This is a genomic window from Janibacter limosus (assembly GCF_004295485.1).
Taxonomy (GTDB): Bacteria; Actinomycetota; Actinomycetes; order Actinomycetales; family Dermatophilaceae; genus Janibacter; species Janibacter limosus_A.
Genome location: NZ_CP036164.1, coordinates 2,889,959 through 3,002,948, shown reverse-complemented (window position 1 = coordinate 3,002,948; position 112,990 = coordinate 2,889,959). Strand labels below are relative to the sequence as shown.

Here is a 112,990-nt window from a genome sequence, read left to right as displayed (position 1 = left end):
GGGCCTCGCGATAGCTGTCGCTGATCTGCATCGCACCGTCGACCGGGCGTCCATAGGCCACCAGCAGATGCCGTTGGGTCTCGCCCTGCAGACGTCGGTGCAGCGCCTTGGCGTAGGCGCTGAGCTCGGCGCTGCCCTTGTCACCGCCCGAGCGGGTTGCGGGTGCGACCTCGCGGACGACGGCGATCACGTCCCCGATGACCGCGGAGAGGGCCGCTCGGTCCTCGGCACCGCGGAGCCGTAGCGCCGTGCGGGCCATGTTGGACAGGTGCTGGGGTGAGTCGTTCTCGGCGATGAGGCCCTTGGCCTGGACGATGACGACCCCGAAGCGGCGATCCGTGGGGAAGCGGCGGTGCGCCGCCCGAGCCACGAGGTCGGCGGTGTTGGAGAAGCGCCCGTGCAGCAGGGCGTGGACGAAGTTGCCTCGGGCCCGCTCCTCGGCACGCTCGATGCTGCGCATCCGCAGGACCTCGGTGCCAATGATCGACACCGCCTCCTGGAGGGCGATCACGCGACTGGCCGTGTCGTGCGCCGTGTGCTCGTCGGAGGCGGCGATGAGCACGAGCCATCCCTCGGAACGGTCGGCGACCATCACCGGGGCCACGAGGACCTGGGCGGTGTGCTCCTCGACGTCGACCTCGTGCTCGTGCACCGGGTGGTGGTGGGAGTCGAGGGCGCGCGGGAGGGTGCCCTCCTCGGCACTCACCCTGCGGGCGATCGACCCGGCAGTGCTGGAGTCGAGCCAGGGGTGCCGGTCTCTGGCGACGGCCTGCAGGGTGTTGGCGGTGTCGAGGAAGGCGACCGCGCAGTCGGTCAGGCGCTCGAGCTGCTGGCAGATCGCCTCCATCCCGGCCCCGCGGTGCAGCAGTGCCGCCAGGCGCTCGTGGACGCTCGTCGCATAGCGCAGCACGTGGCTCTCGTGCGCCAGCGCCAGCTGGGCCACCAGCCGGATGACGCCGTCGATCGATGTGCCCGAGGTGAAGCCGAAGACCGGAAGCCCGGTGGAGGCCGTGGCCCAGCGTGACTCGCTGGGCTCCCGGACGAGGACGAGTGCCGCATCGCGCTTCTCGAGGACGGACAGCACCTCGGGGGTGAGGACGCCGTCGTCGCCGACGATGACCGTGCGGCTCAGGTCGCTGGCGTTGGCCAGTGCCTCCTGCGCGGAGCGAGCCCACTCCAGTGGGGCGGTCCGGTCACCGTCGCAGATCGGCGCCGCGCTGCGCAGGGCGTGCTCCTCCAGGAGTCGGGCGATCGTGAGGTGCTCCGAGACCTCGGGGGCCAGCGTGTCCATTTGTGCAGTTTACGCATCAGGAGCGACCAATTTTCGTGCTATTGGTCCATTGAGTCATGGAGGGCGGTCGGCCACTGTGGAGGCAGACCCCCGACTCCGCCTCGAAGGAAAGACCATGCACTCGATCTACCGCATCACTCTCGACGACGCCCTGCCGATCTTGGCGGCGGCCCGGGCCAAGGCCGATGAGATCGGGGTGAAGCAGACCCTGTGCGTGGTCGACGAGAGCGGCAATGTCATCGCCTTGCACCGCATCCCCGGGGCGCGCCTCACCGGGGTCGACATCTCCATCGCCAAGGCCTTCACCGCCGCCGGCCATGAGCGGGCGACCCACAAGTTCAACGAGGCGCCGGGCGGCCCGGCGCTCCCGGGCAATGAGGCCTTCGGGATCAGCCACATGCTCCCCGGCAAGTTCGCGATCTTCGTCGGCGGCTTCCCGCTCGAGTACGACGGGCAGATCATCGGCGGCATTGGTGTCTCCGGCGGCAACGGGGAGCAGGACAAGGCCGTCGGTGCGGCTGCCATCGCGGCGCTCGCCGAGCACCTCGCGGCCAACCCCCCGACCTGAGGTACCGACCTGATGACGACGAAGGGGGCCGACCGGCCCCGAGAGACACCGTCACCTCCGTCGCCGCGCACGATCGGGGAGTGGAAGCAGGAGATCCTGCGTCTCTACAACGGCGTCAACCAAGAGATCACCGGCGCCGGCGTCAGCCGGCAGCGGGTGCAGATCAGCGATGACCACATCGTCGTCGTCGCCGAGCACCACAAGACCGCACTGAGCTTCGGGTCGGCCTTCGGTCGGGTCGTCGAGTCCGCGGAGATCTTCGCCTCCTGAACTCGACATGCCGAAGGGGAGACGACTCGTCTCCCCTTCGGCCGTGCACTCACGAGATGACGGCGGTCAGCTCGATCTCGAGCGGGGCATCGCCCGGCAGGCTGGCGACGCCGACGGCCGAGCGCGCGCACACTCCACGGCCGCCGAGGAAGGTGGCGAGGGTGTCGGTCGCGGCGTCGGCCACCGCGGAATGCTGGGTGAACCCGCTGGCGGCGTGCACGTACACGGTCATCCGCAGCAGGCTGCGGACTCGATCGAGGCCACCGGCCGCCTCGGCGAGAGCCGACAGGGCGTTGGACACCGCGATGACGGCGGCCTCCTTGGCCCGGTCGAGGTCGACGGCTTCACCGACCCGTCCGGTGACGACGAGGGTGCCGTCGACACGCGGCGTCATCCCAGCGGTGGTGACGAGATCACCGGACCGGCTCGTGGGGACGTAGTGCCCCTGGGGTCGGGGTGGGGGTGGGAGCTGCGGTGGGGTCACCATGCGACAGCGGTTCCTTCCATACGAGGGTCGGCCCCAGCGGAGAGGACGCCGGAGCTCGGGTCACGGGAGATGGCCAAGGCGGATCCACCGGGACCGCCTCGCTGCACCGGGATCTCCCGGACGCGGTGCCCAGCAATGCGCAGGGTCTCGAGGGTGGACTGCGGCAGCCCCTCCTCGACCCGCACCTCCGAGGGCTCGTCCACGACGTCTGCGTCGGAGCCGGGGAAGACGGTCAGGCGAGGGAGCGAGACCGCCCGCTGCGGGTCCAGGCCATGGTCCACGAGGTGGCTGATGACCTGCATGTTCCACTGCACCTGACCGTCGCCGCCGGGGCAGTTGCCGGCGTGGCGCAGGCCGTCGGCGTCGTCCGCGATCCAGGCATTGAGGGTGTGCAGCGGCTTTCGCCGAGGAGTGACCTCGTTGGGATGCCCGGGCACCAGATAGGCGCCTCGACCCAGGCGGTTGTTGAGCACGACACCTGTTCCGGGCACGGTGATGCGCGCGCCGAAGGTGAAGGCGAGCGAGTGGATGAAGCTCACCGTGCGGCCTTCGTCGTCGACGCACACGGTGCTCGTCGTGTCGCCGTCGATCCGTGCAGGGACCGCAGCCGTGGTCGGGGCCCCGAGGCCGACGCGCTGAGCGGCGATCCGCTCCGGGTCCAGCAGCTCCCGCCACGCCTCGTTGTCCGCGTTGACAGCGGCGAAGCGATCGTCGAAGGCGGTGCGTGCGGCCCCGGCGAAGAGTGCGCACGCCCGGGGCCCGAGGAGGTCGAGCTCGGGGAGCGACCCGTCGAGCAGGCCGGCCTGGTGCAGCACCATCCACCCGGCCGAAGGAAGCGGTGTCTGGTGCAGCGTCAGGTCGCCGTACCGGACGCTGATCGCCGGCTCTGCCCCCAGGGCGGCACCGGCGGCCCACTCGTCACCGGAGAAGGGTGCGCCCCCGGACGTCAGGAACTCGAGACTGCGGTCGGCGAGCTCGCCTCGGTAGAAGGAGAGCGGGTCTCGGGCGAGGGCCTCGAGGGTGTCGGCCAGGTCGCTCTGGTGCAGCAGGCGACCAACGGCGGGGACCTGCCCGTCAGGGAGGAAGCACGCGGCCGTCGAGGGGTCTGCGGCCAGGGGCACCTGACGCTCGGTGATGTCGGCGCGGTTCTTGCTGGTGCACGCAAAGCCGTTGCGTGCCAAGGAGATCCCGTTGGCCCAGAGCTGCGAGAGGTCCCAGCGGGCATGGGCGGCCAGGAGCGCGTGGGCGGCCGGTGCCCCTGGGACGGACACCGAGAGGGCGCCCGTGAGGGGGATCGCGGAGTGGCCCTGCGACCGGTAGAAGTCGGGCGTGCCACCGTCGGGTCCGTAGCCGCTGCCGCCCGCGGTCCACACGCGACCGTCTGGCTCGCGGACGATCGCGAAGACATCGCCACCGATGCCGCACTGGCCGGGCAGCACCACCCAGCTGACGGCCGCCATGGCCAGGCTGGCGTCGATGGCATTGCCGCCAGCCGCGAGCACCCGAGCGCCCTCGGCCGTGATGAGCGGGTGGCTGGACGCGATCGCGCAGGATCGGCCCAGCACGACCTGTTGCATCTGGCCGAGGGCGACGGGTGTCGTGGCTGAGGTCATTCGCGAGGCTTCTTGCGGCGCGGTCCGCCGTGCTCGATGTCCTTGCGGCTGACCCCGACGTAGACCTCTCCCTCTTCTTCCTTGACCTGGTAGACGGCGATGGGTGCCGTGGCGGGCGGGTAGATCGGCTCGCCACCCTCGAGCTCGAAGACACTGCCGTGGCAGGAGCACCGGATGCCGTCGTCCTGGAGCTTGCCGCTGCTCAGCAGGCAGTCGAGGTGCGTGCAGTAGTTGCTCGTCGCGTACGCCTTGCCCTTGAGCCGGGCGACGGCGCACTCGAGCTCGTCGACGTAGAAGCGCCGGACATAACCCTCCGGAACCTGACCGCTGCGGCAGACCTTGTGGAAGACGACCTCGTCGTCCGCCGGCTGCCGGTCCTCGGTGGTCTCGCTGTGCTCACTCATCTGGTGTTCCTCTCGGGTCAAGGGGTGAAGTAGACGGTCTTGTCGGTGGTGTAGAAACTCATCATCGAAGCGCCTGCCTGCTCCTTGAAGGTCTGTGTCGACGAGTGCTTCATCCCGCCGAAGGGGGCATTCATGGCCATGCCGTTGGTTGCCTGGTTGACCTTGACCAGACCGGTGGCGACGTCCTCGGAGAAGCGGATCGCGCGTGAGATCTCCGAGGTCACGATCCCCGCCGAGAGTCCGTACTTGGTGTTGTTGACCACCCTCACGGCCTCGTCGTAGGACGAGACGGTGATGAAGGCGAGCACAGGGGAGAAGACCTCCTCCTGGGCCAGGTCAGAGAGCGGGTCGACGTCCCTGAAGATCGTCGGCCGCACGAAATAGCCGCCACCCGGAGGGTCGGCCTGATGACCGTCCGGGTCGACGAGCACGGCACCCTGGGACGTGGCCCCCTCGACGTAGTGGCAGAACTTGTCGATCTGGGCGCGGTTGGCCAGCGGACCGAAGGTGACGCCCTCGTCGAGCCCGTTGCCGACGCGGGCAGCCTGGGCCGTCTGGCTGATGCGACGGACCAGCTCGTCAGCGACCGCCTCGTGCACGACGACGCGGGAGGTGCCGGTGCAGGCCTGGCCGGAGAGCCCGAAGGCTCCCTTGGCGATGATGGCGGCGGCCCGGTCGAGGTCTGAGTCCTCGAGCACGACGAGCGCGTTCTTGCCGCCCATCTCCAGCTGGGTCCGCACGTCGACGCCGGTGACGCCGTGGATGGCAGTACCCACCTCGGTGGAGCCGGTGAAGGTGACCGCGTCGACCTCGTCGTTGGCCACCATCGCCCGACCGACGTCGGCGTGTCCGTGGACGAGCGCGAGTGCGCCGGACGGCACCCCGGCCTGGACGAGGGCCTCGACCAGGCGCTGACCCATCAGCGGGGTGACCTCGCTGGGCTTGAAGACGACGGCGTTGCCTGCGGCGAGTGCCGGGCCGAGCTTGCGCGAGGGGATGTTGAGCGGGAAGTTCCACGGGGTGATGGCCGCGACGATGCCCACGGGCTCGCGACGCGAGAAGACGAGGCTGCCGTCCCCGGTCGGGTACGTCTCGCCAGTCATGCGCAGCGCCTCACCGGCGAAGAAGCGCAGGTTCTGAGGGGTGCGCGTCGTCTCCATGGTGGCCTCGGCGAGGGTCTTACCCTCCTCCCGGACCAGCTCGACGGCCAGGTCCTGGGCCTGGGTGGCGAGGATGTCGGCAGCCGCGACGAGGACGTCAGCGCGCTTCTCCGGCGACGTGGCGGCCCACGCGTGCCGGTGCTCCGACAGGTGCGCGATGGCGTCGTCGACATCGGTGCTGGTCGACTCCGGAGCGGTGGAGACCACCTCGTCCGGTCGCGCCGGGTTGGTGCGATCGAAGGAGGCTGCGGAGGCTGGCCACACCCAGTCACCTCCGATGTAGTTGCCCTTGAGTCGGGTCATGACGCGGCTCCTTCCAGGGCCTCGAAGAGATCCCGTTCGGGATCCGTGAGCAGTTCGACGGGGACGCTCGCGCCCATGTTGACGAGTTCGCGCGCCAGTCCGACCGTCTCCTCGTCGTTGAGGGCGAAGACGGCGCAGACAGCGCCTTCGCGGATGAAGAAGGCGGTGAAGCTCGCGCCTTCGAGATCGCCGCGGACGACCATGTCGTCGCCGGGCTCGGGGTGGCCGACGCCTTGGAGGTTCACCCCGAACTGGTCCGACCAGTACCAGTGCGGGTCGGAGTTGGTGATGTCCGCACCGAGCATCGACTGAGCGGCCACGGAGGCCTGCTTGCTCGCGTTGTCGAAGTGCTCGACCCGCACGCGGCCGTCGACGAGGGGATGGTCCTGGTTGGCGACGTCACCGGCCGCCCAGACGCCGGGCATGCTCGTGCGGCACGAGGCGTCGACGAGGATCCCGTTGTCGCACTCGATGCCGGAGGCCTCGGCGACGCGGGTGTCGGGCACGATCCCGATCGCCACGACGACGTGGTCGGCGGGCACGTCGCCGCGGTCGGTCTCGACGACCACGCCGTCCGCGTTCTCGTGCACGGCACGTACTGCCGTGGTCAGCTGCAGATCGATGCCCCGCTCGCGCTGGAGGCGGGCGCAGACGCCACCGAGGTCGGTTCCGAGGGCACGGTGCATCGGCTGGTCGGCGGCCTCGATGACGGTGACCTCCACGCCCGCATCCCGTGCGACAGAAGCGATCTCGGCGCCGATGAACCCGGCGCCGACGATGGCCAGGCGGGACGAGCTGCCCAGGGCGGCGCGGAGGCGGTCGGCATCATCTCGGGTGCGCAGGTGGTGGATCCGCTCGCCGGTGGCCCCGCCGAGCATCCGGGGGCTGCCTCCGGTCGCGAGGAGGACCGCGTCGGCGGCGATGCGCTCACCCTCGGTGGTGACGACGACGGGCCCGGGCTCGACGCGCTCGACGGTCACGTCCGTGCGCACGATCACCTCGTTGGTGGTGGTCCAGTCCTCGGGCAGGAGCTCGATGCTGGAGCCGGCGTCCGCGAGGTACTCCTTGGACAGCGGCGGCCGCTGGTAGGGGCGGTGCGGCTCGGCTCCGAGGATGGTGATCGGTCCGGTGTACTTCTTGCGGCGGAGCGTGCGGCTCGCGACGGCGGCGGACTGGCCGCCACCGACGATGACGACGCCGGCGGGAAGGGGGGAGGTCGCCTCGCTCATGCCGTGGTCACCACGCCCGAGTCGGCGGTCTTGGCGGCCGGGTCGAGGCTCACGGAGATGGTTCCGTCCTCGGCCACGCGCACGGCATACGTGGGCTGGCACCCGTCCTGGTCCTCCGGCTCACCGGTGGCCGGGTCGAACTTCCACTGGTGGCCGGGGCAGATGACCTTCCCGAAGAGGAGGGTCCCCTTGCTGAGACGGCGCTCCTCGTGGATGCAGATGTCGTTGAGGGCGTAGACCGTGCTGCCGACGTAGAAGAGGGCGATCGGGGTGTCGTCGATCTCCACGGCCTTCTTCTTGCGCAGCTTCAGGTCCTTGACGTTGCCGACGTCGTGCCAGGTGCTCATCGTCCTGCTCCTGTGGGGTGTGGTGCCGGTGGCCGGCGGGGCGGAAGTGGGTAGAGCAAGAGCGGGCGCCGGGGCAGGCGCCCGCTCTGTGGTCGTGCGGTCAGGCCGCGGCGGCCTCGAGGTCCTCGGCGACATAGCTGTCGTAGAGGGACTTGGTGTAGCTGAAGCGCATCTCGGCGCCGATGCGCACGGCCTCGAGGCAGCGCTGCTGCAGCTCGGGGGTGTCCGCGCCCTCGAGCACGATCTGGTAGCCGCGCTCGCCGTGGACGACGTCCGAGGTGATGTGCAGGTCGAAGAACTCGATCTCGTCCTCGGTGAAGCCGTAGGTCTCGCGCAGCGGGATGATCTGCTTGGTGTAGATCTGCGGGACCTGAGACTCCAGGCCGACGACGAGTGCAGCGGTCGCGACGACGTAGTGCTCGCGGTCGGCGATCTGGTAGCACCAGGCCTGCAGCCCGCGGGTCACGGCGTTCATGTTGCGCGGGTCCTCGATGCGCTCGGCCGTGGTTCCGCAGGCCTCCGCGAAGCGGACCAGCAGGTCCGTGTGGCGGATGTCGGCCAGCTCCTCCTCGTACATGTTCTGCAGGAGGAAGTCCTTGGCGTCCTTGTGGCTGTCCGGGGTGTTGCGGTAGACGAGGCCAAGGTAGTCGGCGAAGAAGCCGACGTAGTGGTAGTGGTTCTCCGCCCACCGGGCGAAGTGCTTGCGCTCGAGCTTGCCCTCGGCCCAAGCCTTGCTGAAGTTGGCGGTCGAGGCCTCGCGACCCTTGATCGCATCCTGAAGCGCGGCGCGGAAGTCCTCCTGGGACAGCAGCTCTGCCATGTCAGTCACCTTTTCTCTTCCGGTTCATAGGCCGGGATCGGTTCGATGGCTCCACGCTAGGTCGCCGACGGCCCCGACTCTAGGGTGAAGATGCACATGGATCATGCCTGTTTTACGTGCACAAATACCTCGGGTCGATGAGCCCGGCGCTGACACGATGGGGCGGGTGACCAGCACAGACGAGATCAGACAGCACATCCCCCTTCGCGACCTGCACGACCTGGCGCGCGATGTCCTCGTCAGGGTGGGGATGCCGCCCGAGCACGCGGCGTGGACCGCGGACGGGCTCGTGTGGGCCGATGCCCACGGACTGCCGGCGCACGGGGTCTCGAGCAAGCTCGTCCAGTGCGTGCAGCGGATCCGGGCCGGGGGTACGACCGCCGATCCACGACTCCGGGTCGTGCATGACCGTCCGGCCCACCAGCTGCTCGACGTCGACGGCGCGTGGGGTCAGGTTGCCGGGACCCTTGCCATGCTGCGCGCGGTGGACAAGGCGACGACCCAGGGAATGGCTGCTGTCTCCGTGCGTGGCGCCACCTCTGCAGCCGCCATGGGCTACTTCGCCGATCTGGCTGCCGATCGCGGATGCATCGGGCTGGCCGTGACCAATGGCCCCGCGCTCATCGCGGCGCCCGGAGGACACCGTCGGGTCGTCGGCAACCAGGGCCACGCGCTGGCCGCTCCGGGCGAGGGTGGCGAGCGGATCCTCTACGACACCGCGACCACGACCATGTCGACCGGCCAGATGGACGGCTACCACGAGCGCGGTGAGCTGCTGCCCGATGGCGTGCTCCGCGACAGCGACGGTGAGCCGACGAATGATCCCTCGCTGTGGACCACCGGTCTGCTCGAGCCCATCGGCGGGCACCGAGGGTTCGGCCTCAGCCTGGCCCTCGAGGTGCTCACCGGCGTGCTCGCCGGCGGTGAGCGGTTCGGTGCCGACGTCGGGCTCCCGACCCGCGTCGACCAGCCGCAGGGCGTCAGCCTCTTCATGCTGGCGGTCGAGCCGACGTCAGGAGAGGACCTCGCCGGGCGGGTCCAGCACCTCCTCGATGTCGTCGCCGCGTCAGGGGAGGGGGCGCGTGCCCCTGGGGTCCGCGCGGTGCACCAGGCGCGTGAGGCGCTGGAGCTCGGGGTCGCGTACTCGCCCGCGCAGATCGCTCGTCTCGTCGCCCTGGCGCACTCGTGCGGGGCGAGTGCGAGCCTCGGGGCCTGAGAGTGGTGGCCGACGCTCAGACGGGGACGACCGCAGGCTCCTCGGCGCGCTTGTCGAGTCGCGTGGCGATCATTGCGCCGATCAGCAGCTGGAGTTGGTGGTAGAGCATCAGCGGCAGGACGACGAGGCCGACCGGCTGGTCGGCGAAGAGGACCGTGGCCATCGGCAAGCCGGTCGCGAGCGACTTCGTCGAGCCGCAAAAGAGGATGGTCACGCCATCTGCCCGGGAGAAGCCGGTCCGCTGCGAGATCACCCAGGTCAGGCCGAAGACGATACCGAGCAGCAGCAGGCAGACGAGCGCGAGCAATGCCAGACGGCCGACCGACAGACTCGACCAGATCCCTTCGTTCATCCCCTTGCTGAAGGCGACGTACACGACCAGCAGGATCGAGCCGCGGTCGACGACCTTCAGCGGCTTGCCGTGCTCCTTGATCCAGGCGCCGATCCAGCGGCGCAGGATCTGGCCGGCGAGGAAGGGCAAGAGCAGCATCACGAAGATCTCACCGACGGCCGAGCCGTTGAACCCACCGCCCTGGGTGCTCATGAGCACACCGACGAGCAGCGGGGTGATGAAGATGCCGAGCAGGCTGGACGCGCTCGCGGCGACGACGGCGGCGGGAATGTTGCCGCGGGCGACGGAGACGAGGGCGATCGCTGACTGCACGGTCGAGGGCAGTACGCAGAGGTAGAGGACTCCGAGGTACAGCGGCTCGCCGAGCAGTGCGGGGACGAAGGACCTGAAGAGCAGCCCGAGCACGGGGAAGGCGATGAAGGTCGTCGCGAGGATGAAGCCCTGCAGTCGCCAGTGCCGAACACCGTGGAGGATCTCGCTGCTCGACAGGCGTGCCCCGTACAGGAAGAAGAGCAGCCCGATGGCGACCTTGGACGCCCAGCTGAAGAAGGTCAGCGCGACGCCGTGCGAGGGCAGCACACCCGCGATCGCCACTGTCGTGAGGATCATCAGCAAGAAGGGGTCGACGCGGCTGGACGCCAAGAGCCTGGAGAACATGATCTCGACGGTAGCCACCGATTGGTGTCCGCGAAACATGATGATCGCGTTAAGAGTCATCACGATTCTTGATAGCCTGCTCTGGTGTTCGACCCAACCCACCTGCGTAGCTTCCTTGCGGTGGAGAGCACGCGCAGCTTCACCGCCGCCGGTCGCCGGCTCGGCCTGCGCCAGTCGACGGTCAGCCAGCACGTCGCCAAGCTCGAGACGGCGGCGGGTCGTCGCCTGCTGCTGCGCGACACCCACTCGGTCGAGCTGACCGCAGACGGAGCCGCCATGCTCGGCTTTGCCCGCGAGATCCTCGAGCGTGAGGAAGCGGCGCAGCGCTACTTCTCCGAGTCGACCCTGCGCGGCCGGGTCCGCTTCGGCGCCTCGGAGGACCTCGTCCTCCACGAGCTCCCGGCGGTCCTTGCAGAGTTTCGCCGGGACCACCCCCGGGTCGACCTCGAGCTGACCGTCGCCCTGAGCGAGGACCTCAACCAGCTGCTCGCCGACGGGCACCTCGACATCGCCTTCGGCAAGCAGCGCCCGGGGGCAGGCAACCGTGACCCTCGGCTCGTCTTCACCGACGAGCTCGTCCTGCACTCTGCGCCGGGGTTCGTCCTCGACGAGGGGGAGCCCATCCCCTTCGTCACCTACCCGCCCCCGGCCCTGACGCGTGCCATTGCTCTGGAGCTCTTCCGCCGCTCAGGTATGTCTCACCGGATCACCTGCACGAGCGACAGCCTCAACGGCTTGCGCGCCGCGGCGCTGGCCGGGATGGGCGTCATCCTGCATGCCGCAGGGATGCCGCCAGAGGGCCTGGTGCCTCTCGAGCATCCTCGACTGGCATCGGCGGGTCCCATCGACGTCGTCCTGTCGACCAGACGATCTGTACCGAGCGCTCCCGAGGAAGCGCTCGTCCGTGCCATCCGTGCCAACGCCGACCGCCTCAGGCCAGGTCCTCGGACTCGTTGAGACGGCCCGTGGCCCCTCGGTCGACCGGCGCGGCTGGCGTGACGGCCTACGAGCCCGCCACCCGCACGATCAGCGCCTGCTGGTCGACGCTCACGCGCATCCGAGTGGCCTCTCCGATGACGTCACCGTCGACCTGCACGGGGTGCGGCTCGTCGGCGTCGACGGTGTAGACCGACCCGGTGGTACGGATCAGCTCGTTGCCGTCCTTCTCGGAGCGGCCGAGCACGCGCAGCGCGATCGACCCCCAGCCGATGAGCGTCTTGGGCGCGATGACCACGCCGTCGAGCAGTCCGTCGTCGACGCGGCCGCTCGGGACGAGCTGGATGCCACCCTGCAGGGTGCCGCAGTTGCAGACGAGGATCGTGCGGGCGAGCACAGGGTCCTGGATGCGTCCGTCGATGCTCCACCGCACGCGGAACCGCTTGACGAAGAGCTTGCGGAAGCCGGTGACGAAGTACGCGCTCCAGCCGACCCGGGCCTTGAACTCCTCGCTCGTGCCGCCCATGATCTCGGCGTCGAAGCCCATGCCGGCCATGACGAGGAAGGGGTGGCGCTGCACGGGGGGACCCTCGACCGGCTCCTCCGCCTGGCCGGAGTCGTCGGTCGCCGGCTCCTCCGCCGGGTCGAGCTCGAGCCAGGCCACGTCGACCGCCTTGTTGCGGCCGCTGCAGGCCACCCGCAGGGCAGGGACGAGGTCGGCGCCCACCGGGATGTCGAGGTTGCGGGCCAGCAGGTTGCCGGTGCCCTTGGGCAGCAGGCCCATCGGTGTGCGCGTGCCGGCGAGGGCCACCGCGACCGCGCGGGTCGTGCCGTCACCGCCGAGGGGGCAGACGAGGTCGACGCCCTCCTCCAGCGCCTGCCGGGCCTGACCCGTGCCGGGGTCCTGCACGGTCGTCTCGAGGAAGAGCGGCTCGGCCCACCCCAGCTGCGCGCTCGCCTGCGTCAGCTCCGCCCGCACGAGCGACACGTCGTCGAACTTCGTGGGGTTGATGATGATCGCGGCCCGTCGCTCGGCCCTGCCCTTGTCCTTGCTCGACCTGCGGAAGCTGCTCCGCTCGGGTCGGGGACGCCGGTGGCGGGCGCGCGTGCGGGCGGGCCCCGGCCCTGCCAGGACGAGTCCGACGACGACGCCGATGAGGGCCAAGGAGAGGGCGATGGCGAGCGCCAAGAGGGTCCAGTCCGACACGTCGGTGACGCTACCGCAGGGCAGCGTCCGGCCGAGCACCGCTCGGCGGGGGCGGTGACGCGCTGCATCGCGGATATCCTGCACAGCGTGATCGACCTCAAGTTCCTGCGTGACCAGCCCGAGTCCGTCCGAGCGAGCCAGCGTGCCCGCGGGGAGGACGAGTCGCTCGTCGACGCCGTCATCGCCGCGGACGACCGCCGTCGCACCTCGATCCAGGCCTTCGAGGCGGCCCGGTCGGAGCAGAAGGCCGCGAGCAAGGAGCTCGGCCCCGTCATGGGACGGCTGGGCAAGCTGAAGAAGTCCGACCCGGACAGCGCCGACATCCCGGGCCTCGAGGCCGAGGCAGCCGCGCTGCGCGACAAGGGCGCGGCGATGTCCGCCCGTGTCAAGGAGCTCGAGGCCGCGTCCGACGAGGCCAAGGCGCAGCTGGACACCTCCCTTCGGGCCATCGGCAATGTCATCCAGGAGGGTGTCCCGGCCGGAGGTGAGGAGGACTTCGACCTCATCGAGGAGGTCGGGACGCCGCGCGACTTCGCCGCGGAGGGCTTCGCCCCCAAGGACCACCTCGAGCTCGGCGAGCTGCTCGGCGCCATCGACATGGAGCGCGGCGCCAAGGTGAGCGGCAGCCGCTTCTACTACCTCAAGGGCGCCGGCGCGCAGCTCGAGATGGCCCTCATGGGGCTGGCGCAGCAGATCGCCGCAGAGGAGGGCTTCACCCCGCTCGTCGTGCCCAGCCTCGTGCGTCCCGAGACGATGGCCGGGACCGGCTACCTCGACGCGCACGACGACGTCTACCACCTGCAGGCCGACGACCTGTACCTCACCGGCACCTCCGAGGTGGCGCTCGCGGGCTTCCACGCCGACGAGATCCTCGACCTGCGCGACGGGCCGATCCGCTACGTCTCGACGTCGACCTGCTTCCGCCGCGAGGCCGGCAGCTATGGCAAGGACACCCGCGGGATCTTCCGCGTGCACCAGTTCCAGAAGACCGAGATGTTCGTCTTCTGCCGGCCCGAGGACGCCGTCGCCGAGCACGACAACCTGCTGCGCATCGAGCGCCGCATCCTCGAGGCCCTCGAGCTGCCCTACCGCGTCATCGACGTCGCCGCCGGAGACCTCGGTGGCCCCGCGAGCCGCAAGTTCGACTGCGAGGCGTGGGTGCCGACGCAGAGCAAGTACCGGGAGCTGACCTCGACGAGCAACTGCACCACCTTCCAGGCCCGCCGGTTGAACATCCGCGAGCGCAATGCCGAAGGGGGTGGCACCCGCGCGGTGGCCACGCTCAACGGCACGGCGATCACCAGCACCCGGCCCATCGTGGCGATCCTGGAGAACCACCAGCAGGCCGACGGCTCGATCCGCGTCCCCGCAGCGCTCCAGCCCTTCATGGGGCGCGAGGTCATCGCTCCCCGCTGACGTGCCGATCACACAGCGAAGGGGGCCCGTCCCCCCGACCCAGCTCTGCGGGTTACGTTGGAGTGGTCCCACGAGGGAGGAACGACTCGAGTGAACCTGGTTGCGCGTCATGACCCGGGCGGCGCTCCCGCGCCGGTGGGTCGGGCCCGTCTGCTCGCGTCGGTGACGGCCCGCGTCCTCGACGGGCAGGCCGTCGCCGTGCACGGGCCGCGGGGCATGGGCCGCACGACCTTCCTCGACCTCGTCGCCTCCGGCCTGCCGGCGGCCGTGGTCGTGCGGATCGCCCGGCTCGGCACGCCCGGGCATGCTGCCGCGCTCATCGCCCAGGCCTTCGACCCCTCGACCCTCGAGGAGCTGCCCGAGCGGATGCGCTCCACCCTCCTGGACCCGAGGCCGGCGGACTGGCCGGACCCGGCGGCCCGGCTCGGCGACGCGCTGACCGAGCTGCTCACCGCTCAGGCGGGGCACGCCCCCTTCGTCCTCGTCATCGACGACGTCCAGTACCTCGACGAGCTCAGCGACCACGCCCTGCGGGCCGCGGCGGTGCGCTCGCTCGGCCCGGGCGCCTTCGGCCTGCTGCTCGGTGTCGGGCCGGGGGACCCCTCGCCCGTGACCGGCTTCGTGCCCACCACGAGCGAGGCACGTGACCTGCCGGTGCTGCACATCGACCTGCCGCCCTTCGCCGGCGCCGACACCGTCGAGATGCTCACCGAGGTGGGCATGGCGACGGACACCGCGCTGTGGGCTCATCGGGAGTCCGGCGGCAACCCCGGGCTCGCCCACGAGATCGCCGAGTCGGCGGGCGAGCAGCCCACCGCGAGCATCTCCCGCGCGGAGCACGGTCGCGCGCGCGAGCGGGTCCATGCCCTGTCGGAGACCGTCCTGACGACCCTGCGCCGGATCGCGGCCATGCACCAGCCGACGGCCGCCGTGCTCACCCGGCTGGGTGGTGAGGACGCCGCGGACAGCATCCGCACGGCCAAGCAGCTCTCGCTGCTGGTGTCCGAGGACGACTACCTGCGGCTCACCCCCGGGGCGCTCGGCGAGGTGCTCCTCGAGTCCGTCGACAGCGACGAGCTCGTCCGACTGCACCGCGAGCTGGCCGACAACGCGTCGAGCCTGCCCCTCACGCGCTACCACCTGGCGCTCGCCGGCGACCCCTCGACGACCCCCGCGGACCTCGCCGCCTCTGCCCGGGAGAGCGCCGCCCGCGGCGAGCACGACCTGGCGGCGCAGCTCTACCTCCTCGCGGCGGACTCGGGGACACCCGAGCGGGCCGAGTGGATCACCTGCTGCCTCGAGAACGCCGTCATCGGCAAGGAGGCGAGGGTCCTCCACCGCGCCATCGAGGGCGCCGCGGAGCTCACCGAGCCGCACCAGCGGGTGCGGGCGGACATCGCGCTGCTCGAGCTCGACGCCAGCTCCCCGGACGAGCTGCTCATCGCGGCCATGCACGCGTCGGAGCGCTACCCCGAGCTGCAGGCCCGGGTGCTGCTCCAGCGGGCCCGCATCCTCCTGGGCACCCACGAGCTGCGCACGGCGTTGGAGCTGGCCCAGCGGTCGGTGGAGCTGGCTGCCCGCGCGGGCCGTCCCGACCTCGAGGTGGACGCCCTGACCGTCGCTGCCGCGGCCAGCCACACCCTGGGCGAAGGGAGCGCCCGTGGCCTCATCGAGAAGGCCTCGGCCCTCGCGGGCCCGCCGCGCCCCGGTCAGGTGCACACCTCGCCCCGCTACATCGCGGCGCGCTTCGCCCTCCACGACGACGACCTGCGCCGCGCGCGGTCGGAGTTCGTCGACATGCTCGCCGACGTCGGGCCCGACGCCGGGTACGACACCGTCCACGTCCTGCGCAGCCTGGTCGAGGTCGTCGCGCGTCAGGGCCGCGGCCGCGAGGCCCTGGAGCTGGCCGGCCGGGCGACCCGTGCCGCGACCCACTTCGACACCCCGGTCGCCACCACCTGGTACATCGAGGCCATCGCCGAGACGGTGGGCGGCTCCTTCGAGCGGGCGGCCACCGTCAGCGCCCGGGGGGTCGACCTGGCCCGCGAGCAGGGCGACGAGCGCTACCTGCGCCGACAGCTGGCTCACCTGGGGCTGGCTCAGCTGCACCTGGACGACCTCGCCGCGGCCGTGGCTGCCTTCCGCGAGCTGCGCGCGATCGACGCCGCCAGCGCCATCCGTGACGTGACCTCGATGCGTTGGCACGCCGATGCTGTCACCGCGCTCGCCCTGGCGGGCGAGGTCGACGAGGCGCGCGAGGTGCTGAGCGGCATCCGTGAGGCGGTCGACGCCTGGCAAGGTGCGCCGGGAGTGGACATCGCAGCGGATCGCGCGGAGGCCGAGATCTGTGCGGCGACGGGTGACCTCGATCAGGCGCGGGGTCTGGCCACCCGCTCCGCGACGGCGGCGGCCGACCTGCGCCTGCCCATCGAGGAGGCCCGCTCGCTGGTCACGCTCGCCCACGTCGAGCGGAGGGCGCGGCGCTCCGGCCGCAGCCGCGACGCGGCCGAGCGAGCCCGCGAGGTGCTGCGACCGCTCCACGCGGAGCCGTGGGCCACGTGGGTGCAGGCGCGCTTCCCCGACGGAGCGGCCCTGCACACGCTCGAGCCGGAGGAGCCCGACGGCCAGGACCCCCTCGCGCACCTCACCCTCACCGAGCAGCAGGTCGCCGCACTCGTCGCCGACGGCGCGAGCAACCGCGAGATCGCCCAGCGACTGCACCTGAGCGTCAAGACCGTCGAGGGCACCCTGACGCGGATCTACCGCAAGACCGGGGTGCGCTCACGCACCCAGCTCGCCGCGCTCGTGCTGGGGCACGGCTCGCGCTGACCCGGCTCGACCCCCTTCGCGGGTGGAGGTAAACCCGCGGACGATTCACCCGCGAGTCGGCATCCACCCGATGAAGGGGGCCGCTGACTGGACGCGAACTCGCCGACGAGTCGTCGGCGAGTCCACCTCCACCCAAGGACGAAGGGGGGGCGCTCAGTCGGTGGTGCGGGCGTTGAAGGCGCGCAGGGCCAGCGGCGCGATGATCAGGGTGATCGCGACGGACCAGATGATCGTCGCCAGCTCGGGGTTGTGCAGCGGCCAGGGCGCATCGGCTCGCAGTGGCTGGCCCGCCACGCCCCAGTTGTCGCGCATGGCCTGGCTCAGGGAGCTGATGGGGTTCCACTCGGCGATCGTGCGCAGCCACGAGGGCATGACGTCGGTGCGGGCAAAGGCGTTGGACAAGAACGTGATCGGGAAGATCGTGGTGAACATCAGGCCGTTGACCGCCTCGACCGAGCGCATGGCGGAGCCGACGAGGATGCCGATCCAGATCATCGCGAAGCCGAAGAGCAGCAGCAGCCCGTAGCCGATCAGCGCGTGGACCACACCATCGTGCAGGCGCCAGCCGATGAAGAGGCCGGTCACCGACATGACCGCGACCCCGATGCTCGAGTGGATGAGGGCGGCGATGCTGCGCGAGATGAGGATCGAGGAGCGGCGGATCGGCAGGGAGCGCAGCCGGTCGACCATGCCCTTGCCGATGTCGGTGTTGAGGCCGATCGCGACGATGAAGGAGCTGAAGGCGATGGTCTGCGCCATGATCCCCGGCAGCAGCCACGGCTTGTAGTCGACGCCGGGGATCTGGATCGAGCCACCGAAGACGTACGCGAAGAGCAGGACGAACATGATCGGCTGGATCGTCACGTCGGTGAGCATCTCGGGCTGACGCTTGATGTGCGTGAGGTTGCGGCGCACCAGGGTCGTGATCTGACGGACGCGGCTGGCGCCGGTCGTCCGCGCGGCGGGGGCGTCGACCGCCGCGGTCTGCGCGTGGGCGGTCATGCGGGTGCCTCCTGGTTGCTGGTCTCCTCGGCCGTGTGGCCGGTGAGCGAGAGGAAGACGTCGTCGAGGCTGGGCCGCTGCATGCCCAGGTCGTCGACCTCGATGCCGGCGCCGTCGAGGACGCCCGCGATGCGGGTCAGGTCGGCGACCCCGGCGCCCGGGGCCGTGAGCCGCCGGGCGTCGGCGTCGACGTGGATGTCGCCGACGACGCCGCGGACCAGGTCCGTGGCCCGGGAGACCTCGTCGTGCCGGGAGACGGTGACGACGAGGCTCGTCGCGCCTGACTGGTTCTTCAGGTCGAGCGGCGTGCCCTGCGCGATGATCCGCCCGTGGTTGATGACGCAGATCCGGTCGGCCAGCTGGTCGGCCTCGTCGAGGTACTGCGTCGTGAGCAGCAGGGTCGTGCCCTCGCGCACGAGACCACGCAGGACCTCCCACAGCTCCACCCGGCTGCGCGGGTCGAGACCCGTCGTCGGCTCGTCCAGGAAGAGCACCGAGGGATGGGCGATGAGGCTCACCGCGAGGTCGATGCGCCGCCGCATGCCGCCCGAGTAGTCCTTGACGACCTTGCCGGCCGCCTCGGTGAGGGAGAAGCGCTCGAGCAGGTCGTCGGAGCGGCGCCGCACCTCCCGTCCGGGCAGCCCGTAGAGGTCGCCGATGAGGCGCAGGTTTTCTCGCCCGGTCAGCAGGTCGTCGACGGTCGCGCCCTGGGCGGTCAGGCCCATGCTCGCGCGCACCGCGTCGGCCTGGGTGGCCACGTCGTACCCGGCGACCCGGGCGGAGCCGCTGGTCGGGATGGCGAGGGTGGTCATCATCCGCACCGTGGTCGTCTTGCCGGCGCCGTTGGGCCCGAGGAGCCCGAAGACGGTGCCCTTGGGTACCTCGAAGCTCACGTCGTCGACGGCGACGAAGTCACCGAACTTCTTCACCAGGCCGGAGGCCTCGATCACGGGTGCGGTCATGTCGGTCAACACTAGGTGCGGTCACCGACAGCGCACGAGCCCTTTTGTGGAGGGTCAGCCCAGGGTGTCGACGTCGATCTGGTCGTCGGGGTCGTGGCTGCGACGTCGGGCGCGCAGGACCATCCACGCGAGGACGCCGAGCACGGCCAGGATGATCAGCAGGTAGACGACCTTGCTGATCGGGTCCATGTACTTCTCGACGAGCTCGTAGCGGTCGCCGAGCTGGAAGCCGAGCCAGACGAAGAGGCTGTTCCAGATGAGCGAGCCCGCGGTCGTGTAGCCGAGGAACTGCGCCACCGGCATCCGGTCGATCCCGGCCGGGATCGAGATCAGGCTGCGGATCCCGGGGACGAAGCGGCCGAAGAAGACCGCCTTCGGACCGTGCTTGGTGAACCAGACGTCCGTCTTGTCGATGTCGGAGACGTCGACGAGCGGCATCTTGTGCGCGATGGCCTTGAGCCGGTCCATGCCGAGCGCCGCACCGATCCCGTAGAGCAGCAGAGCACCGGTCACGGACCCGAGGGTGGCCCACAGGATCGCCTCGACCATCGAGTAGCGGCCCTGGGCGGCGGTGAAGCCGGCCAGCGGCAGGATCACCTCGCTAGGGATCGGCGGGAAGACATTTTCGAGGAAGATGCCGAGCGCGATGCCGGGCCCCCCGATGCTCTCCATGAGGGCGAGGACCCAGTCGACGATGGTCTGCATGCAGCCCTTCCGAGGCGGTGGCGTCTACCTTGGGGTCCGTGCGAACCCCGGATGATCATGCCAAGGCTAATGGCGAAGTCTCGACGCACCCTGTGAGCCACGGCGTCGGCCCGTGGGACGGTGACTGGCCCGATGACGCCCGGCTCGACCCCGAGCTGCTCCGTGACGGAGACCGGCGCAATGTCGAGGACCGGTATCGCTACTGGTCCCACGAGGCGATCACCGCCGACCTGGCCACGCGCCGCCACGACTTCCACGTCGCGATCGAGAACTGGGAGCACGACTTCAACATCGGCTCGGTGGTGCGCACCGCCAATGCGATGGGCGCGGCCGCCTTCCACATCGTCGGCAAGCGGCGCTGGAACCGACGCGGCGCGATGGTCACCGACCGCTACCAGGTGGAGCACCACCACCCGGACGTCGCCGACCTCGTGGAGTGGGCGAGCACGGCGGGCGAAGGGGGGACCCCCCTTCGCCTCATCGGTATCGACAACGTCCCCGGCTCGGTCCCGATCGAGACCTACGACCTGCCGCGCGGGTGCGTGCTCGTCTTCGGCCAGGAGGGACCTGGGATCTCGCCGGAGATGCTCGCGGCCTGCGACGACGTGCTGGAGATCAGCCAGTTCGGCTCGACCCGGTCGATGAATGCCGGCGCCGCAGCCGCCATCGCGATGCACGCGTGGGTGCGGCGGCACCATTTCGGCCAGACCCCGTGAGCTGAAGCACGAGCACAGAGCCCGGCTCAGACCCGCGGGTGCAGCGCCCGCACCGGCACGACCCGCAGCAGCAGCATGGCCGCGACCGGCAGCACCGGCCAGATCCAGTGGACCCCGTCGGCGGAGACGATGCCGGACTTGGCCATGACGGCCAGGCCACCGCAGACCGAGATCGTCGCGAGGACCGGGCGCCACACGCTCGGGGCGGGCCGCAGGTCGACGCTCGGGTCCTCGAGTCGACCGAAGACCGCGATGAGCGCGACCGTTGTGATGGCACAGATCGCGAACCACACCGGACGGGTCGCCCACCACTGACCGCTCGCGGGCTCGAGGTGCAGACCGCGGCCGCCGAAGGCCAGGGAGAGCCCGACGAGACCGAGCATCGCGGTCATGTGCCACAGGTAGAGCGTCATGATCCGGGCGTTGACGGCGATCGTCGCCTTCCACGCAGCGGGACGCTGCAGCATCGTCTGGAGTGGACGCTCGGCCAGCAGCGCGATCCCGATCTGGAACATCCCGAGGAAGAGCAGGGTCACGCGGGCCGGGTAGGAGTTCTCGATCGGCTGACCGGTGCCGACCATGCTCACCGGGTAGGGGCCGAAGTACACCAGGGCCGAGACGGCAGCAAGACCGTTGGCCGACAAGGCGATTCGGCGGACAGCGCCGTCGAGGGCCCCGTCACGCCACGCATAGCCGAGCTGGTGGACGCTCGCCCAGACGAAGAGGTAGTTGAGGAAGCCCACGAGGATCGAGTCGGTCGAGATCGAGACCAGGTCGACGGTCCCGGCGATCGCCACACCGACGAAGAAGCTCCACCAGCCGAAGCGCTCCCACAGCGCGAGCGTCAGCGGGGCGACGGCCACGACGAGGACGTAGGCAGCGAGGAACCAGGTCGGCACGAGAGCGGCCTGGCTCGCCGTGCGCAGCAGGTCGGGCGACGCCCCGGCCGCGAGCCCGACGGAGCAGATGCACAGCCAGGCGAGCAGCAACGGCAGCACCGGCGTCATGAGGCGACGCAGCCGGGCGCGCTGCCAGATGGCCCAGCCATCCCCCTTCGCCCTCGCGGAGCGCCACGAGGTGGCGTTGGCGTACCCGCCGACGAGGAAGAACAACGGCATGACCTGCAGGACCCAGGTCATGCCCTGCATCGGCTTGACCAAGTCGAGGGTGTTGGCGAGCGACACGTCGCCGTCGCGCACGACCACCGCCGCCATCAGCCAGTGGCCGAGCACGACGACGCCGATGGCGATCGCGCGGTAGAAGTCGACGACCCGGTTGCGGGTGTCGGGCGTGGCCGCCGCGAGGCGGGAGATCGTGGTCGCGTCCATGACCACGACACTTCCTGCCCCGCGGCGAAGGGGGATGCGCCGGACTACTCAGCGTGTGCCCGGGCCACTACTCATCCCGTGGTGGTCGGAGTACTCAGTCCCGCGTCAGGTCGATGTCGCCACGCGAGGCGCTCAGCTCGCGCTCCATGAGGTCGAACTCGGCGTCGACCTCGGGGTTGGTGGACGGCATGAGCTTGGAGACGACCACGGCCACGAGCAGGTTGAGGACGAAGCCGGGGACGATCTCGTACATCCTGTCGCTCAGGGCGTCGATGTTGCCCCAGACGAAGACGGTGACCGCCCCGGTGATCATGCCGGCCAGGGCACCGGCCGCCGTGAGCCGGCGCCAGTACAGCGACAGCAGGACGATCGGGCCGAAGGCGGCGCCGAAGCCCGCCCACGCGAAGGCGACGAGCTCGAGGATCGCCGAGCTGGGGTCGAGCGCGAGCAGCAGCCCGACGACGGCGACGACGAGCACGCCGATCCGGCCGTACATGAGCAGGGCCTTGTCGGAGGCCTTGCGTCCGGTGAGGTTGACGAGGTCCTCGACGAGCGCCGAGGAGCACACGACGAGCTGGCTGGACATCGTCGACATGATCGCGGCGAGCACTGCCGCGAGGACGAACCCGGCGACGAGCGGGTGGAAGAAGACCTGGCTGAGCAGGAGGAAGACGGTCTCCGGGTCGTCGAGCGCCTTGGCCGGGTCCGGGCCGTTGAAGTAGGCGACACCGATGAGGGCGGTCGTGATGGCACCCAGGGCGGTGATGATCATCCAGGTGGTGCTGACGATCCGGCCGTAGTGGGCGTCGGCGGGGGAGCGCAGGGCCATGAAGCGCACGATGATGTGCGGCTGGCCGAAGTAGCCCAGGCCCCACGCGGCCGTCGAGAAGATGCTGACCGCCAGCAGCACGGCACCGTCGTTGCCGGCGAAGAGGTTGAAGGCATCGGGGTTGACCGTCTGGACGCCGTCCACGATGTCGCCGACCGAGCCCATCTTGAAGACGGCCACGATCGGCACCGCGACGAGCGCGGCAAACATCAGCAGGCCCTGGGCGACGTCGGTGAGCGTCGCGCCCAGGAAGCCACCGAAGAGCGTGTAGAGCAGCGTGATCGCCGCGACGAGCAGCACGCCGTGCAGATAGGTCCAGCCGAAGGAGCTCTCGAAGAACTTGCCCGCGGCCACCATCCCGGAGGAGACGTAGAAGGTGAAGAAGACGAGGATGATCAGCGCCGCGACGATGCGCAGCAGGTTGGTCCGGTCGCGCAGGCGACGGCCGAAGAAGCTCGGGATGGTGATCGAGTCACCGGCGATCTCGGTGTAGGCACGCAGCCGGGGGGCCACGAACTTCCAGTTGAGCCAGGCGCCGATGGTCAGGCCGATGGCGATCCACGACTCGATGAGGCCGGAGGCGTAGATCGCGCCGGGCAGGCCCATGAGCAGCCAGCCGGACATGTCGGCGGCGTTGGCGGACAGGGCCGCGACAGCCGGGTGCAGCCCGCGCTCGGCGAGCATGTACCCGTCGATGTTGCGGGTGCGCGTGTAGGCGTAGAACCCGATGGCGATCATCAGCGCGAAGTACACCCCGATCGCGATGAGTTGATAGGTCGTCTCCGACATGGCTGTCCTTGCTCTCGGGGTCTGGCTGCGGGTGTGGCCGGCCGACTGTACCGCCGCAGCGTGGGCCCGGTCACATGCCGCCGCCCCGAGGGCCGGTGTGAGGATGTGGTCATGACGTCATCTCCCTTCGCCCCGTCCGCCCGGTCGGCCGTCGCCCCCTTCGAGGTCATGGACGTCCTCGCCACCGTCGCCCGCATGCGCGCCGAGGGAAGGGAGGTCATCTCGCTGTGTGCGGGGGAGCCCAGCCAGGGTGCGCCGAGCGCCGTCCACGCGGCCGCCGCCCGCATCCACACCGAGGCCCGGCCCCTCGGGTACACCCCGGCGCTCGGGACCGCCCCCCTTCGCGCGGCGATCGCGGGTCACTACGGCCGCTGGTACGGCCTCGACGTCGACCCGACCGAGGTGGCGGTGACGACGGGCAGCTCTGGGGGCTTCGTCCTCGCCTTCCTCGCGGCCTTCGACCACGGCGACCGCGTCGCGCTCGCCCGCCCCGGCTACCCGGCCTACCGCAACATCCTCGCCGGCCTCGGGTGCGAGGTCGTCGACATCGCGACCGGCCCGGTCGAGCGCTACCAGCCGACCGTCGCCCAGCTCGAGGCCGCGCACGCGCAGGCACCGCTCGCCGGGCTCGTCCTCGCCTCGCCCGCCAACCCGACCGGCACGATGGTCGACCGCGGTGAGCTCACCGCGATCGCCGCCTGGTGCAGCGCCCACGGCGTGCGGCTGGTGAGCGACGAGATCTACCACGGCGTCACCTACGCCGACGGACCCGACGCGAAGGGGGTGAGTGCCCGCGAGGTCGACGAGCACGCGATCGTCGTCTCCTCCTTCAGCAAGTACTGGGGGATGACCGGCTGGCGGCTGGGCTGGCTGCTCGTCCCGCAGGACCTGCGCGCGGCGGTCGACGCTCTCGCGGGCAACATCGCGCTCTGCCCGCCGGCCGGCGCGCAGGAGGCTGCCGTGGCCGCCTTCACCGAGGAGTCCTACGAGCAGGGCGAGGCCGCGCGGCAGGACTTCGCCCGGGCGCGCGAGGTGCTGCTCGAGCGGGCGGCCGAGCTCGGTTGGGGCGCAGCGGCTCCCGCCGACGGCGCCTTCTACTACTGGGCGGAGCTGGGGGACCGGCTGGCGGGCTTCGCCGACGCGCGGGAGTACGCGGCGGCGCTGCTCGAGGCGACCGGGGTGGCCGTGACGCCGGGGGGCGACTTCGACCCCGTGGTCGGCTCGCGGTGCGTGCGGTTGTCCCTCGCCGCGGGGCCCGATGCGATCAATGAGGCGCTCGATCGCATCATCGCGTGGCAGGGGTCGCGGGCGTGACGCTCCTGGAGGACTTCCACGCCCAGATCCGACTGGCCGGGCGCGAGGACGAGCCTCGGCCGGGGATGGTGCAGGACACCGACGGGCCGGTGCGGCGCACGTGGTCGCAGGACCCGGCCGGGTTCGCGATGGTCGAGTGCCCGGCTGGTCTGGGGGAGGACCCGGACCACTGGATCGCGCGGCAGGTCGACTTCTTCGCCGGGCGCGGGCAGGAGCTCGAGTGGAAGACCTATGACTACGACGAGCCGGCCGACCTGCTCGAGCGGTTGCGGGCCCACGGCTTCACCGTCGAGGACGACGAGGCGCTGGTCCTGGGCGAGGTCACGGACCTCCTCCACCCCGTGACGGCGAAGGGGGTGCGCCTGCGCCTCGTCGACGTGGCGGACGACGGCGCCTTCGCCGGGATCGCCGACCTCCACGAGATCGTCTGGGGGCGGCGCGACGGCCACACCCAGCAGCTGCGCGAGGAGCTGCGGCGCACGCCCGGGACGCTCGACGTCTTCGTCGCGGAGGCGGCCGAGCCGATGCAGGTCGGGCCGGTGGTCGGGTCGGGGCAGGCCGTGGGTCACCGGGTCGAGGTCGGGCAGGTCGTGTGCGGCGCCTGGGTGCGCTACAGCCCGGGCACCGACTTCTGCTCGCTCTGGGGCGGGACCACGCACCCCGCCGCCCGCCGACGCGGGATCTACCGGGCCCTCGTGGCGCAGCGGGCGCAGCGGGCCAGCGAGCGCGGCTTCCCCTTCGTCCGGGTGGACTGCTCACCGGACTCGCTGCCGATCCTCACCCGCCTGGGCCTGGAGCGGGTCGCGACGACCGTCCCAGCGACCCGCACCCCGTGAAGGCAGAAGCTACCCGCGGGTACGACACCCACTACTGACGTAGATCTCGCACAGAACCTCAGAAGTCCGGGGTTCCCGTGAAGCGCGGCTCGACAAGTGCACGTCGTACCCGCACGTAACATGCGCGACCGCGACCCGGCCGCAGGTCGATCTGCGAGGATCGTGGCAAAAGACCAACCGATCACGCGCCAGGAGGCTCTCCGCCATGCCCATCGCCACCCCAGATGTCTATCGAGACATGCTCGACCGCGCCAAGGCGGGCTCCTTCGCCTACCCCGCGATCAACGTGACCTCCAGCCAGACGCTCAACGCTGCGATCCGCGGTTTCGCCGAGGCCGGCAGTGACGGCATCGTGCAGGTCTCCACCGGCGGCGGTGAGTACCTGTCCGGCCCGACGGTCAAGGACATGGTCACCGGGTCGCTCGCGCTCGCTGCCTATGCGCAGGAGGTCGCCAAGAACTTCGACGTCAACATCGCCCTGCACACCGACCACTGCCCCAAGGACAAGCTCGACGGCTTCGTCCGCCCGCTGCTCGCGGCGAGCAAGGAGCGCAAGGACGCCACCGGCCTGCCGATCTTCCAGTCGCACATGTGGGACGGCTCGGCCGTGCCGCTCGCCGAGAACCTCCAGATCGCGCAGGAGCTCCTCGAGCTCTCCGCGGCGGCCGACATCATCCTCGAGGTCGAGATCGGTGTCGTCGGTGGCGAGGAGGACGGTGTCGCCAACGAGATCAACGACCAGCTCTACACGACCCCCGAGGACGCCCTCGCGACCGTCGAGGCACTCGGCCTGGGGGACAAGGGCCGGTACATGACCGCCCTGACCTTCGGCAACGTCCACGGTGTCTACAAGCCGGGCAACGTCAAGCTGCGGCCCGAGATCCTGAAGCAGTGCCAGGACGCGATCGTCGCGAAGTACGGCAGCGACCACGGCGAGCGGCCGCTCGACCTCGTCTTCCACGGCGGCTCCGGCTCGACCGCGCAGGAGATCAGCGACGCCGTCGACTTCGGCGTCGTGAAGATGAATGTCGACACCGACACCCAGTACGCCTTCACCCGTCCGGTCGCCGGCTGGATGCTCGAGAACTACACCGGAGTGCTCAAGATCGACGGCGAGGTCGGCAACAAGAAGCAGTACGACCCGCGCGCCTGGGGCAAGGAGGCGGAGGCCGCCATGGCCGCCCGCATCGTCGAGGCCTGCGAAAACCTGCGCTCTGCCGGGACGTCGGTGAAGGCCTGATGGACAACCTGCTCGGCATCCCTGAGACGCTCCTGCCCGAGGACCCCGCCGCCGCACGCATCGACGCCGGTGAGGACGCCACCTCCGTGGCGGCGGACCTCCCTTCGTCCTCTTTGCCGTGGGCGGTGCTCGCCGAGGCCGCCCTCGACGGCGGCCGCTCGATCGAGGCCTACGCCTATGCCCGCACCGGCTACCACCGCGGGCTCGACGCGCTGCGCCGCTCCGGGTGGAAGGGCCAGGGGCCGGTCCCGTGGTCGCACCTGCCCAACCGCGGCTTCCTCCGCTCGCTCGCGGCGCTGTCGCAGGCGGCCGGTGAGATCGGCGAGGCCGACGAGGAGCTGCGCTGCCGCACCTTCCTCACCGACTCGTCGCTGGAGGCGGCCCGGGCCCTGCTCGGCTGACCACGACATGCACGAAGGGCGTCACGACCAGTGGTCGTGACGCCCTTTGTCGTCGGTCCGGTGTCCCGTGTCCGGAAGTGCGAGGCGCGGGGCGCCGCTCTGAGTCCCCTGATCCATCGGCGGCGCCCGCGCGCAGGCTCATTCTGCCGCACGACGAGCAACAAAGGTGGCACTAGACGGCCAGTGGCAATAACATGCCAATCATGTCCCCATCGCCGCCGCACGACGAGCCGCTGCTCCGCCTCGAGCGTTATCTCGCCGAGGACACCATCCGGATCGAGCAGGGCCGCGAAAAGCTCGTCGACATCGGTGACGCACTGATGACCCTGCGGGCGCGGATGCACAACATCGACCTCGGCGACGACCCCGGTGTGCAGGTGCTCACCCAGGAGATGGCGGCGCCGATGATCGACCGGATCGCCGGCCAGGTGGAGCGCACGCACAACGTCATCCTCGACCTCGAGACCGGTGCCGGTCGCGAGGAGATCAACGGTCGCCACGAGCGCTCGCGTGCCGTCGAGGGGCAGGTCCAGCGGACCCTGCTGCACCCGTCGGCACTGGGCACCGAGCTCGCGCGCAGCGAGCTGGCGGCCAAGCGGGGGACCGGGCAGGAGCAGCGGGTCTCGGACCTCGTGGGCACCGAGTTCATCGTCCTCGGTGACGAGGCGGTCATCACCCTGTCGGAGTGGGGTCGGACCCGGTCGCCCTATGTCTTCATCCGCAACCCCGCTCTCGTGCAGTGCTTCTCGGCGTGGTTCGAGCTGATGTGGTCGGTCGCGCCTGAGATCGAGGTCCCCGAGGCGGGCGCCGACGAGGCGCTCATCCGGATGCTGGCCCTCGGGGCCAAGGACGAGATGATCGCCCGCACCCTGCACGTCGGGCTGCGCACCGTGCGGCGCCGGGTCGCGGCCCTGATGGACCAGTACGGGGTGGCCACGCGCTTCCAGCTCGGGGTCGCTCTGGAGCGCGACGGGAGGCTCGCGAAGTCGCCTCGGTAGAGTGGACCGGGTGAGCAGCCGCGGGAGTCCCGCGGCTGATGTGCTGTCGAGACCCGCTCCAGAGCGGGCGAGGAGGACCGATGCCGGCGATCGTGCTGATCGGAGCCCAGTGGGGCGACGAGGGCAAGGGCAAGGCCACCGATCTGATGGGTAACGACGTCGACTACGTCGTGAAGTTCAACGGTGGCAACAACGCAGGCCACACCGTCGTCATCGAGGGTGAGAAGTACGCGCTGCACCTGCTGCCCTCGGGCATCCTGACCCCCACCGTGACCCCGATCATCGGCAACGGCGTGGTCATCGACCTCGAGGTGCTCTTCCACGAGCTCGACGGGCTCGACGCGCGCGGGGTCGACACCTCGAAGCTGCTCGTCAGCGCCAACGCGCACCTCATCCCGCCGTACAACCGCACGCTCGACAAGGTGACCGAGCGCTTCCTCGGCAAGCGCAAGATCGGGACGACCGGGCGCGGCATCGGCCCGACCTACGCCGACAAGATGAACCGCATCGGGATCCGCGTGCAGGACATCTTCGACGAGGGCATCCTGCGGCAGAAGGTCGAGGCCGCTCTCGCCTTCAAGAACCAGGTCATGGCGAAGATCTACAACACCCGCGCCTCCGACGTCGACGCCGTCGTCGAGGAGCTGCTGTCCTACGCCGACCGCCTGCGCCCCATGGTCGCCGACACCAGCCTGGTGCTGGAGAAGGCGCTCGACGAGGGCAAGAACGTCCTCCTCGAGGCCGGTCAGGCGACCCTGCTGGACGTCGACCACGGCACCTACCCCTTCGTCACCTCGTCCTCCGCGACGGCCGGTGGCGCGTGCACCGGCTCGGGCATCCCGCCGACCCGGGTCAGCCGCGTCATCGCGATCCTCAAGGCCTACTCGACGCGCGTCGGCGAGGGCCCCTTCCCCACCGAGCTCTTCGACGACGACGGCGAGTTCCTGCGCAAGACCGGCCACGAGTACGGCACCACGACGGGTCGGCCGCGCCGCACCGGGTGGCTCGACGCGGTGGTGGGCCGCTACGCGACGCGGATCAACGGCGTGACCGACTTCGTCATCACCAAGCTCGACGTGCTCACCGGGCTCGAGCGGGTGCCGATCTGCGTCGCCTACGAGATCGACGGCGAGCGGGTCGACGAGATGCCGGTCAACCAGTCCGACGTGCACCACGCCAAGCCGATCTACGAGTACCTCGACGGCTGGTGGGAGGACATCACCGCCTGCCGCACCTTCGAGGAGCTACCCGCCAACGCCCAGGCCTATGTCCTGCGTGCCGAGGAGCTCATCGGTGCCCGGGTCTCGGCCATCGGTGTCGGCCCCGGGCGCGAGGAGATCATCCCGCGGCACCCGCTGCTCGACTCCTGAGCCACTCCTGAGCCGCTCGTGGCGCGTCGGCGCGAAAAGGCGTTGCCTTCTCTCCCTTCGTGCTGGAAGGTGTGACAGACGGGCCCGCAGCTGCGGTCCCGGCCGCCGACGAAGGGAGGTCCCATGAGCAACCACGAGAGCGCTCCTGAGGACGTGAAGGCGAAGTTCCGGGAAGCGCTGGAGAAGAAGCAGCAGCACGGCGGCGCGAATGTCTTGCGCGGTGGGGCTCACGGCAAGGTCGAGGACTCGCACCGGGCCGAGACCACCGCGACCCAGCAGATGTTCCGCCGCAAGAGCGGCTGACCGACACCTCCACCTGGCGGCCCTCGAAGCGGATGCTTCGGGGGCCGTCGGGTATTGGTGGGGTGGACGAGACCCCGACACCAAAGGAGAGCAACCATGGGCGACGACGCGGCCCCGACGCACGACTGGTCCGGGGCAGCCCCGGTGCGCTGGACGACGACCGCACCACCCGAGCGCGTGTGGTCGGTGATCGAGGACGGCTGGACCTATGCCGCGTGGGTCGTCGGCGCCTCGCGGGTGCGCTCCGTGGATGAGTCCTGGCCTGCCGAAGGGGCCCATCTGCACCACTCGGTCGGGGTGTGGCCGATCGTGAGGGATGATCGGACATCGGTGGTGGAGATCGACCCCGCGCAGATGCGGATCGTCCTCCAGGCGCGCGTGCGACCCTTCGGGACGCAGCTCGTCGAGATCGAGGTCAGCAGCCAGCCAGGAGGGACGATGGTCACGATGCGCGAGGACGCCTCCGGCGGTCTGGCCGTCCTGGTCCCCCGACCGGTGCGCCAAGCCGGGTTGATCATCCGCAACCGTGAGGCACTGCGGCGGTTGTGCCTGCTCGCCGAGCGCGAGACGCACGTCGAGGAGGTCTGAGGGTTTGGAGAGCGTCGACGCCGTCGTCGTCGGTGCCGGGCACCACGGCCTCGTCACCGCCGCGTACCTGGCCGATGCCGGCTGGGACGTGCTCGTCGTCGAGGAGCGTGAGCGCGTCGGAGGAGCCGTCGCCAGCCGCAGCAGCGACGGCTGGATCGAGGACGAGTTCAGCGCCTGCCACCCGCTCGCGATGGCCTCGCCGGTGCTGCGCGAGCTCGATCTCGAGTCGCACGGCCTGCAGTGGGCCAACGCGGTGCGGCCGCTCGCCCACGTCGCAGGCCCGGGCGAAGGGGGAGTCCCTCTCGACATCGACGCCGAGGCGACCGCGGCCGGGCTCGACCGCGAGCACGCCGGCGACGGGGAGGCCTGGCTGCGGATGGTCGCCCAGTGGGACCGGGTCCGTGACCCGCTCCTCGCGGCCCTGCTCACCCGCTGGCCGCCGGTCAAGGACGCCGCTCGAGTCCTCGCCCGCCTGGGGCTGCGTGAGGCGCCCGACCTGGCCCGGCTCGCCGTACTGCCGGTGACCCGGCTCGCGGCCGAGGGCTTCGGCGGCAGCGGGGCCGGGCAGCTGCTCGCGGGCAACGCGATGCATGCCGACATCCCTCCGACCTCCGCCGGGAGCGGGCTCTACGGGTGGCTGATGACCATGCTGTGCCAGGACGTGGGCTTCCCGTCGCCCCGAGGCGGCACCCGGGCGCTCGCCGATGCCCTGCGCCGCCGGGCGGAGAGCGCCGGTGCGCGGGTCGAGACCGGTACGGCCGTCTCGCGGGTCGTCGTCTCCAGCGGTCGCGTGCACGGCGTCGAGCTGGCCGATGGGCGACGGATCCGTGCCAGTCGCGCCGTCGTCGCCGACACCAGCGCCCAGGCGCTCTACGAGAGCCTGCTCGACCCGGCCGCCGTGCCCGAGGGGCTGCGGCGGCGGATGCAGCACTTCGAGTGGGACCTGCCGACGCTCAAGCTCAACCTGCGGCTCGATGCCCCCATGCCGTGGACGGCGCCGGCGGCCCGAGGCGCCGGTGTCGTGCACGTGGGCCACGACGTGCCGGGACTCGTGCGGTGGTCCGCGGACCTGGAGAGCGATGTCGTGCCCGAGAGGCCCTTCGCCCTCGTCGGCCAGATGAGCACGATCGACCCGTCGCGCTCGCCCGCCGGCACCGAGGCGCTGTGGCTGTACACGCACCTGCCGCGCGGCCGGCACGACGACCCGGCCGCGGTCGACCAGGTGGTCGCCGGCTGCGAGGACCTGCTCGAGTCGTTGGCCCCCGGCTGGTCCGGCCACGAGGTCGGACGGTGGGTCCAGAGCCCCCAGGACCTGCAGGCCGCCGACGCCAACCTCGGCCACGGGGCCGTGGGCGGGGGCACCCAGCAGCTCTTCCAGCAGGCGATCTGGCGGCCGGTGACCGGACTGGGCGGACCGCGCACGCATGTCGCCGGGCTCTACCTCGGCAGCGCGGCGACCCACCCGGGTGGTGGAGTCCACGGCGGCTGCGGCTACCTCGCAGCCCGCGCCGCCCTGCAGGACGCCCGCTGGTGGGGCCGGCCCCGCCAGCAGCTGCTCGTGACCACGCTGCAGCGGATGCACGACTCGTGACGCGGGTCGTCATCTCCGGCGCGAGCGGCAACATCGGCTCGGCGCTCGTCCCCGCGCTGCTCGCCTCCGGCCACCACCCGGTGGCGTTGGCCCGCCGACCGCCACGCGAGGCGGACGGGGCCGAGTGGGTGCGCGCCGACCTGAGCACACCCGACGGGCAGCAGGCCCTGACCAGGGCGCTGCGGGGCGCCGACGCCTACGTCCACCTCGCCTGGCCGCTGCAGCCGATGCGTCGGCCGGGACTCCTGCACGACCGTGGCCCGCGGATGCTCCTGCCCTGCGTGGCGGCCGCGCTCGAGGCCGGGGTCGGCAAGGTCGTGCACCTGTCGTCGGTGGCGGCCTACGCGCCCGGCTCGGGTGGCGAGCGGGTCGACGAGACCTGGCCCCTCGAGGGCGCCGCGGACTCGCCCTATGCCCGTGGCAAGGTCCTGGGTGAGCGGCGTCTGGACGTGCTGGCCCGGTCCCGCTCGGCGCTGGACCGGGTGGCCGTGCTGCGTCCGTGCCTCGTCGGGCAGCGGCGGGCCGGGGCCCAGATGGCGCGCTACGGACTGCCGGCGGTGCTGGCTGCCACCCGGGCGGTGCGTCACCTGCCGTGGGTGCCCAGGGCCGACGGTTTCGCCCTGCAGATGGTGCACTCCGACGACGTCGCGCGCGCGGTCGTGGCGAGTATCGAGCAGGACGCCTCGGGGCCCTTCAACCTCGCGGGTGAGGGCACGCTCGGTGGGCGTGAGATCGCCAGGGCACTGGGCGCCCGGCCCGTGCGGCTCCCGAGGGGGCTCCCGCGGCTCGCGGCCGCAGCCGCCTGGCACACGCACCTGGGTCCGCTGGACCCGACCTGGGTCGACATGGCCGCACAGGCCCCGCTCATGGTCACGGGCCGCGCCCGGTCGGTCCTGGGGTGGCGCCCCGAGCACCCTGCGGTCGACGTCCTCCGCGAGGTCGTCGACGGGATGCGGTCAGGCGCCGGTGGCGCGAGCGCAGCCCTGCGGCCCGCGGGCTCGGACTCCGAGGCGCGTGGCTGGACGAGTCTGGGGTCGGTCGCCCGCAGGTCGATGACCTGAGGCTGCCTTCGGCCGGTCGGGAGCGACTGCCCGCGACGCCGCGCGGCTGCCCGCGCCCTGACGGTCAGTCGGTCGGGCGCAGCACCGTCATCCGGTGCGCCGCACGGGTGAGCACGACGTAGAGCACGCGGGCGCCGCCCGGGGACTCCGAGGCGATCGCGTCGGGGTCGACGACGAGCGTGGCATCCCACTCCAGACCCTTGGTCGAGAGCGGGTCGATGACGACGACCCGGCCGTCGTGCGTCCCGGCGAGCGACAGCACCGCGTCGACGTGCCGCTGCGGGGTGATGACGGCGATCGACCCGTCGACCTCCTGCGCGAGTGCGTCGAGGGCCTGTGCCGCAACGGCGCCCACGTCGGGACGGGAGGTGTCGAGCGCGTCGCCGAAGCTGATCTCGACCGGGTCGACGCCCGTCTCGCGCACGGCGTCGGGGATGTCGGCGTCCGGCACGATCGGCAGGATGACGTCCCGTGCGTAGTCGAAGATCTCCTGCGCGTTGCGGTAGTTGGTCGTCATGTGGAAGGCCTGCCGCGGCTGGTTGCCGTAGGCCTCCTCGCGCGCCTGGTCGGCCTCGGCGGTGTCCTGCCAGGACGCCTGGGCGACGTCCCCGACGACGGTCCACGAGGCACGCCGACCGCGTCGACCGATCATCCGCCACTGCATCGGCGAGAGGTCCTGGGCCTCGTCGACGAGGATGTGCGCGTACTCGCCGGGGCGGCCGACGGTGCCGTGGAGCAGACGCTCGCGGGCGTTGGTCGGGGTCAGGCTGTGGCTCATCTCGGGAGCCGTGATGGCCGAGCCCATGGCGCGCAGCTCCTCGACGCCGTCGAGCTCCTCGATCTCGTAGAAGGAGCGCTCCTCACGCTCTGGCTCCTCGACCTGACCGAGGCGGACCGACAGGTCGTCGACGAGGGCGGCGTCGGAGACACTCCAGGTCCCGGCCTCGAGGGTCTCGCGGGCCGAGTGCGCCAGTGCAGCGGCATCGCCCTGGCTGAGCACGGAGCGACACACCTCGTAGGCGAGCTCGGTGTCGGCGAGCCACAGCAGGGCCTCGCGGGGGTCGACCTGCGGCCACCACTCGGCGACGAAGTCGTCGATGGCCATCGACTCGTCGAAGGAGTCCATGAACTCGTCCCGGTCACCCTCGCGGACCTGACGCCAGGCAGCCTGGGCGAGCAGCTCGCGCACGTAGCCGGTGGCCTGGTTGCGGCTGCGGTCGCGCAGCGCGCGCCGCCGGATGTCGTCGAGCACGCGCTCCTCGAGGCGCACCGGGAGGCCGCCGACCATGGCCCGCAGGCTGGTGGGGGCGCCCGGCACGGCACGGGAGGCGAGGCGTCGCAGGACGGTTCGCATCTGCAGCGACCCCTTGATCGCCGCGACCTCCGGGGGGTCGTGACGTACCGCGGTGATGACGTCGACGACGTCGCCGAGGGAGCGCAGGACGACCGAGTCCTCGCCGAGCGAAGGGAGGACCCGCTCGATGTACGCGGTGTAGGCCGAGGAGGGTCCGATGACGAGGATGCCGCCGGACTCGTAGCGGCGCCGGTTGGCGTAGAGCAGGTAGGCGGCCCGGTGCAGCGCGACGACCGTCTTGCCGGTGCCGGGGCCACCGCTGATCTCGGTGATCCCGCGGTCGGTGGCGCGGATCGCCTCGTCCTGGTGGGTCTGGATCGTCGCGACGATGTCGCGCATCTGCTGACCGCGGGTGCGGGTGAGGGCGGCGAGCAGGGCGCCGTCACCGACGATGACCATGTCGTCGGGGGCCTCGGGGACCATGAGGTCGTCCTCGACGCCGATGACCTCGTCACCGCTGCAGCGCAGCACTCGACGGCGGATGACTCCGCGGTTGTCGACGGGAGTGGCCTGGTAGAAGGGGGAGGCAGCAGGTGCGCGCCAGTCGATGACGAGCGGCTCGTAGTCGTCGTCGCGCACGCCGAGGCGGCCGATGTAGCGGATCTCGCGGTCCGAGCTCTCGTCGGGGTCGCCGTGCTCCAGGTCGAGGCGGCCGAAGACGAGGCCCTCGTGCTGGTTCTCCAGGTGCGAGATGCGGCGGGCGGCGGTGTAGACGAGGGCGTCCCGCTCGAAGAGCCCGGACATCTCCTCGTCCCGCACGTCGCCGGTGCGGTCGGTGCGGCCGCGGGACATGCCGTCGACGGCGACGAGGTCGGCCCGTCTGCCGGCCTTGGCCAGCTCGGCGTGGACGCGATCGAGGTGCTGCTGCTCGGTGGCGACCTCCGCTGCGACGGCGTCGACGTGGGTGTCGGTCACGTGTCGTCCTGCTCTTCCTGCTCAATCGGGCGGAACACGTGAGTCTAGTTCCTCCCGGCAACGTCCCGGTGCCGGGCCGGGGCGAGAGCGGCAGCGGCAGCCGACCGGCAAGAACTTCAGGCGCCATCTTGATTTCACCCTCAACAAAGTGTCAGTATCAAGAGGTCGGCTTCGGCCGATGATCGCGCGGTCGGTGTCCCCCCTGATGTCTGGACCCGCGATCTGGGGCGCAGCTCACGACAGATACCCCCTGCCTGCCGAGAGCTGCGCCCCCCTTTGTGCCCTTTTGCGGTCGGCGCACCGCTCCTGGCCCCGGGTCTCGTAGGCTCCCCCCGTGAAGGTTCTCGTCATCGGCTCCGGCGCCCGCGAGCACGCTCTCGTCCGCGCCCTCACCCTCGATCCCACCGTGGCTGCGGTCATCGCTGCCCCGGGCAACCCCGGTACCGACGCCCTGGCGCTCACCGAGCCGGTCGACGCGACCGACCCGCAGGCCGTCGTCGAGCTCGCCCGCCGCCACGCGGTCGACCTCGTCGTCGTCGGGCCGGAGGCCCCACTGGTCGCAGGCGTGGCCGATGCCCTGCGCGAGGCCGGGTTCCGCTGCTTCGGGCCGGACGCCGACGCCGCCCGCCTCGAGGGCAGCAAGGCCTACGCCAAGGAGGTCATGGCCGCTGCCGAGGTCCCGACCGCGATGGCCCGGGTCTGCGCCGACGAGGACGAGCTGGCGCAGGCCCTCGACACCTTCGGTCCCCCCTTCGTGGTCAAGGACGACGGGCTGGCGGCCGGCAAGGGCGTGGTGGTCACCGAGGACCGAGCCGTCGCCATGGAGCACGGTCTGGCCTGCCTGGCGAAGGGAGATGACGCCCGCGTCGTCATCGAGGAGTTCCTCGACGGCCCCGAGGCGAGCCTCTTCTGCATCTGCGACGGCACCACGGTGGTCCCGTTGGACCTGGCCCAGGACTTCAAGCGGATCTTCGACGGTGACGAGGGCCCCAACACCGGCGGGATGGGCGCCTACAGCCCGCTGACGTGGGCCCCCGAGGGTCTCGTCGACGACGTCGTGGCCCGGGTGGCGCAGCCGGTGGTCGACGAGATGGCGCGGCGGGGGACTCCCTTCGTCGGGGTGCTCTACGTCGGGCTGGCGCTGACCTCGCGGGGGCCTCGGGTCATCGAGTTCAACGTGCGCTTCGGTGACCCGGAGACCCAGTCCGTCCTCGCCCGGCTGGAGTCGCCGCTGGCGGTGCTGCTCGGCGCGGCCGCCGATGGTCGGCTCGACGCGCACGACCCGCTGCGCTGGAGCCCGCAGTCAGCCGTGACCGTCGTCATCGCCGCCGAGGGCTACCCGGCCGCGCCCGTGACGGGTGTGGCCATCGACGGGCTGGAGGACCTGGCCGCGGGCGAGCTCGCCGAGCACGTCCACGTCCTGCATGCCGGCACCGCGATCGACGACGACGAGGCCCAGCTGGTCTCCGCCGGCGGTCGTGTCCTGTCGGTCGTGGCCCTCGGTGACGACCTCGTCCAGGCCCGCGAGCGCGCCTACGAGGCGGTCGAGCAGATCGGTCTCGATGGTGGCCACCACCGCACCGACATCGCCCTGCGCGCTGCCCGGGGCGAGATCCGCGCCTGACGCCCGACCGCCGGGCTCGTTGTAGGGCCCCTGGACCCGTTGGAGGTAAACGCGCGGGCCCTTCGTCCGCGTGTCGACGTCCACCCGTGAGCCAGGGCCGCTGGCGAAGGGGGCTCAGGCCGCCGTGTCCTTGCGCGGGCGCCCTCTCACCCGCTTGCGGGGGATGACGCGGCCGTCGTCGAGGATCTGTCCGCCCCACACGCCCCAGGGCTCGCGGCGCTCGATCGCTCCCTGCAGGCACGCCAGCTGCAGCGGGCAGCCTCGGCACAGGGTCTTGGCCTGCTCCAGCGCCTCGGGGGTCTCGGCGAACCACAGCTCCGGATCGCCCACGCACGGCGTCGTCAGGGAGTCCGGCCGGGACGACGGGGACGATGGCGAAGGGGGCGTGGTCGCCCGGGCGGGGATCGTCGAGGTCATGACCGACACCCTCTGACCTCAAGTCCGCTTGAGGTCAAGCGCTAGGTTGTCGGTCATGGACAAGCGCGACCTGCTGACGATCGGCGAGGCCGCCGCGCGCTGCGGCGTGAGCGTCCCGACGATGCGCTTCTACGAGTCCAAGGGGCTGGTCCACTCCACCCGGACCGCCGGCAACCAGCGCCGGTACCCCCGGCACACGTTGCGGCGGGTGGCCTTCGTCCGGGCGGCGCAGCGCTTCGGCCTGGCGCTCGCCGACATCCGGCAGGCGCTCGACACCCTCCCGGTGGACCGCCCGCCGACGGCCCGGGACTGGGAGCGTCTCTCGCGCCGGTGGCACGACGCCCTGCAGGAGCGGATCGACGCGCTCGTCGAGCTGCGGGACACGACCTCCGGCTGCATCGGTTGCGGCTGCCTGTCCACGAGCAGCTGCCCGATCTACAACGCCGACGACCGGCACGCGCAGGACGGGCCCGGGGCCCAGCGCTGGCCCCAAGGCCTGCGCGACGATCGCTGAAGCCCCGCATTCCCCCATGGCAATGCCGACGAGCGGTCGTGGTCCGGGTGCTCGCCCGCGTCGCCACTCCCTTCGTCGCCGTGTGCGGGCTGGTCGAGCGGGTACGAGGTCGCCATGGACGCAGCGCATCGCAGACCGGACGGCGTCGACGACCAGACGGTCGAGGCGCTCGGCAAGCTGTCGGAGGCCCTCGAGGTCGTCGAGGAGGCTCGGGGCCACCTCTACGCCTTCCACCGTCGGTGCGGGACCGCCGACCTGACCCTCCAGGAGGCCGTGGGCCTGCTGCGCCGGGCGGGTCACACCGCGATGGCTGACGACCTGCAGACCAACCTCGTGGGCCGCAACGTGCTCCCGGACCGCTGGAGCTACCAGGTCGTCGAGGAGTACGACGCGATGTACCACGAGCCCTTCCGGGCGGCGGAGGCCGCGGCACGGGAGGAGCTCGTCGAGGGGAGGCGTCACCTCTACGAGGCGGAGATGAAGGTGTCGGAGCGGCGCGACGGGCCGTGAGGCCGCCTGCAAAGATGGCCGCATGACGACTGACGGCCACCTCGAGCTGCCCGGATACGCCCACGTCTACTCCGGCAAGGTGCGCGACCTCTACGCGCCGCTCGGTGCTGACGGCGCAGCACGCCAGGACCAGCTCCTCCTCGTCGCGAGCGACCGGATGTCGGCCTACGACTTCGTCCTCGACACCCCGATCCCCGACAAGGGGGCCGTGCTGACCCAGATGTCGCTGTGGTGGTTCGAGCAGATGGCCGACCTCGTGCCGCACCATGTCGTCTCGACCGAGGTGCCGGCCGCCGTCGCCGGGCGGGCGGTGCTGGTCGAGCGTCTGGCGATGTTGCCCGTCGAGTGCGTCGCGCGGGCCTACCTCACCGGTGGTGGGCTGAACGAGTACCGGTCCACCGGTGCCGTGAGTGGTGTCGAGCTGCCCGCCGGGCTCGTCGACGGCTCGCCGCTGCCGGAGCCGATCTTCACGCCCTCGACCAAGGCGCCGATGGGCGAGCACGACGAGCCGATCCCCTTCGCCGGCGTCGTCGACGAGGTCGGTCAGGCGCTCGCCGAGCGGGCCCGCGACCTCACCGTGCGGATCCTGCAGCGGGGCAACGAGATCGCCACCGAGCGCGGCATCATCCTCGCGGACACCAAGGTAGAGTTCGGCCTGCGTGGCCTGACCCTGGGCGAAGGGGAGGACGAGCGGGCCGCGATCCGCGACCGGGGGGCCGACTGCGAGATCGTCCTCGCGGACGAGGTCCTCACGCCGGACTCCTCACGCTTCTGGCCGGCCGAGTCCTGGGAGCCGGGCCGTCAGCAGCCCAGCTACGACAAGCAGTACGTCCGCGACTGGCTGACGTCCTCGGCGAGCGGGTGGGACAAGAGCGCGGGCGAGGCACCCCCTTCGCTCCCGGAGGACGTCGTCGCCCAGACGCGCGCGAAGTACGTCGAGGCCTACGAGCGACTGACGGGGCAGACCTTCCGCGCCTGACGTATCAGATCTGACACGATGGATGATCGAGCAGCCCGCGCTGGTCCGTGTGCTCGAGTCCGCCGCCCACCTGCAGGAGATCGTCCCCGACGCCGTGCTCGTCGGAGAGTCCACCGGTGCTCGAGGAGGAGTCGTGAGCGTGTCCTTCCGCAATGTCGACGTCGATCCGACCGCAGCCGTCGAGACCTGGCCCTACGAGGCGATCGTCACGGTCATCGAGCGAGGCTCGATCACCGACTGGATCGTGCTGACCCGGGCCATCGATGCCGACCCGTGGGGGCCGGTGGCCCGTCAGGTGGAGGACTACCTGTCCTACGAGTCTCCCTATGGGGTGGGGCCATTGCTCGGTCGCGCCATCGCGCGGGCGCGATGCCAGGCCGAGGAGCGGGAGCGTGCGGCGGTGGCCGACGAGGTCCGGCGGCTCGTCGCCGACTCCGGCATGACGACGGAGGAGTTCGCGCGCAGCGTCGGTACCTCGCGCAGCCGGCTCTCGACCTATCGCACGGGGCGGGTCGTGCCCTCGGCGACGATGATGCACCGCATGCGGGGCGCTGGTGGACGTGCCACGCCTGCTCAGTAGCGATCGACGACCGGGACCTCCCGCGTCGGCGGCTCGTAGGGCTCGGGCCAGAAGTCGTCGATCTCGGTGATCAGGCCATCGCCGAATCGGAAGAAGCACAGGCCCGTCATGGTCTCGTCGCCGACGGCGAAGCTCGTCCAGCTCACCCCTTCGTCGTCCTGGGCGATGACTCGCTCGACGGTCAGGTGCCAGTCGCCGGGGTAGGTCTGGTTGAAGGCCACGTAGTCGGCGCGACCGCGCACGATCTCGCGGGTCTGAGGATCTCGGTAGACGACGTCGGGGGCCACCGTCCGCCCGAAGGCCTCCCAGTCCCGCTCCTCGCAGGCGCGCCAGTACTGCTTGATGAGTGAGTGTCCGTCCATGTGTGGACGATAGGGCCCGGCGCCGACAACGCCTCGGCGGCGGTCAGTCGTCGCCCTTCCGCCAAGCCGCTTCCCGGGGCAGACTGCGGTCATGTCGAAGACCGAGATGGACACTGCCCGCGCCAACGGACTGGGAGAGGTGCTGCGGCGCAGCGCTGCCCGCTTCCGCGACAAGACCGCGATCATCGACGGGGAGACCCGCTGGAGCTTCCGCGAGCTCGACGCGATCGTCATCTCCGTGGCCGCCGGTCTGGCCCAGCGCGGCGTGGCGAAGGGGGACCGGGTCGCCCTGCTCAGCCGCAACAGCGCCGAGTTCGCCGCGATCGCATGGGGCACCGCGCGACTCGGGGCCATCCTCGTGCCGATCAACTTCATGCTCACCGCAGACGAGGTCGGCTGGATCCTCGGCGACGCCGAGCCGGTCGCCTTCATCGCCCAGCCCGAGTTCGTCGCGACCGCGCAGTCCGCGATCGAGAGCAGCGGGCAGGAGGTGACCACGCGCATCGTCTCCGGGGGAGAAGCCGCGGGGTGGACCCCCTTCGCCGATCTCGTCGGGACCGACGCCTCCGGCTGGACGCCCCCCCACGTCGCCGACGACGACCCGATCCGTCTCATGTACACCTCCGGCACCGAGTCCCGGCCGAAGGGAGCGCTGCTCACCTCCCGCGCGCTGCAGGCCGAGTACCTCAGCGCGATCATCGACGGCGGCATGACCGGCGACGACATCGACCTGCACACCCTGCCGCTCTACCACTGCGCGCAGCTGGACTGCTTCCTCGGCCCGGACATCATGCTCGGTGCGACGAGCATCATCCTGCCCGCGCCGGAGCCGGGAGCAGTGCTGCGCGCCATCGCCGAGCACGGGATCACGAAGTACTTCGCGCCGCCGACGGTGTGGATCGGGCTGCTGCGGCACGCGGACTTCGACGCCACCGACCTGTCCTCGCTGCGCAAGGGCTACTACGGGGCGGCGGCCATGCCGGTCGAGGTGCTCAAGGAGATCCTGCAGCGGCTGCCGGAGCTCAACCTGTGGAACTTCTACGGCCAGACCGAGCTCGCACCGGTCGCGACGATCCTGCCGCCGCACGAGCAGCTCTCGCATGCCGGATCTGCTGGTCGCCCGGTGCTCAATGTCGAGACCCGCCTCGTCGACGACGACGGCAACGAGGTCCCGGTCGGCGAGGTCGGCGAGGTCGTGCACCGCAGCCCGCAGATCGCCGCCGGCTACTGGCGCAACGAGGCCAAGACCGCAGAGGCCTTCGCCGGCGGTTGGTTCCACTCCGGTGACCTGGCCGTCGCCGACGACGAAGAAAGGATCACGATCGTCGACCGCAAGAAGGACATGATCAAGACCGGTGGCGAAAATGTCGCCTCCCGCGAGGTCGAGGAGGCGATCTACACCCACCCAGATGTCGCCGAGGTCGCTGTCTTCGCGCTGGCCGACCCCAAGTGGATCGAGGCGGTGACCGCGACGGTCGTGGCCCGCGAGGGGTCGACCCTGACGGCCGAGGCGATCCAGGAGCAATGCGCCGGGATCCTCGCCCCCTACAAGCGGCCCAAGCGGATCGAGATCCTCACCGAGCTGCCCAAGAACCCGAGCGGCAAGATCCTCAAGCGGGAGCTGCGCGAGCGCTTCAGCTGACGCCGACCTACGTTGCGTTCCTCCGCACGATCAACCTCGGAACGAAACGCAGTTCCCCAAGGCCATCCTGCAGCGCGTCGTCGAGACCGTCGGCACGGCCGTCGCGGTCCACCTCAACGGCTGCAGAGGCAGCGACCTACCACGCCGCGACGTTGCCCGGGATGGTCGAGCGGGACCTCGGTGTCGCGACCAACCGCAACCGGAGCGTCGCCGAGCTCGCGCGCCGCTGGGGATGCTCGGCATCGCCTTCCGTGGCGGGTCAGTCGTAGGTCGTGAGGACCTTCTGGGTGATGAGCTGCTCGGCAGCGTCCACGATTGCCTCCGCGCGGGTGATGGCGCGCGCGGACTCCTCGGAGCTGGAGAAGTCCTCGGCGGATGTGGGGTAATCGAGCTCGTTGCGACGTTGACGCAGTCGCCGGTAGTCCTTGAAGACCGGAAACTGTGCGTTGAGAGCACGTTCGATGGCGACATGCCCACCAGCGCTCGTCGCGCGCAGGTTCTGCTCGGCCAGCACGGCCATGCCCGCGTGCTTGGCGGCGTCGTAGGCGGTGGTGTAGGCGGTCACCGGGTCGTCCTCGAGCAGCATGCGAGCCGACCTGAGCTGCTGCCGAGCTCGTCCGATCAGGGCTCCCACGCCCGTGTCTGCCCCGGCCCGGCGTTCGATGCGACGGTTGGCCAGCAGTTCGTCGATGACATCCCGTCCTGTCTGCCACGGGCTCATGTCGCGGTCTCCTCACCAATGATCAGGACTGCATCGGCCTTCGCAGTGACGACGAGGGCATCATCAGCCTGCGACCACGACGACGCGGAGCGGACGACCGCATTCACTGGAATGCCGAGCCGCTCGCCGGCACGGTCTGCGGCCTCATAGACCTCGTCACGGTCCGGTGCCCCGACGACCATGACGTCGATGTCTCCGGGCTCCGGTCCGAGCTCACCGTGGTAGCGGCGCGCCCAAGAGCCGTAGATGTAGACGGCGACGGTCGCGTGGATTGTGGCGAACTCCTCGCGCACCACATGCTCGGGGCCGAAGGTCACGAGCAACAACTGGGCCAGCGCCTTCGCTGCGTGAGAGTCGGTGTTGGCCCGAAGCAGTCGTGTACGGCCTACTCGACGATCGTGGATGAGTCCGGCGTCGACGAGACGCTCGACATCAGCGTGGAGTGCGCCCGTGCTCACCCCGAGTTGTGTCGCCAGTTCCGTGAGTGACGGCTCACTGTCGGGGCCGTGAAAGAGCCGGGCGAGGAGTCTGGCCTGCCGTTGGGAGCGGAAGATCGGCATCAGTGCCGGGGCTTCGTTTCTCATGACCCAAGTATATGTTTGATTAATGAGAAAATACAGGTCCTGACCCTTGACGTCGGAGCCTGCGCGGGCTCGGCCGGGTCGCAGCCCGCAGATCGCCGCCGGCTACTGGCGCAACGAGGCCAAGACCGCCGAGGCCTTCGCCGGTGGCTGGTTCCACTCCGGTGACCTGGCCGTCGCCGACGACGAAGGGAGGATCACGATCGTCGACCGCAAGAAGGACATGATCAAGACCGGTGGCGAAAATGTCGCCTCCCGCGAGGTCGAAGAGGCGATCTACACCCACCCAGATGTCGCCGAGGTCGCCGTCTTCGCGCTGGCCGACCCCAAGTGGATCGAGATCCTCACCGAGCTGCCCAAGAACCCGAGCGGGAAGATCCTCAAGCGGGAGCTGCGCGAGCGCTTCAGCTGACGCCGACCTGCGTTGCCTTCCTCCGCGCGATCAACCTCGGGGCGAAGCGAGAGTTCTCCACGGCGGACGTCCTGCGGGGCCAGTCGTCTTCGTCCCGCAGCGGGGATGAGCTCGACCGTTCACCAGCGAGCGGCGTGAGAGTCACTCGTCGCTGGCGAGTGCATCGTCCAAGGTCGTCAGGTGCCGATCACGGCCAGGTTGCGCAAGACCGCGTCGGAGGCCATCTGGCCGAGGTCCGGCAAACCCAGGTGCTCCTCGTAGGACCGGCAGCGAGGGATGGCGGATCGGATGTCCGAGACCCGGTCTGCATCGGAGCGACTCATACGGCGACTGATTCTGCCGCGGCAGCGGCGGAGACCACGTCCCGGAGCAGCTCGGGGGCGACCACGTCGACCTTGGTGCCGAGCAGTCGGGACATCTCCTCGGCGATCCCCGAGACGCGAAGGAGGGGGTTTCCCGCCCCTGGAGTGAGCTGCACGAGGATGTCCACGTCGCTGTCGTTCTTGGCCTCTCCACGGGCGACGCTTCCGAAGAGGCGGGGGTCGGTGGCCGCGTACCTCGCAAGGATCGCGGCGATCTCGTCCGCGTGCTGGTCCAGCGCAGCGCGAACCTGCGCGGAAGCCGCCGTCGGGACAGATCTGGACATGACCTCAGCCCATCCGGGCCGAGACCCGGGGGACCGGGTTCGAGAGGGCAACTGGACTCGCCCCGGTCGCGACGATCCTGCCGCCGCTCACGAGGTCGGCCGCGTGCGCTCTATTCCTCGTCCTGTGACGGATGGCTGCGCGCGACCGCCCGGTCGGTGAGCAGGATGTGCACCGCCAGTGCGACGGCGGCCAGCACGGCGACGCTGAAGAAGACCATCGCGATCGCGGGGAAACCGAGGATGCGTGCGTCGGTCTCGACGCGCATCATCATCGCCGCGCCGATGATCGTCGCCGCGATGATCAGGCCGAGGGTCAGTCGGTTGCCGACTCGCTGGAGCACGAGGTGCAGGCGCTGCTCGTCGATTGCGTCGACCCGTACCCGCATCTCGCCGCGGGCGAGGGTGTCGAGGATCCGGTTGGCCCGCTTGGGCAGCTGCGCGGTGAACTCCTTGGCCTCGATGGCGGCGGTGAGCAGCCCGCCGGGCGTGACCTTGAGCGAGGAGACGAAGATGTCGGACACGTTGTCCCGGATCGCGTCGGCGGGGGAGAAGTCCGGGTCGAGGTGCACGGTCGTCTGGTCGAGGTTGAGCAATGCCTTGCCGATCATGGCCATCTCGGCCGGGGGTCGCAGGCCATGGACCCCGGAGAGACGCGACAGCTCCACGAGGAGACGACCGGCTTGCAGGTCGGAGCCGCTGGCGACCGCCTCGCTCACGAGGTGCGCCACGTCGTCGCGGAAGGCCGCGGCATCGTGGTCATCCAGCGGGTGGCCCATGTCGGCCAGGACCGCTGCGGCCTCCTCGCCCTCGCCGTCGTTGATCGCGAGGAGGAGCTTGGTGACGTGCGCCTGCACCCGCTGGGGCACGGTCGCGACCATCCCGAGGTCCAGCAGGGCCAGGCGCCCGTCGTCGGTGACGAGCAGGTTGCCCGGGTGGGGGTCGGCGTGGAGCACCCCGTCGTCGAGGATCATCCGTAGGTAGCAGTGGAAGAGCTGCTCGACGAGTGGGCGGGCGTCGAGGTCGATGAGCGCCAACGGACCGAGGTCGGTGACCTTGCGCCCCTCGATGTGGTCCATCGTCAGGACGCGGGTCGTCGTCAGCTGCATCACCGGCTCGGGCACGACGAGCCGGTCGTGCTCGGAGGTCAGCTCGATGAAGCGCAGCAGGTTGCGCGCCTCGCGGCGGTAGTCGAGCTCGTCGACGAGCGAACGACGGAACTGGCGCAGCAGCTGGTTGAGGCCGTAGGAGCGACCGATGCTCGTGTGCTTGTCCGCGAGGCCGGTGACGGTGTCCAGGGCGTCCATGTCGCCGCGGACGGTCTCCCGCACGTCGGGGCGCTGCACCTTGACGACGACGTCCCGACCCGAGCGGGTGGTCGCGCGGTGGACCTGCCCGAGCGAGGCCGCCGCGAGCGGCTCCTCGTCGAAGGTGGCGAAGAGGTCCTTGATCCGTGCCCCGAGCTCGTCCTCGACGATCTCGCGCACCCGCTCGAAGGGGAAGGGCTCCACCGAGTCCTGCAGCCGGGTGAGGGCCTCGGTGTAGGCCGGCGGCAGCAGGTCGAAGCGGGTGGAGAGCAGCTGGCCGAGCTTGATGTAGGTCGGCCCCATCGCCTCGAGGTCGGCCGCGAAGGCCTCCGCCCCCTTCGCGTCGGAGTCCGCCACCCCCTCGTCGGCGTCGAAGTCGTCCTGCTGCGCGCCGGCGAAGAGATCGCCCCGCCCATGACGAAGGAGGAGGCGCACGAGGTCGGAGTACCGGCTGCTGCTCATGGGGTCATCCTGCCCAACTAGACTCGCCCCCGGACGCACCCCCTTCGCACCAGGAGACACCCCGTGGGACGCATCGTCGTCGACGTCATGCTCAAGCCCGAGATCCTCGACCCCCAGGGTCAGGCCGTCCGCGGGGCACTGCCCCGGCTGGGCCTGGACCAGTTCACCGACGTGAGGCAGGGCAAGCGCTTCGTCCTCTCCGTCGACGGTGAGGTCACCGACGAGCACCTTGCCAAGGCCCGCGAGGCCGCCGAGACGCTCCTGTCCAACCCCGTCATCGAGGACGTCGTCAACGTCCACGAGCTGACGAGCGACGAGCCGGAGCAGGCGCCGATCACCGGGGCGGGCGCGTGAAGATCGGCGTCGTCACCTTCCCCGGCAGCCTCGACGACTCCGACGCCCGCCGCGCCGTGCGCATCGCCGGCGGCGAGGCCGTCGAGCTGTGGCACGGTGACGCGGACCTGCGCGGCGTCGACGCCGTCGTCATCCCCGGCGGCTTCTCCTACGGCGACTACCTGCGCGCCGGGGCCATCGCCCGCTTCGCCCCGGTCATGACCGAGGTCATCACGGCGGCGAAGGGCGGCATGCCGGTCCTCGGCATCTGCAACGGCTTCCAGATCCTCACCGAGTCGCACCTGCTGCCCGGGTCGATGATCCAGAACGACCACCGCACCTTCCGCTGCCAGGACCAGGTCCTGCGGGTGGAAAATGCGAGCAGCGCCTGGACCAACGGTTTCGAGGTCGACCAGGAGATCACCGTCGTGCTGAAGAACCAGGACGGCCAGTTCGTCGCCGACGAGGACACCCTCGACCGGCTCGAAGGGGAGGGACAGGTCGCCTTCCGCTACCTCGGCACCAACCCCAACGGCTCCTCCCGTGACATCGCCGGCATCACCAACGAGCGCGGCAACGTCGTCGGGCTCATGCCGCACCCCGAGCACGCCGTCGAGGAGGGCTTCGGCCCGAGCCTGGACGGCCGCACCTTCTTCACGTCCGTCCTGCAGCAGGTGGTGTCCGCATGAGCACCCTCGACACCGTCACCCAGGCCGGCCAGACCCCTGACGTGCAGCAGCCGTGGGCCGACCTCGGCCTCAAGCAGGACGAGTACGAGCGCATCGTCGCCATCCTCGGGCGTCGCCCCACGAGCGCCGAGCTGGCCATGTACTCCGTCATGTGGTCGGAGCACTGCAGCTACAAGTCGTCCAAGGTGCACCTGAAGCGCTTCGGTGACCTGCCCTCCGAGACGCCGCTGGGCAAGACCCTCGCCGGCATCGGTGAGAACGCGGGCGTCATCGACATCGGTCAGGGCTGGGCGGTGACCTTCAAGGTCGAGTCCCACAACCACCCGAGCTATGTCGAGCCCTACCAGGGCGCGGCCACCGGCATCGGCGGCATCGTCCGCGACATCATGGCGATGGGCGCCCGCCCGATCGCCGTCATGGACCCCCTTCGCTTCGGCGCCATCGACCACCCCGACACCGCCCGGGTCCTGCCCGGCGTCGTCAAGGGCATCGGCGGCTACGGCAACTCCCTGGGCCTGCCCAACATCGGCGGCGAGATCGTCTTCGACGACTGCTACCAGGGCAACCCGCTCGTCAACGCCTTGTGCGTCGGCTCCCTTCGTCACGAGGACCTGCACCTGGCCAATGCCACGGGCGCGGGCAACAAGATCGTGCTCTTCGGCGCCAAGACCGGCGGCGACGGCATCGGCGGTGTCTCGATCCTCGCGTCCGAGACCTTCGACGAGGGCGGCCCCGCCAAGCGGCCCGCCGTCCAGGTCGGCGACCCCTTCGCGGAGAAGGTGCTCATCGAGTGCTGCCTCGACCTCTACGCCGCCGGCGTCGTCGAGGGCATCCAGGACCTCGGGGGAGCGGGCCTGTCCTGCGCCACCTCCGAGCTCGCCTCCGCCGGTGACGGCGGCATGAGCATCGAGCTCGACCTCGTCCCGCTGCGCGACTCCACGCTCTCCCCCGAGGAGATCCTGATGTCGGAGTCGCAGGAGCGGATGATGGCGGTCGTCGCGCCCGACAAGCTCGACGCCTTCCTCGAGATCACCGGCCGCTGGGACGTCGAGGCCGCCGTCCTCGGTGAGGTCACCGAGGGTGACCGTCTCGTCGTCACCTGGCACGGCGAGACCATCGTCGACGTGCCGCCGCGCTCCGTGGCCCACGACGGCCCGGTCTACGAGCGTCCGATCGCCCGGCCGGAGTGGCTCGACGCGGTGCAGGCCGACTCGAGCGACTCCCTTCCCCGCCCCGCGGACCTGGGCGCGGACCTCCTGGCACTGCTCGCCTCGCCCAACATCTGTGACAAGTCCTGGGTCACCAACCAGTACGACCGCTACGTGCTGGGCAACACCAAGCGCGCCATGCCGCACGACTCCGGCGTCGTGCGCGTCGACGAGGAGTCCGGCCTCGGCGTCGCGCTCTCGACCGACTGCAACGGCCGCTTCGGCCGGCTCGACCCCTACGCCGGCGCGCAGCTGGCGCTGGCCGAGTCCTACCGCAATGTCGCGACCTCCGGCGCGCTGCCGCTGGCCGTCACGGACTGCCTCAACTTCGGCTCGCCCGAGGACCCGGCCGTCATGTGGCAGTTCCAGCAGGCCATCGGCGGGCTCTTCGACGCCTGCCTCGAGCTGGGCATCCCGGTGACAGGCGGCAACGTCTCCTTCTACAACCAGACCGGTGAGACGGCGATCCACCCGACGCCCGTCGTCGGGGTCCTCGGTGTCATCGACGACGTGTCGACGGCCGTGTCCTCCGGCTTCGGGGCGAAGGGGGAGATCGTCCTCCTCCTCGGCGAGACCCGCGACGAGCTCGATGGTGGCGAGTGGGCGCACGCGCTGCACGGCCACCTCGGCGGCCAGCCGCCGAAGGTCGACCTCGCCGCGGAGAAGGCGCTCGCCGACTTCTTCGTCGACGCGGTGCGGCGTGGCGTGCTGACCAGCTCGCACGACCTGTCCGACGGTGGTCTCGCCGTGACGCTGGCGGAGTCGGTCATGACCGGTGGCACGGGTGCCTCGGTCGACCTGTCGCCGGTCCTCCAGCGCGACGGCGTCGATGCCTTCACCGCGCTGTACTCGGAGTCCACCGCCCGGGCCCTGGTCACCGTGCGCTCCGAGGCCGACCTGGCCACCGTCGTCGGCATCGCCGAGACCCACGGTGTCCCGATCGCCCGCCTCGGCAGCACCGACGGCGACCGGCTCAAGGTCAAGGACGTCCTCGACCTGACGATCGAGGACATGCGAGCAGCCCACACCGGCACGATGCGGCAGTACTTCGGCTGACATGGCTGCTCAGTGGTTGGTCGTCTTCGACTGCGACGGCGTGCTCGTCGACAGCGAGCGACTCAACGTGCGCACCTGGACCGGCATGATGCGTGACGCCGGGGTGGACTTCACCGAGGCCGATGCGGTCGAGACCTTTGTCGGCAAGGCCTACAAGGACAACCGCGTCACCCTCGCCGAGCTCACCGGCGCCGTGCCCGATGCCGAGTGGGAGCGAGCCTGGCGGGCGGAGTTCCATCGCAGCCAGGAGGAGCTGGAGCCGGTCCCGGGCGCGGCGGAGGCCGTCGCAGCCGTCCAAGAGCTCGGGTGCGATGTCTGCGTCGCCTCGGGGTCGCTCCTGGCGGCGATCGGGACCAAGCTCGGGCGCACGGGCATGGACGGGCTCTTCCCCGAGCGGGCGCGGTTCAGCGCCGAGCAGGTGGAGCACGGCAAGCCGGCCCCCGACGTCTTCCTCCTGGCGGCCGCCGAGATGGGCTTCGACCCGGAGCGCTGCATCGTCGTCGAGGACAGCCGGGCCGGCATCGAGGCGGCCGTGGCTGCGGGCATGCCCGTCGTGGGCTACCGCAGCGACATGACCCCGACGGGCTGGCTCGACGAGGCCAGCGCCGTCATCGACGACATGGCGGACCTGCCGTCGGTCGTCTCCCGCCTGGCCGCGCTGGGCTGAGTGCGGCTCCGGCACGCACCACGAGGTGTGTGTGGCGGCTCCGGCCGTGACTCGCGGGGTGAATCGCGATGCATGGCATGAGTCACGGCCGGAGCGGCGGAGACGATCCTCCGTGCTGCCCGACGATGCCGGTCAGCGCACCCGCCACTGGCCCGGGTCGGGAGCCGAGGGCGAAGGGCGGGACTCACCGTCGGTGAGTGCCCGACCGGTGGACGTCCGCTTGGCCAGCGCCGCCCCGGCGAGGACGCCCGAGGGGAAGGGCCAACGGCCGACCTGCCGCCGGACCTCGTCGACGTCGAGCGGTCGGTGCGCGGCGACGAGCACCGAATTGCCGTAGCGGCGTCCCTTGATGACATCGCGCATGGCGATCAGCGCAACGCTCCCGGTGGGGCCGAAGGCGGCCCGTAGCCCCGCCACCACGTCGGCGAGATGACGCCAGTTGGGCTCGTCGGGGGAGTTCATCAACAGCACGCCGTCGGGGCGCAGCACGCGCGCGGCGTGGGTGAAGAACTCGAGCGTCTGCAGATCGGCGGGGACCCTCCCTTCGTCGAAGGCGTCCACGACCACCGCGTGCGCGGAGGCGTCCTTGAGCGCCTCGACACCGGGCCGCCCGAGCTGTGGCCGCACCCGGATGCGGTGCCCGCGGGGGAGCGGCAGCTCCGCACGGACGGTCGCGGTGAGCGCCTCGTCGGGCTCGAGGACGATCTGCGGCGAGCCCGGCCGGGTGGCCTGGACCCAGCGCGGCAGGGTCAGGCCGGCGCCGCCCACGTGCGTGACGCCGACCGGGTCGGGCCCGGGGAAGACCGCGTCGAGCACTGCCGCCATGTGCTGCACGTACTCGAAGACGAGGTGGTCTGGGTCGTCGACGTCGACATGGCTCTGCGGGTGCCCGTCGCGCATCACCGTCACGCCGCCGTGCTCGTCCGGGACCAGCTCCACTGTCGCCATGGCGACACCTTCACACACGACGAAGGGAGGCACGCACCCGACGGTGCGCGCCTCCCTTCGGCATGGAGCCGGGCCAGACGTCAGTGGCGACGTCCCGCGGTGCGGCGAACGCCCGCGAGGGCCAGCGCGATGCCGGCCGCGAGGAGCAGGCCGAGACCCGAGCCGGCGATCCCGGCGTCCATCGGACCACTCGGACGGTCGGTCTCGACGACCGGGCCGGTCACGTCGTCGTCGCTCGTGGACGTCGCCGTCCCGGAGCCGGACGTGCTCGTGGAGGTCGCGGTACCGCTCGTGCTGGTGCCGCTGCCCGAGGTGCTGGTGCTGGTGCTGGTGCTGGTGCCCGAGGTGCTGGTGCCAGAGGTGCTCGTCGACGTCGACGCGCCCGCGGTGACGGTCACCGGCAGGCTCGCCTCGGTGCCACCCGGCGAGGTGACGACGCGCAGCGTCGCCGCGCCCGCCGTCAGGCCGTCCGGCACCGTGAAGGTGATGTCCGCGCTCCCGTTGCGGGTCGGGACGCCGTCGATGAGGCCCGCGGTGACCGGGAAGGTGCCGACCGACGTGTCGCCCACGAAGACCTCGACCTCGGTGCTCGTCGGGGAGTCCACCGACGTCATGTCGAGGCCCGAGACGGTGAAGGAGACCTCGTCGCCCGCGGTGAGCTCGCTCGGCTGGCCCGAGACGGCCACCGCCTGCTTGCGGAAGTCCGGGTCGACGCTCGCGTTGCGCTCGAAGTAGCTGACGAAGGCGTCGGTGTCGATCAGGCCGGTGTCCTTGGCGTTGGTACCCTCCTGCAGCACGGTGAAGTTGTCACCGCCACCGATGAGGAAGGACCCGGACGCGAGCGTGTAGGTCGCGGCCTCGTCGATCGGCTGGCCGTCGACGGCCACGGAGGTGATGTGGCTGCCCGCGGCGGCGTCGGGGTCGTAGGTGTAGGTGATGTTGTCCGACAGGCCCAGCTTGAGGAAGGGCCGCGAGCTGCCCTCGGGCTGCCACTGCTGCTCGAGCAGCGTGATGAACTGCGCGCCGGTGACCTCGACGGTCATCATCGTGTTGGCGAAGGGGTTGATCGACGCCGCCTCGGCGTAGGTGACCTCGCCGGGCGCCTCGTCGCCGGTGGGGGCGTAACGCAGCTCGTCACGCAGGCCGCCGGGGTTCATGATCCCGATGTCGGCGCCGGGACGACCCGGCTGGTTGAGCGCGTCGAGCCAGATGTCGGCGGTGAGGTTGCCCAGGGTCGACTCGCGCTGCCGGTCGTCACGACCGCCGTCGGTCTTGACCGCGGTCGTGATGTCGTCGGACACCTCGCCGATGACCGTCTTGCCCAGGACCGCGGCGTCGGCGACGGCGTCGTCGACGATCTGTGCGGCCGACGTGTAGGCCGCGTCGGCCTCGCACTCGGGCGTCACGGCGCCGGTCGGGACATTGGTCACCGAGTACTGGGTGACCTTGCGGGTCGCAGGGTCGAAGCCGAGCTGCACCTGACCGAGGTTGCTGGCGTAGGAGCCGGTCTGGATGATCGGGCGGGTCCCGCCGCCCGGCGCCGGCGCGTCCCACGCGTAGTCCATGTGGGTGTGGCCGGTGAAGATCGCGTCGACCTCGCCGGCGGTGTCCTGCACGATGTCGGCGAAGGCGCCGCCCGCGGCGACCTGCTGGGCGAGCGTGCTGCCATCGGCGCCGGCGGTCGCGCCCTCGTGGTACTCGGCGACGACGATGTCGGCCTCGCCGTTGGTCGCGTCACCGTCCTTGAGCTGTGCAGCGACGCGGTTGACCGCCTCGACCGGGTCGCCGAAGTCGAGACCGGCCACCCCCTGCGGGGAGACGAGCGAGGGGGTCTGCTGGGTGACCGCGCCGATGACGGCGACCTGCAGCCCGCTGACCTCGATGACCTCGTACTCCTGGAGCGCCGGGGTCGTGGTGCCGCGCTCGTAGACGTTGGCGCCGAGCTGGTCGAAGTCCGCCAGCTGGTCCACCCGACCGGTGAGGTCGGAGAAGCCGCGGTCGAACTCGTGGTTGCCCACCGCCGTGGCCTCGAGGCCGAGCGCGTTGAGGAAGCTGATCGTCGGCCCGTCCTCCTGCGAGGAGGAGGTGAAGGAGGAGGCCCCGATGCTGTCGCCGGCGGACAGCAGCGCGGTCGAGTCCGCGCCGAGCGCTGCGCGCGTGGAGACGACGGTGCAGGCGAAGCTCTTGCCCAGCTCGCCGGTGTTGTCGTCGTCGATGCGGCCGTGGAAGTCGTTGATGTTGAGCAGGTTGACCGTGGTCAGCCCCGGGTCGAGGGCGCCCGGGTCGACGGGGTCGGCAGCGTGGGCGGCTCCGGCGGTGGCGACGAGCGCGGTGATGGCACCGACCCCGACGAGCAGCGACGCGCCCCTCTTCTTCACGGACATGGGTTCCTCCCAGAACACAACGGTGTGACGTGCCCGACGAGGGGCATACCGGGGTGACTCTGCCGCACTCAGGAGACGGATGTGGGCTGAGCGGGGTCACGGATGTGGCGATCCGGTGAACGGTCGGGGTGGGAGGATGGGCCCGTGGCTGGACGACGTCGGATCCCCGTGGACGAGGGCTGGTCCGCGCTGCACGCGTGGTCGGCCGCCCAGGACCGCTCGGCGGTGGCGCGGGCGACGCTGGCGACAGCGGTGCGGCACACCGTCGCCGAGCTGGCCGACGCTGCCCCCGGCCGCAGCGTCGAGGTGCGGGTGCCCCCCTTCGCCGCAGTGCAGTGCGTGGCGGGACCGGTCCACACCCGCGGCACCCCGCCCGCCGTGGTCGAGACCGACCCGCAGACCTGGCTGGAGCTGGCCGTCGGTGACCTCACCTGGGCGGATGGTGTGGCCGAGGGCAGGGTCCGCGTCAGCGGTCAGCGCACGGACCTCTCCGCGCACTTCCCGCTCACCCGTCCACCCGCATCTCCTTAAGGTCGTGCGGGGCGAAGGGGGCCGAGCAGCTCCTCGACGACCTCCAGCAGGCGGACGGACTCGTCCAGCGGCATGACCGGTGACTCGCTCTCGCCGGCGGCGACCCGCAGGGCGACCTCGGCCGCCTCGTGGCGCAGCCCGCGGTGCTGCTCGATCGGGTCCCCGACCATCTCGTCGAGGACCCCGCCGTCGGCACCCACCAGCCGCATCGTCGTCGGCTGGTAGAACATCGTGTCCAGCTCCAGCCGCGCCCGGGTGCCGTTGACCGAGGCCGTCGTCGGGGAGGAGACGGACATGTCCGTCGCGAGGGAACCGACCGCGCCGGTGGGCCCCTGCACGACGAAGGCCAGCCGGCGGTCCACCCCGCGGTCGGTGAGCGAGCCCAGTCCCGCCGCGGAGGAGATGCCCCCGAGGACCAGCGAGGCGAAGGACAGCGGGTAGATCCCCAGGTCGAGCATCGCCCCACCGGCGAGGTCCGGGCTCGCCAGACGCTCCGGACCGTCCGGCCACAGCGGGATCGAGTGGTCGGCGAGCACGGTGCTGACCTCGCCGAGGATCCCGGCGTCCAGCACCTGCCGCATGACGTCGATGTGCGGGAGGAACCGGGTCCACATCGCCTCCATGCAGAAGACCTCGGCTGCTCGGGCGGCCGCGACGATCTGTGCGGCCTCGCCGGCGGTCGGCGCCATCGCCTTCTCGACGAGGACGTGCTTGCCGGCCGCGATCGCCAGGAGGGCGTGCTCGAGGTGCTCGCTGTGCGGGCTCGCGATGTAGACGACGTCGACCTGCGGGTCGGCGACGAGGGTCGCGTAGTCGCCGTGGGCCCGGGCACCCGGGGCATGATCGGCGACGAACTCCTGCGCGCGACGCAGGTCGCGCGAGCCGACGGCCACCACCTGCTGGCTGGTGCCGCGCAGGGCGTACGCCATCTCCGACGCGATCCACCCGGCACCCAGCAGCCCCCAGCGAAGGGAGGGCGCGCTCGCCGGGTCCGGCGTCCGAGCGGGCGGGAGCCTCATCTCCGGGACGTGGGCATGCGGGCGCTGGCTGCTCATGGGCTCAACCTACGATGGAGGGGTGAGTACCAAGCGCCCCCGGAGCAACCCCAAGCCACTTCCCTTCGTCGCGACCGGGGCGATCGTCGGCTTCATCGTCTTCGGTGTCATCTCGTGGATCGGGCCCAACCGCAACGAGGGCTTCGACATCACCTACGACCCGAGCGCGGCCCTGGGCTACATGAGCGTCCTCGGTCTGCTGCTGGGCGCCCTCGTCGGCGCGGTCGTGGTCGCGCTGCTCACCTACCGCAAGTAGAAGCACCCCTCCTCCGCATCTCCTTAAGGTCGTGCGCACCCGGGTGCGCACGACCTTAAGGAGATGCGCCTTCGGGTGCGCACGACCTCAAGGAGATGTGCCTTCGGGTGCGCGCGACCTCAAGGAGAGGGGAAGTGGAGGGGGACGCGGGGTAGTGCGCGCCTGTGGGAGACTGGTCCTCGTGCCACGCGGAGACGGAAACCTGTCCCATGACCTGCTGCCGGGCGAAAAGGGACCTCAAGACGCCTGCGGTGTCTTCGGCGTCTGGGCGCCCGGTGAGGATGTCGCCAAGCTGACCTACTACGGGCTGTACGCGCTGCAGCACCGTGGTCAGGAGTCGGCGGGCATCGCGACCTCCAACGGCAGGCAGATCCTCGTCTACAAGGACATGGGTCTGGTCTCCCAGGTCTTCGACGAGCGGAGCCTGTCCACCCTTCGTGGTCACATCGCCGTCGGCCACTGCCGCTACTCCACGACGGGTGGGTCGACGTGGGAAAATGCGCAGCCGACCCTCGGCGGGCACGAGACCGGCACGGTGGCCCTGGCGCACAACGGCAACCTGATCAACTCCGCAGAGCTGCGCGACCTCGTCGAGAGCCACGGCGACGAGATCCCCGGCGACGACGGCAAGATCCGCCGGATCACCGACGGCGAGCTGCGCCGCGGCAACACCTCGGACACCGCCCTGGTCACCGCGCTCCTGGCGCACGACGAGCACCAGTCCCTCGAGGACGCCGCGATGGAGCTGCTGCCCAAGCTGCGCGGCGCGTACTGCTTCGTCTTCATGAACGAGAACACCCTCTACGCCGCGCGCGACCCCCAGGGTCTGCGCCCGCTGGTCATCGGTCGCCTCGAGCGCGGCTGGGTCGTGGCCTCCGAGACCGCGGCCCTCGACATCGTCGGCGCCTCCTTCGTCCGTGAGATCGAGCCGGGCGAGCTGGTCACCATCGACGAGGACGGCCTGCGGACCCAGCAGTTCGCCGAGCCGGCCCGCAAGGGCTGCGTCTTCGAGTACGTCTACCTCGCCCGTCCCGACACGACGATCAACGGCACGACCGTCCACGAGGCCCGGGTCGAGATGGGCCGCACCCTCGCCCGCGAGCACCCGGCCGAGGCCGACCTGGTCATCGCGACGCCCGAGTCGGGGACCCCCGCGGCGATCGGCTACGCGCAGGAGTCGGGCATCCCCTTCGGCCAGGGGCTGGTCAAGAACGCCTATGTCGGGCGCACCTTCATCCAGCCGAGCCAGACCATCCGCCAGCTCGGCATCCGGCTCAAGCTCAACCCGCTGCACCACGTGATCAAGGGCAAGCGCCTGATCATCGTCGACGACTCCATCGTGCGCGGCAACACCCAGCGGGCGGTCGTGCGGATGCTGCGCGAGGCCGGCGCGGCCGAGGTGCACGTGCGCATCTCCTCCCCACCGATCAAGTGGCCCTGCTTCTTCGGCATCGACTTCGCCACCCGCGCGGAGCTGATCGCCACCGGGCTCGGGGTCGACGAGATCCGTACGTCGCTCGGGGCCGACTCGCTGGGCTACATCAGCGAGGACGGCATGATCGCCGCGACAGACCAGTCCCGCGACGAGCTGTGCACCGCCTGCTTCTCCGGCACCTACCCGATGGAGCTGCCGAGCGAGGACCGCCTCGGCAAGTCCCTGCTCGAGCTCGAGTTCACCCCGACCGAAGAGGCGGTACGCCGACCGTGACCCAGCAGACCCCGATCACCTATGCCGACGCCGGCGTCGACGTCGAGGCCGGCGACAAGGCCGTCGACCTGATGAAGGAGTCGGTGCGCCGCGCCACCCGCCCGGAGGTCCTCGGGGGCCTGGGCGGCTTCGCCGGCATGTTCGACGCCAGCGCGCTGCAGGGCATGCGCCACCCGGTCCTGGCGACCTCCACCGACGGGGTGGGGACCAAGGTCGCCATCGCGCAGGCGCTGGACCGTCACGACACGATCGGGCAGGACCTCGTCGGCATGGTCGTCGACGACATCGTCGTGTGCGGTGCCGAGCCGCTCTTCATGACCGACTACATCGCGACCGGCAAGGTCGTCCCGGAGCGCATCGCGGCCATCGTCGCCGGCATCGCGAAGGGGTGCGAGCTCGCCGGTGTGGCGCTCGTCGGCGGCGAGACCGCGGAGCACCCCGGTCTGCTCGACCCCGACGAGTACGACGTGGCGGGCGCCGCCACCGGTGTCGTCGAGCGCGACGAGGTCCTCGGCCCGGACCGCGTGGCCGCCGGCGACGTCGTCCTGGCCTTCGCCTCGTCCGGCCTGCACTCCAACGGCTACTCGCTCGTGCGCCGGGTCATCGCCTCGGCCGGTTGGGAGCTCGACCGGCAGGTCGACGAGCTCGGCCGCACGCTCGGCGAGGAGCTCCTGGAGCCCACTCGCATCTACACCAAGGCACTGCTCGACCTGGTCCGTGCCGACGACGTCGACGTGCACGCGCTCAGCCACGTCACCGGTGGTGGGCTCGCTGCCAACCTCGCCCGGGTGCTGCCCGAGGGCACCTTGGCCCGGGTCGACCGCGCCACGTGGACGCCCCCGCCGATCTTCTCGCTCGTCGGGCAGCTCGGAGCGGTCCCGCGCACTGATCTCGAGCGCACGCTCAACATGGGCATCGGCTTCGTCGCGGCGCTGCCGCAGGAGTCCGTCGACGCCGCGATCGCGCGCTCCACGGCGGCCGGCATCGATGCGTGGGTCCTCGGTGAGGTCTCCGACGCCGCCACGACCCGCCCGCAGGAGGGCATCGAGGTCGTCCAGGGGGCGAAGGGAGTGCACGGCGGCGCCGTGCAGGTCGTCGGGGAGCACGCCTGAGACCCGTCACGCGGGTCCTCGTGGCCGATGCCGACGAGTCCCGCTGCCAGGCGCTCGTCGCGGTGCTTGGCGCCGAGCCCGATCTCGAGGTCACGACGCCGGCTGCGACCCTCGTCGAGGTCGCCTCGACCCCGGCCACGGATGTCGTGGTCCTGCTCGGGGGGCTGGACGTGGGCCAGGGCCCGCTGGACGTGCTGCGTCACCCGCGGCGTCGGGCGGACGTGGCCTGGATCGTGCTGATGCACGACGTGGGTGCCGCGGACGAGCTGCTCGGGTCCGGAGCGCACGGGTGCGTGGCGGACTCGAGCACACCGCTGCAGATCGGTGCGGCGATCCGGGCCGCAGCCCGCGGTGAGGTCGCCGAGACGGATCAACCCGTGACGGGACCACTGGTGCAGCGGGTGCGACGAGAGGTCCCACCGCTGACCGATCGGGAGGTGGAGGTGCTGCGTCTCGTGGCTGCCGGTCTGGGCAACCAGGAGATCGCAGAGCACCTCTACCTCAGCCTGTCAGCGGTGAAGTCGCACCTGTCGCACACGTACGGACGGCTCGGGGTGCGGCACCGCGACGCGGCGGCCGCCGAGGCGCGTCGTCAGGGGTTGATCTGACTCAGGGAGTGAGCTGACCCTGTGGGTCAGTCGATGCCACGTCACCGCTGTGGCGGGGACCAGTCGTCGTAGTCGTCCGGGTCCGCGTCGCGGGCGTCATCGTGCGTCGCACGTGTCGCCGGCTTGGTGGACTGACCGTGAAGTTCCGACTCCAGCGCCCGCAGATCGGTGTCCGGCGAGTAGTACTTCAGCTCGCGGGCAACCTTGGTCTGCTTTGCTTTCGCTCGGCCGCGCCCCATGGCGTGACCCCCTCATACGCTAGTGCGGGTCGGCGCTGATCCTCCTGCCGCTCCCGTGGGATTGGCAGAACTACCAGAGCGGACCCGGATCTGTGTGGTTTCTCGTGATGCCAACGGTACATGAGTCGGAGCGCTTCCGTTCCATCGGTCCGTGCCACGCGACGTAGGATCGGCCCGACGGAGGGGACGGAGGGAGCAGCAGTGACCGACAACGCACCCGGGCGGCCCTTGCGCGCCCTCGTCGTGACCGTCGTGCACCACCCTCAGGACTCCAGGATCCGGCACCGCGAGATCGCCGCGTTGCTCGATGCGGGGTGGCAGGTGACCTATCTGGCGCCGTTCAGCGCCCACGCCGTGGTGGTCCCCGCACCCGAGGGCGGCCTGACCTGCGTGGATCTGCCGCGCGCGACTGGACGCGAGCGCGTGGGCGCGGCGCGCGCTGCCCGGGCCCAGGTGCGTCGACTGGCCCCAGAGCACGATGTCATCGTCGTCCACGACCCCGAGCTGCTCATCGCCACAGCAGGACTGCGCCTGGACCACCTCGTGTGGGATGTCCACGAGGACCCCGCCGGTGCGCTCGCCGTCAAGGACTGGCTGCCCCGCCCCCTTCGTCGTCCCGTCGCGGGTGCCTGGCGGGCTGCGGAGCGCCTCGTGGAGCGACGCCACCCGCTGCTGCTGGCCGAGCACGCCTACGCCGACCGGTTCCGCCGGGAGCACGTCGTCGTGCCCAATGCGGTGGTCATCCCCCGGTCCGTCCCCGCAGCCGGCGGTGCCCGCCTGATCCACGTCGGCAACCTCACCCGCGCGCGCGGCAGCGAGCTCATGGTCGAGGGGGCACGCCTGGCGCATGCGGCCTCGGCCGGCGAGATCACCCTCGAGGTCGTCGGTCCGGCGCGTGACGAGGCCTCGCGCGTCGCCATGGAGGCGGGTGTCGCGGAGGGCGTGGTCGTCTGGCACGGCTTCCAGCCGGCCGAGCAGGCGATGGCCACGATCGACGGGGCGCTGGCGGGCCTGTCCCTCCTGCGCGACCTGCCCAACTATCGGGGGTCCATGCCGACCAAGGTCGTCGAGTACCTGGCCCACGGCGTCCCCGCCATCACGACGCCGTTGCCGCTGGCGCGCGGGATCGTCGCGGAGGCCGATGCGGGAGTCGTCGTGCCCTTCGACGACCCGCAGGCGGTGGCAGATGCCGCGCTCCGGCTGTGGCGGGCTCCTGAGCAGGCAGCGGCCATGGGGGAGCGCGGCCGTGAGCTCGTGCGCGAGCGGTACGACTGGGCGAAGGGGGGCGCGGCCTTTGTCGAGGCGCTCACCGACGTCGCGGGCGAGCGCTCACCCCGTCGCTGACTCGCCCTCGGAGCGCGCGACGACCTCGCCCAGCGCCGTGCGCACCCGCAGGGGCAACGCCGTCGGGGAGGCCGCGAGGATGATGTGCCGCGGCTCCAGCCGCGTGAGGATCTCGTCGTAGACGCGCGGCACCCGGTTGGTGGTGCACAGCAGGAGCGCCCGGTCGGTGGACACCGCGGCGACCACGGCGGTGAGGAGCTCGACCGACGACTTGCCCACGACCATGATCTCGCCACCGGGCTCGTGGTCGTCCCACAGGGAGGCGACGAGAGCCTGTGGCCCGTTGATCGTGGGGAACTCGATCGTGGCTCCGGTGGCAGCGCGCAGGGCCTCGATGGTCTCCGAGGACCAGTCCTCCTCGTTGCCGCTGACGAGCAGCCGCTGCGGGGAGAGGCCGGCCAATGCGTCGACGAGCTGCTGGGGCGGGGTGCCGGCCTCGTCGCAGGCCACGACGAACTGGCCCGCGGTGGCGGCGGCCAAGGAGACGGCCGGGTTGCGGCCGGCGCTGTGCGACGGCGTGATGTGCACGGTCGAGGGGTCCGCCGGCGGAAAGGCGCGCAGCAGCTCGACCGAGGTCTGGGCCGCGTCGTCGCTGCCCATGCGCTCAGCGCGCCCACCGACGATCTCCTGGATCCGCTCGAAGCTGTCGGCATTGACCAGCTCGTCTCCGCCGACGACGATGACGCGCTCTGGCGAGAGCCCGGCGAGGTCCTCGCGGGTCGTCGACGGCACCGTCCCGGGACGTACCCACATGATCGGCCAGCCGAGCTGAGCGGCGATTGGGACGACGATCCGGGCGGCGGCCAGCCGGTGAACGCTCACGATGAAGCAACCCCCCACCCCCGGCTGGAAGTTTTGGCGGACGATGTGTGCGGCCGTCTGGAATCGGTTGGCCCCCGCCCATCGGGTCGTCCCGGGGACGTCGGCTTCCTTGGGTGGGGTGTTCTTCTTCGAGGACTTCTTCTTCGGCAGGGTCTCCTCGTAAGCCTCGAGCACCTGGTCCACCGGCCCGTCCATGATCAGTTGGCCGTGGTCCATCCACATTGCTCGGTCGCACATCTGACGGATGCTGGAGTTCGAGTGCGACACGAGGAAGACCGTGCCGGCCTCCTTGCGGATCTCCGCGATGCGGGCAGCGCTCTTGGCCCGGAAGTCGGCGTCACCGGTGGCCAGCGCCTCGTCGATCATCAGCACGTCCGGGGCCGCGGCGGTCGAGATGGCGAAGCGCAGCCGGGCGGCCATACCCGATGAGTAGGTGCTCATCGGCAGATAGACGGCGTCGCCGATGCCGGAGAACTCGACGATGTCGTCGAAGCGCTCGGCGATCTCGGCCCTGGAGAGGCCTAGAGCCTGGGCGCCGATCTGGATGTTGCGCTCACCGCTGAGCTTGTTCATCAGGACCGCGTTGACGCCCAGGAGCGAGGGCTCACCGGCGACCCACAGCCGGCCGCCGGCCGGGGGGATGAGTCCGGCGACCGCACGCAGCAGGGTCGACTTGCCCGAGCCATTGCGACCGATGATGCCGATCGACTCGCCGTGCCGGGCGATGAAGCTGACGTCTTTGACCGCGTGGATCTCGCGGATCTTGGGCTCGGGCCGTTGCTGGATCCGGTCGAAGAAGGACATGCCCCGCTGACCCATGGGGGTGCCGCGTCTCCCGCCGCCGTAGACGGTGTACTTCACGTCCAGGTGGTTGACGACGACCGTCGGGTCTGCTTGGGCGCCCGTTTCGTTGCTCTGCTCAGCCACGGCCGTACTTCGCCTCGTCTCGCCAGAAGATCACCAGTCCGACGGTGACCAGGATGATCGACCATGCGGCCATGATCAGCCAGTCCCGCGGGACGACCGCGTGCTGGGCGTCGGTGAGGAGCGCCTGGCGTCCGGTCGTGAGCATGAGCGAGAAGGGCTGGTAGATCAGGGCGTCCTGCACCACCTGGGGTTGGCCACTGACGTAGTGCGCTACCGGGAAGAAGACACCGGAGACGTAGCGCAGCAGGCGGACCACGACGGAGATCAGATTGCCCAGGTCGCGCGAGGCGTTGACGATCCGGGCGAAGATGAAGGCGACGCCGAGCAACGACATGCCCTGCATGAGCACTGCGACGGGGAAGAGCAGCCATTCCCAGTCAGGCGTCTCGCCCGTGATGAACATCAGGGCGAAGAGCAGGAGGAAGGCCGGAGTCGCAGCGAGCAGCTCCGTGAGCATCACCGACATGGGCAGGATCGCTCGGGGGAAGTGCAGTGCCCGCACCAAGGAGGTGTTGCTCGAGACGGATTTGGCCCCCTTGGTGAGGACCGACGAGGTGAAGGCGAACATGATGACGCCGATGGCCAGGAAGCCCACGAAGTTGGCGACTCCACCACGGGTGTTGAGCAGCACCCCGAAGATGAGGAAGTAGCTGCCGATGAGCAGCGCCGGGTTGAGCACCGCCCACAGCTGCCCCAGGTGGTTTCCTTCGTTCTGGGCACGCGACTGTGCGGACGAGAGGGTCCACAGGAAGGACCTGCGGTTCCACAGGTCGGACAGGTAGCGCCCGAACTGCGGACGCTCGCTGAGCGTCCGCAGTCCATGACGGGCCGCGAGGTCTGCGGCCTCCGTCGGTGTCAGTCTCGAGGGGAGAGAGGCCCGCTGGGGGGCCTCGGTCACAGTCGCTCGACCTTGTCGCTGTCCTCGGCCACGCCACGCGTGTCGAAGAACCGCTGCGACTTGCCAGCGAGGGCTTCGACGTCGAAGGTCTTGTGGTTCTGGACGAGGACGGTGAGGTCCGCGGCTGCGACGGCGGCGTCGAGGTCGTCGGCGCGGGCGGCCTCGGGGACGGCCTTCCAGTCCATCACCTTGGCGTCGAAGTACTGGACGCTCGCACCCTTGGCGAGGAGCTGCTGTGCCAGGGGCACCGCGGGCGACTCGCGCTGGTCGGCGATGTCCGGCTTGTAGGTCACGCCGAGGAGCAGGACGGTGGAGCCGCGCAGTGACTTGCTGTCCTCGTTGAGGATGTTCTGCGCACGCTGCACGACATAGGCCGGCATCGTCGCGTTGATCTCCTGCGCGAGCTCGACGAAGCGGAAGGGGTAACCCAGCTTGGCGCGCACGTTGTAGGAGAGGTAGTTGGGGTCGATCGGGATGCAGTGACCGCCGACGCCGGGCCCGGGGTAGAAGGCCTGGAAGCCGAAGGGCTTGGTCTTGGCCGCGTTGATGACGTCCCACAGGTCGATGTCGAGGTCGTGGCAGAAGCGCGCCATCTCGTTGACCAGGGCGATGTTGATGTGGCGGTACGTGTTTTCCAGGAGCTTGGCCGTCTCGGCCTCGCGGGTGCCCTTGGCGCGCACGACGGTGTCGACGAACTGGCCGTAGAAGGCCGCTGCCGCGTCACCGCAGGCGGGCGTGTGGCCACCGACGACCTTGGGGGTGTTCTTGGCGCCGTACTGCTCGTTGCCCGGGTCGATGCGCTCCGGGGAGAAGGCGAGGAAGAAGTCCTTGCCCGCGACGAGGCCACCGGCCTCGAGGGCCGGACGCACGACCTCGTCGGTCGTGCCCGGGTAGGTCGTCGACTCGAGGACGATCGTCTGACCTGCGTGCAGGTGCTCGGAGATCGTCTTGACGGCAGAGTTGATCGGGCCGAGGTCCGGGCCGCCGTCCTCGGAGAGCGGGGTCGGGACGCAGATGATGATGGTCTTGACCTCGTCGAGGCGGCTCGGGTCGGTGGTGGCCTCGAAGCCGGCGTCGAGCATCGCGCGGATGTCGTCGTCGGAGAGGTCGTCGATGTGCGAGACACCGGAGTTCAGTGCCTTGACGACACCCTCGTTGATGTCGAAGCCGAGGACCTTGACCCCGACGCGGGAGGCCTCCAGAGCGAGGGGAAGCCCGACGTACCCCTGGCCGATGATCGCGACGTCCATTGACATGCTGCTCCTTGATGCAGGTATGTGGCGTGTGGAGTGTACAGCCGCCGCCTTGTAGGGACGCTCAGCCACTCGACGGCTCGCCGATGTGGGGAGCCCTCATGACAGGATGCCTTGCCATGGGATCCGCTGCCGACAACGCGCCCGCACGAGTGGTCCTCATGTCGAGCAATGGCACGGGGATGGGGCACCTCACCCGGTTGCTGGCCTACGCGCAGGGCCTCGAGGGTGCCGACGTGCGGTTCCTGTCGATGTCCACGGCCGTCCCGGTCGTCGCCGCGATGGGCCACCGCTACGAGTACCTGCCCTCTCGGGGCAGCAGCGGGTTGCGGGCGGCGACCTGGCGCCGACTCTTCCTCGACCGGCTCGTCGAGTACCTGAGGCGGACCCGTCCCGATGTCGTCGTCTTCGACGGCACCCACCCATATGCAGGTATGGACCTCGCCCGTGAGGCCGTCCCCGGTGCCCGGTGGGTGTGGTCGCGCCGGGCCATGTGGCGCCCCGACCGCAATGTCGACCAGCTGGCCAAGGAGAGCTGGTTCGATCTCGTGCTCGAGCCCGGCGACCTCGCCCAGGCATCGGACCGTGGTGCCACGGTCGGTCGCAACGCGCGACGAGTGGGGCCGGTGACCCTCGTCGACACGGTCGACCTGCAGGATCGGGCCACCGCGCGGCGCGCGCTCGCACTGCCGGCCGAGGGCCCGCTCGCGCTGGTCTCCCTCGGCGCGGGCAACATCAACGACACGAGCGGTGACCTCGGCGCCGTCGTCGCGGGTCTGTCCGACCTGGGTGTGGGTGCGTGCGTGACGCAGGCCGAGATCGCCGGGCAGGCCGGCACGAGCCTGGACGTCCACCATGTGCGGGACTTCCCCATCAGCCGTCGGTTCGCGGCCTTCGACCTCGCGGTGAGCGCAGCGGGCTACAACTCCTTCCACGAGAACCTGCGCCTGGGCCTGCCGAGCCTGTTCGTGCCCAACACCCACACCAACCTCGATGATCAGGAGACCCGCGTGGAGCACGCTGTCCGCTCCGGGTGGGCGCTGGGCGCCACCGACCTGGCCTCCTCGTCGACGGGGTCGCTCCTGGCCGACCTGCTCGAGCGCGGGCCGCAGATGGCGGCGCTCGCCCGCGCGGCGGACCCCGGCAACGGCGCGCCCCAGGCCGCCGCGGTCATCCGAGAGCTGTTGTCCCTCCCTTCGTCCGGAGTCGCCTGATGAGCAGTGCCGCGCCACCCCCCAGCAGCAGGTTGAGCGCCCTGGCGCGCCGGGTCCGTTCGGCTCCCGGCTACCGCCGGGTGACCGACAGCGTGCTGCCGCGCATCCGAGGCAACGAGACCGTCGTGGACCTCCTGACCCGCCTCGTGGGCGAAGGGGGGCGCCTGGGTGGCTCCAGCCACCCCCTGGTCACGACGGCGGACGTGGACGTGGCCGGGGCGGACCGGTGGCCGATCGTCATCGTCACCCTCGACGACCCTGACGGGTCGCGGCCGGCGACGGTCGAGGAGGTCGAGGCCGTCGTGGCCGAGATCGGGCGGCTGCAGGTGCGGTTGCGCTGTTTCCGCGCCGTGTTCCTGGTCACGGGGGACGCCCTGGCGCCCGTGCGTCGGGCCGGTCACGCCGTCGAGCTCCTGCCTGATCCTGCCGACCTCGGCGATGGGCAGGCCGTGCGCCGCCACCGGGCACGGCGCGTCGTGTCCATGACCGACCACTACCGGGCCTGGCTCGTCCTGGATGTGCCGGTGTCGCAGGGGGCCGGGCTCACCCGCTCCCAGCGTGAGCTCCTCGAGGCACTGCCCGCCTATCTCGCCGACCAGCACGACCTGCACGATCTGCCGACGCTTCCGGGTGTCACCGACGAGGGTGGTACCGGCCGCGTGCCCGCCTCCTGACTCCCGGCGTGGCGCGAGGGTAGTCTCAGCGCGTGGCTGATCTGAGACGTCTGCGTGACCGACTGGTTCGACGGCTGGGGCGAGGTGGCACCACCTCCGGACCTGTTGCCCCTGGTGACGAGGAGGCGATGGCCCGACTGGCCGAGCTCACCTCGGCAGGCCGCCACGAGGAGGCTCTGGCCCTGGCGCACGAGGAGTACCAGCGCACGGCGCGCCAGAGCGACCCGGACAAGGCGCTCCTGCGGCAGATCCAGATGAGCGCATCCAAGGCCGGCAACCTGAGCCTGCACATCAAGACCCTGCGGCGCCGCATCGAGGTCGCACCCCACGACACCGGGCTGCCCAAGTACCTGCGTGCGGCCGAGGGACGATGGAACGAGTCCGAGCCGGGGTGGCTGCCGACGATCGACCCCGCCATCCTGGCTGACCTGCCCGAGCCCGCTCCCCGTGACCGATCCCGGACGCGAGTGCTGCACCTGCTGAAGATCGGTATGCCGCAGCGGCAAAGCGGTTACTCGATGCGCAGCATGTACACCCTGACGGGCCAGGTCGACGCCGGGCTGGACCCGGTGGCCGTGACCGCGCTGGACTTCCCTCGGAGCATCGGCGTCGAGGAGGTCCCAGACGAGGAGGTCGTCGCACGAGTGCGCTACCGGCACCTGCTGCGCGACAGCATCCCCGACAAGGAGCCGTGGGACGAGTACCTGACCGCCTATGCCACCGCGCTTGCTCCGGTGGTCGCTCAGGAGTCGCCCGATCTCATCCACGTCCACTCGGGCCACCGCGGGACCGAGGCAGCACTCGTTGCGATCTCCGTCGGCCGAGCCCTCGGCATCCCCGTCGTGTACGAGGTTCGCGGATTCTTCGAGGCCCTGTGGACCAAGGACACTGACTGGGCCGAGCGCTCCGAGGTCTACGAGCGTCGTCGGGCCGCCGAGGCCCACTGCCTGCGCGAGGCGGCTGCTGTCGTCACCCTGAGCGAGTCCATGAAGGACGACATCGTGGCCCGCGACGTCGACCCGGATCACGTCCACGTGGTGCCCAACGGTGTGGACCCGGAGGCCTTTGTCCCTGTCGCCCGGGACCAAGAGCTCGCCGGTCGGCTCGGCCTGCGCGACCGCTTCGTCTTCGGGTACGTGTCCAACCTCGATCATCGTCGGGAGGGCCAGGAGCTGCTCATCGACGCGGCGCTCGAGCTGCGGCGTCGAGGAGTGGATGCCACCGCACTCATCGTCGGGGACGGTTCGCGCCGGGAGGTGCTGGAGGCCCATGCCGTCGAGCGCGAGGCCGGCGACGCCGTCCACTTCACAGGTCGCATCCCGCACGACCAGGTCTCGCAGTACTACGCCCAGCTGGACGTCTTCGTCATCCCGCGCATCAACGAGCGCGCGGCCCGCCTCGTGACCCCCCTCAAGCCCTTCGAAGCGATGGCCCTGGGGCTCCCCCTGGTGGTCTCGGACCTGCCGGCGCTGCAGGAGATCACCGGCAACGGTGACCGTGGACTGACCTTCACCACCGGTGATGCGTCATCGCTGGCTGACGTGCTGGAGGGCCTGGCGGCCTCACCGACCGATCGCCAGGAGCTTGCCGACAAGGGGCGCCGGTGGGTGCTCGGGCACCGCACGTGGGCGCACAACGATGACCGCTACGCGCGGATCTACGCCGAGGTCCTCGGGTAGGGGCGACTCCGCTGAGGACACCGGACGCCCAGGTCACTGGCCCTGAGGTCGGTCAGGCGGTGGGCTCGCCCGGGCTGGTCCGTAGCCGCTCGAGCGTGCGTCCCCACTCCGACTGGCGGAGGTTCGCGGAGGTTGCTGCCGTCGGCGTGTGCCCGAGCAGCTCCTCCAGCGCGACGCGCACTCCCTTCGGCTGTACGTACCGGACGGGGCCTGTCAGCCCGCTGACGGCGGCGTCCTCGTGGAGCACGCAGGGCAGGCCGGCGGCCAGGGCCTCGAGGGCAGCGAGCTCGGCCTCGTCGTCCCACCGACCGAGGTAGACCCACGCATCGAGGTGCGAGAGGAACTCGCGGACCGTCATGCCGGTGCCCGCGAGCGAGAGCCATGACGGCTCCGGCTGCTGGCGTCCCAGCACCCGGGTGGGCACGGTCAGGGGGGACAGGGTGTGGAGCTCGACGGGCACGCTCGAGCGACCTCCAGGGAGCGTGATCAACTCGGGCGAGGCGCTGCGGAGGTCAGATGCCTGCTTGGGCCAGCGTCGGGGGTGGTCGTCGAGGTGGTGGCCCATGACCACCGTCGAGTCAGCGGTGTGCGCCCGGCGATGGTCATGGGCCACCACTGACCAGCGGACACCGGACACGACCGGAAGGTCCGACCGGCACCACCGCTCGTCCGGGACGGCGCGGCGGACCGCAGATGGTCCGTCGGGCGTGACGTGGCGTCGCTGGGGCCCGCCCCAGATGGGCAGCACGCCGAAGAGCTCCTCGCACCGGCGGTCGACCGTGGCGACGCTCCAGGACTCGGGGTCCGTCTCGTCGGCCACGACGAGGACGGCGCCGGTGCGCAGCTGCGCCTCGTCGAGGTGGAGGACGCTGTCGGGGCTCGTGACGACGAGCAGGTCGGTCACTTCCTCTTCGTGCGCGTTGGTCAGGCCGAGACGCCCGAGGCGCACCTCGGTCGAGAGCAGCGGCGTCAGGACCGACCGGGGGACCCGGAGTGCGCGCGTGGACTCGGCGTGGGCCACCGCGGTGCGCAGCCCGGCATCGCTCGACGTGCGGGCCACGCCCAACGAGCGCAGCACGCCCTGGCCCATGGGCCGGAAGTCCCCGAGCACGACGACGTCCCACGGCTGGACCGCACTGTTCTTGGACCGGTCCGGCTCCCACGAGGAGCGAGGCAGGGGGAAGGGTCGCCGGCCGCTCCGGGTCGGCAGGACGGCGCTCATCCGACCGTCCGCGGCCTGTTGGTGCCACTCGGAGAAGCTGTCGCGGTAGGCCAGCCGGTCCCACCGGATCCACCCGGGGACGGAGTCGTTGCGCGAGAGGGAGCCCGCGCGCAGCTGGGTGATGGCCAGCGGCGCGGGGTGCTTGAGATCGCGAACGCTCCCGGGCCGCACCGCGTCGAGGCGCAGGGGCAGCTCGACATCCCCCGTCTTGCGCGTCCCGTCGAAGTCGCCGACGAGGTCGATGACCGCCGCTCGGTCGAAGAGCAGGGAGCTGGCGTTGAGACGAGACGCCTCGTATCCCACGTAGGTCATGGTGACGTCCGGGAAGGAGCGCAGGGTCCACGTCCGGTTGGCCAGGGCCTGCTTGGAGCCGAGGAGGTGGCGCACCTGGTGCTCCACGCGGCGGGGGTGCGTCCAGTCGTCGCTGTCCTGGAAGGTCATCCAGCGCCCCTCGGCGATGGCCAGGGCGATGTTGCGCGCTTCGTAGGTCCCACCGTTGGTGGGGGCGCGGACCAGACGGACGCGGGGGTCCATGGCCGCGGCCTCCTCGAGCAGGTGCTCGGATCCCGGCGGGGAGGCATCATCGATGAGGAGGAGCTCGATGTTGTGCCAGGTCTGGGCGAGAACGCTGCGCACGGCGGTCAGCAGGTCCCGATCCGGGCGGTAGGCCGACATGACGACGCTGACGAGGTCGCCGTCGACCCGGTCGGAGACGGGAGCATCCAGTCGCTGGTAGAGGGTGTCGCCCGGCTCGCCGGGCAGCAGCCGGATGGGTTCGAGATCGTCGGCGGTGTGGATCTCGTTGAAGACCGCGAGCCAGCGTTCCTCCGCCGCACGCAAGCCGTCCGGGTCCGGGGCGCCGGTCGCGCCAGGGCCGCCGGCGGTCCGGTGGGGGTTGAGCAGGTCAGATCGCAGCATCCACCGGTCGATCAGGGGAAGCGGTGCGGCGTCGTTGTCGACCAGTGCCTGGAGGTCGACGTCGCGACCAGCCCGCAGCAGCAGGTGCCCCCAGATGGCCAGTGCGGTGTCCGGTACGGCCTCCACACCGACCTCGCTGACCGCCCTGTCCAGGATCTCGAGACCACGCGCGTGCGAGTCCGACGCGCCGCCCAGCGCCGTGACCCACCCGAGCGCCGCCGTCTCCCCGGCGGCCTGCAGGACCTCCCGGATCAGCGGGCTGCGGGTCCGGATGCCGAGCCGGGTGTACCCGCGGACCGCTCGCTCGTCGAGGCCGGAAGCGAGCTGCGTGACGAGCTTGTCCCACGGGTCCATCAGGACGTGGGCCCGCCCGCGTCGGTCCGGCGCTCCTCGCGGAGCGCGTCGAGCAGCTCGACCCGTGTGCGTTCGGTGCCGGCGACCAGTCGGGCGCTGAGGGCGTCGACCCGTCGCTCGAGGTCGTCCATCCGGTCGGCCCTGGGCTGATTCTCGGCCCTGGGCTGATTCGTGCCGGGTGCCGGGAGTCGGGTGCTTCCAGTCCCGGCCAGGCTGGGGACGATGATCAGGAGGACGAGCCCCACGACGACCAGTGGCCACCATGCGGGGATGGCGGCGAGCGCCGTCAGGACGCCAAGGACGACCTGGACGGCGAAAATCTTGGAGGTGGCCGCCCGGCGCATGGCCCGGCGGATGGCGGTGCTCAGTCTCGCGATCATCCGGCTGTGCGACTCCTGTCATGGCGCGGGTCGGGGTCCCGCTGAGGTGGCGCCGTCATCCTAACCGCGACTCGACACCGGTGCGGGAGGACGCCGGGGGCGCCGGAGCCGCGGTGCTGTCGGGAATTCGGTGCCATTCATGGGAGACTGATCGGCGGTTCCGCGACCCTACGTTCCACTGAGGCAGGAGAAGCATGGCTCTCGTCCTTCACGTCACCGGTGCACGCCCCAACTTCCCGAAGGCGGCCCCCGTCCTCGAGGGTTTGACCGCATACGACGTCGAGCAACTGCTGGTCCACACCGGGCAGCACTACGACGACAAGATGTCGGACATCTTCTTCCGCCAGCTCGGGATCCCGAAGCCGGACGTCAACCTCGGAGTCGGTTCCGGCGCCCACGGCGCCCAGACCGCGAAGGTCATGGAGGCGCTCGAGCAGCTCTTCACCGACCGGCGCCCCGACCTGGTCGTCGTCTACGGCGATGTGAACTCCACCGTCGCGGCCGCCCTCGTCGCGTCCAAGATGGGCATCACCTTTGCCCACGTCGAGGCAGGGCTACGGTCCTTCGACATGACGATGCCGGAGGAGATCAACCGTCTCGTCACCGATCGACTGTCCGACCTGCTGCTGACCACGAGCGTCGACGCGATCGCCCACCTGGGCAACGAGGGCACGGACCCCGACAAGATCCACTTCGTCGGCAACCCGATGATCGACACGCTGCTGAAGAACAAGGACCGATTCGACTCCGCCGCAGCTCGCGAGGAGGTCGGCCTCGAGGGCGACTACATCGTCGCGACCCTGCACCGCCCGGGCAATGTCGACGACCCCGACGATGTTGCGGAGCTGGTCGCCGCGATGCACGCCGTCGCCGACCAGGCGCAGGTCGTCATCCCGCTCCACCCGCGCGGCCGGGCCCGCCTCGAGGAGGCCGGGTTCCTCGATCACCCGAAGATGCGCGTCATCGACCCCCTCGGTTATCTCGAGTTCATGGGGCTGGTCCGGGGCGCGTCCGCGGTCGTGACCGACTCCGGTGGCGTCCAGGAGGAGACGACGATCCTCGGCGTCCCGTGCCTCACGCTGCGTCCCAACACGGAGCGCCCGGTGACCATCACCCACGGCACCAACCAGCTCGTCACCCGCGAGTCGCTGCCAGAGCGCGTCAGAGAGGTCCTCGCCACAGGTCCTCTGACCGAGTGGGACACCCCGCCCCTGTGGGACGGGCACGCCGGTGAACGCATCGCCAGGATCCTCGCCCGATCCGTGGGGGTCGCGCGACGAGGCGAGGGGTGACCGGGGGACCGGGGGGCACGCTCGCGCAGCAGGACGCCAAGGAGACCGCGACGGGAGCCCAGCACGGCGCGAAGGGCAAGAAGGTCCTTCGCGGAGACATCGAGGGTCTGCGGGCGGTCGCCGTGGGCACCGTCCTGCTCTACCACGTCGGCATCCCGTTCATGCCCGGCGGATTCGTCGGCGTCGACATCTTCTTCGTCATCTCCGGATTCCTCATCACCTCTTTGCTGCTCCGCGAGGCGACCAAGAGCGGCCGCATCTCCATCGCGGACTTCTACGCCCGGAGGGCGCGACGCCTGCTGCCGGCGGCATCCGTCGTCCTGATCTTCACGGCGGTCGTCGGGTGGTTCGTCCTTCCGGGGCAGGACCGGTCCAACCTCGGAACCGATGTCATCGCCGCGACCTTCTACGTCATCAACTGGGCATTGGCCTACCGATCCGTCGACTACCTGGCCGAGGACGCGGCGCCCTCCGCGCTGCAGCACTACTGGTCGCTGTCGGTGGAGGAGCAGTTCTACGTCGTCTGGCCGCTGATCATCATCCTCGGGCTCGTGCTCGCGCGACGGACCCGCCTGCGACCCAAGCCCCTCCTGTTCGGGATCCTGACGCTCATCGCCGGGGCCTCCTTCATCTACTCCGTCGTGCACACGAAGTCCGACCCGGCCACGGCCTACTTCTACTCGACGACGCGCATCTGGGAACTGGCGATCGGCGCCCTGCTGGCCTTCCTCGTCGTGCGGCTGACCACGCTGCCCCGGGTGTTGGCCGAGGTCATCGCCGGACTCGGTCTGGCGCTCATCGTCTGGTCGGCCCTCTTCCTTGACGCCACGACGCCGTGGCCCGGCTCCTGGGCACTCGCCCCGACGGTCGGTGCAGCACTGGTCATCGCCGCGGGCTGCGCCTCCCAGGGCACCGTCGCCGCGCGACTGCTCAGCCTTCGCCCGCTGGTGTGGATCGGTGGCATCTCCTACGCCATCTACCTGTGGCACTGGCCGCTGATCATCCTCACCAAGGCCGCCTACCCCGAGGTGCGCATCAGGTACCTCATCGTGGTCGGCCTCGTCGCGATCGTCCTCGCGTGGTTGACGAAGCACCTCGTCGAGGACCCGATCCGGTTCCACCCGCAGTTGAGCGCCAAGGCCTCTCGCGGTCTGCTCTTCGGGCTGGTCTCGATGCTCGTCACGGCGATGCTCGGCGGGCTCGTGTACATCAGCGTGCCCCGGCTCGATGCCAGTGCCCCGGTGAAGGGGGCGACCGACCTCATCATCGACCCCGGCTCGGACGACTGGAAGATCAAGCAGGGCGAGGCGCTCGCGGACGTCCTGCCGAACTCCGGCACAACGGTCCCCGATCCAGCGGTTGCCGCCGAGGACGTTCCGGCGTACTACGCGGATGACTGCCAGGTCCTGGCCGGCGACAGCCAGGTGGACACCAGTTGCGTGTACGGGGCGAAGGACGGCAGCAAGACCGTTGCGATGCTGGGCGACTCGAAGATGGGGCAGTGGTTCCCGGCGGTCACCGCCATCGCGGACCAGGAGGACTGGCGGGTCGAGCTCTACCTCAAGTCTGCCTGCGCCTTCAGCTACGCCGCCAAGGAGCCCGACTGCGCGCAGTTCGCGAAGAATGTGATCAAGCGCTACCAGGAGGCCGGGGCGCCCGACATCGCATTGATCTCCCACGGAGCACCGAAGTCGGACGAGCTACAGGCTGGCTCCGAGAAGGCCGTCGAGGATCTGAAGGCACTCGGCACTCAGGTCGTCTACGTCGCGGACTCACCGCGACCGGCGATGCCTGAGGTCTACACCTGCGTCGAGGAGAATCCTGACGACTTCTCCGCCTGCGGTTCTCCATCCAAGGGAAGAGGCCGCGAAGGTGTGGGTACCCCAAACATCGAGAAGGCCGCGGAGGCTACGGACACTCCTCTCATCGACCTCAACGAGTGGATCTGCCCTCCGGGCGAGACCTGTCCGCCGGTCATCTCGGACACACTCGTCTACCGGCAGGGAAGCCATCTCACGGCGAGCTATGTCCGTAGCCTGACCCCGATGCTCTACCGCTCGTTGGCGAAGCTGGACCTGACGGAAGCCAACTCGTCCGACATCGCGGCGGCGACGCCCTGATCTCCACGTCCACGACAGGAACCCCACGATGAGTGAGCACAGCGCCAGCACAGCGGGCGACCGCGGAAGGCGCGCGGTCCGTGCCGTGCGTAGCCGGCTGCGCGGGATGGTCGAGTCTGCACAGGGCAGTCCGGCGACGGCTCAACCTCGTCCGGCGCCTCCCGGGCCCACGCTGGGTGCGCGCACGGTCCTCGGCGGCGGTTCCGCCGAGTGGCTTCGGGCCGATGTGCTGGCCTCCGGACGCGTGAGGACTGGCTTCGCGGGGCAGTGGTTGCTGACGACCAGCGACCCGGACGTCGTGCTCGTGGAGGTGGATGCGCGATCCACGGAGACCGTCGAGGCTCCCTTCGCCCGTCAGCGCGAGGCCGTGCTCGGGTCGACGGTCCCCGTCATCGTGTGGGTCACGGCGAGCAGCGCGGTCGCGACCGGTGCGGCGGCGGTGACCCGACTCCTGCAGGGAGTCACGGCTGCGACGCACGTCCTCGTCGATGACCCCACCGTCGTGGATGAGTGGACGAGGGCGCTCGGTCGCGAGGTCCAGCACCTGGGACCCGCCGTGGACCCTGCACTCCACTCGGTGGCACTCACCGGTTCCACCCTGGCCCGTCAGCGGCGGCTGGCGCTCGTGGGTGAGCCCCAGTTCGACCGGGCCCGCCTCGACCGGATCAGCCCCGACCTCGTGAGCGTCCTGGGCTCTGGGAAGATCCCCGCGGAGCCCCGTGGCGACCGTCTGGACCTGGGCAACAACCGGACGGTGGCCTTCCTCGCCGACGAGCCGCTCACCCCGTGGTACGCGCTCGAGGCGGCCAGCGCGGGCGCCTCGCTGCTGGCGACCGACGAGGTGGCCGCGCGTTGGCCGGAGTCCTTGGCCGCGCACGCCTACCGCGTCGGTGATGACAGTCAGCTCCAGCAGCACGCCATCGCCCAGATGTGGCAGGACGAGCTCGTCGACCGCACCACGCTCGCGGCCGCCCGCGAGGTCCGGTCCGAGCACACCTTCGCCCGCCGGGCCAGTGATCTCGAGGCGCTCGTCGGTCGCGCCCGTCCCGGCCGCACCGGTCCGGGCGGGGCGCGCGGAGTGAGCGCGGTGATCTCGACCAATCGGGCCCACGAGCTCGACACGGTGGCGGACAACATGGCCCGTCAGACGTTGTTGCGTGAGGGGCACGTCCAGGTGGTCCTCGTCCTGCACGGGTTGGATGTTCAGACGGCCGAGGTGGCCGCTCGCTTCCGGGACCGGGGCATCGACAACCTGGAGATCCGTCACGCCGACTCCGAGCTCACGCTCGGAGCGTGTCTCAACCTGGGGATCGACGCCAGTGATGGGGCGCACATCGCCAAGATCGACGATGACAACTTCTACGGCAGGTACTACCTGAGCGACCTCGTCGACGCGATCGGCTACTCGGGCGCCGGGATCGTCGGCAAGTGGGCGCACTACATGTGGTTGCGCAGCACCGGCGCTGTGATTCTCCGCTTCCCCAAGAGCGAGCACAGCTACGAGCGGCTCGTCCAAGGAGGATCAATCCTCATGCGCGGTGATGTGGCGCGCGAGCTGCGCTTCTCCGACCTGCCGCGAAGGGTGGACACCACCCTGCTCGATCGGGCGAAGGAAGCCGGGGTGCGCACCTACTCCGCGGATCGCTTCAACTACGTGAGCATCCGTGGCCGCGACCCGCAGGCACACACGTGGAAGCTCGAGGACACGGCCTTCATGAACCGCTCAGGCCAGGTGGTCTTCTACGGCGACCCGCGCGAGCACGTCGAGATCTGAGTGCTTCTCGGGCCTGGGCCGCGACAGGACTCCCCTTGGTCAGCTCGAGGAAGCCTGGGCAACCCCGGCCGGCACCGTGTGGGGAGAGCCGAGCAGACGTTCGTAGGCCGCGTCGGCGATCGAGGTGACCTTGCGCCAGTCCCGCTCGGCGAGGACCCAGTCGCGCGCCTGACGTCCCATCCTTTCGCGTAGCTCTGGGTCGTCGAGGTAGCGGGTCAGCTGTCGCGCGAAGTCGTCGGCGTCGCCCTTGGTGAAGACGAGTCCACGGACGTCGGCCTCGACGATCTCGGCGAGGGCCGCCACGGAGCTGGAGATGCATGCCTTGCCCATCGCCATGGCCTCGAAGGGCTTGATGGGGCTGATCAGCTCGCAGACCGGGAGAGGAAGGCGGGGGAAGGGCGTGATCTGGAAGATCGAGAGGTAGCGTGCCACCTCCTCGTGAGGAACCCGACCGGTGAACGTCACCACGTCGAGGACGCCGAGATCGCGGGCCATGCGGCGTAGCTTGCGCTCGTAGGCACCGTCGCCGACGAGGATCACTGCGAAGTCGTCACGCGTCTGCTTCAGCTGGGCCACGGCGTTGAGCAGCAGGTCCAGCCCTTCGTAGTCGACCAGGGACCCGGCGTAGCCGATGACCGTCTTGCCGCGGATGCCGAGCTCGTCGATGAGCGCCTGGTCAGGCTCTCGGGGGAGGAACTGATCGGCGTGGACACCGTTGGGCAGGACGACGATGCGGTCGGCGGGTCCTCCGCGGCGGATCATCTCCTCGCGCAACGCCTCGGTGATGACGAAGGTCAGGTCGGCGTTCTGCACGATGTGCAGCTCCAGCCCTGTCATGTAGCGATGTGCATCGGTCTCGCTGAAACCGGGGTTGCGCGAGACCTTCATCAGGTCCTCCAGACCGCGCATCTCGTAGACGAAGGGGATGCCCAGTCGGCGGGCGGCGCGCAAGCCGGCCAGCCCGTTGTTCTGGAAGCTGCTCGCCTGGATGAGGCTGGCACGGTGCTCGCGGGCCACCGACTCCACCCGGGTGGCGAAGCGCTCGATGTAGGAGGCCATCGGAGTCGTGAGGTACTCCCTCTCCCGGGGCTCCAGGAGGCGTCGGTAGGTCAGGCCATCGACGACGTCGTGGTCCTCGACCTCGCGAGGGTCGTTCTTCTTCCAGAAGTCATACGGGAAACCGAGACGGGTCACCGCGAGGATGTGCCAGTCCATGGACTGAAGGCTGGTGAGGATCCCGTGGCCGCGGGTGGCGTACCCGCCCGAGCGGTAGGGGAGGGACTGCGCGAGAACAGCCAAGATCGCCTTGGGGTCGGGCTCGTAGACGCGCTCCGAGACAGGGTCCTTCGGCCATCCCGTACGCGCGATCTGGGTCTGTTCTGCGGCACGGGCGTGGGTGCGACGAGCCGAGGCACTACCGGACCTCTCGATGGTCCGAGCCGCGACGGCCTGTGCCGTGTCGAGCCACCCGGCCCGGGCGGCGAGGTCCGCGATGCTTGCGGCGATCTTGTCGGGGACGATCGCCAGCGACTCGGCGTCGTGGTGGAGCCACAGCTGCCGCAACTCGTCCCACCCCTGATTGTCCCGAAGGATGCGCGCCGCGACAAGCAAGCTCTCCCCGCCCCGCAGCCCGACCTCGAGGGCCTGGGCGCGCAGCGCAGCTGGGTCGTCGGCGCTACGGATCTCGGTCTCAGCGCTGATCTGCTCGAGACGATCGACGCTGTGGTCGCAGGTCCAGGTGGCCGCGTTGGCGACGAAGGCATCCGTCTGCGCGATGTCGTCCGAGCGGAAGGCCCTCAGCAGACGCTCGGCGTCCTTCGTCAGGGTGGGCTGCACGGTGGCGGCGAGGGTGTTGGCCCGACGGATGAGGGCCTCGTGGCCGTTGCGCTGCGCGATCCACATCGCAAAGCCCAGGGCCTCGGCATCTGGGTGCTGATGCAGTGCCGCGGTCGCCTCGTGGATGGCGGCCTCCGTCGCCCCGAGCTCATGGTGGAAGCAGGCCTTGAAGGCGTGACCGGTCGGGCCCAGGTCAGCATCGGACATCGTGCCGAGAAGCACGAGTCCCTCCTCGGCTCGACCGCCAAGGTGCACGAAGAGCCGAGCCTGCGTGACGATCGCTCGGCGACCAACCTTGCCGCCCTGATGAGGCAGCGCTGCGATTCTTTCGAGGTTGACCCGGCGGGCGGTGGCACGTGCGGCGCGCCTGGCCTGCCTCTTGGCAGCGGACACGGTGATCGGGCTCACTGAAGAATCCTTGTCGTCGGGGCGTCACGGCGATCGCGGGGCTCGGCAAGGCGAACCCGCTCGACGGCCAATCTTCGCACGCGCGCCACGTCCGGGCCGGATGGCCCGCACGTGGAACAACAGACGAAAGCCGCGGGTCGCTGACCTCGCTACCCGCGGCTTGTTCGTGGCCAGGGGCGGGGTCGAACCGCCGACCTTCCGATTTTCAGTCGGACGCTCGTACCAACTGAGCTACCTGGCCGAGCCGGTCCGAACTGGACCAGCGAGCGACCCTGACGGGACTCGAACCCGCGACCTCCGCCGTGACAGGGCGGCGCGCTAACCAACTGCGCTACAGGGCCTTGATGGTGCAAGGCACATTCATTTGTCGTGCTTCGTGCGTATCCCCAACGGGATTCGAACCCGTGCTACCGCCGTGAAAGGGCGGGGTCCTAGGCCGCTAGACGATGGGGACCCGTCTTCGAGAACCCCTCGCCACGCAGCAGGCAGCACCCGAATCCGTCGAGGACTCGGAAAGCATACGAGACATCTCGCCGAACGCCAAAACGCCGCTTTGACTCATGGTGAACGCCCGCATGGGAGGGGTTGTTGACTCATCCGAGGATGCCCGCGGGGTCAGCGGATGGGGCTGACGGCGGCGGCGCCCAAGGCGATCACACAGAGCTGGTTGGACCGGTGGGCCACAGCGACCCGAGCGGAGAAGTCCACGATCCTGGACGCGGTGTGCAGGGCGACGTCGTCGCGGTCAAGCCCTCGGGGAGCGCCTGGTCCTCTTCGGAAGCTCTCTTCCTCGGAGGCTCCGGCGGCGGCCAGCCGGCCCACCCGCGCGCGATCAGCCGGTCCCTCGGCGACCTAGCGCTGGTCTTCTGATCCGACCCACTCGACAAGTCGCTCGACCTCCCAGGTCGTGACGATGCGCTCCAGGGGCACCCCGAGGCGCTCGGCGCGCTCGGCGCCGTAGGCCTTCATCTCCAGCTGACCGGGGGCGTGCGCGTCGGAGTCGACGGCGAAGAGGCAGCCGATGTCCAGCGCCAGCTCGATGAGCTCGTCGGGCGGGTCGCAGCGCTCGGGTCGGGAGTTGATCTCCACGGCGACGTCGTGCTCGGCGCAGGCCTCGAAGACCGCTCGGGCGTCGAAGTCGCTCTGTGGCCGGGTGCCGCGCCCGCCGGTCACGAGGCGCCCGGTGCAGTGGCCCAGGACGTTGACCCGGGGGTTGCTGACCGCGGCGACCATCCGCCGCGTCATCGGGCCCTTGGCCATCTTCAGCTTCGAGTGCACCGAGGCGGTGACCAGGTCGAGTCGGCCGAGCATCTCGGGGGTCTGGTCGAGCGCGCCGTCGTCGAGGATGTCGACCTCGATCCCGGAGAGCACCGTGATGGCGTCACCGAGCGAGGCGTTGATCCGCTCCAGGAGCTCCAGCTGCTGGGCCAGGCGCTGCGCCGTCAGGCCGTTGGCGATCCGCAGGCGGGGGGAGTGGTCGGTGAGGACCATCCACTCGTGGCCGAGCTCGACGGCAGTGAGGACCATCTCCTCGATCGGGCTGCCGCCGTCCGACCAGTCGGAGTGCAGGTGGCAGTCGCCGATGATCGCCTCGGTGTACGCCTCGCTGCCCTCGACGAGGGGCCCGCCGTGCTCGTCCTGCTGGGTCGCGAGGTAGTCGGGCAGCTCGCCGCGCACGGCCTGCTCGATGACGCCGGCGGTGGACTTGCCGATGCCCGTGAGGTCGGTGATCGTGCCGGCCTTGACCCGCTGCGCGACCTCCCCTTCGTCCAGGCCGCGCAGGACCTGGGCTGCGCCGCGGAAGGCCTCCACCCGCCGGCTGTGCTGCCGGGAGCGCTCGAGGAGGAAGCCGACGCGGCGCAGGGCCTCGACCGGGTCGACGGGGGCCTGCAGCGGCTCGAGGGACCTCACGACGTCACCAGGAGGTGTGCAGCGGTCGGCCCTCGGCGAAGCCGGCCGTGGACTGCAGGCTGACGAGGGCGCGCTCGTGGAACTCCTCGAGCGAGGTGGCGCCGGCGTAGGTGCACGAGCTGCGCACGCCGCCGATGATCTCGTCGATGACGTCCTCGACGCCCGGGCCGGCCGGGTCGACGTACATCCGCGAGTTGGAGATGCCCTCTTCGAAGAGCGCCTTGCGCGCCCGGTCGAAGGGGGAGTCCGCCGCCGTGCGGCTCTGCACCGCGCGTGCGGAGGCCATCCCGAAGGACTCCTTGTACCTGCGCCCGTCGGAGTCGGTGACGAGGTCACCGGGCGACTCGAAGGTCCCGGCGAACCATGACCCGATCATCACGTTGCTGGCGCCGGCCGCGAGCGCGAGCGCGACGTCGCGGGGGTGGCGGACCCCGCCGTCGGCCCACACGTGCTTGCCGAGCTCGCGCGCCGCCGCGGCGCACTCGAGGACCGCCGAGAGCTGGGGGCGGCCGACGGCGGTCATCATCCGCGTCGTGCACATCGCGCCGGGCCCGACCCCGACCTTGACGATGTCGGCGCCGGCCTCGATCAGCTCGCGGGTGCCAGCCGCCGAGACGATGTTGCCGGCGACGACCGGCACCTGCGGGTCGAGCGCCCGCACGGCGGCGAGGGCGTCGAGCATCTTGGTCTGGTGGCCGTGGGCGGTGTCGACGACGAGGACGTCGGCGCCCGCCTCGAGCAGCGCCGCGGCCTTGCCGCCCACGTCGCCGTTGATCCCGACCGCTGCGGCGATGCGCAGCCGTCCCTGCCCGTCGACGGCGGGGGTGTACATGCTGGCGCGGACCGCTCCCTTCGTCGTCTGGATGCCGACGAGGCGGCCGTCCGCATCGACCACGGGAGCCACCCTGCGGCGGGCGCGGTGCAGCTCCTCGAAGGCCGTGCGCGGGTCCGCGTCCGCCGAGATCGTCATCGGGTCGGGGGACATGACATCCCGGACCTGGGTGAAGCGATCGACCTGCTCGAGGTCGCGCTCGGTGACCACGCCGACCGGTCGGCCGTCCTCGACGACGACCCCGGCGCCGTGGGCCCGCTTGTTGATCAGGGCGAGGGCTTCGCCGGCCGTGGTGCTCGGCTCCAGGGTGATCGGGGTGTCGTGGACCAGGTCGCGCGCCTTGACGAAGGCGATCACCTCCGCGACGACCTCGACCGGGATGTCCTGCGGGATGACCGTCAGGCCCCCACGGCGGGCGGTCGTCTCGGCCATCCGACGACCGGCGATCGCGGTCATGTTGGCGACGACGAGCGGGATCGTCGTCCCGGTCCCGTCGTTCGTCGTCAGGTCGACCCCGTGGCGGCTGGCCACGTCACTGCGGCGCGGCACCATGAAGACGTCGTCGTAGGTCAGGTCGAACTGGGGCATCAGGCCGTTGAGGAAGTCCACGATGGCGATTCTAGGCCGCGCCATGGGGGAGGATCTGGAGCGTGAGCTTCTTGCAAGAGACCCCTGCCGACGAGCGGCGCCGTGCCGGGCTGCGGCGGATGCGCACCCTGGCGACGGGCCTGCTCGTGCTGGCCGCGATCGTCTACGTCGTCACCCTCCGCCTCGACCACTCGGGCGTGTGGGGCTTCGTCAACACGGCTGCCGAGGCCGCGATGGTCGGTGCACTCGCGGACTGGTTCGCCGTCACCGCGATCTTCCGCCACCCGCTCGGGATCCCGGTGCCGCACACGGCGCTGGTCAAGAAGCGCAAGGACGAGCTGGGGCGCAGCCTGCAGGAGTTCGTCGCGGACAACTTCCTCACCGAGGAGATCGCCCGCGACCGCCTGGCGACGGCGCACGTCGCCGAGCGTCTCGGCGCCTGGCTGTCGGCGCCGGCCAACCGGCAGCGCGTCCTCACCGAGGCCACCCGCGGTGCCACCCGGGCGTTGGAGCGGGTCGAGGACGAGGACGTCCACGACTTCCTCAGTCAGCTGCTGCTCCCGCGGTTGTCGCAGGAGCCGATCAGCCCCATCGCCGGCTCGCTCCTCGAGGGCGTGGTCGAAGGGGGCAGCCACAAGGGCATCGTCGACCTCGGCATCGACGAGATCCGGCGGTGGCTCGAGGACAACCCCGACCTCTTCAAGCAGGTCGTCGGGGACAAGGCGCCGTGGTGGACCCCCGAGTGGGTCGACGACAAGGTCATCGACTGGACCTACCGGCAGGCGCTGACCTGGCTCGGCGAGATGCGCAGCGACGCGCACCACCCGGCCCGCACCGCCCTCGACGACCTGCTGACCCGGCTGGCCCGGGACCTGCAGCACGACCCCGAGGTCATGGCCAGCGCCGAGGCGCTCAAGGAGCGCCTGCTCGCCCACCCGCAGGTGCCGACGAGCGCGGTCGCCGTGTGGCAGTCGCTGCGGACCTCTCTCATGGGGGCGATGGCCGACCGCGAGTCCTACTTCTGGCGGCGCGGCGAGGAGCTGCTCACCCACCTGGGCGAGCACCTCGAGCACGACGAGGTCTGGCAGCAGCGGCTCGAGACGCACCTGGGCGAGATCGTCGCCTTCTTCGTCAACACCTACGGCGACGAGCTCGCCGAGGTCATCTCGGTGACCGTCGAGCGGTGGGACGCCGACGAGGCGAGCGAGCGGATCGAGCTCTTCGTCGGACGCGACCTGCAGTTCATCCGGATCAACGGCACCGTCGTCGGCGCGCTCGCGGGTCTGGCGATCCACACGGTGAGCGTGCTGATCTCCTGAGGCTGAGGCACGGGCAGGGGCACAGGCAGAGGCACACAGACCTGAGGCAGGTCACGTCATGCAGCATTTTCGCGATCAAGGTGCATGACGTGACCTGCCTCAGGTGGTTGGGGCCTCGGGAGGGGCGGGTCGCCTCGGCCCAGATGTCAGCGGTGCGCTGCGAAGGCCGCGCGGTGGTCGACGTGCTCACGCACGTGCACCGGCAGGTCGGCAGGGTGCAGGTCCCCGCTCGGGCGTGCGGGCAGCGAAGGGAGCGGCAGTCGCATCGCCGGCCGCTCGACGAGCCGCCAAGAGGCGATGGCCAGCGGCAGGACGCAGGCGAAGGAGACGACCGCGAAGACCGGGGCGGGGACGAGCGCCCCGAGGCCGGCCATGCCGAGCAGCTGCTGCACCGGCCAGCCGTAGACGTAGAGGCCGTAGGAGTGGTCCTCCTTGGCCGCGATCGAGGTCTTCCACGTGGCGCCGATGTGCAGCAGCGCGTAGGCGACGGGGATCGGGCCGAGCACGTTGAGCAGCTGCTCGGAGGTCACGGCGAGCGAGATGACGGCGGCGACGGCGAGAGCGGCCACGGGGGTCGTCGTGCGCAGCCGGTCGCGCAGGGCGTGGGCGAGGACACCGGCCGCGAAGAAGGGGAAGAGGCGCAGCGCGCTCGTCAGCATGTGGGCCGGCCCGGAGAGCTCACCGACGGCCACGGCGATGACGGGCAGGACGATGACCACCGCGGCGGCGGACACCGCGAGGTGGCGGCGCACCCAGCCGATGCCGAGAGCAGCGCCGCAGAGCAGGTACGCGGCGAACTCGTACATGAGCGTCCAGAGCGAGCCGTTCCACATCCCGGGGTTGGGGGCGCCGGACAGCGTGGCGCCGATCGACGGGTGGGTCATCACGAGCGTCGCGTTGTCGACGACGTAGGACAGCGACTGGGCGGGATCCCACCCGCCGCCGCCGATGACTGCGCCGATCGGCGCGAAGACGAAGCCGGTCATGAGCAGCACACCCCAGAAGCCGGGGAAGATCCGGCGGGCGCGCCGTGCGAGGTAGGGCCGGAAGTCGCTCCGCATCCTGCTGCCGGCGATGAGGAACCCGGAGAGGGCGAAGAAGCCCGCCACCCCGATGGTCCCGAGCCGCTCCCAGGCGCTCGCGCCGTAGCCGCCGAGCGGCCAGGCGTGGGCGAGGATGACGGCCGCCGCGAGCCCCAGGCGCACGGCATTGAGCGAGTTGTCGCGTCCGGACAGGGCGGTGCCGAGGCTGGGTGAGGACATCCCTTCGACCGTAACGGAATGATAACGGCGGGGCACGTCGAGGGAGGGTGCGCCGGGTCACCCTCCCCGTCGGTCGGGTCAGCGCAGCGGGTCGAAGGGGGTCAGCTCGGGGGCGGGTCGGCCCGTCACGATCGACTGGGCGAGGAGCCGGCCGGTGGCCGGCCCGAGGGTCATGCCCCACATGCCGTGACCTCCGGCGACGTGCACGCGACGCGAGCTCGTCGCCCCGATGAGCGGCAGCCCGTCGGAGGTGCAGGGTCGCGAGCCGACCCACTCGTCCTGGCGGTCGTCGAGGTCGACGCCGGTGACGTAGGGGCGGGTCGCGTCGACGATGGCCTCGATGCGGCGTGGGTCGAGCGCAGCCTCGGGCGCGCGGAACTCCATCATCCCGGCCACCCGCAGGCGGTCGCCGAGCGGTGTGCAGGCCACCCGCTGGGTGGGGAGGTAGACGGGGCCCTTGGGCTCGTGGTCGATCGGCACGCTGAAGCTGTAGCCGCGCCCTGCCTGGACGTGCATGCGCACGCCGAAGGGCCGCACGAGGGCGTCCAGCCAGGTGCCCGTGGCGACGACGACGCTGTCGAAGGACCGGGTGCCGTCCTGGTGGAGGGCCAGGCGCACCCCCTTCGCCTCGTCGGTGATGCCGGTGACGCGGGCACCCTCGTGGATCGTGCCGCCGCGGGCCCGCACGGAGTCGGCGAGGGAGGCGACGAACTCGCCGGGGTGCACGTAGCGCTGACCGAGCAGGCGGATCCCGGCGCCGATGCGGTCGGAGAAGGTCGGCTCGGCGGCGCGGACCTCGTCACCGGTGAGGACCTCGAAGCCGACCTCCTGACCGGAGTCGGCGATGTGCTCGAGCTCGGTCAGCAGGAACTCGGTCTCGGCCCGCGTCTCGTAGCCCGCGACGAACGAACGGGCTTTGTGCGCAGGGGAGCTCACGCCACCGGCGGCCAGGTCGTCGAAGGCGGGGAGGGCGTGCCCGTTGATCGGCACGAGCGCGCGCATCGAGCGGCTCCAGCGACGCATCGTGCTGTTGCGGGTGAAGGCCGCGAGGAAGCGCAGCAGCCGCGGGTCGCCGGTCACCGGGACGTAGACGGGCGACGCGGGGGAGATGACGGCCTTGATCCCGTAGGAGAGGACGGCGGGGTCAGGAAGGGGGGTGGAGATCCCGGGAGTGATCCAGCCGGCGTTGCCCCAGGACGAGCCGGCGGCGACGCCGTCCCGGTCGAAGACCTCGACCTCGACCCCCTGCTCCTGCAGGAACCACGCGGTCGACAGTCCGACCATGCCGGCGCCGATGACGGCGACCTTCGGGGGGGGGGGGGTGGGGGTGCTCATGGCGTCCTCTCGCGATCTGGCCGCAGGGTCTCCGCGGCAACCAGCCCACTGTGCCCCACGTCACAGGGTGGTGGCAAAGAGGGTCGAGCCGCGCGGGTGGCGCGGCCGTGCGAGCAGCGACGAAGGGGGCGATTACGCTGTCCTCGCCGGGCCTCTAGCTCAATGGTCAGAGCTGCGGACTTTTAATCCGTAGGTTGTGGGTTCGAGTCCCACGGGGCCCACCGACTGATCTGCGCGAACCCTGCAACGCCATCGTCCCCATCACCCGTGCCAACCGGGAACCGGGTGCACGAGGACCCGAGTCCGGTCCCCGTGGAATGGGTTGGACGGTTCTTCCCTTGACGCAGTCATGAGATGGCGCTACCAGCGCGACACCACGGCCTACGTCATGCCGTACGTGCAGCCGGGTGAGTCCTATCCCGACTGGTCTGCCCGTCCCGCCACGGCCGAGGTGCTGCAGGCCGCGCTCGACGCGGCCAAGCGGTACCGCGACATGTGATCGACAGGGCGGTGGATCCGCCGCGCATCTCGGCGGTTCCGTTTGCAGGAAACCTTTACAGGCGCATAGTATTTATGGAGGGCGTCGTGCAGGTGGATGTGGAGGGGTCGATGATGGGTCTGATCAGCGTTCCCGACGCAGCACGCCAGCTTGGCGTGTCGCGCATGCGAATCCAGCAGCGCATCGCGGACGGGTCCCTGCCCGCCCAGCGGGTCGGCCGCCAGTGGGTCATCGACGAGGCAGACCTGCGAGCAGTGGCGCACAGCGCGGGCCCTGGTCGCCCACTGTCGCCGGCGTCCGCCTGGGCGCTCGTCGCTGTAGCGGCGGGCAGCGGCGAAGGTCTATCTCCGTCGGGGAAGTCGCGTGCCAGTGCCCGTCTCGGCGCCTTCCTCGAGCAGGCGCCGCAGGTGGCTGACCTTGATGCCTTCGCAGCCCGGACGAAGCGACTCCTGGGAGGTCGGGCCGAGCGGCGGCTCTACCGGGCTTCGCCGTTGGACCTGCCGGGACTGCGCGACGAGCCTCGCCTGCGCTTGTCGGGACTCTCCGTTCCTGAAGCTCGGATTGCAGGCGACAGCGTGGTCGAGGGCTACATCCACGCCCGTGACCGAGAGGCGCTCATACGGGACCATCTGCTCTCACCGGCCAAGGGCGCCCGGGCGAATGTGATCATGCATGTCATCAACGGTGACGGGGATGTCGACCACTTGGTCGGGAGCGACCTTGTCGTCGCAGCAGACCTGGCCGAGCACGAGAGCCCGCGCGAACGCGCGCGAGCGCAAGAGCTGCTGGCCGACCTTGCCGAACGGCACGCCTCGTGAGGGTCGTGGAGATGCCGGCGATGTCCGCTCCTCAGCAGGAGGCGTGGCACGCTCTGATGGACCTGCATGAGCTGGTCCCGTCGAACTGGTGCCTCGTCGGAGGCCAGATGGTGCATCTGCACTGCGCCGAGCGCGGCGGCTCTCCGATCCGTCCGACGGATGACGCCGACACCGTCGTCGACGTGCGCACCCAGCCCGACATCCTGCGCACCTTCACTGCCGCGTTGACCCGGCTGGGCTTCCGCGCAGACACAGCCGGGAACGGTATGCAGCACCGGTGGAAGCGCGACCAAGCCCAGATCGACGTGCTCATCCCCGAAGGGGTCGGCGAACGTGCAGGCTCGCGAGGCGGCATCCAAGGAGCGCCCACAGTCGCGGCGCCGGGGACCACCCAAGCGCTGGCTCGTAGCGCTCAGGTCCAGGTGGACGTCGCGGGACGGGTTGGCGCCATGCGCCGCCCCAACCTGGTCGGGGCCCTCGTGGGGAAGGCTGCCGCGCGGGTCGACCTCGGCAGTGGTGGCGCAAGCGGGAGGCACTGCGCAGACTTCGTCGTCCTCGCAGGTCTCATCGCTGCCAGCGACTTCCGCGACGAGACCCTGACAAAAAAGGACCGGGGACGTCTGAGGCGCATGGTCAAGATCTGCGCCACCGACCCCTCCGCGCTCAGCGTCGAGAACGCGCAGGAGCACTTGGACCGCTTGGCCCTCGCCGCGACCCTTGGGTGAGCCGCCCGATGTGGGCTGTGCAGAGGCCCTGATGTCACCAGGATCGGGTGTGGACCACCACCCGATCGCCCACCCGACAGCCCTCTCCCAGCAGGGTGTGATGGGTTGGGTGCGCGCCGCTCCCTTCGCGGCGACCCGCCCCGAGGAGCGTGCACATGACCGACTCGACGATCCTGGACCTCGTCCTGCTGCTCGTGCTCGCCGCCTACGCGATCGGCATGTACCGCTCCGGCCTCGTCGCCGGCCTGCTGTCCATCGTCGGGATGGTCGCGGGTGGGCTGCTCGCCCTGTGGGGGCTGCCGGGGGTCTTCGCCCGGTGGTCGGCGACCGCGGGTGACCCGGTGGCACGGGTCGCACTCCTCGTCGTCGGGACGATCGTCGCGGCCGGCATCGGGCAGAGCATCGGCGCCCTGGCCGGCGCTCGCTGGCGCACCCGGGTCACCCACGGCCCCACCCGGCTCGTCGACTCGCTGCTCGGTGGGGTCGCCGCGCTGGTCGTGGGATCGACCGTCGTCTGGCTGATGGCCGGAGCCGTGGTCGCCGCCCACCCCGCGCCTGCCCCCGCTTGGCTCACCGGCTCACGCGTCCTGCAGCAGATCGACCGGGCCATGCCGGCCGGTGCCGACCGGGCACTGTCGAGTGCCTATCAGCGGCTGGCCACCGACGGGCTGCCACGGGTCTTCTCCGGCATCGGGCGCGAACCCATCCGCGCGGTCGAGCCGCCCGAGCCCGGGGTCGTCGCGGGACGGGGTGTCGAGGCGGCCGCGGCGTCGGTCGTCGAGGTCACCGCGCTGGCCCCGGCCTGCGGTCGCGGCTCGTCGGGCAGCGGGTGGGTCGCCGCGCCGCAGCGGGTCGTCACCAATGCGCACGTCGTCGCCGGGACGAGCAGCCCCATGGTCCGGGTCGGTGGCACCGGTCCTGCCCTCGCGGCGACCGTCGTCGCCTTCGACCCGGGCCGGGACGTCGCCGTCCTGGCGGTCCCCGCGCTGCAGGCCGCGCCCCTCCCTTCGGGGCCGGACCTGACGCGAGGTGACTCCGTCGCGGTCGCGGGCTTCCCCCTCGGCGGTCCCTACGACGTCGAGGCCGGCCGCGTGCGCGAGCGCACCAACGCCCGGGGGACCTCGATCGACGGCGCGCCCGGGGTGACGCGCGACATCTACGCCGTGAGTGCCCGGGTGGAGCACGGCAACTCCGGCGGCCCGCTCCTGTCACCCTCGGGCCAGGTCGTCGGCACGGTCTTCGCCAAGTCCGTCAGCGACGACGGCACGGGCTATGTCCTCACCCTCGACGAGACCCGCCCCGTGGTCGAGGACGGCGTGCGTGCCACGTCAGCGGTCGGCGCCGGCTCCTGCGCGGGCTAACGCACCGCCGCAGCCGCGTCGACGACGCCCTCTCCGAAGATGCCGTTGAGCTGCGTCGTCCCCTCGCAGGTGACGGCGCCCTCGTCCGCCGGGCAGGGCTTGTCGGTCGCGGTCCTCCCCAGCGTCGCCGCCACGTCCGCGGGCCGCATCCGGTCACCGTTCGCGCTGATGACCAGGGCCGCCACGCCGGCGACGTGCGGCGAGGCCATCGACGTCCCCTGCAGCCAGGTGTAGAGGCCGCAGCGCTCGTCAGGGTCCGGGTCGATGTCGCCGATGCCGTCGGGGCAGCTGCGCACGACCCGCTGGTTGCCGTCCTGCGTGACCCGCCCCTCGTCGTCGATGGCGCCCTCTGCGCGGGCAAGGTCACGCGGCATCGCCGAGAGGATGCCGCCGCGACCATCGGGCTCCTGGCCGCCGGGTGCGGCGATGTCGATCCGGCGATCGCTCGGGTCCGAGGTCCAGTTGGAGAAGGTCGAGCGCGCATCGCCCTGGTCGACGGAGGCGACGCCGATCACGCGCTTGCCGTCGAGCGGGAGGCGCTCGCAGCTCGACGGGTCCACCGAGCGGTCGCGCGCCGTCCCGCCGTAGTCCGGGCTCGTCTCGTCGGTGCCCGGGGCCCCCACGTCGGCGGCATCGTTGCCGGCCGAGCTGACGATCGTCACACCGGCCTTGTCCGCGACGTCGTAGGCACGGTGCATGAGCTCGATCGAGACGTCCTGGAAGGCGGCCTGATCGGGCGAGTCGCCTGGTGCCCCACCGCGGCAGGCGACGAGCCACGGGTCGACGTAGTAGCTCATGTTGACCACGTCGAGGCGCTGGTCGGCGGCGTAGGTCAGTGCGTTGATCGTCGGGCCGATGAAGAAGAGCCCGGCGTCCTGACCGGCCCGCAGGTCCACGAGCGTGACGCCCGGTGCGACACCGGTGACGCCGAGCCCGTTGGCCGCGGCGGCGATCGTGCCGGCGACGTGGGTGCCGTGGCCGGCGTCGTCCGCCCCGACGGGGTCGACGCAGCCGTCGGCCTCGCAGGGGCCGTCGATGTCGGGCAGGTCGGTGACGAAGGAGCGCGACAGGCCCGTGTCGAGCACGGGCGCGAGGTCGGGGTGGCTGGCGTCGATGCCGGTGTCGATGACCCCGACCCGCACCTCACGACGGCCGGTGGTCACCTCGTGCGCACCGGCGACGTCGATGGCAGCGGCACCCCAGAGCCACCCGTCGAAGGGGTCGCCCCCCTTCGGCGGGGAGGGCGGGGTCGGGATGTCGGTCGCCGGGGTGAGGTCGCCGGCGACGGGCAGCTGGGGCTCGTCCGGGGTCCAGCCGGCACTGCGGTCGGTGACGGCCGCGGAGACGCCGTCGACCCCCTTCGCCCGCTTCTGCACGTCGTCGTCGGGGCTGCGCAGGGTGACCATGCCGATGGCCGTGTTGATCGAGGTGAGGGCCAGGCCGTCGCTCTTGAGGGCGTCGGCGATGCGCTGCGTGTCCGCGGGGTCCTTGGCGACGACGACCCAGTCGCGGCCCTCCGCGGGTGGGGTGAAGAGTTGCACGGAGGTGTGCGCGGCGGTGCTCGACGGCGCGGGAGTCGAGCTGCTGCTCGTGCTGGCGGGGGAGTCGCCCCCGAGGGCGGAGCAGCCGCTCGCGGTCATCGTCAACGCGAGGAGCGCGCCCCAGGCCGTGCGTGCGTGCATGTCCGTCCCCTTCGGCCGATCAGTCGTCGCAGTCTACGGAGGACGAAGGGAGTCGGCCCGGCCGAAGGAGCGTGGCGTAGGGTCGACCCCGAGTCAGACGCACACCAGTGCAGAGGGAATCCGGTGAGAGTCCGGAGCTGTCGCGCAGCGGTATGGGTGACTGACGGGGTGTGCACCACTGGGCAACCAGCCCGGGAAGGAACCCCGTCGGGACGACCCCGAGTCCGAAAACCTGCTGGCTCGCCCATCCGACCGGGCCTCGCGATCAGGCCCCCGATGCACTGGAGACCTTCGTGTCCCACGACCGTCCCGGGGGACGGCACCTGCCGACCGGACCCCTCGTCCTCACCCTGCTGGTGGCCACGGCCGTCAGCGCCGTCGTCTCGCTCGCCCTCGGCTCCGAGCCGCTCACCATCTCCGGTGTCGTCGACGTGCTGCAGGCCCGCCTGACCGGCGGCCGGGGCGCCGACCCCACCTACGACACGATCGTCTGGGAGCTGCGCGCACCGCGCGTGCTCATGGCCCTCGTCGTCGGCGCCGGCCTGTCCATCGCGGGCGCCTGCATGCAGACCCTCGTGCGCAACCCGCTCGCCGACCCCTACCTGCTCGGGGTCTCCTCGGGTGCAGGGGTCGGCGCGACGCTCGTCATCGTCCTCGGGGCGCTCAGCGGCCTGGGGATCTGGGCGCTGTCCTTCGGCGCGCTGGGCGGAGCCCTCGTGGCGACCGCGCTCGTCTTCGGGATCTCGATGGCCCAGGGCGGGATCACCCCCCTTCGCCTCGTCCTGACGGGGGTGGTCATGTCGGCGGCCTTCTCGTCCGTGTCGAGCTTCCTCGTCTTCTACAGCGCCGACCCCCGGGCCACCCAGTCGGTGCTCTTCTGGCTGCTCGGCAGCCTCTCGGGGTCGGTGTGGGCCCAGGTCCTGCCCTCGGTGATCGCCGTGTCGCTCGCTGTCGCGGTCCTCATGGCCCTCCACTCGTGGCTCGACGCGCTCGCCGCGGGCCCCGAGGTCGCCGCCTCGCTCGGCGTCCCGGTGGCGGCGCTGCGGATCACGCTCTTCGTCCTCGTGTCCGTCCTCGTCGGCGTGCTCGTCGCGGTGTCCGGCGGCATCGGCTTCGTCGGGCTCGTCGTGCCGCACCTGGCCCGCATCGTGGTCGGCGCCCGGCACCGCTGCGTCCTGCCGGTCGCGGCCGTCGGCGGCGCACTCTTCATGCTCTGGGTCGACGTCGCGGCGCGCGTCGCCGTGCGTCCCCAGGAGATCCCGCTGAGCGTCGTCACCGGGCTCGTCGGCGCCCCGGTCTTCCTGCTCCTGCTCGGCCGGCGCCACTACACCTACTCAGGAGGAGAGGGATGAGCCACCTGTCCAGCCGCGGCCTCGCCGCCGCCGTCGGGGGTCACACGATCGTCAGTGGTGTCGACCTCGACGTCCCCCGCGGGTCGATGCTCGCCCTCGTGGGGCGCAACGGCAGCGGCAAGTCCACCCTCGTCCGGGCCCTCGTCGGGCTGCGCCCGCCCGCCGCCGGGACCGTCGCGATCGACGGGGTCGACCTGCGGACCCTCACCCCGCGCCAGCGCGCCACCCGCGTCGCCTACGTGCCGCAGGAGGACGGGCCTCCCGAGGACCTGCTCGTCGGCGAGATGGTTGCGATGGGCCGCATCCCGCACCGGCCACCGTGGGCCGTCGACGCGAAGGGGGAGGCCCCTCTCGTCATGGAGGCCCTCGAGCTCGTCGGGATGGCCGACAAGGTCGACCGGCCCTGCCAGCACCTCTCGGGCGGGGAGCGACGCCGCGTGCTGCTCGCCCGCGGCATCGCCCAGGGGGCCGATCTGCTCGTCCTCGACGAGCCGACCAACCACCTGGACGTCCATCACCAGATCCAGCTGCTGGAGACGCTGCGCGCGCTCGGGTGCACCGTCATCGCGGCCGTGCACGACCTGCAGCTCGCGGCCGCGCACTTCGACGCCGTGGCGGTCCTCCACGCCGGGGCCGTGCACGCCGTCGGGCAGCCCGCCGACGTCCTGACCCCGGCGACCGTGCACGACGTCTTCGACGTCCCCGCCACCCAGCTCACCGACCCGGCAACCGGCCGCGTCCACCTCGTCCTCGGGCCCGGTGCGCCCGTCCCCGCCCCACGGAAGGTCCCAGCATGAACCCCCTTCGTCCTGCTCGCGCAGCCGCGCTCGTCCTCGTCGCCGGTCTGCTCGCCGCCTGCAGCGCCGACGCCGGCGCCCGGTCTACGGCTGCGTCGAGCGAGGTGTCCGTCACCAACTGCGGCGTGGACACCCCCTTCCCCACCCCCGCCCAGCGGATGTACGTCGGCGGCGACGGCAACCTGCTCGCGATGGTGCTCGCCCTCGGGGCCGCGGACCAGGTCGCTGGCGTGGTCGGGCTCGACGACGCCCGCGGGCCGCTGTCGCGGGTCTACGGTGCGGACTCGCTCGCCGGCCTCACGCAGGCGACCCCCGACTACCCGACGATGGAGAATGTCATCGCCCGACGACCCGACGTGGTGCTCGCCGGGTGGAACTACGGGTACTCCGAGGACACCAAGCTCACCCCCGAGCTGCTCGCCGACCGCGACATCGCCGGCTACGTCCTGTCCGAGAGCTGCCGGCAGCCCGACGGGCGGCGCGGCACCATGCCGCCGTGGGACGCGCTGCGGGAGGACATCGACAACCTCGGTGTGATCACCGGGCGCGAGGACGCCGCCGAGCGGGTCAACGCCGACATCACCGCGCGCCGCACCGCCCTGGAGGACGCCCCGCAGGCCACGCGCCCGCCGACGGTCTTCCTCTTCGACTCCGGCACCAAGCAGATCTTCACCTCCGGCTCCCAGGGCGCACCGCAGGCGATCATCGAGGCCGCTGGTGGCGCCAATGCCACGGCGGGGGTCAAGGACACGTGGACCGAGGTCTCGTGGGAGCAGCTCGTCTCCTCCAAGCCGGACTTCTTCGCCTTCGTCGACTACGAGGGGCAGAGCTTCCGCGACAAGGTCAAGGTCCTGGAGTCCAACCCCGCGACCAAGGACCTGCCGGCCGTCAAGGAGAAGCGCTATCTCAACCTGCCGATCCCGGCGTGGACGAGCAGCCCGCTCAACATCGACGCCGCCGAGCAGCTGCGTGCCGCGCTGGAGGAGGACGGCCTCGTCCCCGCGAGCGGCATCCGCCCCGAGCACGACCTCCAGCCGTGACCACGGGCGACGGGGCCCCGCAGCGGGCATGGGCTCCGGGCGATGCGATGGCTAAGGTTGTGGACGTGGGAGTTACGTATGAAGCATCTGACCGCCTCGCCCGAATCGTCCTGGACCGGCCCGAGGCCGGCAACGCGCTCGATCTCGACATGGCCCGCGCCCTGCGCGAGCAGGTCGAGCGAGCCCTCGGCGACCCCTATGTCGACATCCTCACGCTGACGGCCAACGGCGAGGACTTCTGCCTCGGCTCGGACACGACCGACGCCGAGGCTGCCGACGACCCGACGACGGCGGTCTTCGAGCTCGCGGCAGCGCTCGAGGAGCTCTTCTCGCTGCTCAACTCCTCGAGCAAGCTCGTCCTCGTCGGCGTGCACGGCCGGGCCATGGGCTCGGGCCTGGGGCTCGTGCTGGCGGGTGACCTGGCCTTCTGCGCCCAGGACGCGACCTTCTGCGTCGCTCCCAAGGGCGGCACGGGTGCACCCGACCCGGGCCTGGCCTGGCTGCTGCCGCGGGCGATCGGCCAGCAGCGGGCGCTGTCCTTCGGGCTGGGCGGCCGCACCCTCGATGCGTCGACCGCCGACGACTGGGGGATCGCAGAGCTGGCGCCCGACGGCGACGTCGCGGCCGCCCTCAAGGACGCCGCGGACAACCTCGGTGGCGAGCACCTGTGGGCCAACTCCGAGATGCGACGCCTGCTGCACGCCTCGTGGGAGACCTCGCGCACCGAGCTGTCCCAGTCCGAGGCGGTCACCCTCGTGCGAGCCCTCCTCACCCGTAACAAGGCCTGAGTCGTGGCAGAGCCGGGCAAGCCCCGCCGGCCGCTCCACTTCGGGCCCGACGCCATGGAGGCCCACGGCGGCACCCTCCCCGACCCCGCAGAGGCGGCCGAGGCGGCCCACACCGCAGCCCAGACGGTCATCGACGCCGGCCGGGGTGACTCCTCGCCGGTGACGACGGCCCGTCTCGTGCGGCTCGTCGAGGACCTCGGCATCGACACCCTGGCGCAGCTCTGGGCGGGCCGTCCGGCCCGCAGCCTGCCCGGTGCCCTGTGGCGCGTCTACGTGCTCCGGGCGTGGATCCAGCGCAACCCGGAGGTGGCCGCCCGCGAGTACGCGTCGGGGCTGGTCGTCGCCCAGGTCAGCCACGTGATCGCCGGGGTCGTCGACCCGCCCGGCACCGAGGAGGTGCGCGACCTGTCCGACCGGATCCTCGGGGGTGTCTTCGACGGCGACCTGGCCGTGGCCCTCGAGCGGGCGGCGGCCTTCTGCCGGGTCGTGGCCACCGGGCGGGCGCACCTCGAGGACGGTGACCTGGACGCTGCGGCGGCGATGGTGACGACCGCGGAGGACCTCGAGGCCAGCGCCCGCCTGTGGCGGCAGGGCGCGCTCCACTGACTCTGCTGGTCCGACGCGGGCCACCCTGGGGAATGAAGGTGACCTTGCTCGCCGTTAGGCTGAGCAGGTGCACCGGGTCGCGGTAGCCCCGGGTCCCAAAATTCGCCGCCACGAGCGGCCGTGCGCCGTGAGGCGCTCCCGACCCGGTGCACTCCAGGGGCCCACGCGGTGAACGCCCGATGACGCAATGGTGTCCAGTCGGTCCTACGCTGTGTCCTGACCCTGCTCCCTCACCTGAACCGGAGTACGACGCCCGTGGGCATCTTGAAACCGTCCTCCCGGGACGATGCGTTCTTCCAGCTGCTCGCCGACAGTGCTCGTCAGTGCGTCGCGGCGGCTGGGCTCCTCACCCAGATGTTGGCGGCGGACACCACCGAGCGCGAGGTGCTGCTGCCTCGCCTGAAGGACATCGAGCACGAGGCGGACGAGGCGACCCACGCCATCATCCGCAAGGTCAACACCAGCTTCGTCACCCCCTTCGACCACGGTGACATCGTCGAGCTCGCCGCCTCCCTGGACGACTGCACCGACGCGATCGAGGCGGCCGGCCAGATGGTGGTGCTCTACCGGATGAATGGCCTCATGCCGGACATCACCGCTCAGATGGAGGTGATCGTGCGGATGGCCCAGCTGACGGCCGACGCCATGCCGCGGCTGGCCACGATGAAGGAGCTGCCCGAGTACTGGGTGGAGATCAACCGCCTGGAGAACGAGGGCGACGTCATCTACCGAACGCTGCTTCGTGACCTCTTCGGCGGGGCGGTGACCGATCCGATCGAGGTCATCAAGCACAAGGACATCATCGAGCGTCTCGAGCAGGCGGCAGATTGCTTCGAGACGGTGGCGCACCGGGTCGAGAGCATCGTCATCAAGGAGTCCTGACGCTCGTGGAGTGGCTTCCTGTTGCGCTCGTCACCGTGCTGGCGATGGGCTTCAACTACACCAACGGCTTCCATGACGCGGCCAACGCGATCGCGACCTCGGTCTCGACCCGGGCACTGACCCCCCGCGCCGCGCTCGCCATGGCCGCGGTGGCCAACCTCTTCGGTGCCTTCTTCGGTGCCAAGGTTGCCGAGACCGTGGGCAAGGGCATCATCGACGCCCCGGATGGCAACTTGGGCCTCGTGCTCTGCGGTGCGGCACTGCTCGGCGCCATCGGCTGGAACCTCCTCACCTGGTGGTTGGGCCTCCCTTCGTCCTCGTCGCACGCCCTCATCGGCGGTCTCGGCGGGGCAGCGCTCGTCGCCGGGGCGGCGGTGAAGTGGATGGGCATCTTCGAGAAGGTCATCGTCCCGATGCTCATCTCGCCCGTGGTCGGCATCATCGTCGGCTTCCTGGTGATGAAGCTGATCCTGCGGTTGTTCCACGACGCCAACCCCGGCCGCACCAAGCGCGGCTTCCGGATGGCGCAGACCGGCTCCGCGGCCGCCATGGCCTTCGGTCACGGCATGCAGGACGCCGCCAAGACCGCTGGTGTCGTCGTCCTGGCCCTCACCGTCTCCGGCCACCACCCCAGCGGCGACGACAGCATCCCGTTGTGGGTCCTCGTGATGTCCGCGGTCGTGATCTCCATGGGTACCTACGCCGGTGGCTGGCGGATCATGCGCACGCTGGGTCGCGGCATCATCCACCTCGACCCGCCGCAGGGCTTCGCCGCCGAGGTCACCGCGGCGTCGATCCTCTACGTCGCGACGATGCTCAAGGCACCGATCTCCACGACGCACGCGATCACCGCGGCGATCATGGGCGTCGGCTCGACGAAGTCGCTCAAGGCCGTCCGGTGGGGCGTCGCCAAGAACATCGTCGGCGCCTGGATCCTCACCTTCCCCGGCGCGGGCCTGTCCGCGGCGATCTGCATGTGGATCGGCATGGCGGTCTTCGGCGTCTGAGCCACCACCCGCGCAACGACCGACGGCCGACGGATCCCCCCTGCGGGTCCGTCGGCCGTCGGCCGTCCTGCCAGCCCCCGACGAAGGGGGGCGGTCGTCCGTCAGCCGAAGCGGCCGGAGATGTAGTCCTCCGTGGCCTTCTCGGACGGGTTGTTGAAGATGTGCTGCGTGTCGGCGAACTCCACCAGCTGACCCGGCTTGCCGGTGCCCTCGATGTTGAAGAAGCCGGTGCGGTCGGAGCAGCGGGCCGCCTGCTGCATGTTGTGCGTCACGATGACGATCGTGTAGTTCTCCTTCAGCTCCGCGATGAGGTCCTCGACCGCGAGCGTGGAGATCGGGTCGAGCGCCGAGCACGGCTCGTCCATGAGGACGACCTCGGGCTTGACCGCGATCGTGCGGGCGATGCACAGACGCTGCTGCTGGCCGCCGGAGAGGCCGGAGCCCGGCTTGTCGAGCCGGTCCTTGACCTCGTTCCACAGGTTGGCGCCGCGCAGGCTCGTCTCGACGAGCTCGTCGGCGTCGGACCGCTTGATCCGCTTGTTGTTGAGCTTGACGCCGGCCAGCACGTTTTCGCGGATCGACATGGTGGGGAAGGGGTTGGGCTTCTGGAAGACCATGCCCACCTTGCGGCGGACCATCACCGGGTCGACGCCCTTGCCGTAGAGGTTCTCCCCGTCGATGACGACCTCGCCCTTGACGTGGGCGCCGGGAATGACCTCGTGCATGCGGTTGAGCGAGCGGAGGAAGGTCGACTTGCCGCAGCCCGAGGGGCCGATGAGCGCCGTGACCGACCGGGGCTCGATGGTGACGGAGACGTCCTTCACCGCCAGGAAGTCGCTGTAGTAGATGTCGAGGTTCTTGACGTCGATGCGCTTGGACACGATGTGGTTCCTTGTCTGTCGCGTCAGCGACCGGTCTTGGGGGCGAAGAACTTGGAGATCAGCCGGGCAGCGATGTTGAGGATCATGACGAGGGCCATGAGGACGAGGGCGGCCGTCCAGGCAGCTGCGATGCTGTCCTCCTTGTTGGTGCCCGGGTTGGCGTAGGAGCTGTAGGCGAAGAGCGGCAGCGCCGACATCGACCCCTCGAGGGGGTTGAAGTTGACCGCACGCGACGCCCCCATGGTGATGAGCAGCGGCGCGGTCTCGCCCATGACGCGGGCGATGGCCAGGGTGATGCCGGTGGCGAGGCCGGCGATGGCGGTCGGCAGCACCACCTTGGCGATGGTCAGCCACTTCGAGACGCCCAGGGCGTAGCTGGCCTCGCGCAGCTCGTTGGGGACGAGCCGGAGCATCTCCTCGCTGGAGCGGACCACCGTGGGGATCATCAGGACCGCCAGCGCGACGGCGCCGACGATGCCGGCCTGGTAGGCCTCGTCACCGAGCATCATCGTGAAGAAGCCGATGGCGAAGAGGCCGGCGACGATGGACGGGATTCCCGTCATCACGTCGACGAAGAAGGTCAGGCCGCGGGCGAGGACGCCCTTGTTGCCGTACTCCGTGAGGTAGATCGCGGCGAAGAGGCCGATCGGCACGGAGATCAGCGTCGCGATGCCGGTCGTGATGACGGTGCCGATGATCGCGTGGTAGGCGCCGCCGACGTCGCCGGAGCCGACGCCCCGCATCGAGTAGGTGAAGAACTCCGGGTCGAGCCGGTCCAGGCCCTTGGACACGATCGTCCAGATGACCGAGACGAGCGGCACCATGGCCAGCAGGAAGGTCGTCGTGACGACGCCCGTGACCAGGCGGTCCGTGGCGTGACGTGCCCCCTCGACGGCGCGCGATGCGACGTAGATGGCGATGCAGTAGATCACGGCGCCGACGAGGATGACGCTCAGCGGGTTGAGCCCCCCGACGACGGCCAGCAGGGCGATCGCGGCGATGGCGGACCCGGCGAGGATGGCCCAGCGGACGGGCTGCTCCAGGCGCCCGTCAGCCTGGACGTCGTCGTGCGTGGTGGCGGTCATCAGTTGGCTCCAGAGAACTCGGAACGGCGGGAGACGATCCACCGGGCGAACATGTTGACGAGGAAGGTGACGACGAAGAGCGCCAGACCCGAGACGAAGAGCGTGCTGCGCTCGATGCCGAAGGACTCGGGGAAGTTCAGCGCGATGTCACCGGCGATGGTGCCGGGCGTGTTGGAGGTGAGCAGCTCCCACGAGTATCCGCCACCGCTGGCGGACAGGATGATGGCGACGGCCATCGTCTCGCCGAGCGCCCGACCGAGGCCCAGCATGGCGCCGGAGACGATGCCGGACTGCCCGAAGGGAAGAACCGTCTGGCGGATCATCTCGGAGCGCGTCGCGCCCAGGGCCAGGGAGGCCTCCTCGTGCAGGCGAGGGGTCTGCAGGAAGACCTCGCGGTTCACAGCCGTCATGATCGGCAGGATCATGATCGCCAGGACGATGCCGATCATGAGCATCGTGCGGCCCGTGGTGGTCACGGACCCGGAGAAGAGTGGGATCCAGCCGAGGTACTCGTTGAGGAACTCGAAGGAGGGCACCGCGCTCTGTGCGATCTGCATGCCCCAGAGACCGAAGATGATCGAGGGGACGGCAGCGAGCAGGTCGACGACGTAGCCCAGGCCGGCAGCCAAGCGCCGAGGGGCGTAGTGGCTGATGAAGAGCGCGATGCCGATGGAGAGCGGCACGGCGATGATCAGCGCGATGATCGACGACAGCAATGTCCCGAAGATGAGGGGCCCGACGTAGGCGACGAGACCGTTGCCGCCGCGCACCTCGCTGGAGTCCGCGAGGAGGGCATCCTTCGCCCCGAACAAGAGGAAGAAGGTCACGCCCACCAGGACGAGGAGGATGACGACTCCGGCGGACACGGACAGCGCGCTGAAGATGCTGTCGCCGTAGCGTCGGCCGGACCGGAGACCGCTGGCGGTCGATTTCGGGTCCACTGCTGAGGTGCTGCTCACGTTCGCCTGCTGCTTCCTTCGGGGGGGGGGGAAGGGGTGGGGCGACAAGCCGAACGGCCCTGCGACTGCACTGCAGCCACAGGGCCGATCGGGTCGACCCTGGGGGTCAAGCTGGTCAGTCGGTCTTGATCTGACCGAGAGCGTCGGTGGCAGCCTTGGTGGCGGCCTCGCTCAGCGGGGCGGAACCGGCAGCGTCGGTGGACGCCTTCTGGCCGTCCTCGGAGATCGCGTACTCGAGGTAGGACTTCACCGTGTTGGCAACCTCCGGGTCCTTGTAGTCCGTGCAGGCGACGGCGTACGAGACCAGGACGACCGGGTAGACGCCCTCGCCCGCGTTGCCGCGGTCGAGCTCGACGGCGTAGTTGGTCTTGCTGGTCTCGTCGACCCGCTTGGCGCTCTCGAGGATCTTGGCGGCAGCCTCGGGGCTGTACTCGATGAACTCCTTGCCGGCCTTGATCTTGGCGGCCGTGAGGTCACCGATCTGGGAGGCATCGGCGTAGCCGATGTTGCCCTCGCCGGCGCCGATCGTGTCGACGACACCGGAGGTGCCCTTGGCGGCCTCGCCACCCTTGATCGGCCACACGTCGTCGGGCTCGTGCTTCCACTTCTCCGGGGCTGCCTCGGCGAGGTAGGAGGAGAAGTTCTTGGAGGTGCCCGACTCGTCGGAGCGGTTGACCGGCGTGATCTTGGTGTCGGGGAGCTTGACGCCCTCGTTCTCCTTGGCGATCGCCGGGTCGTTCCAGGTCTTGATCTTGCCGGAGAAGATGTCGGCGATGACCGGGGCGCTGAGGTTGAGGCTGTCGACGTCCTTGAGGTTGAACGCGACGGCGATCGGGGAGACGTAGGTCGGGAACTGGATGGTCTCGCCCGTGCAGCCCTTCTCCTTGGCGGAGGCCATCTCCTCGTCGTCCATCGCGGAGTCGGTGCCCGCGAAGTTCACGGCGCCGTTGATGAACTTCTCGCGGCCGGTGCCGGAGCCGTCAGGCGCGTACTCGACGGTGGCGTCGGGAGCGACCTCGGTGAAGTCGGCGATCCACTCGTTCTGGGCCTTCTCCATGGAGCTGGCGCCGGCGCCCTTGATGGTGCCGGAGACGGCGGCGGCGTCGGAGCCACCGTCGGAGGACGAGGAGGAGGAGCTGTCCTCGTTGCCCGCGCCACACGCGGCCATCGAGAAGGTGAGGGCGAGGGCAGCGGTACCGGTGAGGACCTTGCGGCTGCGGGTGGAACGAGTCACGTCTGTCAGACCTCTCTGAGGGGGTGGACACGAACGCGCGACGAGGGCAGCCCGCCGCGACCGCCGTGGTCGTACGTTGACGAACGTAGGGACGCTCGGTGACCGGACGGCTCGCAATCGGTGAACACTCGGTGAATCGCACCTGCACAGTGCGTGGTCAGGTCGCGGGTGCGTCACACCCGGGGTATGGGCGGGTGCGTCACCCGCGGTCGAGGAGGAGGTGCCGCTCGGCGGCGACGACCCGGGCGTCCTCGCCGGTGCCCACGACGTGGGCGATGAGGGCCTCCCCCTTCGCCAGTCCGTCGCGGACGACCTCCTCGATGACGGACTGCGCGACCACGCCCGGGGCCAACGCCGGGTCGACCCGCTCGAGGAGCCGGGCGACGAGGTCCGGCAGCACGGGTCCATGGCTGCACAGGCACGCGGGGACACCGCGCACGAGGAGCCGGTCGAGGTGGTGACCCGCGCGTGCGGGGTCCTCGGCGTAGCCCTCCTCGGACAGCCCGGGCTTGAGTCGGAGCTTGCCGCCGCTTGCCGTGGCGTAGGGCGCGAGGGTGTCGCTGGCGCGGGTGGAGGGGCTGCTCACGAGGCGTTGGATCCCGTACCCGTCGAGCAGCGGGACGAGCTCGGCTGCCTGCGCACGGCCTTGCGGGCTCAGCGGACGCAGCCAGTCGTCGTCGGACCACGAGGAGCGTGAGCGGGCCTTGGCGTGCCGCAGGACCGCCAGGGACCAGGTCGTGAGGGTGCCGGTGGCGGCAGCGGCCCGTAGTGCCTCCACCTGGGCCCGGTCACGCTGGTAGGTCAGCCGCTCCGGGGCGGCGTCGGCCTCGACCCAGTCGACGGCGTCGACCTCGTGGACGAGGCCCCCGTCACCTCCGGTGACCTCCGCGGCCCAGTAGCGCACCTCCTTGACGGCAGTGCCCGACGCCGAGCCCACGGTGTAGGTCGTGGTCGGGAGCGGATGGCCCAGCCGCACGCGCAGCCCGGTCTCCTCGAGCGTCTCGCGGACCGCGGCGGCGGGGAAGCTCTCGCCGCGCTCGAGCTTGCCCTTGGCCCACGACCAGTCGTCGTAGCGGGGTCGGTGGACGAGCGCGACCTGGAGGCGCCCACGTCGGCGCCGCCACGGCAGGGTTCCTGCGGCCAGGACGGTGGCCGCGCTCAACGCCGCGCCTTGCGACGCCGCTGGGCGTGCATCGCGATCAGGGCTTCCTGGATGTCGGGCAGGGGCGTGCCGTCGGGGGCCTGGTGGACCCGGGTCCACCGACCGGCGCCGTCGAGCGACCAGTGGCCGTAGTCGCCGGACATCCCGCGGGCGACGAGGTCGAAGAGCTGCTCGACGTGGCGCGGCTCGACGATGCGGACCATGGCCTCGACCCGCCGGTCGAGGTTGCGGTGCATGAGGTCGGCCGAGCCGAACCACGCCTCGCGGCCGTCGCCGGTCCCGAAGAGGAAGATCCTCGAGTGCTCCAGGAAGCGCCCGAGCACGCAGTGGACCCGGATGTTGTCGCTGAGCCCCTCGACGCCGGGGCGCAGGGCGCAGATGCCGCGCACCCAGATGTCGACCCGGACCCCAGCGATGCTGGCCCGGTACAGCGCGTCGATCGTGGCCTCGTCGACGAGGGAGTTGACCTTGAAGGCGATGCGTCCGTCACCGTGCTGGACCTGCCGGTGGATCTGCTTGTCGATCCGGTCGAGCAGCCCGTCCCGGATGCTGCGGGGCGCGACGAGGAGCCGCTTGAACTTGCTGCGCGGCGCCAGGCCGGAGAGCTGGTTGAAGAGGCGGGTGAGGTCCTGGCCGACCACCGGGTCGGATGTCAGCAGCCCCACGTCCTCGTAGAGCCGTGCCGTCTTGGGGTTGTAGTTGCCGGTCCCGACGTGGCAGTAGCGCGCCAGCCCGTCCGGCTCCTGCCGGACCACCAGCGCGAGCTTGCAGTGGGTCTTCAGCCCGACGATCCCGTAGACGACGTGGACGCCGGCGTGCTCGAGCTTGCGGGCCCACTCGATGTTGTTCTGCTCGTCGAAGCGCGCCTTGATCTCGACGACCGCGAGCACCTGCTTGCCGGCCTCGGCCGCATCGATGAGCGCGTCGACGATCGGGCTGTCACCGCTGGTGCGGTAGAGCGTCTGCTTGATCGCGAGGACCTGCGGGTCGGCGGCGGCCTGCTCGAGGAAGGCCTGCACCGAGGTGGAGAAGGAGTCGTAGGGGTGCTGCAGGAGCACGTCCTGGTGGGCGATCCGCTCGATGAGGTTGGCGGCCTTGGAGGACTCCTCCGGGGCGAGGTCGGGGTTGGTGCGGGCGACGAAGGGGGGGAAGTGCAGGTCGGTCCGGTCGATGTCGGCGATCTCGTCGAGACCTCGCAGGTCCAGCGGTGCGGGCAGCCGGTAGACCTCGTCCTCGGTGACGCCCAGCTCCCGGGTGAGCAGCTCCATGACGTGGTCGTCGAGGTCCTCCTCGACCTCGAGGCGGACCGGTGGGCCGAAGCGGCGCCGGGTCAGCTCCTTCTCCAGGGCCGCCAGGAGGTTCTCCGCGTCGTCCTCCTCGACCTCGAGGTCCTCGTTGCGGGTGACCCGGAAGGAGTAGTGCTCGTGCACCTCCATGCCGGGGAAGAGCTGGTCGAGGTGCGCGGCGATGACGTCCTCGAGCGGGACGAACTGGGCCTCGAAGAGGTCCTCGGTGACCGACGCGGAGGCTCGACGCACCTTGAGGAAGCGCGGGAGCGAGGGCGGCATCTTGATCCGCGCGAAGTGCTCCTTGCCCGTCTTGGGGTTGATCAGGATCACCGCGAGGTTGAGGGACAGCCCGGAGATGTAGGGGAAGGGGTGGGCCGGGTCGACGGCCAGGGGAGTGAGCACCGGGTAGATCTCGTGGCTGAAGAGGTCGCCGAGGCGCTCCTGCTCGGGTGCCTCGACCTCGCTCCAGCGCACGATGCTGATCCCCTCGTCCACGAGCGCGGGCCGCACGCTGTCGTCGAAGATGCGGGTCTGCATGGCCGACAGCTCGTGGGCCACCCGCGAGATCTGCTCGAGGACCTCGCGCGGCTCCAGCCCGGAGGGGCTGCGCACGGCGATGCCCGTCGCGATGCGCCGCTTGAGCCCGGCGGCGCGGACCATGAAGAACTCGTCGAGGTTGCTGGAGAAGATCGACAGGAAGCGCGCCCGCTCGAGCAGCGGCACGGACGAGTCGGCGGCCAGCTGCAGGACGCGCTCGTTGAACTGCAGCCAGCTGATCTCCCGGTCGAGGAAGCGGTCGCTCGGCAGGGCGGACGGGTCGGCCCCGTCGTGATGGGCCGTGCGGACGAAGCGGCCGTTGGCCGCTCGGGCGCGCAGCTCGCTGGCTGCGGCGGGCGACGAGGAGGAGATGGAGACGTCGCCGGTGACCGTCCCGGCCTGCGGGGCGGGGAAGGCATGTGCGGCGTCGGCGTCCACCATGTCGATCATCCTTGCACTTGGTCGTGAACCTCTGGTGAACGCGACGGTGCGTACATGACGTGGACGGCCTTGCGCCCGAAGCCGGCCCGCCCGTAGGTCGCCAGCGCGGGGGTGTTGTCGGCCTCGACGTAGAGCTCGACCTCGGTGACGCCGCGACGGGCCAGGTGGGCCAGGCCGAGTCGGGTCAGGGGGCCCGCGAGCCCCCGGCCGTGCAGGTCGGGGTGCACGCCCACGACGTAGACCTCGCCGACGGGGCCGCCCGGCGGGTCGATCTTGGTCCAGTGGAACCCGACCAGAGGGCCGTCGTCCGCAGCCCTCTCCAGGAGGATCACCCCGTCGGGGTCGAACCACGGCTGGTCCATCCGCTCGGCCAGCCCCGCGTCGTCGAGCGACCCCTGCTCGGGGTGGTCGACGAAGGCGGCCGAGTTGACGGCCAGCAGCCTCTGCTCGTCGCTGCCGGGACGGAAGGTGCGGTGCGCGAAGCCGTCGGGGAGCGGCGGGTCCTGCTCGTCTCCCGGCTGCACGGGTCGGGAGAGGACGAGCAGCTCCCGGACGACCTGAAGTCCCAGCCGCTCGCCGAGGGCCCGTGAGGCAGGGAGGTCGCCGTGAGCCCACGGCCGGGCGTCGGGTCGACGCTGCAGGGACGTGCCCAGCAGGGCGGCCCCCACCCCCTTCGTGCGGTGGTCGGGTGCCACGAAGGCCTCGAGGGAGCCGTCGGCGACGGTCGACGCGTAGCCGATCACCGAGGTGCCGTCGAGGGCGAGGAGGTGCTCGCCCTCGCGCGGCAGGGCGAGGACGAAGGCCTCGCTGAGCGGCTCGACGCCGTCGACGGACGCGGCCGCGTCCGCAGCGGAGCGCACCTGCTCGACGTGGTCGGCCGACAGGCGGGCGAAGGGGGTGATCGTCGCCATCACGAGTCCACCGCCGCGACGCTGCCGCTGGTGTCGTCGACGTCCGCGTCGTCGCGGACCACGACGAAGCGGTAGCCGACATTGCGGATCGTGCCGATGAGCTGCTCGTGCTCGTTGCCGAGCTTGGCGCGCAGGCGCCGGACGTGGACGTCCACGGTGCGGGTCCCTCCGTAGTAGTCGTATCCCCAGACCTCCTGCAGGAGCTGGGCGCGGGTGAAGACGCGTCCGGGGTGCTGGGCGAGGTGCTTGAGGAGCTCGAACTCCTTGTAGGTCAGGTCGAGCAGTCGGGGGCCGAGCCGCGCGGAGTAGGCGCTCTCGTCGATCACCAGGTCTCCGGCGACGATGCGTTCGTCGTCCTCCGAGGGTGCCACGACCCGGGTCATCGACAGGCGCAGGCGCGCCTCGACCTCGGCGGGTCCGGCCCGGTCCAGCAGGATGTCCTCGACGGGCCACTCGGCGTTGACCGCGGTGAGCCCGCCCTCGGTGAGGATCGCGATGACGGGTGCGGTGACCTCGGCGGTCCGCAGCACCCGGCACAGGGAGCGCGCCTGGGCCAGCTCGACGCGCGCGTCGACGAGGATGACGTCGACGTCGGGGAGGTCCATGACGGTGGATGCCTCGGCGGGCAGAGTGCGCACCTGATGCCCCAGCAGCCCGAGTGCCGGCAGGACCGAGGCACTGGGCGCCAGGTCATCTGTCAGGAGCAGGAGTCTGGCCATCAGTCGCAAGAATATGCGGCAGCTCCCGGATACCCTCACCACGTGACCACCGACCTTCCTGCTCCGCACGAGTCCCGCGCCTCTCGGCGCGCCCTGCGCGCCGCTGGGACCGAGAGCGACGCCACGGCGCCCACTGCGCGTGCCCGGCCGGTCGTGGTCGCTGCGACGGTCGTCGTCGCCCTGCTCCTCGCGGCCGCCGCCGGGTCCGGCGAGCGGGTGCTCGAGATCGTCTCCGTCGTCGTCGCCGGCCTCGTCGTGGGGGTCGGCTGGCCCCGACTCGCGGGCTCCCGCAGTCAGGTCGGGATGGGACTCGTCCTCGTCGTGACGGCGCTGGCGCTCGGTGCGGCTCTGCTCCTCCAGGACGAGGAGCCCTATCTCGAGCACGTCCCGGCGGCCCTCGCCCTGGGCGTGGTCGCCATGTGCCTGCACCCCCTGGTCCGGGCCTCGGCGCGGGTGCACCTGGCGCAGGACCTCGCCGTCACGTCGCTCGGCCTGCTCCTCGTCGGCGGGGGAGGTCTCTTCGTCAGCACGGACTTCGTCGGCGGTGGCGGCCCGGTGGTCGTCGTCGGCGTCGCCCTGGCGGTCGCTGCCCTCGTCGACCTCGTCCTCGAGCGCCCTCGCGCGGTCCGCTGGCTGGTGCCCGCCGCCATGCTCGTCGGCGGCCTGGCGGCCGTCCTGGCCAATGCCGTCATCGGCGGCGGTCTCGCTGCGTGGCCAGCCCTGCTCGGGGTCGTCGGTGCGGGCGCGGCGGTCTCGCTGCGTCGGGCGATGGCCCAGCTGCCGGCGATCGACGGCGTGCTCGGGGCCGTGGCGGCCGGCGCGGCGTCGGTCCTCGTCGTGGCGCCCCTGGTGCACCTCGTGGCGCGCCTCCCGCTCACCTAGCAGCTGCAGCACGGATCGCGGCGCAGCAGCAGCGTCCCCCTACGATGGGCGGGTGTTCACCCTCGATCCCACCATCCACCCTGACATCGCCCCCCTGGCCTGGCTCGTCGGCCGGTGGGAGGGCGCTGGAGTCCTCGGCTACCCGACGATCGAGTCGGCCAACTTCGGTCAGGAGATCGTCGTGACCCACGACGAGCGGCCCTTCCTGCGGTGGGAGAGCCAGTCGTGGATCCTCGACGACGCGGGCAACAAGGTGCGCCCCTCCGGCACCGAGCTCGGCTTCTGGCGGCCCGGCGGCGAAGGGGGAGCGGAGCTGCTCCTCACCCACCCCACCGGCATCGTCGAGATGTACTACGGCACCGTCGAGCCCGGCCGCATCGAGGTGCAGACCGACGGGGTGATCCGCAGCCCGCACGCCAAGGAGTACACCGCGGCCAAGCGGATGTACGGCCTCGTCAACTCCAACCTCATGTGGGTCATGGACATGGCGGCGATGGGGCAGCCGCTCACCAGCCACCTGTCGGCTGAGCTCAAGCGCGTCGACTGACCGCTGGCTCGAGCGGGCTCGAGCAGCCCACGGGCCCTGGGGCCCGTGGACCGGGCTCAGGGGTTGTAGGACTCCAGGTCGTCCGTGCGCAGGGCGTCGCTGAGCTCGGCCATGCCCTGGGTGTCGAGGATGTCGATGGACCCGCCGTTGGGGGCGGTCCCGAAGCCGCTGAAGGGCGCGGTGATGAAGTGGATGTTGCCGCCACGCACGCCGCGCATCTTGATCGCCTCGCTGCGGATCGTGCCTGCGCTGAGGGTGTTGTCGACCGTCGTGTGCTTGGTGCCCGCGTCGATGACGCCGCCCAGCTTGCCGGGGTTGAGCAGGACGCTCGGCTGGAGGGTCTCGGACATCATCGCCTTGAGCCAGGCCTGCTGGCGCTGGCCTCGTGAGATGTCTCCCTCGGAGAGGGTCTTGCGCTCGCGGACGTACTCCAGGGCCTGGGTCCCGTTGAGTCGGACCTGGCCTTCGGGGTACTTGGGGCTGGCCTGCTGGTTGTTGACGGTGACGCCACCGAGGGCGTCGGTGAGGTTCTTGAAGCCCTCGAAGTCGGTCTTGGCGACGTGGTTGATCTTCACCCCGACGAGGTCCTGGATGGTCTGCACGAGCAGCGGCGACTGGCCGTAGGCGTACGCCGCGTTGATCTTGTCCTGTCCGTGGCCGGGGATCGGCACGTAGAGGTCGCGGGGGAAGTGGATGATCCACACGTCCTTGCGGTCCTCGGAGACGTGCACCAGCTGGATGACGTCGGAGCGGCTCCCCGTGTCGCCGGGGCGCGCGTCGGAGCCGATGAGCAGGTAGTTGGTGCCCTTGTCGCTGACCAGCTCCTCGCCCTTCGCCGTCTTCTTCTGGTCGGCCGAGCTGCCCAGGAGGTTGTCGCGCTTGAGGTTGTTGTCGACCTTGCTGCTGAGGAACCAGCCGTAGCCGCCGACCCCGATGACGACGAGGAGCAGGAAGGCCAGGACGGACACGATCAGGCGCCGTCCGAAGCCCATGCGGCGTCGACCGGAGCGGCGGCGGGGGGAGGCGTCGACGGTGTCGTCGGTGTCCTCGAAGTCTTCGAGCATGGGCACATGCTATGCGGCCGGCTTGGGCTCCACCTGTACGTCGTAGATTGGGGTCATGACCGCTTCCTCATTGCTGCAGGCCCCCGGCGCCGTCCCCGGCGACGGGATCGACTCAGGCGTCGCCGCGCACTACGGGGACCCGATGCGCGAGCAGCGGTTGCTCTCCGAGGGGCTGGGCGTCGTGGACCTCTCCCACAGGGGGGTCGTCACGGTCACCGGAGCGGACCGGCTGTCGTGGTTGCACTCCCTCACCACCCAGCAGCTGGCCGGGCTGGCGCCCCGCACCTCCGCCGAGTCGCTCGTCCTCACCCCCAAGGGGCATGTCGAGCACGCGCTGCACCTCGTCGACGACGGCGAGACGACGTGGATCACGGTCGAGCCCGGGACGGCGCCTGCGCTGACTGCCTGGCTGGACTCGATGCGCTTCATGCTCCGGGTCGAGGTCGCGGACGTGTCCGACCGCTTCGCCGTCCTGGGGGAGAGCATCGACCGCGAAGGGGGAGAGGGCGAGCCTCCGACGTGGGTCGACGCGTGGCCGCGCGTGGTCGGTGACACCGCGCTCTACGGTCCCGAGCCGCAGGACCACCCGGCGCACGGCCGCCGGTGGCGCGAGGTGATCGTCCCGGTCGACGAGGTCGCCGCCGCGGTGGGCGACCGCGAGCTGGTCGGCACCTGGGCCGCAGAGGCCCTGCGGATCGCCGCCTGGCGCCCACGGCTGGGCGCCGAGAGCGACCACCGCACGATCGCTCACGAGGTCGACTGGCTGCGCACCGCCGTTCACCTGCACAAGGGGTGCTACCGCGGTCAGGAGACGGTCGCTCGCGTCCACAACCTCGGTCGCCCGCCGCGCCGGCTGGCCTTCCTCCACCTCGACGGGTCGGGACACACCCTCCCCGAGGTCGGGGCCGAGGTCTCCCTCGGCGACAAGGTCGTCGGGCGGATCACCTCCGTCGGTCGGCACCACGAGGACGGCCCGATCGCGCTCGCGATGCTCAAGCGCAACACCGACGACGTGGCCGACCTGCTCGTCGCGCCCGATGTGGCTGCGGCACAGACCGCGATCGTCCCCCGCTGACCCAACCACCCCCCTTCGCCCCCCGCCAGTACGCCCGCACACCTGAATCCGCATCTCCTTAAGGTCGTGCGCACGCCAGCCGCATCTCCTTAAGGTCGTGCGCACGCCAGCCGCATCTCCTTAAGGTCGTGCGCACGCCAGCCGCATCTCCTTAAGGTCGTGCGCACGCCAGCCGCATCTCCTTAAGGTCGTGCGGTTGCGTTGAGACCCTGGCCACAGATGCTGCCTGTGGCTTGCAAAGTGCTAACTACGGCAAGCATGATGAGGACATGTCGAAGAACCCGCTGGACGCCCTCCCGGGCAACCTGGGCAACAACCTCGGTGACTACCTGCGCGAGCAGCGACTCACCAAGAAGCTGTCCCTGCGACAGCTGTCCGCCATCGCCGGGATCTCCAACCCCTACCTGAGCCAGATCGAGCGGGGGATCAAGCGGCCGAGCGCCGAGATCCTCCAGCAGATCGGCAAGGGCCTGTCGATCTCGGCCGAGACCCTCTACGTCCAGGCCGGGCTCCTCGACCCCAAGGACGCGGCCGCCGAGGCCGCGGCCACGACCCGGGCGGCCATCGCGGCCGACCCCGCCCTCACGTCGCGCCAGCGCCAGACGATGCTCGAGATCTACGAGTCCTTCGTCGGCGGGTCCGCGACCACGGCACCCAAGCGCGCCGCCAAGAAGGGCGCCACCAAGACCACCGCGAAGAAGAAGTCCGCGGGCAGCACGAAGGGTTCGGCAGCGTCGTCGGGCTCGAAGTCCACGCCGGCACGCGCCGGACGTGGAGCCACGACCTCGTCATCGACGAGTACCACCCCAAGGAGAACCTCATGAGCGTCACCACCACCGTCAAGAAGGTCGTCACCGACCAGACCTACGCCACCATCGGCGCCACCGACCTCACCGTCGAGACCTTCCGGGGGTACACCACCCAGATCGCCGCCCTGCGCGCCGAGCTGGAGCCCAAGAAGGTCCAGGCCCGCGTCAAGGCCGCGCCGGCCGACGCCCAGGCGTACTACGCCGACCTGACCAAGCGCGGCGAGTCGCTCGTCACCCGCATCAAGAACCAGAAGGCCACCAAGGACCTCGTCGGCCAGGCCGAGGCCACCGTCGCGCTGGGCAAGGGTGTCGTCACCACCGTCCGCAAGGCCGTCGCTGACGTCGAGGCGTCCGCCAAGCGCACCCTGACCATCGGTCGCAAGGAGGCCGTCAAGGCCGCCGAGGCCGTCAAGGACTCCGTGGACGTCGACGTCAAGGTCGACACCGCCAAGGCGAAGAAGGCCGTCTCCACCTCCGCCAAGCGCACCACCACGGCCGCCAAGAGCACCCGCACCACCGCCAAGAAGGCCGCGACCCGCACCCGCACCGCGACCAAGTCGACCGCCACGGCCGCCAAGACCACCGCCGCCCAGACGGCCAAGGCTGCCGACACGGCCGCCGAGAAGGTCGGCGACTGACCCTTCGAGGCTCGTACCTCGCACCTCAGGAACCGAGATCACGCGGCTGCGCCTGACGCGCAGCAGCTGACGCTCTGGTGAGCGGTAGCCTCGGGTGGATGACCGCCCAGGCGCCCGACACCACCAGTCTCGACGACGCCCCCGTGCTGGTCCACGTGACCCGCGGGGGCTTCGTCGAGTCCGCCCACCGAGCGACCCTCGTCGCCACCGACCCGGTGGCGGGGACCCCCCTTCGCCGTGGCCGGGTGGACGACCCGGTCCTGCCGCGCTCCTCCCTCAAGCCGATCCAGGCCCTCGCGATGGTCCGGCACGGGCTGGACCTGCCTCCGCACCTGCTCGCCCTCGTGTGCTCGAGCCACTCCGCGGAGGACTTCCACCGCGACGCCGTCGCCGAGATCCTCGCCACGGTCGGTCTCGACCTCGGGGCGCTGCAGAACACCCCGGCGCTGCCGATCGGCGAGCTCGAGCACGCGCGCTGGCTCGCGGCCGGCACCGAGCCGGTCCCCGTCGCCCAGGACTGCTCCGGCAAGCACGCCGGCATGCTGGTCACCTGCAGGGTCAACGACTGGCCGATCGAGAGCTATCTCGACGTCGACCACCCCCTCCAGCAGGCGATCCGCGCGACGACCGCGCAGGTCGTCGGCGAGGTCAGCCACACGACCGTGGACGGCTGCGGCGCACCGCTCTTCGCCGTACCGCTGGTCGGCCTGGCGAGCTCCTTCGGTGCGCTGGCGGCTGCCGAGCCGACCACCGACGAAGGGAGGATCGCCGACGCCATGCGCACGGCCCCCCAGATGGTCGGCGGCACGGGCCGCGACGTCACGCAGTTCATGCAGGCGGTCCCCGGCCTGATCGCCAAGGACGGCGCCGAGTCCGTCTACGCCGCCGGGCTGGCCGACGGTCGCGGGATCGCGATCAAGGTCGCCGACGGTGCCCCGACACCGCGGGCGCGCCGAGCGCTCCTCGCCCACGCGCTCCTCGCGCTGGGCGTCGACACCCCCGGTCTGCGGGAGCTCGCCGACCAGCCGGTCCTCGGCCACGGCCGCCCGGTCGGCGCCGTCGAGGTGCTCGACCTCACCGCCTCGTGAGGACGGTCCTGCAGCGGGTGACCTCCGCCCGCGTCGTCGTCGACGACGAGGTCGTCGGCGAGATCGGCCCCGGTCTGGTCGCGCTCGTCGGGGTGACCCACGACGACGGCACGCCCGAGGTCGCGACGACCGTGCGCAAGATCGCCGAGCTGCGGATCATGCGTGACGAGACCTCGGTGACCGACTGCGGCGCGGCAGTGCTCGTCGTCAGCCAGTTCACCCTGCACGCCGACGTGCGCAAGGGTCGGCGCCCGTCGTGGAGCGCCGCCGCACCCGGGCCGGTCGCCGAGCCGCTCGTCGACGCGGTGGCCGATGGTCTGCGGGAGCGCGGGATCGAGGTCGCCACGGGGCGGTTCGGCGCCGACATGGCGATCGACATCCACGCCGACGGTCCGGTGACGCTCGTCGTCGACGTGCCCGCCTAGGCTGGGCGGGTGCAGATCCTCAGCAACGTCCAGGGCCTCATCGTCCTCGTGCTCGGCCTCCTCGCCCTCGGCGCGGAGGTCTTCGCCCTCGCCCACGCCGTCCGGCAGCGTCAGGACGCCTTCGCCGCGACCGGCAAGCAGACCAAGACCTTCTGGGTCGCGGCCCTGGCGATCGCGACGCTCATGGGTGTGGCCGCACTCGGGGGTATCGGCTTCTTGGCGATCATCGGCATCGTCATCGCCGGGGTCTACCTCGCCGACGTGCGGCCGGCGATCGACGAGGTCCTCGGTCGACGGCGCTGAGTCGGGCACAATGACGAGGCACTTCATCGCCACCCGAGGGGACAACTCGTGACCAGCCTGCCGGACC

The 112,990-nt window shown here is 70.7% G+C and carries 108 protein-coding genes, 4 tRNA genes and 1 riboswitch (2 of these 113 cut by a window edge); of the genes, 62 read left to right on the top strand and 50 right to left on the bottom strand.

The genetic code is table 11. The annotated features are described in order from the left end of the window. On the bottom strand, positions 1-1,291 hold the 5' portion of the coding sequence (locus tag EXU32_RS14380) for a PucR family transcriptional regulator (RefSeq protein WP_130630520.1). 389 nt of this gene lie to the left of the window's left edge; the window shows 1,291 of its 1,680 coding nt (coding positions 1-1,291); it begins with the start codon at positions 1,289-1,291; its stop codon lies beyond the left edge, outside the window. Positions 1,292-1,406: 115 nt separating this feature from the next. Between EXU32_RS14380 and EXU32_RS14375 the strand changes: the two genes are divergently transcribed. Both EXU32_RS14375 and EXU32_RS14370 read left to right on the top strand, forming a co-directional pair. Next, positions 1,407-1,859, top strand: coding sequence for a GlcG/HbpS family heme-binding protein (locus EXU32_RS14375; RefSeq protein ID WP_130630519.1), 453 nt, complete (start codon positions 1,407-1,409; stop codon positions 1,857-1,859). Between the two features lie 12 nt (positions 1,860-1,871). Continuing rightward, positions 1,872-2,129: a hypothetical protein gene (locus EXU32_RS14370; RefSeq protein ID WP_130630518.1), complete on the top strand. Its 258-nt coding sequence runs from the start codon at positions 1,872-1,874 to the stop codon at positions 2,127-2,129. Between the two features lie 49 nt (positions 2,130-2,178). Here the strand turns inward: EXU32_RS14370 and EXU32_RS14365 are convergent, their stop codons facing one another. From EXU32_RS14365 to EXU32_RS14335, 7 genes are all read right to left on the bottom strand, one after another. Then, positions 2,179-2,616 carry a RidA family protein gene (locus EXU32_RS14365; protein WP_130630517.1) on the bottom strand — a complete coding sequence of 146 codons (438 nt, stop codon included), beginning with the start codon at positions 2,614-2,616 and terminating at the stop codon, positions 2,179-2,181. Beyond that, positions 2,610-4,229 carry a gamma-glutamyltransferase family protein gene (locus tag EXU32_RS14360; protein WP_207233810.1) on the bottom strand — a complete coding sequence of 540 codons (1,620 nt, stop codon included), beginning with the start codon at positions 4,227-4,229 and terminating at the stop codon, positions 2,610-2,612. The genes EXU32_RS14365 and EXU32_RS14360 overlap by 7 nt, the downstream gene beginning before the upstream one ends. Continuing rightward, positions 4,226-4,633, bottom strand: a complete 408-nt coding sequence (locus EXU32_RS14355) for a Rieske (2Fe-2S) protein (RefSeq protein WP_130630516.1) — start codon at positions 4,631-4,633, stop codon at positions 4,226-4,228. Before EXU32_RS14355 ends, EXU32_RS14360 begins: the two co-directional genes overlap by 4 nt. Positions 4,634-4,650: 17 nt before the next feature. Then, positions 4,651-6,096 carry an aldehyde dehydrogenase family protein gene (locus EXU32_RS14350; RefSeq protein ID WP_130630515.1) on the bottom strand — a complete coding sequence of 482 codons (1,446 nt, stop codon included), beginning with the start codon at positions 6,094-6,096 and terminating at the stop codon, positions 4,651-4,653. Continuing rightward, positions 6,093-7,325, bottom strand: a complete 1,233-nt coding sequence (locus tag EXU32_RS14345) for an NAD(P)/FAD-dependent oxidoreductase (RefSeq protein ID WP_130630514.1) — start codon at positions 7,323-7,325, stop codon at positions 6,093-6,095. The genes EXU32_RS14350 and EXU32_RS14345 overlap by 4 nt, the downstream gene beginning before the upstream one ends. Next, positions 7,322-7,672 (bottom strand): Rieske (2Fe-2S) protein, encoded by a 351-nt coding sequence (locus EXU32_RS14340; protein WP_130630513.1) that lies wholly within the window; start codon positions 7,670-7,672, stop codon positions 7,322-7,324. Before EXU32_RS14340 ends, EXU32_RS14345 begins: the two co-directional genes overlap by 4 nt. A 100-nt stretch (positions 7,673-7,772) precedes the next feature. Next, positions 7,773-8,492 carry a TenA family transcriptional regulator gene (locus tag EXU32_RS14335; RefSeq protein WP_130630512.1) on the bottom strand — a complete coding sequence of 240 codons (720 nt, stop codon included), beginning with the start codon at positions 8,490-8,492 and terminating at the stop codon, positions 7,773-7,775. Positions 8,493-8,658: 166 nt separating this feature from the next. Here EXU32_RS14335 and EXU32_RS14330 point away from each other — a divergent pair, with 166 nt between their 5' ends. Next, positions 8,659-9,708, top strand: a complete 1,050-nt coding sequence (locus tag EXU32_RS14330) for an Ldh family oxidoreductase (protein ID WP_165399693.1) — start codon at positions 8,659-8,661, stop codon at positions 9,706-9,708. A gap of 16 nt (positions 9,709-9,724) precedes the next feature. Here the strand turns inward: EXU32_RS14330 and EXU32_RS14325 are convergent, their stop codons facing one another. Further along, on the bottom strand, positions 9,725-10,717 hold the full coding sequence (locus EXU32_RS14325; RefSeq protein WP_130630510.1) for a bile acid:sodium symporter family protein: 993 nt from the start codon (positions 10,715-10,717) through the stop codon (positions 9,725-9,727). 84 nt (positions 10,718-10,801) lie between these two features. Between EXU32_RS14325 and EXU32_RS14320 the strand changes: the two genes are divergently transcribed. After that, on the top strand, positions 10,802-11,674 hold the full coding sequence (locus tag EXU32_RS14320) for a LysR family transcriptional regulator (protein ID WP_130630509.1): 873 nt from the start codon (positions 10,802-10,804) through the stop codon (positions 11,672-11,674). A gap of 46 nt (positions 11,675-11,720) precedes the next feature. Here EXU32_RS14320 and EXU32_RS14315 read toward each other — a convergent pair whose 3' ends face one another. Continuing rightward, positions 11,721-12,860, bottom strand: a complete 1,140-nt coding sequence (locus EXU32_RS14315) for a diacylglycerol/lipid kinase family protein (protein ID WP_130630508.1) — start codon at positions 12,858-12,860, stop codon at positions 11,721-11,723. Positions 12,861-12,947: 87 nt separating this feature from the next. On the opposite strand from EXU32_RS14315, the gene serS reads away from it, so the two are divergent. After that, a complete protein-coding gene (gene serS, locus EXU32_RS14310; protein WP_130630507.1) occupies positions 12,948-14,276 on the top strand; it encodes a serine--tRNA ligase in 1,329 nt (442 codons plus the stop codon). A gap of 90 nt (positions 14,277-14,366) precedes the next feature. Next, the gene (locus EXU32_RS14305; protein ID WP_130630506.1) at positions 14,367-17,105 is read left to right on the top strand and encodes a helix-turn-helix transcriptional regulator; all 2,739 of its coding nucleotides are present in this window, start codon (positions 14,367-14,369) and stop codon (positions 17,103-17,105) included. Between the two features lie 153 nt (positions 17,106-17,258). On the opposite strand, the gene EXU32_RS14300 is transcribed toward EXU32_RS14305, so the two are convergent. The 3 genes from EXU32_RS14300 to EXU32_RS14290 are packed head-to-tail and all read right to left on the bottom strand — an operon-like array spanning position 17,259 to position 19,774. Next, positions 17,259-18,107 carry an ABC transporter permease gene (locus EXU32_RS14300; RefSeq protein ID WP_130630505.1) on the bottom strand — a complete coding sequence of 283 codons (849 nt, stop codon included), beginning with the start codon at positions 18,105-18,107 and terminating at the stop codon, positions 17,259-17,261. Further along, complete coding sequence (locus EXU32_RS14295) at positions 18,104-19,069, bottom strand: ATP-binding cassette domain-containing protein (RefSeq protein WP_130630504.1); 966 nt, start codon at positions 19,067-19,069, stop codon at positions 18,104-18,106. Before EXU32_RS14295 ends, EXU32_RS14300 begins: the two co-directional genes overlap by 4 nt. Positions 19,070-19,123: 54 nt before the next feature. Next, on the bottom strand, positions 19,124-19,774 hold the full coding sequence (locus EXU32_RS14290) for a DedA family protein (RefSeq protein ID WP_130630503.1): 651 nt from the start codon (positions 19,772-19,774) through the stop codon (positions 19,124-19,126). A gap of 92 nt (positions 19,775-19,866) precedes the next feature. On the opposite strand from EXU32_RS14290, the gene EXU32_RS14285 reads away from it, so the two are divergent. Beyond that, complete coding sequence (locus EXU32_RS14285; RefSeq protein WP_207233809.1) at positions 19,867-20,490, top strand: TrmH family RNA methyltransferase; 624 nt, start codon at positions 19,867-19,869, stop codon at positions 20,488-20,490. A gap of 26 nt (positions 20,491-20,516) precedes the next feature. On the opposite strand, the gene EXU32_RS14280 is transcribed toward EXU32_RS14285, so the two are convergent. Together EXU32_RS14280 and putP are read right to left on the bottom strand one after the other, a co-directional pair. Then, the gene (locus EXU32_RS14280) at positions 20,517-21,818 is read right to left on the bottom strand and encodes an acyltransferase family protein (protein WP_130630501.1); all 1,302 of its coding nucleotides are present in this window, start codon (positions 21,816-21,818) and stop codon (positions 20,517-20,519) included. A gap of 94 nt (positions 21,819-21,912) precedes the next feature. Next, on the bottom strand, positions 21,913-23,436 hold the full coding sequence (putP, locus tag EXU32_RS14275) for a sodium/proline symporter PutP (protein ID WP_130630500.1): 1,524 nt from the start codon (positions 23,434-23,436) through the stop codon (positions 21,913-21,915). A 111-nt stretch (positions 23,437-23,547) separates the two neighbouring features. Here putP and EXU32_RS14270 point away from each other — a divergent pair, with 111 nt between their 5' ends. The 10 genes from EXU32_RS14270 to EXU32_RS14225 all read left to right on the top strand — a co-directional run bounded on the left by EXU32_RS14270 (position 23,548) and on the right by EXU32_RS14225 (position 33,138). Further along, the gene (locus tag EXU32_RS14270; RefSeq protein ID WP_130630499.1) at positions 23,548-24,750 is read left to right on the top strand and encodes a pyridoxal phosphate-dependent aminotransferase; all 1,203 of its coding nucleotides are present in this window, start codon (positions 23,548-23,550) and stop codon (positions 24,748-24,750) included. Further along, positions 24,747-25,586 carry a GNAT family N-acetyltransferase gene (locus tag EXU32_RS14265; RefSeq protein WP_130630498.1) on the top strand — a complete coding sequence of 280 codons (840 nt, stop codon included), beginning with the start codon at positions 24,747-24,749 and terminating at the stop codon, positions 25,584-25,586. The genes EXU32_RS14270 and EXU32_RS14265 overlap by 4 nt, the downstream gene beginning before the upstream one ends. A gap of 205 nt (positions 25,587-25,791) precedes the next feature. After that, the gene (fbaA, locus tag EXU32_RS14260) at positions 25,792-26,826 is read left to right on the top strand and encodes a class II fructose-bisphosphate aldolase (RefSeq protein ID WP_130630497.1); all 1,035 of its coding nucleotides are present in this window, start codon (positions 25,792-25,794) and stop codon (positions 26,824-26,826) included. Then, complete coding sequence (locus EXU32_RS14255) at positions 26,826-27,227, top strand: DUF3151 domain-containing protein (RefSeq protein ID WP_165399692.1); 402 nt, start codon at positions 26,826-26,828, stop codon at positions 27,225-27,227. The genes fbaA and EXU32_RS14255 overlap by 1 nt, the downstream gene beginning before the upstream one ends. A 203-nt stretch (positions 27,228-27,430) precedes the next feature. Continuing rightward, positions 27,431-28,225, top strand: a complete 795-nt coding sequence (locus tag EXU32_RS14250; protein ID WP_130630496.1) for a hypothetical protein — start codon at positions 27,431-27,433, stop codon at positions 28,223-28,225. 80 nt (positions 28,226-28,305) lie between these two features. Continuing rightward, positions 28,306-29,595: an adenylosuccinate synthase gene (locus EXU32_RS14245; RefSeq protein ID WP_130630495.1), complete on the top strand. Its 1,290-nt coding sequence runs from the start codon at positions 28,306-28,308 to the stop codon at positions 29,593-29,595. A gap of 123 nt (positions 29,596-29,718) precedes the next feature. Further along, a complete protein-coding gene (locus tag EXU32_RS14240) occupies positions 29,719-29,898 on the top strand; it encodes a DUF5302 domain-containing protein (RefSeq protein WP_130630494.1) in 180 nt (59 codons plus the stop codon). 96 nt (positions 29,899-29,994) lie between these two features. Continuing rightward, positions 29,995-30,486: an SRPBCC family protein gene (locus EXU32_RS14235; protein ID WP_130630493.1), complete on the top strand. Its 492-nt coding sequence runs from the start codon at positions 29,995-29,997 to the stop codon at positions 30,484-30,486. A gap of 4 nt (positions 30,487-30,490) precedes the next feature. After that, positions 30,491-32,077, top strand: coding sequence for a phytoene desaturase family protein (locus EXU32_RS14230; protein ID WP_130630492.1), 1,587 nt, complete (start codon positions 30,491-30,493; stop codon positions 32,075-32,077). Next, on the top strand, positions 32,074-33,138 hold the full coding sequence (locus tag EXU32_RS14225; protein ID WP_165399691.1) for an NAD-dependent epimerase/dehydratase family protein: 1,065 nt from the start codon (positions 32,074-32,076) through the stop codon (positions 33,136-33,138). The genes EXU32_RS14230 and EXU32_RS14225 overlap by 4 nt, the downstream gene beginning before the upstream one ends. A 64-nt stretch (positions 33,139-33,202) precedes the next feature. On the opposite strand, the gene EXU32_RS14220 is transcribed toward EXU32_RS14225, so the two are convergent. Next, positions 33,203-35,407, bottom strand: coding sequence for a HelD family protein (locus EXU32_RS14220; RefSeq protein ID WP_130630490.1), 2,205 nt, complete (start codon positions 35,405-35,407; stop codon positions 33,203-33,205). A gap of 334 nt (positions 35,408-35,741) precedes the next feature. On the opposite strand from EXU32_RS14220, the gene purD reads away from it, so the two are divergent. Continuing rightward, entirely contained in the window at positions 35,742-37,031 is a 1,290-nt protein-coding gene (gene purD, locus EXU32_RS14215) for a phosphoribosylamine--glycine ligase (protein WP_130630489.1), read from the top strand. 114 nt (positions 37,032-37,145) lie between these two features. Here purD and EXU32_RS14210 read toward each other — a convergent pair whose 3' ends face one another. Continuing rightward, positions 37,146-37,448: a WhiB family transcriptional regulator gene (locus EXU32_RS14210; protein ID WP_130630488.1), complete on the bottom strand. Its 303-nt coding sequence runs from the start codon at positions 37,446-37,448 to the stop codon at positions 37,146-37,148. A gap of 55 nt (positions 37,449-37,503) precedes the next feature. On the opposite strand from EXU32_RS14210, the gene soxR reads away from it, so the two are divergent. The 4 genes from soxR to EXU32_RS14190 all read left to right on the top strand — a co-directional run bounded on the left by soxR (position 37,504) and on the right by EXU32_RS14190 (position 40,031). Next, positions 37,504-37,962: a redox-sensitive transcriptional activator SoxR gene (gene soxR, locus EXU32_RS14205; RefSeq protein WP_130630487.1), complete on the top strand. Its 459-nt coding sequence runs from the start codon at positions 37,504-37,506 to the stop codon at positions 37,960-37,962. A 114-nt stretch (positions 37,963-38,076) separates the two neighbouring features. Further along, positions 38,077-38,472: a hypothetical protein gene (locus tag EXU32_RS14200; RefSeq protein ID WP_130630486.1), complete on the top strand. Its 396-nt coding sequence runs from the start codon at positions 38,077-38,079 to the stop codon at positions 38,470-38,472. A gap of 22 nt (positions 38,473-38,494) precedes the next feature. Then, entirely contained in the window at positions 38,495-39,451 is a 957-nt protein-coding gene (locus EXU32_RS14195) for a phosphoribosylaminoimidazolesuccinocarboxamide synthase (protein WP_130630485.1), read from the top strand. Positions 39,452-39,473: 22 nt separating this feature from the next. After that, the gene (locus EXU32_RS14190) at positions 39,474-40,031 is read left to right on the top strand and encodes a helix-turn-helix domain-containing protein (protein ID WP_242612801.1); all 558 of its coding nucleotides are present in this window, start codon (positions 39,474-39,476) and stop codon (positions 40,029-40,031) included. On the opposite strand, the gene EXU32_RS14185 is transcribed toward EXU32_RS14190, so the two are convergent. After that, positions 40,025-40,393 (bottom strand): nuclear transport factor 2 family protein, encoded by a 369-nt coding sequence (locus EXU32_RS14185; protein ID WP_130630484.1) that lies wholly within the window; start codon positions 40,391-40,393, stop codon positions 40,025-40,027. The two genes, EXU32_RS14190 and EXU32_RS14185, sit on opposite strands and share 7 nt — an antisense overlap. Before the next feature lie 91 nt (positions 40,394-40,484). On the opposite strand from EXU32_RS14185, the gene EXU32_RS14180 reads away from it, so the two are divergent. After that, a complete protein-coding gene (locus EXU32_RS14180; RefSeq protein WP_130630483.1) occupies positions 40,485-42,035 on the top strand; it encodes a fatty acyl-CoA synthetase in 1,551 nt (516 codons plus the stop codon). Positions 42,036-42,294: 259 nt separating this feature from the next. Here EXU32_RS14180 and EXU32_RS14175 read toward each other — a convergent pair whose 3' ends face one another. Next, positions 42,295-42,756, bottom strand: coding sequence for a HEPN domain-containing protein (locus EXU32_RS14175; RefSeq protein ID WP_130630482.1), 462 nt, complete (start codon positions 42,754-42,756; stop codon positions 42,295-42,297). After that, complete coding sequence (locus EXU32_RS14170) at positions 42,753-43,340, bottom strand: MarR family transcriptional regulator (protein WP_130630481.1); 588 nt, start codon at positions 43,338-43,340, stop codon at positions 42,753-42,755. Before EXU32_RS14170 ends, EXU32_RS14175 begins: the two co-directional genes overlap by 4 nt. Before the next feature lie 46 nt (positions 43,341-43,386). Between EXU32_RS14170 and EXU32_RS14165 the strand changes: the two genes are divergently transcribed. After that, on the top strand, positions 43,387-43,749 hold the full coding sequence (locus tag EXU32_RS14165; RefSeq protein ID WP_347400279.1) for an AMP-binding enzyme: 363 nt from the start codon (positions 43,387-43,389) through the stop codon (positions 43,747-43,749). Positions 43,750-43,925: 176 nt separating this feature from the next. Here the strand turns inward: EXU32_RS14165 and EXU32_RS17235 are convergent, their stop codons facing one another. The 3 genes from EXU32_RS17235 to EXU32_RS14155 all read right to left on the bottom strand — a co-directional run bounded on the left by EXU32_RS17235 (position 43,926) and on the right by EXU32_RS14155 (position 46,161). After that, the gene (locus EXU32_RS17235; protein ID WP_165399690.1) at positions 43,926-44,072 is read right to left on the bottom strand and encodes a hypothetical protein; all 147 of its coding nucleotides are present in this window, start codon (positions 44,070-44,072) and stop codon (positions 43,926-43,928) included. After that, complete coding sequence (locus EXU32_RS14160; RefSeq protein WP_130630480.1) at positions 44,069-44,395, bottom strand: nucleotidyltransferase family protein; 327 nt, start codon at positions 44,393-44,395, stop codon at positions 44,069-44,071. The genes EXU32_RS17235 and EXU32_RS14160 overlap by 4 nt, the downstream gene beginning before the upstream one ends. A gap of 110 nt (positions 44,396-44,505) precedes the next feature. After that, on the bottom strand, positions 44,506-46,161 hold the full coding sequence (locus EXU32_RS14155) for an ABC1 kinase family protein (RefSeq protein ID WP_130630479.1): 1,656 nt from the start codon (positions 46,159-46,161) through the stop codon (positions 44,506-44,508). 63 nt (positions 46,162-46,224) lie between these two features. Here EXU32_RS14155 and purS point away from each other — a divergent pair, with 63 nt between their 5' ends. From purS to EXU32_RS14135, 4 genes are read left to right on the top strand one after another with little or no spacing between them, the layout of a single operon-like run. Then, entirely contained in the window at positions 46,225-46,515 is a 291-nt protein-coding gene (gene purS / locus EXU32_RS14150) for a phosphoribosylformylglycinamidine synthase subunit PurS (RefSeq protein WP_055998215.1), read from the top strand. Further along, positions 46,512-47,183, top strand: a complete 672-nt coding sequence (gene purQ, locus EXU32_RS14145) for a phosphoribosylformylglycinamidine synthase subunit PurQ (RefSeq protein WP_130630478.1) — start codon at positions 46,512-46,514, stop codon at positions 47,181-47,183. The genes purS and purQ overlap by 4 nt, the downstream gene beginning before the upstream one ends. Next, on the top strand, positions 47,180-49,447 hold the full coding sequence (gene purL / locus EXU32_RS14140) for a phosphoribosylformylglycinamidine synthase subunit PurL (RefSeq protein WP_130630477.1): 2,268 nt from the start codon (positions 47,180-47,182) through the stop codon (positions 49,445-49,447). The genes purQ and purL overlap by 4 nt, the downstream gene beginning before the upstream one ends. 1 nt (position 49,448) lies before the next feature. After that, on the top strand, positions 49,449-50,114 hold the full coding sequence (locus EXU32_RS14135) for an HAD family hydrolase (RefSeq protein ID WP_130630476.1): 666 nt from the start codon (positions 49,449-49,451) through the stop codon (positions 50,112-50,114). Between the two features lie 132 nt (positions 50,115-50,246). On the opposite strand, the gene EXU32_RS14130 is transcribed toward EXU32_RS14135, so the two are convergent. Beyond that, a complete protein-coding gene (locus EXU32_RS14130; protein ID WP_130630475.1) occupies positions 50,247-51,062 on the bottom strand; it encodes a spermidine synthase in 816 nt (271 codons plus the stop codon). Positions 51,063-51,142: 80 nt separating this feature from the next. Continuing rightward, positions 51,143-53,446 carry a bifunctional metallophosphatase/5'-nucleotidase gene (locus tag EXU32_RS14125; protein ID WP_130630474.1) on the bottom strand — a complete coding sequence of 768 codons (2,304 nt, stop codon included), beginning with the start codon at positions 53,444-53,446 and terminating at the stop codon, positions 51,143-51,145. Positions 53,447-53,590: 144 nt separating this feature from the next. On the opposite strand from EXU32_RS14125, the gene EXU32_RS14120 reads away from it, so the two are divergent. Further along, a complete protein-coding gene (locus EXU32_RS14120) occupies positions 53,591-53,977 on the top strand; it encodes a sterol carrier family protein (RefSeq protein ID WP_242612800.1) in 387 nt (128 codons plus the stop codon). On the opposite strand, the gene EXU32_RS14115 is transcribed toward EXU32_RS14120, so the two are convergent. Then, positions 53,974-55,032, bottom strand: coding sequence for a Gfo/Idh/MocA family protein (locus EXU32_RS14115; RefSeq protein ID WP_242612799.1), 1,059 nt, complete (start codon positions 55,030-55,032; stop codon positions 53,974-53,976). The two genes, EXU32_RS14120 and EXU32_RS14115, sit on opposite strands and share 4 nt — an antisense overlap. Before the next feature lie 22 nt (positions 55,033-55,054). On the opposite strand from EXU32_RS14115, the gene EXU32_RS14110 reads away from it, so the two are divergent. From EXU32_RS14110 to EXU32_RS14095, 4 genes are all read left to right on the top strand, one after another. Continuing rightward, entirely contained in the window at positions 55,055-55,288 is a 234-nt protein-coding gene (locus tag EXU32_RS14110) for a hypothetical protein (RefSeq protein WP_130630472.1), read from the top strand. A 181-nt stretch (positions 55,289-55,469) separates the two neighbouring features. Beyond that, entirely contained in the window at positions 55,470-56,996 is a 1,527-nt protein-coding gene (purF, locus tag EXU32_RS14105) for an amidophosphoribosyltransferase (RefSeq protein WP_130630471.1), read from the top strand. Continuing rightward, positions 56,993-58,108: a phosphoribosylformylglycinamidine cyclo-ligase gene (gene purM, locus EXU32_RS14100; RefSeq protein ID WP_130630470.1), complete on the top strand. Its 1,116-nt coding sequence runs from the start codon at positions 56,993-56,995 to the stop codon at positions 58,106-58,108. The genes purF and purM overlap by 4 nt, the downstream gene beginning before the upstream one ends. 20 nt (positions 58,109-58,128) lie before the next feature. Next, entirely contained in the window at positions 58,129-58,716 is a 588-nt protein-coding gene (locus EXU32_RS14095; RefSeq protein WP_130630469.1) for a helix-turn-helix transcriptional regulator, read from the top strand. 41 nt (positions 58,717-58,757) lie between these two features. On the opposite strand, the gene EXU32_RS14090 is transcribed toward EXU32_RS14095, so the two are convergent. Further along, the gene (locus EXU32_RS14090; protein ID WP_055998253.1) at positions 58,758-58,955 is read right to left on the bottom strand and encodes a DUF3073 domain-containing protein; all 198 of its coding nucleotides are present in this window, start codon (positions 58,953-58,955) and stop codon (positions 58,758-58,760) included. 201 nt (positions 58,956-59,156) lie between these two features. Here EXU32_RS14090 and EXU32_RS14085 point away from each other — a divergent pair, with 201 nt between their 5' ends. Continuing rightward, positions 59,157-60,299 (top strand): glycosyltransferase family 4 protein, encoded by a 1,143-nt coding sequence (locus EXU32_RS14085; protein WP_165399689.1) that lies wholly within the window; start codon positions 59,157-59,159, stop codon positions 60,297-60,299. Here the strand turns inward: EXU32_RS14085 and EXU32_RS17655 are convergent. The 3 genes from EXU32_RS17655 to EXU32_RS14070 are packed head-to-tail and all read right to left on the bottom strand — an operon-like array spanning position 60,285 to position 64,202. Further along, entirely contained in the window at positions 60,285-62,048 is a 1,764-nt protein-coding gene (locus tag EXU32_RS17655; protein ID WP_165399688.1) for an ATP-binding cassette domain-containing protein, read from the bottom strand. The two genes, EXU32_RS14085 and EXU32_RS17655, sit on opposite strands and share 15 nt — an antisense overlap. After that, positions 62,041-62,946 carry an ABC transporter permease gene (locus EXU32_RS14075; protein ID WP_130630467.1) on the bottom strand — a complete coding sequence of 302 codons (906 nt, stop codon included), beginning with the start codon at positions 62,944-62,946 and terminating at the stop codon, positions 62,041-62,043. Before EXU32_RS14075 ends, EXU32_RS17655 begins: the two co-directional genes overlap by 8 nt. Further along, complete coding sequence (locus tag EXU32_RS14070; protein ID WP_130630466.1) at positions 62,943-64,202, bottom strand: nucleotide sugar dehydrogenase; 1,260 nt, start codon at positions 64,200-64,202, stop codon at positions 62,943-62,945. Before EXU32_RS14070 ends, EXU32_RS14075 begins: the two co-directional genes overlap by 4 nt. A gap of 116 nt (positions 64,203-64,318) precedes the next feature. Here EXU32_RS14070 and EXU32_RS14065 point away from each other — a divergent pair, with 116 nt between their 5' ends. From EXU32_RS14065 to EXU32_RS14055, 3 genes are read left to right on the top strand one after another with little or no spacing between them, the layout of a single operon-like run. After that, positions 64,319-65,413: a glycosyltransferase gene (locus EXU32_RS14065; protein WP_130630465.1), complete on the top strand. Its 1,095-nt coding sequence runs from the start codon at positions 64,319-64,321 to the stop codon at positions 65,411-65,413. Further along, complete coding sequence (locus EXU32_RS14060) at positions 65,413-66,087, top strand: hypothetical protein (protein ID WP_130630464.1); 675 nt, start codon at positions 65,413-65,415, stop codon at positions 66,085-66,087. Before EXU32_RS14065 ends, EXU32_RS14060 begins: the two co-directional genes overlap by 1 nt. 32 nt (positions 66,088-66,119) lie before the next feature. After that, entirely contained in the window at positions 66,120-67,766 is a 1,647-nt protein-coding gene (locus EXU32_RS14055; RefSeq protein WP_130630463.1) for a glycosyltransferase family 4 protein, read from the top strand. Between the two features lie 52 nt (positions 67,767-67,818). Here EXU32_RS14055 and EXU32_RS14050 read toward each other — a convergent pair whose 3' ends face one another. Both EXU32_RS14050 and EXU32_RS14045 read right to left on the bottom strand, forming a co-directional pair. After that, positions 67,819-70,260 (bottom strand): glycosyltransferase family 2 protein, encoded by a 2,442-nt coding sequence (locus EXU32_RS14050; protein WP_130630462.1) that lies wholly within the window; start codon positions 70,258-70,260, stop codon positions 67,819-67,821. Then, positions 70,260-70,640, bottom strand: a complete 381-nt coding sequence (locus EXU32_RS14045; protein ID WP_130630461.1) for a hypothetical protein — start codon at positions 70,638-70,640, stop codon at positions 70,260-70,262. Before EXU32_RS14045 ends, EXU32_RS14050 begins: the two co-directional genes overlap by 1 nt. Before the next feature lie 194 nt (positions 70,641-70,834). Between EXU32_RS14045 and wecB the strand changes: the two genes are divergently transcribed. The 3 genes from wecB (at position 70,835) to EXU32_RS14030 (ending at position 75,826) form a co-directional block, all read left to right on the top strand. Continuing rightward, positions 70,835-71,932: a non-hydrolyzing UDP-N-acetylglucosamine 2-epimerase gene (gene wecB, locus EXU32_RS14040; protein WP_130630460.1), complete on the top strand. Its 1,098-nt coding sequence runs from the start codon at positions 70,835-70,837 to the stop codon at positions 71,930-71,932. Then, on the top strand, positions 71,929-74,052 hold the full coding sequence (locus tag EXU32_RS14035; protein ID WP_165399687.1) for an acyltransferase family protein: 2,124 nt from the start codon (positions 71,929-71,931) through the stop codon (positions 74,050-74,052). Before wecB ends, EXU32_RS14035 begins: the two co-directional genes overlap by 4 nt. Before the next feature lie 244 nt (positions 74,053-74,296). Next, the gene (locus EXU32_RS14030; RefSeq protein WP_165399686.1) at positions 74,297-75,826 is read left to right on the top strand and encodes a glycosyltransferase family A protein; all 1,530 of its coding nucleotides are present in this window, start codon (positions 74,297-74,299) and stop codon (positions 75,824-75,826) included. A 39-nt stretch (positions 75,827-75,865) separates the two neighbouring features. Here the strand turns inward: EXU32_RS14030 and EXU32_RS14025 are convergent, their stop codons facing one another. The 6 genes from EXU32_RS14025 to EXU32_RS14000 form a co-directional block, all read right to left on the bottom strand. Further along, a complete protein-coding gene (locus EXU32_RS14025; RefSeq protein ID WP_130630457.1) occupies positions 75,866-78,070 on the bottom strand; it encodes a glycosyltransferase in 2,205 nt (734 codons plus the stop codon). Positions 78,071-78,237: 167 nt separating this feature from the next. Continuing rightward, a tRNA-Phe gene (locus EXU32_RS14020) sits at positions 78,238-78,311 on the bottom strand. Positions 78,312-78,337: 26 nt separating this feature from the next. Next, positions 78,338-78,411, bottom strand: a tRNA-Asp gene (locus tag EXU32_RS14015). Positions 78,412-78,451: 40 nt separating this feature from the next. Continuing rightward, positions 78,452-78,524: transfer RNA gene (locus EXU32_RS14010), tRNA-Glu, on the bottom strand. 398 nt (positions 78,525-78,922) lie between these two features. Beyond that, positions 78,923-79,981, bottom strand: a complete 1,059-nt coding sequence (locus tag EXU32_RS14005) for a PHP domain-containing protein (protein WP_130630456.1) — start codon at positions 79,979-79,981, stop codon at positions 78,923-78,925. 4 nt (positions 79,982-79,985) lie between these two features. Further along, a complete protein-coding gene (locus EXU32_RS14000; RefSeq protein ID WP_242612798.1) occupies positions 79,986-81,422 on the bottom strand; it encodes a GuaB1 family IMP dehydrogenase-related protein in 1,437 nt (478 codons plus the stop codon). A 41-nt stretch (positions 81,423-81,463) separates the two neighbouring features. On the opposite strand from EXU32_RS14000, the gene EXU32_RS13995 reads away from it, so the two are divergent. Continuing rightward, positions 81,464-82,720, top strand: coding sequence for a DUF445 domain-containing protein (locus EXU32_RS13995; protein WP_130630455.1), 1,257 nt, complete (start codon positions 81,464-81,466; stop codon positions 82,718-82,720). A 146-nt stretch (positions 82,721-82,866) separates the two neighbouring features. Here the strand turns inward: EXU32_RS13995 and EXU32_RS13990 are convergent, their stop codons facing one another. Continuing rightward, positions 82,867-83,982 (bottom strand): acyltransferase family protein, encoded by a 1,116-nt coding sequence (locus EXU32_RS13990; protein WP_130630454.1) that lies wholly within the window; start codon positions 83,980-83,982, stop codon positions 82,867-82,869. A gap of 78 nt (positions 83,983-84,060) precedes the next feature. After that, complete coding sequence (locus EXU32_RS13985; RefSeq protein ID WP_130630453.1) at positions 84,061-85,317, bottom strand: NAD(P)/FAD-dependent oxidoreductase; 1,257 nt, start codon at positions 85,315-85,317, stop codon at positions 84,061-84,063. Positions 85,318-85,465: 148 nt separating this feature from the next. Here EXU32_RS13985 and EXU32_RS13980 point away from each other — a divergent pair. From EXU32_RS13980 to EXU32_RS13965, 5 genes are all read left to right on the top strand, one after another. Then, positions 85,466-85,538, top strand: a tRNA-Lys gene (locus EXU32_RS13980). A gap of 128 nt (positions 85,539-85,666) precedes the next feature. Then, the gene (locus EXU32_RS17225; RefSeq protein ID WP_165399685.1) at positions 85,667-85,816 is read left to right on the top strand and encodes a hypothetical protein; all 150 of its coding nucleotides are present in this window, start codon (positions 85,667-85,669) and stop codon (positions 85,814-85,816) included. 86 nt (positions 85,817-85,902) lie between these two features. Then, positions 85,903-86,634, top strand: coding sequence for a helix-turn-helix domain-containing protein (locus EXU32_RS13975; RefSeq protein ID WP_165399684.1), 732 nt, complete (start codon positions 85,903-85,905; stop codon positions 86,632-86,634). A gap of 20 nt (positions 86,635-86,654) precedes the next feature. Further along, positions 86,655-87,359, top strand: a complete 705-nt coding sequence (locus tag EXU32_RS13970; RefSeq protein WP_130630451.1) for a hypothetical protein — start codon at positions 86,655-86,657, stop codon at positions 87,357-87,359. 155 nt (positions 87,360-87,514) lie between these two features. Further along, positions 87,515-88,720, top strand: coding sequence for a MarP family serine protease (locus EXU32_RS13965; RefSeq protein ID WP_130630450.1), 1,206 nt, complete (start codon positions 87,515-87,517; stop codon positions 88,718-88,720). Here EXU32_RS13965 and EXU32_RS13960 read toward each other — a convergent pair. Then, complete coding sequence (locus tag EXU32_RS13960; RefSeq protein WP_130630449.1) at positions 88,717-90,402, bottom strand: S8 family peptidase; 1,686 nt, start codon at positions 90,400-90,402, stop codon at positions 88,717-88,719. The genes EXU32_RS13965 and EXU32_RS13960 overlap by 4 nt on opposite strands. Positions 90,403-90,479: 77 nt before the next feature. After that, positions 90,480-90,656: riboswitch (cobalamin riboswitch) on the top strand. A 39-nt stretch (positions 90,657-90,695) separates the two neighbouring features. Between EXU32_RS13960 and EXU32_RS13955 the strand changes: the two genes are divergently transcribed. From EXU32_RS13955 to EXU32_RS13925, 7 genes are all read left to right on the top strand, one after another. Next, positions 90,696-91,754 carry a FecCD family ABC transporter permease gene (locus tag EXU32_RS13955; protein WP_242612797.1) on the top strand — a complete coding sequence of 353 codons (1,059 nt, stop codon included), beginning with the start codon at positions 90,696-90,698 and terminating at the stop codon, positions 91,752-91,754. Beyond that, positions 91,751-92,551: an ABC transporter ATP-binding protein gene (locus EXU32_RS13950; RefSeq protein ID WP_130630448.1), complete on the top strand. Its 801-nt coding sequence runs from the start codon at positions 91,751-91,753 to the stop codon at positions 92,549-92,551. The genes EXU32_RS13955 and EXU32_RS13950 overlap by 4 nt, the downstream gene beginning before the upstream one ends. Next, entirely contained in the window at positions 92,548-93,591 is a 1,044-nt protein-coding gene (locus EXU32_RS13945; RefSeq protein WP_130630447.1) for an ABC transporter substrate-binding protein, read from the top strand. Before EXU32_RS13950 ends, EXU32_RS13945 begins: the two co-directional genes overlap by 4 nt. Before the next feature lie 65 nt (positions 93,592-93,656). After that, a complete protein-coding gene (locus EXU32_RS13940) occupies positions 93,657-94,379 on the top strand; it encodes an enoyl-CoA hydratase/isomerase family protein (protein ID WP_165399683.1) in 723 nt (240 codons plus the stop codon). 3 nt (positions 94,380-94,382) lie between these two features. Then, complete coding sequence (locus tag EXU32_RS13935) at positions 94,383-94,985, top strand: hypothetical protein (protein ID WP_130630445.1); 603 nt, start codon at positions 94,383-94,385, stop codon at positions 94,983-94,985. A gap of 255 nt (positions 94,986-95,240) precedes the next feature. Then, positions 95,241-95,867 carry a DUF47 domain-containing protein gene (locus tag EXU32_RS13930; RefSeq protein ID WP_130630444.1) on the top strand — a complete coding sequence of 209 codons (627 nt, stop codon included), beginning with the start codon at positions 95,241-95,243 and terminating at the stop codon, positions 95,865-95,867. 5 nt (positions 95,868-95,872) lie between these two features. Beyond that, entirely contained in the window at positions 95,873-96,874 is a 1,002-nt protein-coding gene (locus EXU32_RS13925) for an inorganic phosphate transporter (RefSeq protein ID WP_278044452.1), read from the top strand. A gap of 101 nt (positions 96,875-96,975) precedes the next feature. Here EXU32_RS13925 and pstB read toward each other — a convergent pair whose 3' ends face one another. The 8 genes from pstB to EXU32_RS13885 all read right to left on the bottom strand — a co-directional run bounded on the left by pstB (position 96,976) and on the right by EXU32_RS13885 (position 106,092). After that, on the bottom strand, positions 96,976-97,755 hold the full coding sequence (pstB, locus tag EXU32_RS13920) for a phosphate ABC transporter ATP-binding protein PstB (protein WP_130630443.1): 780 nt from the start codon (positions 97,753-97,755) through the stop codon (positions 96,976-96,978). A 23-nt stretch (positions 97,756-97,778) separates the two neighbouring features. Further along, positions 97,779-98,840, bottom strand: a complete 1,062-nt coding sequence (pstA, locus tag EXU32_RS13915; protein WP_130630442.1) for a phosphate ABC transporter permease PstA — start codon at positions 98,838-98,840, stop codon at positions 97,779-97,781. Beyond that, positions 98,840-99,799, bottom strand: coding sequence for a phosphate ABC transporter permease subunit PstC (gene pstC / locus EXU32_RS13910; protein WP_242612796.1), 960 nt, complete (start codon positions 99,797-99,799; stop codon positions 98,840-98,842). The genes pstA and pstC overlap by 1 nt, the downstream gene beginning before the upstream one ends. Positions 99,800-99,914: 115 nt before the next feature. Next, a complete protein-coding gene (gene pstS, locus EXU32_RS13905; RefSeq protein ID WP_207233806.1) occupies positions 99,915-101,033 on the bottom strand; it encodes a phosphate ABC transporter substrate-binding protein PstS in 1,119 nt (372 codons plus the stop codon). A 199-nt stretch (positions 101,034-101,232) separates the two neighbouring features. Further along, on the bottom strand, positions 101,233-102,195 hold the full coding sequence (locus tag EXU32_RS13900) for an NUDIX hydrolase (RefSeq protein ID WP_130630441.1): 963 nt from the start codon (positions 102,193-102,195) through the stop codon (positions 101,233-101,235). After that, entirely contained in the window at positions 102,192-104,462 is a 2,271-nt protein-coding gene (locus tag EXU32_RS13895) for an RNA degradosome polyphosphate kinase (protein WP_130630440.1), read from the bottom strand. Before EXU32_RS13895 ends, EXU32_RS13900 begins: the two co-directional genes overlap by 4 nt. 5 nt (positions 104,463-104,467) lie before the next feature. Further along, positions 104,468-105,373, bottom strand: coding sequence for a mycothiol synthase (mshD, locus tag EXU32_RS13890; RefSeq protein ID WP_130630439.1), 906 nt, complete (start codon positions 105,371-105,373; stop codon positions 104,468-104,470). Beyond that, the gene (locus EXU32_RS13885) at positions 105,373-106,092 is read right to left on the bottom strand and encodes a response regulator transcription factor (protein WP_130630438.1); all 720 of its coding nucleotides are present in this window, start codon (positions 106,090-106,092) and stop codon (positions 105,373-105,375) included. Before EXU32_RS13885 ends, mshD begins: the two co-directional genes overlap by 1 nt. A 42-nt stretch (positions 106,093-106,134) precedes the next feature. On the opposite strand from EXU32_RS13885, the gene EXU32_RS17510 reads away from it, so the two are divergent. Next, on the top strand, positions 106,135-106,974 hold the full coding sequence (locus EXU32_RS17510; RefSeq protein WP_130630437.1) for a hypothetical protein: 840 nt from the start codon (positions 106,135-106,137) through the stop codon (positions 106,972-106,974). Positions 106,975-107,026: 52 nt separating this feature from the next. Beyond that, positions 107,027-107,521 (top strand): FABP family protein, encoded by a 495-nt coding sequence (locus EXU32_RS13875; RefSeq protein WP_130630436.1) that lies wholly within the window; start codon positions 107,027-107,029, stop codon positions 107,519-107,521. A gap of 56 nt (positions 107,522-107,577) precedes the next feature. Here the strand turns inward: EXU32_RS13875 and EXU32_RS13870 are convergent, their stop codons facing one another. Next, complete coding sequence (locus tag EXU32_RS13870; protein ID WP_130630435.1) at positions 107,578-108,585, bottom strand: LCP family protein; 1,008 nt, start codon at positions 108,583-108,585, stop codon at positions 107,578-107,580. A gap of 55 nt (positions 108,586-108,640) precedes the next feature. Here EXU32_RS13870 and EXU32_RS13865 point away from each other — a divergent pair, with 55 nt between their 5' ends. The 7 genes from EXU32_RS13865 to EXU32_RS13835 all read left to right on the top strand — a co-directional run. Continuing rightward, on the top strand, positions 108,641-109,660 hold the full coding sequence (locus EXU32_RS13865) for a YgfZ/GcvT domain-containing protein (protein WP_130630434.1): 1,020 nt from the start codon (positions 108,641-108,643) through the stop codon (positions 109,658-109,660). Positions 109,661-109,929: 269 nt separating this feature from the next. After that, positions 109,930-110,484, top strand: coding sequence for a helix-turn-helix domain-containing protein (locus tag EXU32_RS13860; protein WP_130630433.1), 555 nt, complete (start codon positions 109,930-109,932; stop codon positions 110,482-110,484). Further along, positions 110,481-111,107 carry a hypothetical protein gene (locus EXU32_RS13855; protein ID WP_130630432.1) on the top strand — a complete coding sequence of 209 codons (627 nt, stop codon included), beginning with the start codon at positions 110,481-110,483 and terminating at the stop codon, positions 111,105-111,107. The genes EXU32_RS13860 and EXU32_RS13855 overlap by 4 nt, the downstream gene beginning before the upstream one ends. Positions 111,108-111,205: 98 nt before the next feature. Next, positions 111,206-112,195, top strand: a complete 990-nt coding sequence (locus EXU32_RS13850) for an asparaginase (protein ID WP_130630431.1) — start codon at positions 111,206-111,208, stop codon at positions 112,193-112,195. Continuing rightward, the gene (gene dtd / locus EXU32_RS13845; RefSeq protein ID WP_130630430.1) at positions 112,192-112,620 is read left to right on the top strand and encodes a D-aminoacyl-tRNA deacylase; all 429 of its coding nucleotides are present in this window, start codon (positions 112,192-112,194) and stop codon (positions 112,618-112,620) included. The genes EXU32_RS13850 and dtd overlap by 4 nt, the downstream gene beginning before the upstream one ends. 9 nt (positions 112,621-112,629) lie before the next feature. Next, entirely contained in the window at positions 112,630-112,923 is a 294-nt protein-coding gene (locus tag EXU32_RS13840) for a DUF2516 family protein (RefSeq protein WP_130630429.1), read from the top strand. Between the two features lie 48 nt (positions 112,924-112,971). Continuing rightward, a protein-coding gene (locus tag EXU32_RS13835; protein ID WP_130630428.1) for a phosphomannose isomerase type II C-terminal cupin domain crosses the window boundary here: on the top strand, positions 112,972-112,990 show its 5' portion. 347 nt of this gene lie beyond the right edge of the window; the window shows 19 of its 366 coding nt (coding positions 1-19); its start codon is at positions 112,972-112,974; its stop codon lies beyond the right edge, outside the window.

Excerpts from the sequence above, each read along its gene's own strand:
- EXU32_RS14375 (WP_130630519.1), top strand. The coding sequence starts at position 1,407 with ATGCACTCGATCTACCGCATCACTCTCGACGACGCCCTGCCGATCTTG.
- EXU32_RS14370 (WP_130630518.1), top strand. The coding sequence starts at position 1,872 with ATGACGACGAAGGGGGCCGACCGGCCCCGAGAGACACCGTCACCTCCG.
- EXU32_RS14365 (WP_130630517.1), bottom strand. The coding sequence starts at position 2,616 with ATGGTGACCCCACCGCAGCTCCCACCCCCACCCCGACCCCAGGGGCAC.
- EXU32_RS14360 (WP_207233810.1), bottom strand. The coding sequence starts at position 4,229 with ATGACCTCAGCCACGACACCCGTCGCCCTCGGCCAGATGCAACAGGTC.
- EXU32_RS14355 (WP_130630516.1), bottom strand. The coding sequence starts at position 4,633 with ATGAGTGAGCACAGCGAGACCACCGAGGACCGGCAGCCGGCGGACGAC.
- EXU32_RS14350 (WP_130630515.1), bottom strand. The coding sequence starts at position 6,096 with ATGACCCGACTCAAGGGCAACTACATCGGAGGTGACTGGGTGTGGCCA.
- EXU32_RS14345 (WP_130630514.1), bottom strand. The coding sequence starts at position 7,325 with ATGAGCGAGGCGACCTCCCCCCTTCCCGCCGGCGTCGTCATCGTCGGT.
- EXU32_RS14340 (WP_130630513.1), bottom strand. The coding sequence starts at position 7,672 with ATGAGCACCTGGCACGACGTCGGCAACGTCAAGGACCTGAAGCTGCGC.
- EXU32_RS14335 (WP_130630512.1), bottom strand. The coding sequence starts at position 8,492 with ATGGCAGAGCTGCTGTCCCAGGAGGACTTCCGCGCCGCGCTTCAGGAT.
- EXU32_RS14325 (WP_130630510.1), bottom strand. The coding sequence starts at position 10,717 with ATGTTCTCCAGGCTCTTGGCGTCCAGCCGCGTCGACCCCTTCTTGCTG.
- EXU32_RS14300 (WP_130630505.1), bottom strand. The coding sequence starts at position 18,107 with ATGACCGCCCACGCGCAGACCGCGGCGGTCGACGCCCCCGCCGCGCGG.
- EXU32_RS14295 (WP_130630504.1), bottom strand. The coding sequence starts at position 19,069 with ATGACCGCACCCGTGATCGAGGCCTCCGGCCTGGTGAAGAAGTTCGGT.
- EXU32_RS14290 (WP_130630503.1), bottom strand. The coding sequence starts at position 19,774 with ATGCAGACCATCGTCGACTGGGTCCTCGCCCTCATGGAGAGCATCGGG.
- EXU32_RS14280 (WP_130630501.1), bottom strand. The coding sequence starts at position 21,818 with ATGGACGCGACCACGATCTCCCGCCTCGCGGCGGCCACGCCCGACACC.
- putP (WP_130630500.1), bottom strand. The coding sequence starts at position 23,436 with ATGTCGGAGACGACCTATCAACTCATCGCGATCGGGGTGTACTTCGCG.
- EXU32_RS14270 (WP_130630499.1), top strand. The coding sequence starts at position 23,548 with ATGACGTCATCTCCCTTCGCCCCGTCCGCCCGGTCGGCCGTCGCCCCC.
- fbaA (WP_130630497.1), top strand. The coding sequence starts at position 25,792 with ATGCCCATCGCCACCCCAGATGTCTATCGAGACATGCTCGACCGCGCC.
- EXU32_RS14255 (WP_165399692.1), top strand. The coding sequence starts at position 26,826 with ATGGACAACCTGCTCGGCATCCCTGAGACGCTCCTGCCCGAGGACCCC.
- EXU32_RS14250 (WP_130630496.1), top strand. The coding sequence starts at position 27,431 with ATGTCCCCATCGCCGCCGCACGACGAGCCGCTGCTCCGCCTCGAGCGT.
- EXU32_RS14245 (WP_130630495.1), top strand. The coding sequence starts at position 28,306 with ATGCCGGCGATCGTGCTGATCGGAGCCCAGTGGGGCGACGAGGGCAAG.
- EXU32_RS14240 (WP_130630494.1), top strand. The coding sequence starts at position 29,719 with ATGAGCAACCACGAGAGCGCTCCTGAGGACGTGAAGGCGAAGTTCCGG.
- EXU32_RS14235 (WP_130630493.1), top strand. The coding sequence starts at position 29,995 with ATGGGCGACGACGCGGCCCCGACGCACGACTGGTCCGGGGCAGCCCCG.
- EXU32_RS14210 (WP_130630488.1), bottom strand. The coding sequence starts at position 37,448 with ATGACCTCGACGATCCCCGCCCGGGCGACCACGCCCCCTTCGCCATCG.
- soxR (WP_130630487.1), top strand. The coding sequence starts at position 37,504 with ATGGACAAGCGCGACCTGCTGACGATCGGCGAGGCCGCCGCGCGCTGC.
- EXU32_RS14200 (WP_130630486.1), top strand. The coding sequence starts at position 38,077 with ATGGACGCAGCGCATCGCAGACCGGACGGCGTCGACGACCAGACGGTC.
- EXU32_RS14195 (WP_130630485.1), top strand. The coding sequence starts at position 38,495 with ATGACGACTGACGGCCACCTCGAGCTGCCCGGATACGCCCACGTCTAC.
- EXU32_RS14190 (WP_242612801.1), top strand. The coding sequence starts at position 39,474 with ATGATCGAGCAGCCCGCGCTGGTCCGTGTGCTCGAGTCCGCCGCCCAC.
- EXU32_RS14185 (WP_130630484.1), bottom strand. The coding sequence starts at position 40,393 with ATGGACGGACACTCACTCATCAAGCAGTACTGGCGCGCCTGCGAGGAG.
- EXU32_RS14180 (WP_130630483.1), top strand. The coding sequence starts at position 40,485 with ATGTCGAAGACCGAGATGGACACTGCCCGCGCCAACGGACTGGGAGAG.
- EXU32_RS14175 (WP_130630482.1), bottom strand. The coding sequence starts at position 42,756 with ATGAGCCCGTGGCAGACAGGACGGGATGTCATCGACGAACTGCTGGCC.
- EXU32_RS14170 (WP_130630481.1), bottom strand. The coding sequence starts at position 43,340 with ATGAGAAACGAAGCCCCGGCACTGATGCCGATCTTCCGCTCCCAACGG.
- EXU32_RS17235 (WP_165399690.1), bottom strand. The coding sequence starts at position 44,072 with ATGAGTCGCTCCGATGCAGACCGGGTCTCGGACATCCGATCCGCCATC.
- EXU32_RS14160 (WP_130630480.1), bottom strand. The coding sequence starts at position 44,395 with ATGTCCAGATCTGTCCCGACGGCGGCTTCCGCGCAGGTTCGCGCTGCG.
- EXU32_RS14155 (WP_130630479.1), bottom strand. The coding sequence starts at position 46,161 with ATGAGCAGCAGCCGGTACTCCGACCTCGTGCGCCTCCTCCTTCGTCAT.
- purL (WP_130630477.1), top strand. The coding sequence starts at position 47,180 with ATGAGCACCCTCGACACCGTCACCCAGGCCGGCCAGACCCCTGACGTG.
- EXU32_RS14135 (WP_130630476.1), top strand. The coding sequence starts at position 49,449 with ATGGCTGCTCAGTGGTTGGTCGTCTTCGACTGCGACGGCGTGCTCGTC.
- EXU32_RS14130 (WP_130630475.1), bottom strand. The coding sequence starts at position 51,062 with ATGGCGACAGTGGAGCTGGTCCCGGACGAGCACGGCGGCGTGACGGTG.
- EXU32_RS14125 (WP_130630474.1), bottom strand. The coding sequence starts at position 53,446 with ATGTCCGTGAAGAAGAGGGGCGCGTCGCTGCTCGTCGGGGTCGGTGCC.
- EXU32_RS14115 (WP_242612799.1), bottom strand. The coding sequence starts at position 55,032 with ATGAGCAGCCAGCGCCCGCATGCCCACGTCCCGGAGATGAGGCTCCCG.
- EXU32_RS14090 (WP_055998253.1), bottom strand. The coding sequence starts at position 58,955 with ATGGGGCGCGGCCGAGCGAAAGCAAAGCAGACCAAGGTTGCCCGCGAG.
- EXU32_RS14070 (WP_130630466.1), bottom strand. The coding sequence starts at position 64,202 with ATGTCAATGGACGTCGCGATCATCGGCCAGGGGTACGTCGGGCTTCCC.
- EXU32_RS14065 (WP_130630465.1), top strand. The coding sequence starts at position 64,319 with ATGGGATCCGCTGCCGACAACGCGCCCGCACGAGTGGTCCTCATGTCG.
- EXU32_RS14060 (WP_130630464.1), top strand. The coding sequence starts at position 65,413 with ATGAGCAGTGCCGCGCCACCCCCCAGCAGCAGGTTGAGCGCCCTGGCG.
- EXU32_RS14050 (WP_130630462.1), bottom strand. The coding sequence starts at position 70,260 with ATGGACCCGTGGGACAAGCTCGTCACGCAGCTCGCTTCCGGCCTCGAC.
- EXU32_RS14045 (WP_130630461.1), bottom strand. The coding sequence starts at position 70,640 with ATGATCGCGAGACTGAGCACCGCCATCCGCCGGGCCATGCGCCGGGCG.
- wecB (WP_130630460.1), top strand. The coding sequence starts at position 70,835 with ATGGCTCTCGTCCTTCACGTCACCGGTGCACGCCCCAACTTCCCGAAG.
- EXU32_RS13990 (WP_130630454.1), bottom strand. The coding sequence starts at position 83,982 with ATGTCCTCACCCAGCCTCGGCACCGCCCTGTCCGGACGCGACAACTCG.
- EXU32_RS13985 (WP_130630453.1), bottom strand. The coding sequence starts at position 85,317 with ATGAGCACCCCCACCCCCCCCCCCCCGAAGGTCGCCGTCATCGGCGCC.
- EXU32_RS17225 (WP_165399685.1), top strand. The coding sequence starts at position 85,667 with ATGAGATGGCGCTACCAGCGCGACACCACGGCCTACGTCATGCCGTAC.
- EXU32_RS13970 (WP_130630451.1), top strand. The coding sequence starts at position 86,655 with ATGTCCGCTCCTCAGCAGGAGGCGTGGCACGCTCTGATGGACCTGCAT.
- EXU32_RS13965 (WP_130630450.1), top strand. The coding sequence starts at position 87,515 with ATGACCGACTCGACGATCCTGGACCTCGTCCTGCTGCTCGTGCTCGCC.
- EXU32_RS13960 (WP_130630449.1), bottom strand. The coding sequence starts at position 90,402 with ATGCACGCACGCACGGCCTGGGGCGCGCTCCTCGCGTTGACGATGACC.
- EXU32_RS13950 (WP_130630448.1), top strand. The coding sequence starts at position 91,751 with ATGAGCCACCTGTCCAGCCGCGGCCTCGCCGCCGCCGTCGGGGGTCAC.
- EXU32_RS13945 (WP_130630447.1), top strand. The coding sequence starts at position 92,548 with ATGAACCCCCTTCGTCCTGCTCGCGCAGCCGCGCTCGTCCTCGTCGCC.
- pstA (WP_130630442.1), bottom strand. The coding sequence starts at position 98,840 with ATGACCGCCACCACGCACGACGACGTCCAGGCTGACGGGCGCCTGGAG.
- EXU32_RS13895 (WP_130630440.1), bottom strand. The coding sequence starts at position 104,462 with ATGGTGGACGCCGACGCCGCACATGCCTTCCCCGCCCCGCAGGCCGGG.
- mshD (WP_130630439.1), bottom strand. The coding sequence starts at position 105,373 with ATGGCGACGATCACCCCCTTCGCCCGCCTGTCGGCCGACCACGTCGAG.
- EXU32_RS13885 (WP_130630438.1), bottom strand. The coding sequence starts at position 106,092 with ATGGCCAGACTCCTGCTCCTGACAGATGACCTGGCGCCCAGTGCCTCG.
- EXU32_RS13870 (WP_130630435.1), bottom strand. The coding sequence starts at position 108,585 with ATGCTCGAAGACTTCGAGGACACCGACGACACCGTCGACGCCTCCCCC.
- EXU32_RS13865 (WP_130630434.1), top strand. The coding sequence starts at position 108,641 with ATGACCGCTTCCTCATTGCTGCAGGCCCCCGGCGCCGTCCCCGGCGAC.
- EXU32_RS13860 (WP_130630433.1), top strand. The coding sequence starts at position 109,930 with ATGTCGAAGAACCCGCTGGACGCCCTCCCGGGCAACCTGGGCAACAAC.
- EXU32_RS13855 (WP_130630432.1), top strand. The coding sequence starts at position 110,481 with ATGAGCGTCACCACCACCGTCAAGAAGGTCGTCACCGACCAGACCTAC.
- EXU32_RS13850 (WP_130630431.1), top strand. The coding sequence starts at position 111,206 with ATGACCGCCCAGGCGCCCGACACCACCAGTCTCGACGACGCCCCCGTG.